This window comes from Saccharopolyspora griseoalba, assembly GCF_042665275.1.
GTDB lineage: Bacteria > Actinomycetota > Actinomycetes > Mycobacteriales > Pseudonocardiaceae > Saccharopolyspora > Saccharopolyspora griseoalba.
This window is the reverse complement of record NZ_JBHTCJ010000001.1, coordinates 56,049-170,624: the sequence shown is the minus strand read 5'-3', so window position 1 is coordinate 170,624 and position 114,576 is coordinate 56,049. Positions and strand designations below refer to the sequence as shown.

The window sequence follows — 114,576 nt, the reverse complement described above, 5'->3', positions numbered from 1 at the left end:
GCGCCGATGGTCATGGCGTTGTTCGCCGCCACCAGCGCCGTCGGGGGCTGCGATCGCGTCAGCAGCTCCGTCGCGGCTCGGCGCGCGGCGTCGAACTCGGAACCACCTGACCGGCAGAGCTCGTCCATCGAATCGATTCCGTTGCGCCGCAATCCTTCCCGGTACCCGGAACATCTCTCCGCCGTCGTGCTCATCCCCTCGATGCCCGCGATGAAGCCGATGCGGCGGTGCCCCAGCTCGGCGACGTGATCGACGAGCAGCGCGGTCGGCTCGGCGTTCTCGGCGGAGACCTGATCGTGCTCCCCACCGAGAACGCGGTCGGCCAGCACCGCGGGGATCTTGTGGTCGTCGAGGTACCGGATCGTCCGGGAGGGCTCGCCGGACGGCGCGAGCACGATCCCGTCGACCTGGCGCTGGACCAGGTTGGACACCACCCGGAACTCGTGGTCCGGGTCGTCGCGGGGGTCGGCGACCAGCAGCGTGTAGCCGTGCTGGACGGCCATGCCCTCGGCGCCGCGGAGGATCTCGGTGGAGAACGACGTGCTGGCGCTGGAGATGACCACGCCGATCGTCCGGGTGCGCGTGGTGACCAGCGCCCTGGCCAGCGTGTTGTGCACGTAGCCGCACTGCTCGATCGCGTCCAGGACCGCCTGGCCCGTATCCGGGTGCACTGCGCGGGTGCCGTTGAGGACGTGCGAGACCGTCGCGATGGAGACCCCCGCGGTCCGTGCCACATCGGCCATGGTCGCCAAGTGCCGCCCCGTTCGTCCCAGCCGTCTTCCTGCACGCGGATCCTACCCCGCAAACGCTTACGTAAGCGCTTACGGCGCCGTGATGAAGCTCGGCGCAGCGCTCGAGGTGCGCAGTACCCGGTGCAGCTCGTCACGTCGAACCTGCGCGGATGTCCTCCACGCGCGCGGACCCGCGCGGAGCTGCGGCCCGTTCCGCAGCGCCTGCGCCGACGTCGAACTGGCCTGCTCGGAAGTCGGTTTCGGGCGCCCTAGCGGCCAGCCCAGTTCGGGGCGCGCTTCTCGGCGAAGGCCCGCGGTCCTTCCTCGGCGTCTTCGGAGGCCAGCATCGCTCGGTAGCGCGGGAGGTTCTCGCTGCGCAGCAGGCGGTAGGCGGACTCGACGTCGAGCGCTGCGGTACGACGGGTGATCTCCTTCACCGCTGCGATCGCCATCGGCGCGGCCGCGACGATCTGCTGCGCCAGGTCGGCCGCGCTGTCGAGGAGCCCGGTCGCCGGGACGACTCGGTTCACCAGGCCCCAGCGGTGCGCCTCGGCGGCGCCCATGCGACGCCCGGTCATGAGCAGCTCGCTCGCCACCGCCGGCGGCAGGCGGTTCGGCAACCGCAGCACGCCTCCGGAGTCGGCGACCATGCCGAGGGTGACCTCGGGCAGCGCGAACTCGGCGTGCTCGGCGGCGACCACCAGGTCCGCGGCGAGGACCAGCTCGAAGCCACCGCCCAGCGCGAGGCCGTTGACCGCCGCGATCACCGGCTTGTCCAGGTCGAAGAACTCGGTCAGGCCGGCGAAACCGCCTCGGCCGTGATCGGCGTCGATCGCCTCTCCGCCGGCCGCCGCTTTGAGGTCCCACCCCGCGGAGAAGAACCGCTCGCCCGCGCCGGTGAGCACCGCGGCACGAAGCGAGTCGTCGCGGCGGAGCCGGTCGAACGCCGCGTACAGCGCGTTGCTCGTGGCCACGTCGATGGCGTTGGCCTTCGGGCGGTCCAGGGTGATCGTGAGCACCCCGCCGTCGACGTCGAGCCGCACCTGATCAGTCATCGAGCATCCTTCCCCTCCCGCACCAGGACGTCCACGGCGACCGCGCCGCGCCGTCGAGCCAGCAGCGGGTTCACGTCCAGTTCCACCAGTCGTTCGTCGGCGGCGGCGTACCGGCCGATCGCCGCGATCGCGTCGACCACGGCGTCCACGTCCGCAGCCGGACCGCGGAATCCCGCCAGCAGCGGCCAGCTCCGCAATCCGCGCAGCGCGCCCGAGATCGCCGCGCGCGTCGTCGGCAGCAGCAGCGTGGCCGAATCCCGCACCAGCTCGACGAGCACGCCGCCGGCGCCGAAGGTCAGCGACGGGCCGAACTGCGGGTCACGCCGCACCCCCACGATGAGCTCGGCCACGACGTCGTCGACCAAGCGCTCGACGAGGAACCGATCGCTGAGCGCCGACATGTCCGCCACCGCGTCGGCCACCTCCTTCGGCGACGCGAGGCCGACGCGGACCCCACCGACGTCGCTCTTGTGCGCCAGCTCCGCCGAAAGCGCCTTGACCACTACCGGAAACCCGAGCTCGGCAGCTGCGCCCGGAGCGCGCGGGGCGTCGACCACGAGCCCGTCCGGGATCGCGAGCCCGCGCTCGGCGAGCACGCGCTTGCCCTCCGCTTCGTCGAGCTGCCTGGTCGTGCGCGACGGCGCGGCTGGGACCTCCAACGGCTGCACCGAGTGCGCGTCCCGCTGCGCGGCACCGATCTCCGCCGCGGCGCTGATCGCGGCCAGGCAGTCGGCGATGCCCTGCATCGGTGCGATGCCCTCGCGCAACAACGACTCCGCGACCGGTTCCGGCAGCCCTTCCGGAAGCGAGCTCACCACGCACGCCGGCCCGCCGGTCGAGCGGTGCGCCGCGCGGAACGCGTCCACCGTGGTCGACCACGCCTCGCCGGCGCAGCGATCGTCGCGGGGGAGGTCGACGAGCAGCAGGTGGCAGTCGAAGCCCGCGTCGAGCATCGCCGCGAAGCACGCCGTCTGCGCGTCCAGGTCTCCCCAGATGTAGGTGTGGTAGTCGAGCGGATTCGCCACCGACACGCGCTCGCCGAGCAGCTCGCGCAGCTGCTGCTCGGTTCCGGCGGGGAACTCCGGGAGCTGCAGGCCGTTGTGCTCGGCCAGGTCGGCGATCAGCGACGCCTCGCCACCCGAGCAGCTGGCGGAGGCGATCGCGCCGCCGTCCAAGGATCCGCGCACGTGCAGGAACTTCAGCGTCTCGACGAACGTCTCGACGCGGTGCACCCGAGCCATGCCCAGCCGCCGGAACAGCACGTCGCACAGCACGTCCGACCCGGCCAGCGAACTGGTGTGGCCGAGGTTGACCTGCGCGCCGATCTCCGAGGTACCGGACTTCAGCACGACGACGGGCACGCTCCGGCGCAGCGCGCGCAGAGCCGCCCTCGACAGGGCCGCGGCGTCGTCGACGCCTTCCAGGTGCAGGCCGATGGCGGTGATCCGCGGGTCGTCGAGCATGGCGTCCACGAGGTCGGCGACCCCGGTCAGCGCGCCGTTGCCCACCGTGACCAGTTGGGCCAGCGGCAGCGAGCGGCGCTGCATGGTGAGGTTCTGCCCGATGTTGCCGCTCTGCGTGATCACCCCGACACCTCGGTCGACCCGGGTGCCGCCGTGCTGGTCCGGCCACAGCGCCGCGCCGTCGAGGTAGTTCAAGGTCCCGATGCAGTTGGGCCCGATCAGCGTCATGTCCCCGGCGGCGTCCACGAGGGACTCCTGGAGCTCGGCACCTGCCTGGTCGTGTTCGGCGAAACCGGAGGCGTGGCACACCGCTCCCCCGGCGCCGAGAGCCGCCAACTGCCGCACCACCTCGACGGTCGTCTCCCGTGGCACCGCGACGAGCGCCGCGTCCGGGGCCTCCGGGAGGTCGGCGACGCTGCGGTGGCACGCGAGGCCTTCGATCTCCGATCGGGACGGGTGCACCGGCCAGATCTGCCCGGCGAAGCCGACCCGGCGGCACTGCCGCACCGTCTCTGCCGCGGCGTCCCCGCCGATCACCGCGATGTTCCGCGGGGACAGCAGTCGACGCAGGTTCTCCTTGCGCAGCGCGAGATCAGCAGCACTGCGGACGCTCATCGCACCCCCTCGTTCGTCGGGCCGGCACCAGGTCACGAGCCCAGGGGGCGCAGGAGGGACCGGGAGATGATGTGGCGCTGGATCTCGCTGGTGCCGTCCCAGATCCGCTCGACCCGCGCGTCGCGCCAGAAACGCTCGATCGGCAGCTCGGCCATCAGGCCCATCCCCCCGAAGATCTGCACCGCGCGGTCGGTGATCCGTCCCAGCGCTTCGGAGGCGTACAGCTTCGCCATGGCCGCGTCCTGGTCGGTCATCAGCCCGCGGTCGAGCTTGGCCGCCGCCCGCAGGGTGAGCATCTCCGCCGCGTCCAGTTCCGTCGCCATGTCCGCCAGTTGGAAGCTCACGCCCTGGAACCGGCCGATGGACTGGCCGAACTGGGTGCGTTCCGCGGCCCACCGCGTGGTCATCTCCAGCACCCGTCGAGCTCGGCCGACGCTGGTGGCGGCGACGCTGAGCCGGCTGGCGCCCAGCCACTCGGTCATCAGCTCGAAGCCCCGGCCCTCGTCGCCGAGCCGCTGCCCGGTCGGGACGCGGCAGTCGGTGAAGACCAGTTCGCACTGGTGGTAGCCGCGGTGGGACACGCAAGCGGAGCCGCGCCGAACCTCCAGGCCGGGGGTGTCCAAGTCGACCAGGAACGCCGTGATCCGGTTCTTCGGCCCTCGGGAGGTCTGCTCGGTGCCGGTAGCGGCGAAGAGGATCACGAAGTCGGCGGCGTCGGCGTGACTGATGAAGTGCTTGGTGCCGTTGAGGACGTACTCGTCGCCGTCGCGGTCCGCCCGGGTGATCATGGAGCGCACGTCGGAGCCCGCGCCGGGCTCGGTCATGGCCAGGCAGTCGTGGCGTTCGCCGCGGATCGCGGGCATCAGGTAGCGGTCGCGCTGCTGCCCTTGGCAGACCTGCAGGATGTTGCTCGGTCGGGCCACCAGCATCTGCAGCGCGTAGCTCGCTCGTCCGAGTTCGCGTTCGACGAGGGTCATGCTCGTCGCGTCCAGCCCGCCGCCCCCGAGTTCCTCGGGCATGTTCGCCGCGTAGAGACCGGCGTCGAGCGCCTTGCGGCGGATCTCCGCGGCGAGTTCGGGCGGCACCTCGTCGCGGCGTTCCACCTCGTCCTCGCGCGGTTCCAGTTCTGCGGTGACGAACTTGCGCACGGTGTCGACGATCATCCGCTGTTCGTCGGTGAGCTCGAAGTCCACTTGTGCTCCTGGGTTGCTCAGCGCCGGATGCCCATGGGGCGGCCGACGGCGTCCGGTACCGGCAGGGCCGCGTGCGCCTGGTGGATGGCGCGCAGGCGGTGCTGGAGGTGGTCGGGCAGCTCGCACGACCGGCCCGCCGCGGTGTCGACGTGCACGAGCATCTGCTCGGCGGTGGCCAGCAGGAGATCGGTGTCGCCGTGCCGCATCTCGTGGAAGACGTGCACCCGCTTGGCGTCGGTGTCGAGCACCCGCAGGCTCAGCGCGAGCGGTTCGCCCTCGGCGACCTCGCGCCGGTTGTGGAGGTGGCTTTCCACCGTGTACAGCGAGCGCCCGTTCTGCCGGTACTGCTCGTCGATGCCGAGGTAGCGGAAGAAGGCGTCGGAGTTGTCGCCGAACACGAGCAAGTAGCAGGACTCGCTCATGTGCCCGTTGTAGTCGACCCACCGCGGGCTGACCGGTGCGCGGTGGAGTCGCAGCGGTGCGGGGATCTCGGCCGCGTCGTCCCACGGTCGGTGACCGCTGCCTTCGTACGGCGTGCAAACTCGTTCCATCATGTCTCACAATGCGCGTTTCCTGTTCGCATTGCGCGACGTTAGACGGCGGCGCGGGAGAGCGTCAAGACGAATCAGCCGCGCAGCAGCCGAACAACCCGGCTGGACTAGGGTGGGCGCCATGAGTGCGGAAGCGACGCGCGCAACGACCGAGGAGCAGGCGAGCGGACGCGTGCAATCCCTGGACCGCGCCGTCGCCCTGCTCAACGCGGTCTCCGCGAACGCGCCGGAGGGCCGCTCCGCCGCCGAGCTGGCCGTCGAGTGCGGGCTCAACCGCGCGACCGCTTGGCGCCTGCTGGCCACCCTCGAGCACCACGCGCTGGTGGAGCGCGACCCGGTCACCAACCGCTACTCCATCGGGTTCGCCATCAGCCGGATGGCCGCCACCGCCGGCGTGGACGGCCTGGTCCGCCGCGCGCACGACGTGCTGGAGCGGCTGAGCCGGGAATCCGGCGAGACCGCGAACCTCGCGGTGGTGCAGCGGCTCGGCCTGACCTACGTGGACGAAGTGGCACCGCCGGTGGTGCTCAGCGCGCGGTGGCTCGGCAAGCAGGTCCCCATCCACGCCACTTCCGCCGGCAAGGCGTTCCTCGCCTGGCTCCCCGACGACGAGGTCGAGGCGATCCTCGGCTCGCCGCTGGCGGAGTTCACCGAGACGACCCGCACCGACCGCGACGCGCTGCTGACCGAGCTGACCGACATCCGCGAGCGGGGCTACAGCGTCAGCGTCGGCGAGCTGGAGAACGAGGTCTACGGCATCGCGGCACCGGTGCTGGACGCCCGGCAGCGGCCGTTCGCCATCGTCAGCATCTGGGGACCTCGCGACCGCGTGCCGGAGTCCCGGTTCCCGGAACTCGGGACCCTCGCCCGTCGCGGCGCCGAGGCGATCGCCGCCGCGGCGACCTGACGCTCCGACGCGACCAGCGCCCGCCCCCGGCGTGGTCGACGCCGTTCCCGCAGCAGTGGGCGCTCGGGTCGAGCGGAGAGGGCAGCGCCCGCCGAGAGCCGCGTTGAGGTCGATTGCGACCAGCCGAAGCGCGCGCGGGAATTGCTGTTGGAAACCTGCCGAAGAACCCGGTCTCGAACCGAGCGGAAGATTCGGTCAAATCACCCGTCCAGCCACGGTGAACTGCAAGCGGAATCGAGTCGTTCGGACTCCGCTCCCGCCCGCCGAATCGATTCACGAACCGACGGGCAGACCTCGTTTCGCGAGCAGCTTCATCACGAGCTCGCTGGCTCCGTTCAGGTCGATATCCGTGGTGTCCACCCGAATATCCGGGCTGTCCGGTTCTTCGTACGTGTCGTTGTACCCGGTGAGGTTAGGAATGCGACCCGCGGCGGCTTTCGCGTAGAGCCCCTTGGGATCCCGCTGCATGCATTCCGAGACCGGGGTGGACACGTGCACCTCCACGTAGGGCGTCCCCCGCTGCTCGTGGTGGGCCCGCACATCGGCCCGCGAACGGCGGTAGGGCGCGATCACCGGGACGAGCACGACCACCCCGTGACCTGCGAGGAGTTGGGCGACGAAGCCCACGCGCCGGGTGTGCTCGTTGCGATCGCGCTCGGTGAACCCGAGATCGGCCGAGAGGTTGGCCCGCAGCTCGTCGCCGTCGAGCACCTGGGTCCGGAACCCGCTGCCGCCGAGCTCCCGCGCGAGCGCCTGCGCGAGGGTCGATTTTCCGGAACCGGGGAGTCCGGTGAGCCACAACGTCATGCCAGTCGAGGTGGTGGGGGTGCGCATGGAGCCTCGCTTCCCGAATGATCATTCGTGGGAGTTTCGCTCGGTGTTCCGTTCTCGGCCGACGCCGCCCGACATCGGTAACAAATACCTCAACGCACGCATCGCGCGGTAGGCGGTTTAAAGTCATGGGCAATGACGGACAGGACGAAGCGAGTGTATCTACACCTCGGCTCGCCGAAGACGGGTACCACGTACCTGCAGGACGTTCTGTGGCGCAACCGGGAGTCGCTGAAGCAGCAGGGCGTCCTGTATCCGGGACAACGCCCCGAGGATCATTTCTTCGGGACGATGGACCTCCAGCAGATGCAGTTCCAGGACGACTGGTTCGACGAGAAGGTCCCGGGCGCGTGGACGCGCCTGGTGGACGAGGCACGGGACTGGCCGGCAACGGTGGTGCTGTCGCACGAGCTGCTGTGCACGGCCAGCGAGGACGAGGTCGAGCGGGCCCTGGGCGACCTCGCCTTCGCCGAGGTGCACCTGGTGTGCACCGCGCGAGACCTCGCCCGGCAGCTGCCTGCGGTGTGGCAGGAAGACGTCAAGAACCGCCACACGCTCAGCTACACCGAGTTCAGCCGAGGGGTCTTCGGCGACGACGACCCGCCGCACTGGCTGTCCGAGCTGTTCTGGGAGCGCCAGGACCTGCCGCGGGTCCTGGCCAGGTGGGCCCGCCGGATCCCACCGGAGCGGGTGCACCTCGTGACCGTGCCACCTCCCGATCGGCCCTTCGACCTGCTGTGGGCGCGCTTCGCCGGCCTCATCGGCATCGACCCCTGCTCCTCGGAGACCCGCGGGGGCGCCAAGAACGCCTCGCTCGGCGTCGCCGAGGTGGAACTCGTCCGCAGGCTCAACACCGCCCTGGAGGGCAGGCTGCGCTGGCCGGACCACGACATCGTGGTCAAGGACCAGTTGGCGACCAGGATCCTCGGCGCCCGCAAGCCGCAGAGCCGCCTCGAGGTGCCGGCCGAGGACTGGCACCGGGTGCGCGAGCGCGCCCAGCGACTGGTCGCCGAACTCGCCGCGGCCGACTACGACGTGGTGGGTGACCTGGACGAACTCGTTCCCGCCGCCGACCCGCCCGGAGGCGGCCCCCACCCGGACCACGCCGACGAGGGCCAGCTCATCGACGTGGCCATCGAGTCGCTGGCCGGGCTGATCGAGCACATCGCCGCCGAGGAGGCGAAGGGCGATCACCGTCCCCCACCAGCACCTGAGGGCGTGCGGCGGACGCTGGTCCACCTCAGCGAGCAGCACCCGGTCTTCTCGCAAGCCCGGACGGCGTACCGCAGGTTGAAGAACAGCACCTCCTTCATCGGCGTCCGCCGCCGCTGACCACGAGATCCGCCCGCGTCACGGTGCGCGAGCGCCGGGGTGGCTCGCGCGTGGTGACGGCGGCGCTCGCCACCCGCGAACGAGGCGAGCCGGCCTCGTCCACCGCAGCGCACCCGTGGTGGACGAGGCCGGTTCGCGCTCGGACGGGAGGTCGCGGCCGGTCAGATCAGCCCGAGGCCGAGCATCGCATCGGCCACGCGGGTGAACCCCGCGATGTTCGCGCCCGCGACGTAGTTGCCGGGCATCCCGTACTCGGCGGCCGTGTCGTGGCAGCGCGCGTGCACGTCGCGCATGATCTCCTCGAGCCGGTGCTCGCTGAACTCGAAGCTCCAGCTGTCCCTCGAGGCGTTCTGCTGCATCTCCAGCGCCGAGGTCGCCACTCCCCCGGCGTTGGCGGCCTTGCCCGGTCCGAAGGCGATCCCGGCCTCCTGGAAGGCGCGCACCGCCTCGGGCGTGCAGGGCATGTTCGCCCCCTCGCCCACCGCGATGCACCCGTTGCGCACCAGCGTGACCGCGTCCGCGCCGTTGATCTCGTTCTGGGTGGCCGAGGGCATCGCGACCTCGCAGGGCACCTCCCACACCCGCCGCCCGCGCAGGAACCTGCCGCGCAGCCGCTGCGCGTAGTCGCCGATGCGCCCGCGCTCGACCTCCTTGAGCTGCTTGACCAGCTCGACGTCGATGCCCTGCTCGTCGTGGACGTACCCGTCCGAGTCCGAGCAGGCCACCACGATCCCGCCCAGCTGGTGCACCTTCTCCATCGTGTAGATCGCGACGTTGCCCGACCCGGAGACCACGACCCGCTTGCCCTCGAAGGAATCGCCGCGCGCGGCGAGCATCTCCTGCACGAAGAACGCGCAGCCGTACCCGGTCGCCTCGGTGCGCACCCTCGCCCCGCCGTAGGCGAGCTCCTTGCCGGTGAGCACCCCGGACTCGTAGCGGTTGCTGATCCGCTTGTACTGGCCGAACAGGTAGCCGATCTCGCGCCCGCCCACGCCCGCGTCCCCTGCCGGCACGTCGGTGTACTCGCCGATGTGCCGGTGCAGCTCGGTCATGTAGCTCTGGCAGAACCGCATGATCTCGCGATCCGAACGACCCTTGGGGTCGAAGTCGGCGCCGCCCTTGCCGCCCCCGATGGGCAGACCGCTCAGCGCGTTCTTGAAGACCTGCTCGAACCCGAGGAACTTGACGATGCCCTGGTAGACCGACGGGTGGAACCGCAGGCCGCCCTTGTACGGCCCGAGCGCGCTGTTGAACTCGATCCGGAAGCCGCGGTTGATGTGCACTTCCCCGCGGTCGTCCTCCCACGGCACGCGGAACACGATCTGGCGCTCCGGTTCGCAGAGCCGCTCGATGACCTTGTGCTCGGCGTACTCGGGATGCTTGGCCAGCACCGGGCCGATGCTCTCCAACACCTCCCGAACCGCTTGGTGGAACTCGACCTCACCGTGGTTGCGCTCGACCACGACCTCGTAGATCGGCTCCAACCGCTCGTGCAACATCCGCAAACCTCCCGCTCCGCAGACCTCGACGCCGGGCGGATCGACACTACCTGTGCCGCCACCTGAGCACGGTGACCTTCACCACCCGCGGCCGATCAGAACGGAGAGGGCTCCGGGTGTCGGAGGAGGCGGTCATCTTCGGGAGGTCTCCCTCATCGCTGGCAGGCCCCGGATCGCCACCGGACGAACGGGGTCCCCGCGCGAGCCGCGATTCTCGCCGCGCTCAGCGCGGGATCCTGGGCACGGCGTCGAGCAGCTTGCGAGTGCACGGGGTGCGGGGTGCGGCGAACACCTCCTCCGTCGGTCCCAGTTCGGCGAGGTGGCCGTCGTCGAGAACGGCCACCTCACCGCAGAGGCGTCGCACGACCCCGAGGTCGTGCGAGACCAGCGCCAGCGTCAACCCGCGGTCCTGGACCAGCCGGGCGAGCAGCTCCACCACGCGCGCGCGGGTCGAGACGTCCAGCGCGCTCACCGGTTCATCGGCGACGAGGACGTCGGGGTCCGGGGCGAGCGCGCGGGCGAGCGCGACGCGCTGGCGTTGCCCTCCGGAGAGCTCCGCCGGGAGGCGTTCCGCCGTACCGGGTTCGAGCTCCACCTCCTGCAGCGCCTCGGCAACCCGTTGCCGGTGGTCGCCGCCGATTCCCAGGCACACCAGCGGTTCTGCGACGACGTCCCGCACGCGCCAGCGCGGATCGAGCGAACTCGTGGGGTCCTGGAACACCATCTGCACCTCGCGCCGGAACTGGTGCAGCGACCGGGGCCGGTCGGGCCTGAGCTCGTGCCCGCGGTAGTGGATCGACCCGGTTGCCGGGCGGTCCAGCGCCGTGAGCAGCCGCAGCAGCGTGGACTTGCCGGCACCTGATTCGCCGACGACGCCGAGGTTCACGCCGCGCCGGACGGTCAGATCGACCTCGCGGAGCGCGGCGACCTGCCGCACCCGCCGGAGGAACCCGCCGCGCGCGTCCGGGTAGGAACGTCCGACGCCGCGCAGGTCGAAGAGGACTTCGCCGGTCGAGCTCATGACACCTCCTGCGGCATCCCGATCGAGCGGGCGGCTTCGAGCAGCTCCCGCGTGTAGCTGTGCTCCGGCGCGGTGATGATCTGGGAGGCCGGTCCGCGTTCGACGACCCGACCGGCGCGCAGCACCACGACGTGCGTGCACAGCTGGGCCACCACCGCGAGGTCGTGGCTGATGAACAGCAGGGACGGCGGTTCACCAGCAGCCGACCGGGCGGTGGTGAGCTCGTGCAGCAGGGCCAGCACCTCGGCTTGCACGGTCGGGTCGAGCGCGGAGGTCGGTTCGTCCGCGATCAGCAGCCGGGGGCGGGCCGCGAGCGCCATGGCCAGGAGCACTCGCTGGCGCTGTCCGCCGGAGAGCTGGCCGGGATAACCGCGCCGCACCCGATCGGCGTCGAGACCGACCGAGGTGAGCAGTTCCCGCTGCTCGGCGGCGCGCTGCCGGCGAGCAGCACCTCGCCGCCGCTGCGGGATCGCGAGCTGCTGCTCGACGCGCACCAGCGGGTTCAGGGCGGTCGACGCGTCCTGGCCCATCAGCGCGATCCCGCTGCTGCGCGCGCCGTGGCGCAGGCCGCGGAGCTCCTGCCCCTCGTAGCGCACGCTCCCGGTGATCTCGGCTCCGAGCGGGGGCACCCCGGCGATGGCCGCAGCGGTCAACGACTTGCCCGACCCGGACTCGCCGATCAAGCCGACCCGGGAACCGGCGTCGATGCGCAGGTCGAGAGCGTCGACCACCTTCCGGTCGCCGAAAGCAACGCTCAGCTGGTCCACCTCGAGCAGACCCGTTCCTCCGCTCACGATTCCCGCCCCCGATCCGGTCGTGGTGCGCAGGTCGTGGACACCGAGATGGCGAACGCGCCGAGCACGGCCAACGCCACCGTCGGCGCGAGGACGGCCCACGGTGCCCGTTCCACGTAGGGCATCGATTCCGACAGGAGAAGCCCCCATTCCGGGACCGGCGGTTGCGCACCCAGTCCGAGGAAGCCCAGCGAGGACAGGTGGAGCGCCACGCCCGGCAACCGCAGCAGCGCGTGGCGCGCCACCGGCGGGAGCACCGCGGGCAACACGTGCCGGCGCATGATCCATCCCCCGCCCGCGCCGGAGGTCCGGCTCGCGCGCACGTAGGTCGTGGCGAGCTCTTCGCGCACCAAGGCGCTGGTGTGGGCGGCCAGCGGTGCCCACGCGACCGCGGCCACGGCCGCGGCCGCGCCGAACACCCCGGGCCCCAGGATCGCGGCGGTCAGCAGCCCGGCGACCACCGGCGGCACGGCGTTGATCACCTCGACCGGCCCGCTGATGCCCGGGAGCAACCCGAGGACCAGCCCGACCGCGAGCGACACCGCCGTGATCGCGGCCGCCACCAGCACGGTGCGCACCGCACCGCGGCCGAGCCTGGCGAGCACGTCACGACCGAGCGCGTCCGCCCCGAACGGATGCGCCCACGACGGCGCGGCCAACCGCAGCGAGGTGTCGACCGCGGTCGGGTCGCGCAGCAGTCCGGCCACGGTGATGATCAGCAGCGCACCGCCGAGCACCACCGGCAGCGCACGGCCCACGCGCCCCGGTCGCGCTCGCACCTCGGCGGCGGCCGGGATCGACGCGCCGCGCAACGCCGGCCCGAGCAGCAGCAGCTGGGCGAGCCCGAACACCGTTCCGGCGAGCACGCCCAGCACCAGCAACGCCAGCAGGGCGGCCTGCAGCGCCGGCAGGTCCTGGGCGATGGCCGCGCCCAGGGCGAGCCGTCCCACGCCCGGCACCGCGAACAGCTCCTCCACCGCAACCGCGCCGCCGAGCAGACCCACGACCACCAGCGCCAATTGCGGCAGCAGCGACGGGACACCGCGACGCAGCACGCCCGCCGCGACGGTCGCGCGCCGCGCCCCCAGCACGAGCCAGGTCCGCGTCCACGCTTCGGCGGCCGCGCTCTGCAGCGCGTCCTGCAGCAGACGTCCGAGCAGCCCCCCGGCGGGCAGGCCCATCGCGATCGCGGGCAGCACCAGGTTCTCCGGACCGGCCCAGCCGTAGGGCGGTGCCCAGCGCAACCAGACCGCGAAGACGACCATCAGGCCGGATCCCAGCACGAACTCCGGGACCGCGGTGAACATCGCCGCGCCCGCGCCGCTGCGGTGGTGGACCTCGCCGCGCGAGGCGTCCGCCAGCACCCGCGCCGCCAGCGCGGCGGCGACCACGAGGGCGACCGCGATCGCACCGCCCATCAGCGTCAGCGAGACCCCCAGGCTGCCGAGCAGGCCCGGCAGCACCGGCTTGCCCGACACCCAGGACGTGCCCAGGTCCCCGCTCCACAGCCCGGCCAGCCAGTGCCCGAGCAGCCCGAGCGGGCCGGCGTCGAGCCCGAGCCGTTCCCGGATCGCCGCCAGCGCTTCCGGAGTCGCCTCCCGCTCCGCCGACTGCGCCCGCAGCACGCTCCACGCCGGATCACGACCGGACAGCCAGGGCAGCAACCCGACGAGCGCGATCATCGCGACCAGCGCACCGGCCCGGGACAGCAGCGGGAACGTGCGGGTCAGCGCGAGCTTGGCCGAGATCACTCCGCGACCTTGTGGGTGTCGCGCTGCACCAGCAGCCGCTCGCGCGGGTCGAACGCGGCGCCGTGCACGCCGGGAGCGTTGCCCTGCACCACCCGCTCGTGCAGCATCGGGATCGCCGCGCCGGTGCGCAGGATTTCCCGCTCCGCCTGCAAGATCTTCGCGCGGCGGGCGCGCATGTCGCCCTCGCTCTCGGCCTCGCGCAGCGCGGCGTCGACGGCCGCGTCGCACAGCCCGGAGAGGTTGAACCCGCCGTCGCAGGCGAAGTCGCTGCGCAGGTAGGCGGCCGGGTCACCGGAGTCGAGCACGGTCGCGCGGGAGAGGACGAACGCGTCGAACCGGCCTTCCAGCGCGTCGGCTTCGATCTGCGAGTACTCCCGCACCACCAGCTCGACCTGGAAACCGGCGCGTTCCAGCTGCTGCTCCAGGATCGCCGCGACCTCGGGCAGTTCGGCGCGGTCGCTGAAGGTCGCCAGCGTGATCCGCTGGCCGTGCGGGGCGGTGGGCGGCGTCGCACCGGTTCGCGGCGGGCGCTGGCCCGACCACGAGATGGCCGGCCCGAGCAGGCCCTGCGCGACGTCGGCGCGCTTCTCGTAGGGACCGGCCACGATCGGCGCCACGTCGATCGCCTCGCGGACCGCGGCGCGCAGCCCCGCGTCGCCGAAAACCCCTCCGGGTCGGCTGTTCAGGTAGAGCGTGTTGGTCCGCGGCATCGGAACCTCGGTGAAGGTCCCGGGGTCCAGCAGCGCGGCCTGCGAGGCCGGGATCGCCTCGACGATATCGCCGGTGCCGGTGCGCAGCGCCGCAGCGCGGGCCGAACCGTCCGGCACGAACGAGACGTCGAGCCCCGGCGCCTTCGCCGGGCCGTTCCAGTGCTCGTCGAACCGGTCGAGGCTCGCCCCCTCGGACCCGCGCAGCTCGGTGAGCACGAACGGGCCGCTGCCCGCTCCTGCGGGGTCGACCGTCCCGTCCTGCCGGTAGGCCGCAGTGGCGAGCACGCTCAGCTGCGGGCTCGAAAGCCGCTGCGGCAGCATCGGATCCGGCTCGGCCGTGCGCACGACCAACCGATCCGGACCGGCCTCGGACACCGCCAGCTCGAAACCGTCCAGGATCCTCGGCTTCGGCTGCGCCCGCGTCGCGCGGCTCAGCGCGTTGACCGCGACGGCCGCGTCGAGGCTCGTCCCGTCGTGGAAGCGCACGCCCGGCCGGAGGCTGAACTCCCAGCCGGTCGGACCGACCGGGCGCCACGACACCGCCAGGCCCGGCAGCGGGTTCCCCTCCGCGTCGAGGTTCACCAGCGTCTCGGCGATGCCCAACCGGGACAGCTTGAACGCATCGTCGCTGAACGGGCTGAGCGCCGACCGGGGCGGCTGCATCATCACCACCTTCAACCGACCAGCGTCCACACCCCGCTGCGGAGCGGGGAAGCACCCGGTAGCCAACAGCAGTGCGGCCAGCACCACGCCGAATAACGCACTCCACCGCCGAGATCCACGCATGCGGACAGCAACCCTCCAAAACCCCGCGATCAGTTATTGGAAACGATAACCGATAGCAATTAGTGGCCGCATCGAACACGGGGAGCGATCGATCGGCGACGTTCCACGCGCGAAGCGCGATGGAACGGCCGAGGACGGCGCCGTGACCGCTTCAGCTCGCGCGCAGCCAGACCGCGCGCGACTGCCGCACCGCGTCGGGACCGGACCGCTACCATCGCCCCACGACTGGTCACGACGAGCATCCGGCTTCGGTCGAGCTCGACCGCGAGGGCGAGTACGAGCAGGTCGACGAACCCCGACGACCAGGAAGCGCCGGCTAGGTCCGCTGCGGCGATCACGTCGGGAAGCCCCGAACTCGAGGCCCCGGACGCGGCTGATCGGAACGATCAGCGAACGGCCGCGCCGCGCCGCGCCGCACCTCTGGCGCGTGGCGATCGTCCTGATGAGCCGTCGCGGTGAAGGTGCGGCGATAGCTGCCGGGTGAGACTCCGACGTGGTCGGCGAAGTGTCGGCGGAGGTTCGCCGCGCTGCCGAGCCCGGCCAGGGCGGCCACGCGCTCGACGGGCGTGATCGTGGTTTCGAGGAGGTGCTGGGCGTGCCGGATGCGTTCGTGCTGCAGCCAGCGCAGCGGCGACATGCCCACCGAATCCTCGAAGCGCCGGGCCAGGGTGCGGCGGCTGAGGTGGCTGCGCTGGGCGAGGTCGTCCAGGGTCAGCGGCTGGTCGAGATGCGCGCGGGCCCACTCGAGCAGGGGCGCGAGGCTGGTGTCGTCCGGAGTCGCTGCGGGCAGGCGCATGTACTGGGCTTGGCCGCCGTCGCGGTGGGGCGGCACGACCAGGCGCCGAGCCAGGTCGTTGACGACGGCCGTGCCGTGGTCGCGGCGCACCAGCTCCATGCACAGGTCGATGCCGGCGGCGGTGCCGGCCGAGGTGAAAACCCCGGTGTCTTCGAGGTAGAGCACGCTCGGGTCGACCCGCACCGCCGGGTGGCGGCGGGCCAGTTCGTCGGCATGCATCCAGTGGGTCGTGGCACGTCGCCCGTCCAGCACGCCGGCGGCGGCCAGGACGAAGGCGCCGGAGCAGATGCCGACGACGCGCGCCCCGTTGTCGTAGGCGGTGCGCACGGCCTGCACCAGCGGTTCGGGCGGGCCGGCGTGCACGCTGGCGCAGGCGGGCACGACGACCGTGTCGGCTCGGGCCAGCTCGGCCATCCCGGCTGTGCTCTGAGCGACGAATCCGGCCGCGACGGGGGTGTCGGGCTCCGGGCTGCACACCTGCATGCGGTACCACGGGTCGGCCAGTTCGGGACGGTCGATCCCGAAGATCTCGCAGGGCACCGCCAGTTCGAACAGGGGCGCGTGAGCGGTCACGGCGACCGCGACCGAGTGGGCGGCAACATCCTTGCGCATGGTGGCAACTATGCCACTCGTGATGGGTGCCCGGTGGCGGCGATGCTGATCGAGACAGCGACACCGCCGCGGCACGGGTCCGGGTCGCGGGACGGCTGAGCCGCGGCACCGAGCGAGGAGCCCGCGCGATGACCTCCGAGGAAGACGAACCGGCCACCGGAATCGGAACGGAGGCGCCACGACGTCGGTCGTTGCGGCCGTCGATCGGGTTGGGGCAGGCGGTGGCGCTGTACGTCGGCGCCGTGCTGGGGGCCGGTGTGCTCGTGCTGCCCGGTCAAGCCGCGTCGCTGGCCGGTCCGGCTTCGCTGCTGGCCTGGGCATTCGTGGGGCTGCTCGGGCTACCGCTGGCGCTGACCTTCGCGGCGCTGGCGACCCGGTTCCCCGACGCCGGCGGGATCGCGACCTTCGCCAGCCGCGCTTTCGGTTCGACCGCCGGGGGTGTGGCCGGCTGGTGGTACTTCGTGGCCGTCGCGCTCGGCCACATCATCGTGCCGTTGACCGGCGGCTACTACGTGGCCGCGGCTCTGCAGGTCGACCAGCGCTCCGCGTTCGCCTTCGCCGGCGGGATCCTGCTGCTGGCGGCGGCCTCGAACCTCGCCGGGCTGCGTCTGAGCGGCCGGGTGCAGCTCGTGCTGGCCGCAGGGGTCGCCGCCCTGCTGCTGATCGTGACGCTCGCCGCCGCACCCCACGTCGAGCGCGCTGATTTCGCTCCGTTCGCGCCGCACGGGATCAGCGGGATCGGGCAAGCCGCCGTCGTGCTGTTCTTCGCCTTCGCCGGGTGGGAAGCCGTCACCCACCTGGCCGGCGAGTTCCGCGATGTCCGCCGCGACCTCACCCGCGCCAGCGCGATCACCGTGGCGATCGTTCTCGTCCTGTATCTCGGCGTGGCGTTCGCGGTCGTGGTCACCGGCACCTACGGCACGCCCGGCCTCGACCGGATCGCGATCGGCCGCGTGTTCGGCGACAGCCTCGGCGTCAGCGCCGCCACGGCAGCTGGCGCGCTCGCGGTCGTCATCAGCCTCGGCACCACCAACGCCTTCATGGCAGCTCTCTCGCGTCTTGGCTGTGCCCTCGCGCGCGATGGGTGGCTCCCGGCGCCAATGGCGCGGCTGAGCAACCGCGGTGTTCCCGCCGTGGGGGTGTGGACCGTGGTCGGCATCGGCGGCAGCGGGCTGGTGCTGGCCTTCCTCAATCACTGGGGCACCGAAGACCTCGTGGCGATCCCGTCCACGTTGGTGCTGATCACCTATCTCATCGGCACCGCGGCCGGCATCCGCCTGCTGTCCGGACGGGCTCGACTGACCGCCGTGGTCGCCTTCGCTCTGACCGCTCTCGTCACCCCGTTCGCCGCTGCCTACATCGCCGTCCCCGCAGCCGTCGCGGCCGGCGCGCTGATGTACCACCGCATCGCTCGACGCACCTGATGCACTGGCCGTCGATGCGGTTCCGCTGGCGTCCCTCCGCCGATGCGGACGCCACGCTCGCATCGGCAGTCCTGCTCCACCTCGCGGCGCACCGATCCCAGCGGCGCGGAACTGAGACCGTCGCGAGGCAGGACCACAAGGGGCCGATCGCGGCGATTTTCACACGGAACGGGACTTACGACCCTCCCCCGTCGAGTCATCGGTGGGCATGCTGGAATTCGAAACTGCGGAGGGCCACATGGACGCACAGGATGCCTTGTTCTTGCACATCCACCGCATGACGGCTCTGTCCAACTCTGATCTCGGCGCGCGCACCGACGAGGCCCGCGCACCCGTGAGATCGGGACTGCGACTCGCAATCCAGGACGCCGAGCAGTTGCTGCAGCGGATCGAGGAAGAGCAGTTGTTGCACGAACCGCCGGCTCGCACGTCGACCCGGCGGCTGGCGCGCGAGGCCGCGAGTCGCACCGGCGAGTGAGCAGAAGCGCGATCGCCCGAGCCTGACCCAGATCATCGGCACGTCGAAGATGATCCGCTCGGCGCGCGACCTCGCACCAGAACCGCGGGAGCGCTGTCGTGCGAATCGCGTCTCGCACGACAGCTCAAGCCCGCGAACCCCGAATGAGCCGATCGGGCCGAACTAGGCCCTGTCCGGCCACAGAACTGGCTTGAGCCGCGATGACGTCCACCCCGTTGAACGTGACGCTGGGTGGCCCGTGCAGCTCGTAGCCCAGCGCCAGGACTTCGCTCACTCTGCGGCAGAAGCTCTCGTCGTCGGGCCCGGTCAGCAGGCGGTAGCGCGGCAGGCCGTCTGGCGGTTCGCTCATGCCGCCATTATCAAGCGCACCGTGGCCGAGCTGGTCAGGCCATCTCCGTCTCGACAACTCGCCGTGGACGAGCGCCCCGAGCCTGCGAGGCGGCTCCGGTCGGGTCGGAGCCCCCGCGTGGGACGACCGCTTGGTCTCAGGCGAGGCCGGCGCGAACTCCCCGCCATCGGCACGGCCCACAGCAGCGGACCGCTCTCCGGGCGCCGGTCAGCCCTCGCGGCCCCATCGCTGTCATCGCACTCGACGCCCCTCGCAGCCATCGGGTTTCCCCTCAAGACGATAATGGTTATCGTTACCATCAATGCGCTGCTTGTCGCGCGCAATCACCGTGATCCGGAACCCGCGGAGGTTCGAGATGGGCAACGACCGCCGCAGCGCCGAGCGGCAGAACCGGACTGGATACACCGCAGTCCTGTGCGAGGCGTGCGAGCCGAGCGACGACCTCGGGGTTCTCGACGCGCTGAGCGACAGCGTGAGCCGGAGCCCGCACGGGGTGCTCGTCCGCTCGCCGTGCCAGCTCGGGAAGCTGTGGTGCCGCACCAGGAAGAACTCGCGGCGCACCGCGGGGCAGGTGATCCTGGTCCAACCCTGCGACGTCCGACGTCGGCCGCTCGGCCCGGTCATCCTCGTGGGCCCGATCCGGACCTCGGCGGACCTCGCCGATGTGACGCTGTGGCTGGAGTCCACCCCGACGTCAGCCGAGGGACTCCCCGAACGCCTGCGCAGCCCCCTGAGCGATCCGAGCCCGGCCTCCTCGAACTGAGCACGCACCACGCTCGGAAACCGACCCACCGGGCACGTTCGAGCCACCCGCACGGCGGTTCCGGGCGCTTCCGGGCCGCCGGCCTCGTCAGCGCGACATGACATCGCACCGACGAGACCGGCGACCCCGGACGCGTCAGCGATTCCGCTCCAGGCTCGCGTCGAGGGCGGTGATCTGGTCGTTCATCCACTGGAGGTAGGTGCGCCCGCGCGGAAGGGTGTCGCGCATCTCCACGACCGGCGTCCGGTTGCGCTCGGCCCTCGTCTTGACCTGCCGCGTCATCGGCGTCTCGGTCTGCGGGTTGAAGATCACCGCGCTGGCGCGTCGGGAATCCACCGCGGTCTGGACCTCGGCGACCGCTGCCGCCGGCGGATCGTTCTCGGATTCGACGGCCTGGACGAACGACTGCGGGGTGATGTCGATCAGCCTCGCCGCTTCGATGAGGTAGTGCGCGACCGGCTCGGTGACGATGACCTGCTTGCCGTGGTTGGCCCCAGCGATCCGGTCGACGCGCGCCCGCATGCGGTCCAATTGCTCGTTGAACTTCGCGGCGGACCGGTGGAAGCGCTCGGCGTCGTGCGGCTGAAGCCTGCCCAGCTCGTCGGCGATCGCGCCCGCCATCCGCTGGGTGGCCGTCAGGTCGTACCACACGTGCTCGTTGATCGAGTGGTCGTGCTCGTGCTCGCCCTGGCCGTGCCCCGGATCGGGCTCGTGAACGGGCTCCGCGTGGCCGGGCTGCTGCAGCCCCGGCTCCCCGCCGTGCTCCACGTGCCCCGACTGCTGATGACCGGTTTCACCCGCCGGCGCCGAACGCGCACCCACGACATCCACCGCCTTGATCGCTGGTTCGCCCTCACCACGACCGTCGACGATCTGCTCCATGAACTCGTCGTAACCGCCGCCGTTGACGATCACGAGATCGGCATCGCCGGCCTCGGCCGCATCCCGCGGCGTGCTCTCGTACGAGTGCGGATCGATCGCCGGGTCGGTGATGATCGCCTCGGCGCGCACGGCATCACCACCGATTTCCCGCACCACGCTGGCCCACACGCTCGTGGACGCGACCACCGTCAGCTCCTCGCCGCCCGACTCATCGCCCCCACCAGGGGCAGCACCACAAGCCACCAGCGGCCCAGCAACGAGCCCGACCAAGGCCGCAGCCCCACCGCGTCGCACCTGCCGCGTCCGCCCCCGGACCGTCGCACGCATGCACTCCCCCTCGCCATCAGATGGTAATGGTTATCACTTTCATACTACGGAGGCGGGCGACGTACAACACCCGCGGGGGCCGAGCCCAGCGGGCGAACCGAGCAGCCGATTCCGAGCAGCCGGAAGAACACGTCACCGACGGGCATCGCACTGCGCGCATACCGGGCCGCGACGAGCAGATCCCCGAACAGCCCGAAGAGGAACAGAGGCGGCGAACCGGAACCCGAGCAGTCCAAGGCCGGGCGAATGACCGCGACGACCCGAGCTACTCCGCGCCGCCCACCCAAACTGCTCGAGGACCGCAACGGTTCACCGCGGAAGACCGGCGCGACCCGGTTCCCCCGCCCGCATCCCCCGGACGCGGCTCGGTTCGGGCGCATGTCGTTCGCGAGCGGTCAGGTGCCGCGCGCGGGACGGGCCAGCGGAAACGGCAGCGTGTCCCGAATCGGCCGACCGGTGAGCAGCATCAGCAGGCGGTCCACTCCCAGCCCGAGCCCACCGGTGGGCGGCATGGCGAATTCCAACGAGCGCAGGAAGTCCTCGTCCAGCTCCATCGCCTCCGGATCACCACCGGCCGCCTGCAACGACTGCTCGGTCAACCGGCGGCGCTGCTCGATCGGATCGATGAGTTCGGAGTAGGCGGTACCGATCTCCACGCCGAAAGCCACCAGGTCCCAACGTTCCGCCAGTCTCGGGTCGTGGCGGTGCGGACGGGTCAGCGGAGACACGTCGACGGGAAAATCGGTGTAGAACGTCGGGCGCGTCGTGTGGCGCTCGACCAACCGCTCGTAGAGCTCGACCACGAAGGCGCCGCGCGGCCAGTCCGGATCGCAGGAGACGTGCGTCCGCTCGCACAGCGACCGCAAGCGCTCCGGCGGAGTGTCCGGGGTGATCTCCTCCCCCAACGCCGACGACAACGCCTCGTGCACGGTGATCACCGGCCAGCTGCCGGAGAGGTCGACCTCCTCGGCTCGACCGCCGGGACCCTGCCGCCGAGCTACCGGCGCCCCGTGCACGGCAGTGGCCGCGGCCTGCACCAGCTCTTCGCACAGCTGCCGCATCACCGCGTAATCGGCGTGGGCCTGATACGCCTCCAGCATGGTGAATTCCGGGTTGTGCCGGGACGAAACCCCCTCGTTGCGGAACGTGCGCCCGAGCTCGAAGACCCGTTCCACCCCGCCCACGCACAGCCGCTTCAGGTAGAGCTCCGGGGCGATGCGCAAGTACAGCGGCATGTCGTAGGCGTTGATGTGCGTCCGGAACGGCTGCGCCGAGGCGCCACCGTGCACGGGCTGGAGAATCGGCGTCTCGACTTCCAGGAACTGGTGGGCGGTCAGCGTCGAGCGCAGCGCCTGCAAGCCGGCCGAGCGGGCCCGCAGCATCTCCCGGCCCTCGGTACCGACGATGAGGTCCACCGCGCGATCTCGGGATCGGGTCTCCGGATCGGTGAGACCGGCGTGCTTGTCCGGCAGGGGCCGCAGGCACTTTGCGGCCATGGTCCAATCCTCGGCCAACACCGTGGTCTCGCCGTGACGGGTGGTGATGACCTCCCCCTGCACCGAGACCTGGTCGCCGATGTCGACTTCGCTCTTCCACGCCCGCCACCGGGCCGTACCCGTGTCGGAGGTGGTGAGCATGACCTGCAGCTTCCCGGACCAGTCGCGCACCGTGGCGAAGCACAACCGACCGTGGTCGCGCATCAGCACGACGCGGCCCGTGACGGCGGTGCGGTCCCCGGTGCGGGCATCAGGTGCGGTTCCGACATGCCGGTCGACGACCTCCGCGCAGGAATCGGTGCGCGGGACCTGCGCCGGGTACGGGTCGCCCCCGTCCTTCCGGATCTTGGCGAGCGTGTCCAGGCGAACCCGCATCTGCTCGGGGACCGATCGCCGGTGGGTCTCTCGCCCGTCCGGCTCGACCACCGGTAGGCGGTCCTCGCCTGGTGCGTCCGGGGCGGGCGTGGCGGCGCCGCTCGAACCGAGCAGGGGTACGAAGCCCTCGGCCGCCGCGGAGGCGAACCCGACTCGGGCCAGGTCGCGTCGGTCGCCGAAACCGATGAACCGCGGCACCCAGTCGGGCTGGTACTTGGCGTTCGAGCGGTACAACGACTCCAACTGCCACCAACGCGAGAAGAACAGCAGGATCGAGCGCCAGGACCGCAGCACCGGGCCCGCGCCCAACCGGGCCCCTTCCTCGAACACCTCCCGGAACACCGCGAAGTTCAGCGAGACCCGCTGGATGCCCGGAGGCATCGCGCCCCGCACGTGCCCTCCCGAACGCGTCAGGGAGCTGATCATCAGCTCCACCAGCCCGTTGTCGCTCTCGGGCGATCGGCGCATGGCTTCCAAGGACAGGCCGGTGCGTCCCCAGGGCACGAACGACAGCATCGCGCACACCTCGCCGTCGGCGTTCACGGCTTCGACCAGCACGCATCCGCCGTCGGCCGGGTCGCCCCACCGGCCCAGCGCCATCGAGAAGCCGCGTTCGGTGTCGCTGCCCCGCCACCGAGCAGCGCGGCGGGCGACCTCGGCCATCTCCTCCGCCGAGATCTCCTCCTGCCTGCGGATCCGCACCCGGTACCCGGCGCGATGCAACCGGTTCACCGCCTGGCGCACCGGCCGCATCTCCCGGCCGTCCAGGTCGAAGGTGGACAGGTCCAGGATCGCCTCGTCACCCAAGCGGAGGACCTTCAGCCCGGCCCGCGCGTAGGCGCGGGCGCCGCGCTCGCCGGCGCCGATCACCGCCGGACGCCAGGTGTAATCCCGGCACATCGCCAGCCACCGCTCGATCGCCGGTCCCCACGCTTCGGGATCACCCAGCGGGTCACCGCTGGCCAAGCAGACGCCTGCGACCACGCGATAGCTGATGGCGGCCTTGCCGCTGGTCGAGAAGAGCACCGCCTTGTCCCGCCGCGTGGCGAAGTAGCCCAACGAGTCGACCTCGCCGTGCTCCGCCAGCAACTCCCTCACCCGGCGCTCGTCGGCAGCGGGCAGCACCGAGGCGGTGCGCTGGGATCGGAACAGCACCGCCAGCGTGGCGAACAGCGTGGCCATCCCGAACGCGCCGAGCACGAGGTTCACCCAGCCCGGAGCCTCCCCGGTGCGGGTGATGTCCAGGGTCGCCGCACCTCCCAGCACCCGTTCGACCGTCCAGCTGAACCGGTCGGCGGAGTCGTGCAACGAGCCCGGGAACACGCCGACCAACCCGTAGCCCAGCACGATGAACACCGCGACGAGTCCGGCGAAGGTCCCCAGCGCCTTGGGCACGCTGGCGCGCTGCACCCGGCCGTGGAACTGCCGCGACGCCAACCCCAGAACGACCATCGCGGCTGCGGTGAACACCACGTTCGCTCCCAGCGACCACCGCAACCAGCTCGGCAGCACCTGCTCGACGAAACCCGGCTCCCACGGGAGCGCCAGGACGATCAGCAGCACCAGCCCCGACAGCAGGAGTTGCAGAGCCAGCACCAGCAGCAGGATCCAGTATGCGATGCGCTTGCGGCGCCCCAACGCCCCTGCCAGCACCAGCAGGAAGGCCGCGTAGCCGAGGTTGGCCGGAGCGGGGAAGAGCACCAGGTCGGTGAACTCGCGCACCGGCTGCATCCCGCTCCGGAACGCCGCTCCGACTGCTGCCAAGGCGCACAGGGCCGCGATGCACACCAACGTCCCGACCACGATCCGCGGGACCCGAGCCGTCCAGACCGGCTCGGTCGCAGGCACCCACCCGCTCCGCGACCGGCCCGCCGATGCTGCCCGACCCATCCATACCTCCTCGGCTTACGCTGGCACGCAGTGGACCATCGATGTTGACCTCACCGACCCTAGGACGGTTCATGCGCGCCGACTCCGACGGCCGGGTTGCGGCCCGTGCACCAGCGGTGTGCTGCGCGTCCGCCGCCGTGCTCTACAGCCTGTGGGTGCTGGGACCGTGGATCAATCCGGGCCTGGACGCGCTGAACGGCTACGTCAGCGAACTCGCCGCCCGCGACCAGCCGGGCAGCTGGCTCTTCCGCGTCGGTGATGGACTCGCCGGGTTGCTGGCCGCCGCAGCTGCCGCGGCCGGGATCCGGGGCAGCGGCGGTGGGCTCGTCGGGTGGAGCGGTCTGCTGGTCTTCGGCGTCGCCACCGGGCTCGACGGAGCGCTGACCCCGATGACGTGCGCGAGCTTCGTCGACTCGGGATGCGCGGTGCGCGAGCTCGTGGGCGCGCTCCCCGCCACCCACGCGTTGCACGAGATGACCAGTTCCGTTGCGGCGCTGGGCGTGCTCGTGGCCATGGGCGGACTGGCCGGGGCCGGCATCGGGCTCCCCGCGCGCTGGGGCTGGGCGTGGTGCTCGGCGACCGGGCTGGCGACCGCGGTGACGCTGGGAGCGCTGTGGGCGGGCGCCGGGGCCGGGGTGGTGCAGCGAGTGCAGCTGAGCCTCATCGCGACGTGGCTGATCGCATTGGCCGTCACCGGGGCCCGTCGAACGCGTTCCGCGGGTGGTTTCGATGCCTGACTCGCCCACCGTGCTGCTGACCTCGGGGATGGCCGGTGCCGCCCACGACTGGGAGCTGGTCCTGCCTGCGTTGTCGGCGCTGCACCGCGTGCATCGGCTGGAGCGCCCCGGCCTCGACGGGGGCGCTCCTCGATCGGGGTTGCCCAGCCTGCACGAGGAGGCCGACCGACTCGGTGCCGCCGCGGAGCGACACGGCGGCGCGGTCGTGGTCGCGCATTCGGTCTCGGCGCTGCACGCCGAGGCGATGGGTCGACGGCATCCGCGCTCGCTGCGCGGGCTCGTGCTGCTGGACCCGAGCTGCGGCAGCGCTCCGCCGCGCCCGGGGCGGCCGCTGCGCGCGGCAGGAGCGGTGGGCCGCCACGCGGCCAGCTGCGTCGCACCGCTCGGACCCGCCATCTGGGCGGCCGTCGCGCGCTCACAAACGTCCCGACCGCTGCCACCGGCGGTGCGAGCGGCCGGACGTGCCCGATTCCGCTCGCCGAACGCGATCACCGCGGCGTGGCAGGAATATCTCGCCTTCGGACCGATGCTGCGAGATCTGGCGGCGCTCCGGCAGCGCGCGACGTTCCCCCCGGTACCCGTGCGGGTCCTCACCGCCGTCGGGGGGATGCGCGCGAGCACGGCCGTGCGGTGGACGAGGTGCCACATCCGCCTGGCACGGCTCCTGGGAGGCTGCCACCGCCTGCTGCCCGACAGTCGGCACCAGGTGGCGTGGGACTGCCCGGACGTGGTGGTGGAGACCATCGAGGCCGCGATGGGAAGTCGGGGATGAGGGCCGGACCCGCGCTGGCGCTGGTAGCGGTCGCCCTGGTGGTCACCGGCTGCGCGGACCCCGCCAAGGCGATCTCGGCCGCCGGCTACCGCAACGCCGTATCCCTGGGCACTCGGACGGAGCTGGCGCAGCACGGCGTTCTGCTGCGAGATCGCCCCGCTTGCCGCAGCACCGGCGCCGAGCAAGCCCGCGTCGGCTCCGGCTTCACCGTCGAGTGCACGGCGTCGACGGCGGACGACGCCGCGGTGACGGTGCGCGGCGTGGTCACCGCAGCGGGCACCCCGGCTCAACGCGAGGACTACGTCATCCGGGTCGACGGCAGGATGTTCCTGCGCGTCGACTGCCTGGGCGTCGGTTGCCGCTGACGTCCGCCCGCTCGGTCCGGTTGGATCCGCGCCAGGACGCCGTCAGCGCCCAGGCCGAGCCGCTGCCCTCGAACGCTCCGCGTCCGCGGAACCGCGAGGCCAACACCTGGCCAGCTATCACGGCAGCTGATCTAGGGTGGTGCGCGCCTGCGACCCGGTGCGCCGCCGGCTGCGGTAGTGGATCGCGAGGTGATCGCGGAGCCGCACGTGGCGGAGCTGGTAGACCGAACCGGTTCTGCGCAGCACGCCGCGCTCGTAGGCGTCTTCGAGGAAACGCTTCGGGCGCCAGGGCAGACGGCCGGTCAGCGGAAGCCACAGCCGTGCGAACAGCAGCCAGCTCCCCCATGCCGAGAGCACCAACCGGACGATGCCGAACACGGGGCCGAAGACGAGCCCGATGAGGAGCACATCCCCGGACTCGGCCAGGAAGCCGTAAGCGATCCCGACCGCGAGCGCAGTCGTTGCGACCGTGCGGACGAGCGTGACCGTTCGGTCACGGGTCAGCAGCGTCCACGGGTCGGTCGCGCGGGAGTCGTAGGTATCTCCGAGAGCTGACACGACGACGCTGGGCAGCCCGAACGCGATCCCGACCGCGAGCCCGTAGGCGAGCACGTACGCGAACCCGCCCGCGAACCCGAGAGCGAGTCCGAACGCGAACCCGAAGGCGAAGCCGGTGATGAACTCGAAGGTGGATTCCTTGAGGTGAGTCATCATCCGGGCGCGTGGTTCACGGCCTCGCCGTCGCAGGCTCAGGCTCAGGCGCAGCCGCTCCGGTTCCCTTCCCGTCCGCGCGCGAGAAAATCGCGCTTCGTTGACCAGCGCGGCCGCGAACCCGGCCGGGAACACGACGGCGAACACGACGGCGAATCCCACCGCGAATCCGCCCACGAACCCGTCCGCGAGCCCGTTCGCGGCCCCGACCACGAACCCGTGCGCGGTCCCGACCGCGATCCCGCCGATGGCCGCGGTGACGAGGATGCGGGTCCAGCGGTGAAGGGCGGCGGGGAGTTCCCACCAGGTGAGGTCGTGGGTGTCGCGGTCTTGGAGGTGGGTGGCGAGGTAGCCGAGCCACCGGCGGGCTCGTCCGGGACTCCAGTTCGGCGTTCGTGATTTCCGCGGGCCTGTGCGGCGGGCGTAGACGGTCTCGACGTAGGCGTCGAGGAGGTGGTCTTCGAGGTCCTCGGCTTCGGGGAAGTGTGCGGCGTTGAGGAGTTCGCCGGGTTGGTGGCCCGGGTTGTCGTTGTAGACGGTGCGCGCGAGCATGACCATCAACGGGCTGGTCAGCACGGCGGTGAGGTTCCGGCTCGCGGGGTCGCCGGGTGCGGTGCGCAGCTGCTCGAACACCGCGTCCCAGGCGTGGCCGCGGGGTTTGCCGGTGCTCTGGCGCAGGTATTCCCGGGTCTTGTCGAGGGGGAGATCTTCGAGCGCGATGGCTGCGGCACCGCCGACGGCCTTGATCTCGTGCGCGGCGCGGGCGTATTCCGCCGGGCGGCTGGTGACGATCAGTGGTAGGTCGAGGGTGCTGATCTGGCGGATCGCGGCGGCGTGGTGCTGCTCGGGGAGCTCGTCGAAGCCGTCCAGGACGGGCACGACGAGGCCGCGTTCGATGAAGACCTCGGCCAGCTTCATCTTGGTGGTGGGGTCCCGGGTGTCCAGGAACAGGAAGTCGCGTGCGAGGTGCTCGGCCAACCAGCAGCGCAGTTCGGTCGCGGGGTTCCAGTCGCCGAGACCGAACAGCACCGGAACCGGGCCGAGGGGGCTGTTCTTGAGCAGGTCGAGGATGAGTCGGTGGGCGAGCACCGTCTTGCCCGCACCGGCCCGCCCCAGTACGACCAACCTTCGCGACTCGACGGCCTCGTAGGTCTTCCGGATCGCGGTGAACTGTCCGGCGAGCGATACCGGAGTGCCGTCGGCCCCGATCTTCTCCCAGTAGTCGAAAAGGTTCTCCTCGGCGGTGCGCCAGCGCACCGGCAGCGCGTCCCGATCGCGCAAACCCCACTTCTCCAGTTCGCGCTCGCTGGCCGAGCGGACTGCGCCTGCGAGGCCCCGAAGGCGTTCCGCCTGCGTCCCGTTGAGACCCGACGGGTTCGAAGGGCTGGTGACGGAGATCGGGCCGTTGTTGACGCCGATCTGGAAGCTGGTCGCGGCCAGACCGCTGAACTCGTTGTGGATCTCGTTCTTCTCGGCCACCCCGAACAGTGTGCCGGATACGCCCGAACGCCCGTGCGGAAATACACCCAACTGTCCGAACCGCAGCGCCGACGCGGCGCGCGAGGCCGCCCTCGTGCCCCGCCGGCCGAGCTGACGGAAGTCGGCCGCGCCGCGACGAACGATCACGACCCCAGACCAGCAATCCCGGACCCCCGCCTGCTGCCTGGCGCTGGCTCGGGCCCGCCGACACGACCCGGGCCGGTGCACCGGTTCGCTGGAACGGGTGCTGGACCCCGCCTGCTACTGGAAGGCCACCGGGCACACGCTCAGCGCCATCGCGACGAGCGCTGCGCCTGGCCCGAACAGGAGACCGGCCGCGGTACCGCTCAACGCGGCACGACTGGTGGCGCGATGCGCCTGGGACGGCGGTTCGGCGAGCCGGAGCGCCCTGGCGAGAACCGAGTGCCCGGTGGCAGCCAGAGCTCCGCTGGGTGTGGCCCCCTCCGTCATGGTGGCCAGCGCGCCCACCAGCGGAACAGGCCCGTGGCGCTCGACCGCGATGTCGTCGGCGCGCATCTCCAGCAGGCGTCCGGATTCCTCCTCAGCCGTGCGGAAGAGCGTCACGCCCGGGAAGGCCCGGCGCACCGCGCCCAACAAGGTCAGCAGCAGGTGGTGGCGGCCGACCAGGTGCGCGTGCTCGTGCGCGAGCACCGCTTCCAGCTCGGCCGGGTCGAGCCTGTCGAGCGCTCCGCGGGTCACCACCACCGTGCGGGACCGGCTCGCCACGCAGTACGCGGTGACCTGCTCGGACTCGACCACCACGGTGCCCGCCCCGAGCTGCGGGGCAGCTCGACCGGCCAAGCGCACAGCACGCGCATGAAGCAGACCTCGACGGTGCGCCCGGTACCAGTGGCTCCCGATCCGCCACCCCAACCACATCAGCCACGCGAGGGACACCGCGGCCAGAGCGAGGAACGCGGCCGCGACCCACGGTTGAAACATGCCGAGAGGCCGCAGCGCGGCCAAGCAGCTGTGCAGCAGAGCGGCCGCACTGCCCGACCACTCGACCACGGACAAGGACGCGACGGCTGCCGCACCCACCCAGGAGGCCAGCACGCTGCCGACCGCCGAGGTCCACACCGCAACACCGAGTCGGGGATTCGCACCCGCCGCCGTCAGCTGGGGCAGCAGACGTGGCGCCACGATCGCGACGACGAAGCCGTAGAAGGCCAGGCAGGCTGCGAGCGTCACCGCTTCGGCTCCTTCCCCGCCAGCTTCTGCAGCACCTCCCGGACGGACGCGGCCTCCTCCGGCGTCCCGCCTTCGAGGAAGTGCATCAGGACCGCCTCGGTGTTCTGACCTTCGCTGAGCGCCTCGCGCATCAGCTGCGCCGCGTGCTCCTCGCGCGTCACCGTCGGCACGTACCGGTAGGCGCGCCCTTCGCGCTCTCGGGACAGCCAGCCCTTGCGGTGCAGGATGTCCATCACGGTCATGACCGTCGTGTAGGCGGGATTCCGCTCGTCCCGGAGCTCCTCCACCATCTGGCGGACCGTGGCCGGGGTACCGCGGGACCACATTCGGCCCATGATCGCGCCTTCCAGCTCCCCGAAACCGCGCACCTCGACCTCCTCCGCCACGTGCACACCGAGCCGGGCGGCAGCACGACCCGTGCGACCACCGGGGACACCCTACATCTTCATACTAAGTTCGTTAGCAACTGTCAGTACCGCTCCCCCGAGGACCGTCGGACGATCCCGGGAGGGACCAACGCGAGCGCGAGCGCAGCGCACTCCCCCGCACCGGGCGACCCCGAAATCCTGAACTACGTAGTTGGATAGTATGCGCGTGGTCGGCCGGTCCTGGACCACCGACCACGCCGCGGCAGGCAGGCGCGGCGCTCGCGGGTTCGATCCCGGGCCCGCCGTCACGACCACGAAGCACGCGGGTGGATGCAATGGCACAGCCGGTGAGCAGGCGGAACCTGCTGCTGGGCACGGCCGGGCTGGCGGTCGGCACCGCCGCGACCGGCGGCATGGCATGGTCAGCGCTGCGCTCCAACGCCCCCTCCGGACCCGACCGGGTGATGGCCTCGGCGGCGGAGGTCGCCGAGACCGAGCGGGCACGGCGCGCCCGCGGCACCGGCCGCACCGTGCGAGCGGCGCTGACCGCCGAGCCCACCGAGGTGGACCTGGGCGGGCGAATCGTTCGGACCTGGGCCTACAACGGCCAGGTCCCCGGGCCGCTGGTGCGCTGCACCGCCGGGGACCGGCTGGAGGTCGATCTGCACAACCGACTGGCGGAACCGACCACGGTGCACTGGCACGGCGTGCGGATCCGCAACGACATGGACGGCGTTCCCCACCTCACCCAGGACCCGGTGCGGCCGGGCTCGCGCACGCGCTACTCCTTCACCGCCCCTGATCCCGGAACGTACTGGTTGCACCCCCACGTCGGCCTGCAGCGCGAGCACGGCCTGCACGCGCCGCTGATCATCGACGACCCGGGGGAACGCGGCGACTACGACGTCGAGTTCGTGGTGGTGCTCGACGACTGGCTCGACGGCGCCGCCGACAGCCCCGAGCGCGTGCTGGAGCTCCTGCGTCCCGGCGACATGCACGCGCGCTACCGCACCCCGGTGCAGGCCGGGCGCGTCGAGGACCTCTCGGCCTCCTGGCAGTACGACGTGCCCGCCGAGCTGGCCGACCCGCCACCCGGCATCACCCCGGTCCCGGCGAACTCGCGGATGGCCAGCAGCGTCGAGTACCCCTTCTACCTGCTCAACGGCAGGCTTCCGACCGATCCGCAGACCTTCCGCGGCAAGCCGGGCCAGCGCGCCCGCATCAGGCTGATCAACGCGGCCGGGGCGACCGCCTTCCGCGTCGCCCTGGGCGGGCACCGCATGACCGTGACCCACACCGACGGCTTCCCCGTCGAACCGATCGCGGTGGACGCGCTGCAGGTCGCCTCCGGCGAGCGCTACGACGTCACCGTCGAGCTCGGCGACGGCGTGTTCCCCCTGGTCGGTGTCGCCGAGGGCAAGGGCGCGCAGGCTTTCGGCCTGATCCGCACGGCCAGCGGTGCCGCACCGCGACCTTCGGTCCAACCCGCCGAACTGGGTGGCGAGCTGCTCCGGCTGGCCGATCTGCGCGCCGCGCCGACCGCGAGGGCGGGCACCGGCACGCCGCGAACCAGCCACTCCCTCTACCTCACCGGCGACATGTACAGCTTCTCCTGGCGCATCAACGCCCAGAACTACGACCACCACCGGCCCTTCGCCGGCATCACCCCGCTGGACGTCCGGGCGGGCGAGGTGGTCCGTCTCGAGATGATCAACCAGACGCACATGTACCACCCGATGCACCTGCACGGGCACACGTTCACCGTGCGCGCCATCGCGGACACCGGCGGCCGCTCCTCCGCACGGCTGCCGGAAGGCACGCGCAAGGACACGGTCATGGTCGGCCCCGGGCAACGCCTGACCGCCGATTTCACGGCCGACAACCCCGGCCAGTGGCTGGTGCACTGCCACAACGCCTACCACATGGCCACCGGCATGGCCGCCATGCTGTCGTACCTGCGCTGACTCCCGCAGCGACGGCGAACCCGACCGGCCTGCGGACCGAGGTCTTCGCAGCGCTCCGGGCAGGCGCACCCCGCACCTAGGCCGACGCTCGGAAGCGCACCTCGCATCGGCCGCACGGCGCATCTACATCACCGAACTCGCCAGCATGTAGCCCATGCTCGCGGCCATCACCGCGAGGCTGGCGCGGGTCACCGGGGTGAAGTGGGCGAGCATGCCCACGCCCGGCGCCGGGCCGAAGTCGAGCGGCTCCGACCCGTCTCCCCGGGTCGTCGAACCGCGTTCCGCGAACTGCGGCCTGCCGGGGCGCGGTTCTCGAGCGGACCCCGCGCGGGCACCGCGCAAGACCGGAACCCGGTCCCACAGCGCGAGTGCCCACGCGACGGCCTGAGCGACGAGATACGCGGTGAGGGCACCGGTCAGAACCGCGGGCCGGACCACGGGGGACGACATCATGTACGTCATGGCCATCTTGTCCGCGGTGGAGATCAACCACAGCGGGTTGAACATGCCCTCGCGCAAGCGGAGCAGCACCGCGGTTCCGGCTTCCGCGACCGCGGCCAGCGCGAACAGCAGGAACCCACCGCGATAGAGCTCGTGGTGCTGCACGTGCGGCAGCGAGTACATCGCGATCATGGCGACCGCTGTGGCCGCGTGCCCGACGTGCCACCAACGCGGTTGTCCGGGCATGACCCAGGCGTGCCACAGGTGGGTGGCGAGCACCCCGACCAAGGCGACGACCCAGAGCAGACGCACCCACTCCGGCCCTGGCGCCCCGTGCATCATCTCCATCGCACTGCCGCTCCTCTCCATCGACCCGTGTTGTGCGGCCCTGGAAGCAGGTCGAACCCCGAGGCGCGAGAGTTCCCGGGGCGGTCAGCGCTGGAAGGTCTCGCCTTCGGTTCGGGAGGTGGGTTCGCGCCCGGCGAGGACGTCGTCGAGGGTGCGAGCGAGCAGCTCGTAGTTGGACGCCCCGCTGATCTTGGCCACGACGGTGCCGTTGCGGTCGATGAAGAAGGTCTCCGGGATGCCGAACACGCCGAACGCCACGGACAGCTCGGACCCGGGGTCGGTGACGTAGCGGTAGCCGTCCCCGCGTCCGAGCTCGTCGAGGAAGCGGATCGCGGCGGCGCGCTGGTCCTGGTGGTCGACGCCGACGAAGGTGACGCCGCGGTCGCGGTAATTGGTGGCAGCGGCGGTGAGCGCGGGGTGCTCGTCGCGGCAGGCCACGCACCAGGACGCCCAGAAGTTGACCACCACGATCTGGCCGCGCAGCTCCGACAGGGACAACGAACCGGGCCTTTCGAGTTCGGGCACCCGGACCTCCGGCGCCGGCTTCCCGATCAGCGGGCTGTCGACCACGTTCGGGTCCTCGCCGATCCGGGAGCCGAACGCGGCGCCGATTCCGATGGTGATCACGACGGCCAGGGCGGTGCACCATCTGATCAGGCGCCATCGCCGGGATCGAGCCGCGTGATCGAGCAGGGGCGGAGCGGTCACCGCAGCCCACCTCCGCGGACCAGGTCGTCGGCTCGTCGGCGCACGTCCGGGTCCAGGTCCTCGCGCTCGGTGAGCTCCTGCGCGATCGACCGCGCCGCCCGGGGATCGCGCGGTGCCAGGATCTCGGCCTGCAGCATCAGGGCGTCCGCCGAGGAGGGGGCGGTGCTGAGGGCGCGCGCGGAGAACCGCGCCGCTTCCTCCGGCTTGTCCTGGGCGAGCAGCACCCGGCCGGCTCCGGCCAGCACTCGGGGGTTGTCCGGCTGCTGCTTGAGCCCGACCCCGTAGTGCTCGGCAGCCCGGTCCAAGGCTCCCTGTTCGAGATAGCGCTCGGCCAGAGCGAGGCGCATGCCGAGCACTCCGGGGTTCCGGGCGATGACCGCCTCCATCTCCTCGTTGCTCACGGTGGACGGATCGCGCCGCGGAACGTCTTGCGGCCGGGCGGGTTGGGCCACCTGGTTCCCGGTGATGAAGCCGTTCTCGGGCCGTTCTGCGGTGAAGCGGGGTAGCACCACCGCAACCGCGAGCACCGCCACCACTCCGGCGGTGAGGTAGATCGCGCGGCGCGCGAGCGGCGCGCCCGGTCGGCGCCTGCCGTGCCGATCCGGGCTGTCGTCGAGGGAATCCAGCGCGTCGAGCGCTCGGGCTGCGGTGGCTTCGTACTCGGCGCGCAACCGCTGAGCGGCGGTCTCCGGAATCTCGCCGGTGGCGACCTGCCGGTCGAGCTCCACGATGTCGCGCAGCGCGTGCTCGCGAAGAGCGTCGAGTCGTTGGCGTTCGGTGCTCACGGATCGTCCTCCTGCGCGGTGCTCGCGCGCACGCGCGCGACCTCGGCGGCCACCTTCTGCCGCGTTTCCGGGGCGAGCTCGGCCGGTGGTGCTCGGCGACGGGTGCGCACCAGGACGAGCGCGCATCCGGCCACGCCGACGAGCGCGGGGGCCAGCCACACCCACAGCGTGCTGCCGCGCACCGGCGGGTCGAGGAGAACCCACTGCCCGTAGCGGCTTCGGAAGTAGTCGACGATCTGCTGGTCGGACCGTCCTGCGGCGATCTGCTCGGCGACGGTTCGCCGCATGGCCTCAGCCGTGTCGGAGGGGGACTCCGCGACGGACACGCTCTTGCAAACGGGGCAGCGCAGTTGCCTCTCCAGTTCCAGAGCGCGATCGGCGGGCGCGCTCTCGCCGGACAGGAGGCCGATGGCGACCACCGCGAGGGCGGCGAGGATCGCGCCGACGACACCGGCCTGGCTCCACCGGTTACGCACCGACGTTCACCGCCTCGACCTCGTCCGCGACCGCGATCCCGGTACCAGCTGGGCGGGAACGCCGGGTGACCAGACCCAGGGCCCACAGACCACCGAGCGCCATCACGCCGCCGGCCACCCACATCCACACCATCAGCGGGTAGCGGTAGAGGTTGAGGTTGACGCGGTTGGGCTGCAGGTCCGCCAGCGCCACGTAGACGTCCTGCCCCGGGGAGGTCCACACCGACGGTGTGCCGACGGCCTGCTGCTGGTTGCGGAACGCGCTCACCCGCGGTGCGGCCACGTGCACGACGGTGCCGTCGCGCCGAAAGGCGATTCGCGCCTCGGTCACCGAACGGTTCGGCGCCTGGAACTGCTCGGTTCCGTCGAAGGTGACCTCGTAGCCGGCGAACTCGGCGGACGCACCGCGCTCCAGCGCGACGGTGGCGCGCTCGCCCAGCGCTCCGGTGACCGCGATGACCACGGCCACCAGCGCAACACCGAGGTGGGCGAGCTGGCCGCCCCAGTACGCGCGCTGGCCGCGCACCAGGCGCAACACGCCGGGGAGCGTCCACCGGGGAGCCACGAGCGCCAGTCGGCGCACGGTCGCCGCCGACATCAGCACGCCGGTGAACACCGCGCCCACGACCCCGACCGACCGGACTCCCCCGACCACGAGGGCAGCGGCCGACAGGCTGGCGACCAGCAGCGGAACCCGCAAGCGCATCCACACCACCTCGGCGGATGCGTGCCGGTGCGGCAGGAACGGACCGACTCCCATCGCCAGCAGCAGGGCGAATCCCAGCGGGACCGTCATGCTGTCGAAGAAGGGCCTGCCCACCGACACGGCGCTTCCGGTGATGGCCTCGACCAGGATCGGATAGATCGTTCCGGTGAGCACCACGAACGCCAGCAAGCTCAGCAGCAGGTTGTTGACCAGGAAGGCACCTTCCCGGCTGGCCAGCGATTCCGGACGGGCCAACGACGCGATCCGCTCGCCGCGCGCGGCGAACAGCCCGAAGCCCCCGAGGAGCACCGCACCGAGGAAGACCAGGAACGCGGGCCCCACCCCGGACTCGGTGAACGAGTGCACCGAGGACACGACCCCGGAGCGGGTCAGGAACGTGCCCAGGACGGTCAGCGCGAACGTCGCCAGGACCAGCACGAAGTTCCACGCCTGCAGCATCCCGCGCTTGATCTGCACGGCAGCGGAGTGGATGAAGGCCGTCGCGGTCAGCCACGGCAGGAGAGCGGCGTTCTCCACCGGGTCCCACGCCCAGTAACCGCCCCAGCCCAGCACTTCGTACGCCCACCAGGCACCGAGGAAGATCGAACCGGTGAGGAAGATCCACGCCACCAGGTTGGCGCGGCGGGTTCGGCGCAGCCAGTCGACACCGCCCTGCCGGATCAGCAACGCCGAGATCGCGAAGGCGAACGGTACCGTGAAGCCCACGTAGCCGAGGTAGAGCATCGGCGGGTGGAAGGCCACCAGCGGGTTCTCCTGCAGCAGCGGGTTGGGGCCCGGGCCGTCCGCAGGTGGTTCGGACAGGATCCGGAACGGATTGGCCGCCGTGGTCACCAGGCCGAAGAAGAAGGCGGCGACCAGGCCCATGACGGCCAGCGCACCGGTTCCCAGCCGATCTCCGGTGCTGCGGACCTGTCGCAGCACGCCGGCGGTGAAACCGGCCAGCACCAGGCACCAGAGCACGATGCTGCCGCCCAGCGCCGACCACGCGGTGGTGATGCTGAACAGCAGCGGCGTCTCCCGCGAGTGGGTTTCGGCCACGTAGGACACCGCGAAGTTGTCCGTCAGAAGCGCGATCTCCAGTGCGGCCATGGACAGCGCGGCTCCGCCGAGCATGCACCACACCGGAACCGCCAGCTGCGCGCGGCGGAGCGATCCCGGTTTCCGCTGTGCGCGGAACCCGGACACGACCAGCGCCAGCGCAGCGGCGGCACCCAGGAAGGAGCCCGCCCATCCGGCTGCGGGCACGACGGCGGTCACCGGCGCTCACCCCCGTCCTGCGGAGGGGCGTAGTTCTCGTCGTGCTTGACCAGCATGGTGTCCGACGCGAAGCGCGCGCCCTGCCAGGACCCCTCCAGCACCACGCCGATGCCCGCGCGGAACAACTGCGCCGGGGCTCCGCGGTGCTCGACCGGGATCGACGGGCTGCCCGGAGCGCTGTGGGAGGCCACCGAGAACCGCAAACCCCCGGGAGAACGGGTGACGCTGCCGGGAACCACGAAACCGCCGAGCTGGAACCTGCGCTCCTGACCGAACTCGACCTTCCTGGCCAGCGCCTCCTGCGGAGTCAGGTAGTACACGAGGTTGCTGTTGAGGTTGCCGAACACCAGGAACCCGCTCAGCACGACGACGAGCCCGCCGAGAGCGAGCACCAGCAGTCGGTAGCGCCTCACCGCTCGGCCCCGTTCCGCCGCAGCGCGGCCCATCGACGGCCCAGCACCGCGACGTAGGTCGCGATCGCGCCGTAGGCGATGCCGTACCCCAGTGCCACCCACGCCCAGTCAGTCATGGTGCGCTCCTCCCAGCCGCGGCGCGGCCACGGCCGCGCCGGCCAATTCCGCTTCGTCGTCGCGCTGTTCGGCCCGCTGCTGCGCGGCCGCGATCCGCATCCGCAACCGCACGAGGACGACGAACAGCGAGGTGAAAGCCAGCACGTTGATCAGCAGCGCGGCCAGCATGGCCGGGTCGATCGCGGGAGCCCCGGGCCGCAGCACCGTCGGCGGCTGGTGCAGCGTGCGCCACCACAGCACGGACATGTGCACCACGGGCACCTGCACGAAGGCGACGACGCCGAACACCGCGGAGCGGTGCGCCCGCGCCGCGGGATCCGCGGAGGCCCGGCGCAGCGCGAGGTAGCCGAGGTAGACGAAGAACATGATCGCGGTGGTGACCAGGCGCGGATCCCACGTCCACCACACGCCCCACACCGGCTTTCCCCACACCGAACCCTGAACCAGCGTCAGGCCGGTGAAGAACACCCCGACCTCCGCGCTCGCAGCGCCCAGCCGGTCGTAGCGCGGATCTCGCCGCCACAACCACATCGCGCCGCCCAGCAAGGTGATCCCGAAGGCCAGGAACGCCGTCCACGCCGCCGGCACGTGCACGTACATCAACCGCTGCAGGTCGCCCTGCAACTGGTCGGGCGGTGCCGTGAACGCCGCGGTCGAACCGGCGGCCACGGCGATTCCCGCCGTGATCTCAAGGCGGTGTCCGCGCAAGGTCATGCGATGTCCTCGAGGTGACGGGCCACGAGCACGGCGAGCAGTGCCGTGGCGAGATCGACGGTGAGCATGAGCAGGAGCCAGGGCCACGCCGGTCGACCGAGCTGGATGGCCTGCGTCGACTGAGTCGCCCCGAGCAGCAGGGGAACGGCGATCGGAACGACGAGCAGCGGCCCCAACGTGACCCGGCCGGCGAGGCCGCGGGCCAGCGCGCTGGCGAGCGCGCCGAGCACCGCCAATCCCGCCGCCACCAGCGGCAGGACCGGGACCAACCGCACCGCACCGGCCAGGTCGGGCGAATACAGGACCACCGAGACCGGGAGGAGCAGCGCTTCGAAAAGCAGCAGCAACAACGCGTTCGCCAACGCCCGGCCGGCGATCCGCACGACCGGGTCCACGCCGCACAACCGCAGCGCGGCGTGCTGAGCCGGCGTTTCCGCGGCGCTGTGCCGCAGCGCGACCAGCACTCCGAACAGCAGCACCACCAGCCAGTACAGCCCGGGGCCGAGCTGGCTCAGCAGCGGCCTGTTCGTCCCGAGCGCCATCGGCGCCAGCAACAACGCGACCGCGCCGAACGGCGCGATCACCAGCGGGGTCTCACCGCTGCGCAGTTCCAGCCGGAGATCGCGCCTGGCCAGTTCGGCGCACTTCCGACCCGCGGACACCACCGGGGGCCTCATCGCTGCTCACCCACCGGCTCGACCACGCGACCGCCGACGACCTCCGCCACCCGATCGACCAGGGCCTCCAGGCGGTCGCGTTCGTGCGAGACGACCACGGCGGCACCGCGGCGCTCCCGCACCCGCCCGACCAACTCGTCCACCAGCCCCGCCGAATGGCGATCGAGCCCGGTGTGCGCCTCGTCGAGGAGCAACAACGACGGCTCGACCAGCAACGCGCGCGCCAGATCGGCGCGGCGGCGCATGCCCTGGGAGCACTGCTCCGCGCGCCGATCCACCGCTCCGGCCAAACCCACCGCCTCCAGCGCGGCGTCGGCGTCCTCCTCCCGCCGGCCGAGCAGGCGGGACAGGAAGCGCAGGTTCTCCGCCAGCGTCAGCTGCGCGTACAGCGCCGGCACGTGACCGAGGAGAGCGATCCGCGGTCGTACCTCAGCGCACTTCGGCGTGCCCAGCTCGGCTCCGAGCACCGACGCTGCGCCGCCGCGCGGCTTGCGCAGCGTCGCCAGCACCGACAGCAGCGTGCTCTTGCCGGACCCGTTGGACCCAGCCAGGCCGACCACCTCGCCCGGGGAGACCTCGAAATCCACAGCTCGCAGGACCGGGGTGCGCTCGACGTCCACCGACACCCCGCGCAGCACGACCAGCGGGGGCGCGGAGGGCGAACGCGCAGCAGAGGTGGGCAAGGTGGTTCTCCGCTCCCCTCCACCACAGAAACTAATCAACTACGGACTTTAGTAACGTAGCGGAGGTACGCAACGGGGGAGCAAGCGGGGTGACCGATGGACGACCCAAGCCTGGGCCGAGAGAGTCGAGAGGAAGCGCGGAGTGGAGCTGTTCGGTTTGGCCTCGCTGGCGACCGTTGCCGGGCTGGTGTCGTTCAGCTCGCCCTGCGTCCTGCCGCTGCTGCCCGGCTACATCTCCTACGTCTCGGGCCTCTCGCAACCCGATGCCACCCCTGATCGCCGACGTGCCGCGCTGGGAGCCGGCCTCTTCGTGCTCGGCTTCTCCGCGGTCTTCACGGCCCTCGGCGTCACGTCCTCGCTGCTCGGCCTGCTGCTGGCCCGGCACCAGCTCGTCATCGACAAGGCCAGCGGTGCGCTGATCCTGCTCATGGCGGCATCGATGCTCGGGCTGCAGCGCATCCCCGGACTGAACCGGCAGGCCCGCTTCGACCTCGGCCGCATCAGCCGCGGGCCGGCGGGCGCACCACTGCTCGGGGCGGCGTTCGGCTTCGGCTGGACGCCCTGCGTCGGGCCGGTGCTCGCCTCGATCCTCAGCACAGCGGCGAACACGACGACCGCCACCAGGGGCGCGTTGCTCCTGCTCGCCTACTCAGCAGGACTCGGCGTCCCCTTCGTCCTGCTGGCCACCGGCCTGAGCAGGGGGAAGGACCGCTTCGGCTGGCTGCGGCGGCACGCTCGGCGCATCGAGATCGCGGGAGGACTCCTCTTGGCCGTCATGGGACTGGCGGTCATGACCGGGGACTGGACCGCCTTGATGAGCCGGATGCTCGCCTTCTACGCGCGCATCGGCTGGCCTCCCCTCTGACCTGGCTTCAGCGCAACACCCCAGATAGTCTACTAATCATTATAGTTTTAAACGGGGCGCGGCGGAGTCACCGAATGCCGCTGACACGGAGGACACCTTGGAAGACGCCTTCTACCTGATCGCCGTCCTGGCCTGCCCGGCCGGCATGGGCATCATGATGTGGTTCATGATGCGCGGCCAGCACGACGGCAAGGACGAATCGACCTTGGCCGAGCAGAATCGAGAACTGGCCGAACTCCGGTCCGAGGTGGAGTCCCTGCGACGCCAGCGGGATCACGACGGCGCCCGAACCGTCAGATGACCTCCCCGCCGACGAGGTGGACCGCTGATCTTCGCTGCTGCGCCAACCCGAAGTACCTGGTGGGCGCAGCAGCGGTCGTGGGCGCGCTGGCCTTCGCCGAGCCCGGACTCGCCCTCCCAGCAGCGGTCGCGCTCATCGCTTCGTCCTGCCCCGTCTCGATGTTGCTCGCGATGCGGGGCGCCCGCAGCAGATGCTCGCCGCCGCGCGACGACGAGGCGCTGGAACGAGGAGAGCCCCGGCACGACGAGCAGATTCGCGCCCTCCGAGTCGAAATCGCGCAGCTCCGGGAGCAGCGGAACGACGCCTGAGACCACGCTCGTGCTCGTCCGGAGGCCGAGCACGAGCGTGGTCAGCTCGCGAGACGACCCCTGCGTTCGCGACCCGCCCGCAGTCCTGCCGTTCGTGACCGCGAGGCTCCCGCTTTCGTGGCCGAGGGAACCGGGAGAAGCACTCGAACGAGGGCTCACCGGCCGGGCAGGTACCGATCGACGGCCTCGGCGACCTCCTCCGCGGACCGGAAGGTCAGCGGATCGGTGATGCGCTGCGCCGAGCCGTCCGGCCGGACGAGGTAGGTCAGCGGCAGCACCGGCGGAACGCCCAGAACTTCTTGAACGCTCCCCCGCACGTCGACCACCGAGGGGTAGCGCACCCCGACCTCGGCCATCAGGCCCAAGGCGTCCGACGCGCGGTCCTGCACGTTGACGCCCACCACCGGAATCGCACCGGGGCTGGACGCGTACTCCGCCAGCGCAGGCATTTCCTCGCGACACGGCCCGCACCACGACGCCCACAGGTTCAGCAGTACGGGCCCTTCCGCCACCACCGCAGCCAGCTCCACCGGCCGCGAGTCGGCCAAGCACGGAACCACCACGCCGGTCAGCCCACCCGCAGCCGGAGCTCCCGCACCCTGCGGACACGGCTGCGGGGCCGCCCGCCGCCGCAGCGGCTCCAGGACCGCATCGCCTTCCAGCACCGACCCCCGCGGGTTGGCATCCCACGGTTGCGGTGAGGACGCGTCGGCCCCGCCAGGCCCGAGCGAGCCGTCCCGCGGCCACAGCGCGATCACCGCTGCGGTGGCGAGCACGACGACCACCACCGTCGCCTTGATCTCGCGACCCCACTCGCGCATGCCACGCCCCGGCTAGTTGGGGCTGGGCAGCGGAGCGGATCCGCGTTGGGCGAGCATGTTCTTCATCAACTCGACCTCCGCGGTCTGCGAATCCAGCATGCGCGCCGAGAGGTTGCGCACCTCGCCGACCGCAGCCCGCTCGGCAGCCGCTCGCATCATCGGGGCGCCACCTTGATGATGGCGGATCATCAGCTGCAGGAAGTAGGCGTCGAACTCGTGCCGGGACAGCGAGCGGAGGTGCTCGAGCTCGCGGGTGGTGGCCATACCGGGCATCGCGGGGACGTCGGCTCGGTGTCCGGTCGCACGGCCGTGCTCGTGCCCGGGGCCGGCCATCCAGCCCATGTGCTCGCCAACGGGCGAGATCGGCTGCGACCACAGACCGAGCCAAGCGCGCATGCGCCCCATCTGCTCGGTCTGCACGTGTTCGATGTCGAACGCGAGCTGGCGAATGCCCGGTGCTCGACTGCGCTCGCGGGCCAGCGTCGCCATCGCGACCCCCTGCTGGTGGTGCGCAGTCATGTCCTGCGCGAAACCCACGTCGACGGCGTTCGGCCGCTGGTCGTCGCCCTCCCCCACGAGAAGCAGGGTGCTCGCCGCGCCGAGCAGCGCGGCGGCGACCACCGCGGACGACACGAGCGTGATCGTCAACCACCGCGGACGCGGGACGGAGCGGGCGGAAGTCGGGCTTTGCTCGTCGCTCATCGGTGCGCTCACCCGTTCACCGGGGCGGCGTTCGGCCCGGGCGGATTGGAACGGAAGGGTGGCGGGTTGTTCGGGTCGAAGGCTCCCGGACCGATGCTCTGGCACGTCGCACCGACTTCGGGATGCGTGAAGCGGTTGGTGCGCAGAGCCCGGACGAACTGGTCGATTCGCGGATCATCGGCGCGCTCGAGCTTGAGCTGGTGACCCCAGGACTGCAGCGAGATCGGCTCGTCCAGCGTCGGCACCGGCGACATCAGCATGTGCGACTCGCCCTCCACGCGGGCCCGCAACGCCTCCAGCCCGGCCGGATCCACCGCACTCGGGCGGTACGCGATCCAGACCGAACCGTGCTCCAAGGAGTGGACGACGTTCTCGCTGCGGATCGGCTGGTCGTAGACGACCCCGTCACAGGTGGCCCAGTACTGGTCGTGCGCCCCGCCGAACGGCGGGTTCTTGTCGTAGGCGACGCGCTGCGGGGCCTTCACGTGCTGCGCTCCGCGGTACTCCTGGACCACCACCCCCGGAATCGCCTTCGAGGGATCGCGGTTCTGCTCGGACGGGGCGAACGGCGCCAGGGCGGCCCGCTCCTCCCTGGTCTCGACGTACCGGGAGTACGCGTAGCCGAACACGCCCCCAGCGAAGATCAAGACCACCACGACTGCGGCCAGCGGCGCCGCCCACGACCGAGGCTGCCGGGCCGCTGCGACCGCGTTCATCCGGGTTCGACTTCCCTTGCCCACTGCTCCACCTCCGAGTCATAGACTAAAGTACTTAGTACTCTCGTATGTTGGGGAGTTTGCTCGAGGCGCCGATCTGGAAACCACCGGGGTGACAACCGGGCCGAACCCGGTGCGCAGCGGTGCCGGGTCGGCGCAGTGGCGCTGGCGCACAACCTGCGGTCGACCGGAGCCGACCCGAACTCGAAGACCGCGACCGGAGGTGATCAGCGGTGACGACCTCTCCCCGGGAGGAGCGGGCCGGCGTTGGCCGCCTGGAGTTCTCCGTCGAGGGCATGACGTGCGCCTCGTGCGCCACCCGGGTGCAGAAGACGCTGAACGAGCAGCCCGACGTCACCGGGGCTCAGGTCAACTTCGCCACCGGCAACGCGTGGGTCTCCCACGAGTCCGGCCAGGCCGCGGTCGACGAGTGGCAGGCGGCGGTCGACCGGCTCGGCTACCACCTCGAACCGCTGACCGAGGACCAGCCCGGATCGGAGGGCAACGAGACCGAGCAGGCCACCCGGAGGTGGGTGTGGCGGATCGCGCTGGCCTGGCCGTTGGCGTTGGCGATCTTCGCGTTGACCATGCTCCTGGGCGAGCACGCATGGGCGCGGTGGACCGCGTTCGCCGCGGCGGTGCCCGTGCAGTTCCTGGCGGGCTGGCCGTTCCTCAACGGGGCGGCGGAGCGAGCGCGGGCGCTGAGCGCGAACATGGACACGCTCATCGCCCTGGGCACGCTCACGGCGTTCGCCTACTCCACCGTCGAGCTGTTCACCGGCGGGCACCTCTACTTCGACACCGCGGCGATGATCATCGCTTTCCTGGTGCTGGGCCGCTACTTCGAAGCCCGCTCGACGAGTCGCGCGTCCGCGGCGATCAACACCTTGCTGGAGATGGGCGCCAAGAACGCCCGGCTCGTGGTCGACGGTGCCGAGCAGGAGGTCCCGGTGGAGCAGGTCCGCGTCGACGACGCGGTCCGGGTGCGACCGGGCGAGAAGATCCCGGTCGACGGAGAGGTCGTCGACGGGCGCGCGGCCGTCGACGAGTCGATGCTCACCGGCGAATCCGTCCCGGTGGACAAGACCGCCGGGTCTCGGGTCGCGGGCGCGACGATCAACACCGACGGCCTGCTGACCGTGCGCGCCACCGCGGTCGGCTCGGGCACCGCCCTGGCCCAGATCGTGCGCCTGGTCAAGGAGGCGCAGGGCGGCCAGGCGCCGGTGCAACGGCTGGCCGACCGGGTCTCAGCGGTGTTCGTGCCCATCGTGATCGGCATCGCGGTGCTGACCTTCGCCGCCTGGAGCCTGCTCGGCGGTGATCCCTCCGCGGGCACGGTCGCCGCGGTCGCGGTGCTGATCATCGCCTGCCCCTGCGCGCTCGGCCTGGCCACCCCAACCGCGATCATGGTCGGCACCGGACGGGCCGCCCACCTGGGCATCCTGGTCAAGGGCGCCGAGGTGCTGGAAGGTTCCAAGAAGATCACCACCGTCGTGTTCGACAAGACCGGAACGCTCACCCGCGGGCAGATGCGCTTGACCGGGATCGCGGTGGACGCGACCTCGGAATCGGAGGTCCTGCAGCGGGCCGCGGCCGTCGAATCGGCTTCCGAGCACCCGGTCGCCGCGGCGATCACCGCCGCCGCCCGGGACCGCGGCCTGGAGCTGCCCGAGGTGACCGGGTTCGGCAACGTCGCCGGTCACGGCGTGCGCGCGGAGGTGAACGGCACCGCGGTGCACGTCGGGCGACGCGAGCTGTTCGACCGGGAACGGCTGCACCTCCCCGACCAGCTCGCCAGGCACGCCTCCGATGGGGAAGCGCAGGGCCGCACCTCCGTCTACGCCGGCTGGGACGGGCAGGTGCGCGGCGTGCTGAGCGTGGCCGACACGCTCAAGGACGAGGCCGTCGAAGTCGTGCGACGTCTGCACGGCATGGGGCTGGAAGCGGCCATGATCACCGGCGACAACCGGCAGACCGCTGAGACCGTCGCCTCCGAGGCGGGCATCGACCGGGTGCTGGCCGAGGTGCTGCCCGCCGACAAGGCCACCGAGGTGCGCCGGCTGCAAGCCGAGGGCCGCGCGGTGGCGATGGTCGGCGACGGCGTCAACGACGCCCCCGCCCTGGTGCAAGCCGACCTGGGCATCGCGATCGGCACCGGCACCGACGTCGCGATCGAGTCCAGCGACATCACCCTGATGTCCGGGCAACTCGACGGCGTCGTCCACGCCATCCAGCTGTCCCGCAGAACGCTGCGCACCATCTACCAGAACCTCGGCTGGGCCTTCGGCTACAACACCGCCGCGATCCCGCTCGCCGCGCTCGGCCTGCTCAACCCGATCATCGCCGCTGCCGCGATGGCCTTCTCCTCGGTCAGCGTGGTCACCAACTCGCTGCGGTTGCGCCGCTTCGCACACGAGAACTAACCCGGGGAGGACGAACATGATGATGGACGGCATGAACGGGATGGCCGGCATGATGGCCTGGATGCTGCTGTGGGGCCTCATCGGGCTGGCACTGCTCGTACTGATCATCGTGGCGATCATCTGGTTGATCCGGCACATGCTCACCGGGCGAACGGGCTCCGACCCCGCCGAGGAGGAGCTGCGCCGCCGCTACGCCGAGGGGCAGATCGACCACGACGAATACCAACGCCGCAGAGCCGAACTCCGAAAGCGGTAACCCGCGCACGCGCGCACCTCGACGTCCCGCAGGGCGCTCACCCGGCACTGCGGTTCTCACGATTGCCCGCGGCCATCCGGAAGCGGTGGTCGGACGGCTGGCATCGGCACCCCTGCTGGCCGGGGGCCACAACTAAGCTGGTTAGGATGTCGGCACCTGTACGAGCAGTCGCTGCGCACGACGAGTGGGTCTCGTCGCGCGAGCGCGCTGCCGTGAGTCGAATGTCGAGGTTGCGCACATGCCGAAAACTGCCGGACCGTCGGCCTTCCAAAGCCGCGTGTCGATCAACGCCCTGCTGACGTTGATCGTTCTGGTGATCGCTGCTGTCGTGATCGGTGGCGTGCTGCTGTTCCAGGGCGGCGAGAGGACCGCGAGCTCCACGGCGCAGACCGTCCCAGCGGAAGTGCTGCGCAAACCGGACAGCCACACGCTCACCCAGGGGCCCGGGGACGAGGTCACGGTGGTCGAGTTCCTGGATTACCAGTGCCCGTCGTGCGCGTCCTTCTACCGGAACCTGACCAAGCAGATCGAGCGGGAGTACGCCGGCCGGATCACCTTCGTCCCGCGCTCCTTCCCGCTGGACATGCACGAGCTGGGGATGCCTGCCGCGCGGGCTGCCGAGGCGGCCGCGCTGCAGGGCAAGTACCAGGAGATGTACCACGCGCTGTTCGACAACTACGAGTCCTGGGCCGTGGCCGCGGACGGCCAGAACCTCAGCGAGGACCGGGAGCACGCCAGCGCGCAGTTCGACCGCTTCGCCCGCCAGATCGGCCTGGACCTGGAGCAGTTCCACCGCGACATGGCCTCGCCGCAGGTCACCGAGCGGATCGAGCGGGACAAGGCCGATGGGAAGAAGGCCGGTGTCAGCGGCACGCCGACGATCTTCATCAACGGTCGGCAGTTCGAGCCCAGCGGTGAGACCTTCCAGGACGTGGGCAACCAGTTCCGCGCCGCGCTGGACGAGGAGCTCGCGCGGTGACCTCCGCTTCGGGGCACCACGCGCGCCGCGGTCCGCTCGTGATCCGGTAGCGCCCCGGACCGGGGGCCGCATCCCGACCTCGGCGTCGCGCGGCTGGACGATGAAAAGATCGCCAGCCGCGCGACCCGGACTGCATCCCGATCTGCAGCCTGAATCGGGTGGCATGCGGGCCGGTCGTGGACAGCCCGCAGGCGGAGGCGTTCGGTTCCCCGACGACCCCGAGATCGGCGCTGCACGCCGCAGGCCAGCGCCACCGGCCGGGCCTGCTCACCGGCGGCACATCAAAACCGCTGGAACACGGGCGTTCTCAATCGACACCTCGTGCCAGGTCGATGGCCCTCCCCAGGGTTTCCAGCCGCTCGTCGAGGGTTTCCCCGGCGGGGTAGAACCGGACGGTGTCCACGCCCGCGTCGTGCCACACCCGCAGCCGGTCGCGGACCATGTCCTCGGTGCCGAGCAGGGTGGTGCCCAGCACCATCTCGTCGGTGACGAGCTCGGCGGCGCCGTCGCGGTCGCCGGCCTGCCACCGCTGATGGACCTCGGCGGCCACGTCCGCCCAGCCCTGACGGCTGTAGGCGCTGTTGTAGAAGTTGGTGCTCGCCGAGCCCATCCCGCCCAAGCTGAACGCCAACTTCTTCTTGCGCTCCCCCAACATCCCGCGCAACTCGTCCTCGTCGCGCGCGAACGCGACCTCGGCTCCCTGGCAGACGTCCAGATCCGCACGCGATCGCCCGGACGCGGCCAGCCCGGCATCCAGATGCGCGAAGTACGCCTCCCCGGCGCCTTCGGGCACGAAGCTGGTGCCCAGCCACCCGTCCGCGATCTCGCCGGTCAGCTTCAGCATGGCCGGCGACAGCGTGGCCAGGTAGATCGGGATGTCGTGCTCGGCGCGCACCGACAGGCGCATCGGCTTGCCTTGCCCGCCCGGCAGCGGGATCGCGAAGTGCCGCCCCTCGAAGGAGACCTTCTCGCCGGTAGCCGCCTGGCGGACGACCTCGACGGTTTCGCGCATGCGCAGCAGCGGGCGCGCGAACGGCACGCCGTGCAGCCCTTCGATCACCTGCGGGCCCGACGGGCCCAGCCCGAGCAGGAACCGACCCTGCGAGAGCTGCGACAAGGTGATCGCCGCCTGCGCGATCCCCACCGGAGTCCTGGTTCCCAGCTGCATGATCCCCGACCCCAGCAGCATCCGCTCGGTGCGCGCCGCGAGGAATCCCAGCGGTGACGGGGCATCCGAACCCCACGCCTCGGCCACCCAGCAGATGTCCAACCCGAGCTTCTCGGCCTCCACCGCGTACTGGACCACCTCCGGCCAAGCAGCACCCGAGCCTTCGATCGTCGTCGCCGTCCGCATCAGGAACCCGCCTCCCCCGATCCCTCGGCGAGCTCCTTGATCGCCGCCACCGTGCCGGTCATGTTGGTCTCGTGCTCCCGCAACCGCACGAACACGATCTTCTGCTCCTTTTCCGGCATCTGCTCGATCGCCAGCGACAACCCCGAACGCGCAGGGCCCATCTGCATCCACTGCCGCAGCAGCGTCCCGCCCGCTTCGAGCACCAGGGTGAACCGCCAGGTCGCCGTCGGGTCGTCCGGATCCTGCACCGCCCAGCCGAAGGACCTCGGCGGATCGAAATCCACGATGTGCGAGGTCGTGTGCCACTGCCCCAGCGCATCGTGCTCGTTGCGCCCGACGAACCGCGCCCCGAGGGCGGGTCCGGTCGCCCCGTCCTGCCACTCCACCGACTGGAGCTCCGGACTCAACTCGGGCATCAGCTCGATCTCCGACACCAGCTCCCACACCCGCTCCGGCGAGGCGTTGATCCAGGTCTCCACCTGCACCGTCGGTTTGTCCGCGTATCGCGCGCCCGTCCACTCCATCGCCCGCCGAGCTCCTCTCCACCACCGAAGATCTGCCAGACAACACTCTGACCAGAACAGTTGCTCATTTGGACCCACGTGTCAAGGGAGCGTCGCGCCGCTGAACGCGCCGCGGCGCCGTTCGCAGCGCAAATCCGAGAACCAGCCGCCTTGCGAGCGCGGCGCCGTGAACCGGCGGCCCCGCGCTTCGCTCTCGGCGCGCGGCCGCCCACCGGCGCGATGCGCCTCGCCAGATCAGTCCGTTCAAACGACTACCGGCGGGCTCGATCCGCTCTTCGCGCGCCCGCCCAGCCGAACGAAGCTCGTCCCGCTGACCAGGCCGGTGCGGAGATCAGCGCCGACACGGCCGAGACGGACTTCACGAGGCGTTCTTCGGCGAAGCGGCGACCGAGCGCGGACCGGTGGTCGCTCGCGCGCCTCCGGGACCGCTGTCCGGATGCCGACCCCGGCCTCCGGCGGCGCGAGCGGAGTTCCGGACTCGATCGCGCGCCCGGCGCCGATCAGAACCTGCGTGATCGCAGGGTCACGTGGAGAAGCGCCGCTGCACGTCCGGTCGGGCAGCAAGACGAGAGGGGTAACCGGGACCCATCCTGTTGCTGACCTCCTCCGACCTCAGCGGCTCCTTGCACGTGGCGCAGACGACCTCGGGGTGGGTGTCGTGCCCGCACCGGTCGTGGTGGAAGACCACGGGCACGCCCGCCTCGCCCGCCAGCCACCGGTCTCCCCAGCGGTTCATCGCGGCGAGCACGCCGTAGAAGTCCCGTCCCTTCTCGGTCAGCACGTAGTCGTACCGCACCGGGACGCTCTGGTACGCCTGCTTCTCCATCAGGCCCTCGTCGACCAGCCGGCGCAACCGGTCGGCCAGGGTGTTCCGCGCGATGCCCAGCGACTCCTGGAACTCGTCGAAGCGCCGGATCCCGTAGAACGCCTCCCGCAGCACCAGGGGTGTCCACCAATCCCCCAGCAGGTCCATCGTCCGAGCGATGGAACACGGCCAGTTCGCGAAAGACGTCCGTCTCATACCAGCGACGATACACGGTCTTAAAGAGAGACTCACGAAGCTCGCAGGCCATCCGCACCGTAGGACTCGACGACGAACGCCTTCGTCTCAGCCCGCCTCCTGCGCGCTCGCCCGGCGCGGCGACGCGATCGCCTCGCATTGAATTACGACCGTACTCCAATTAGGGTTGGACCCGCCACCGGCGGCGGCCAGAACGCGGAGGAGACGTGGGGCGGTACGGCAAGGAGCACAAGGAGGCCACGCGGCGGAGGATCATCGAGACCTCCGGCCGCAGGCTCAAGCAGGACGGCATCGACGGCTCCGGGGTCGCCGCGCTCATGAAGGACGCCGGGCTGACCAACGGCGCGTTCTACGGCCACTTCGCGTCCAAGGACGACCTCGTGGCCACCGTCGTCGCCGAGCAGCTGACCGGGCAACGAGCCGACCTCGACGAGCGCGCACCGGACAGGGCCGGGATCGAGCAGTTCATCCGCGACTACCTCGCACCCCGGCATCGCGACGCCCCCGAGCGCGGGTGCCCGTCCGCGGCCCTGCTCGACGAGATCGGGCGCTGCGGCGACACCGTCAAGCAGGCCTACACCGACGGCCTGATGCGCATCGTCGACGACATCGCCGCGCGCATCGCACCGGACGACCCGGGATCCGCGCGCGTGAAGACGCTCACCATCTTCGCCGCGCTCGTCGGCACGCTGCAGCTCGCCCGCGCCGTGGCCGACCAGCAGCTCTCCGACGCGCTCCTCGAGCAGGGCATCCGGGACGCCCTCGCCCTCCTGGACTCCGCGGCGCCGAACTGACCGCACAGCACCGACCGCCCGCCTACGAACGGATTCGACCATGATCAACCGAGCGCGGAACAGCTTCGCCGACGTCAGCGCCATCGAGGAGACCGCACCGGGCGAGTTCACCGCCGAAGCCGACCCGGAGTGGACCATCGGCGGCAGGCCCAACGGCGGCTACCTGCTCGCGATGCTCGGACGCGCGGCCGCGCGATCGGCCACCCACCAGCACGTCCTCGCCGCCAGCGCGCACTACCTGCACTCCCCCAAACCCGCCCCCGTCCACCTCACCGCCGAAGTGCTGCGCACCGGCCGCTCAGCGAGCCAAGTGCGCACCCGCATGACCCAGGACGACACGCCCTGCGTCGAGGCGATGTTCACCCTCGGAACCCTCTCACCCGACGGGGATCCGCAGTGGAACGGCGGCATGCCCGCGCCGGTGGCGTGCGGGCAGGCCGAGTGCGAACCGATCACCGGCAGCGGCGGCCCGGCCATCATGGACCAGGTCGACCTGCGCATCCACCCCGACGACTTCGGTTTCGCCCGAGGCGCCCCGAACGGCTCCGGCGTGCTGCGCGGCTGGCTCGGCCTCCCCGACGACGAGGACTTCGACCCGATCGCCCTGCTCTACGCCGTCGACTCCTTCCCACCGGCCACCATGAACATCGCGCTCACCGGCTGGGTGCCCACGCTGGAGCTCACCGCCTACATCCGCGCGCTACCCGCACCTGGTCCCGTGCGAATCCTGCACAGAGCACACCTCATCGACGACAACCGCGTCGACGAGGCCTGCTACGTCTGGGACAGCCGCGACCGGCTCGTGGCCCAAGCCACCCAACTCGCAGGAATCCGCCTCGACCCGCCCGGCTGACCGACGACTCTCGTCGCACCGGTTCGGGTTCTCAGCGCCGGCGCGCTCGACCGCCTCGCCGGTGCGACACCGGGCCGATCGTTCGCGTCTCCCGCCCCTCGACGGCACTGGCGCCGAGGGGTGGGAGCTCCGACGGGACGGCGCGCACGGCCTCCGACCTGGTCGCCGCTCGCTGCTCGCCGGGTCGCAGCACCGATGTTCGCGGAGCCCGGTTCGTCACTCCGCCCCGCCGGAACCGGCGCGCTGCTTCGTGCAGGTCGTGATGGCTCGATCGAGGATGCTGATCGCCGTGTCGATCTCCTCGTGCGTGATCGACAGCGGAGGAGCCATGCGCAGGCAGTTCCTCTGAGGCCCGTCGCCCTTGACGATGTTCATCGACAGCCCGAGCCGCAGGCACTCCGCGGTCACCGCCGCACCGAGCTCGCTCGCGGGTTCCTTGGTGTCGCGGTCGACGACCAGTTCCACGCCGACCAGGAGGCCTCGACCGCGGACGCAGCCGATCTCCTCGTGCAGATCCTGCAGCTCGTGGAGCTGGGCCGTGAGGTACTCGCCCATCTGCGCCGAGCGCTCGACGAGGTTCTCCTCTTCGATGACCTCCAGCACGGCCACCCCGGCCGCGGCGGGCATCGGGTCGGACACGTGGGTGGTCAGGTGCATGAACCCGTTGTCGGCGCAGCGGTCCTCGATCTCGGCGCTGGTGATGGTCGCGCCCAGCGGGACCCCGCCGCCGAGCGTTTTGGAAACCGTCAGGATGTCCGGCGTGACGCCGTCCTGCTCGAAGGCGAACATCGTGCCGGTGCGGCCGAACCCCGTCTGAGCTTCGTCGACGATCAGGAGCATGTCCCGCTCCTCGCACTTCTGCTTCGCCGCTGCGAGGTAGCCGTCCGGCAGCGGGATGATGCCGCCGGTGGACAGCACCGGCTCGACGACCATCCCAGCGAGGGACCCGACGGAGGCCTGGTCCACGGTCTCGAACCCGACGTCCAAGCAGAGCTTGTCGCACGCGTTCTGGCAGTGCCGGATCGGGCACCGGTACTCGTACGGAGCCGGGATGGCGAAGCTGCCCGGCACGAGCGGCCCGTAGCCCTTGTGCCCCATCGAGAAGGTCACCGAGTTCGCACCGGCGAGCAGGCCGTGGTAGCTGCGGGTGAGCCCCACCATCTCGAACTCGCCGGTGTAGGCCTTGGCCAGGCGGAAAGCGACCTCGTTGGTCTCCGAACCGACGTTGAGCAGCATCGACCGCACCAGCGGGTCCGGCAGCAGCGCCGCCAGGCGGCTGGCCAGCTCCAGCACGTCGTCGTTGACCATCCACGAGTTCAGGTGGATCACCTCGCGCAAGGAGCGCTGGATCGCCTCCACGATCTTCGGGTGGTTGTGCCCCAGGGTCGAACTGATCTGGCCGGAGGTGAAGTCGAGGATCCGCTCCCCCTCCTTGGTCGTGATCCACGCGCCCTCTGCGGTGTCCACCACGAACGGGGCGAAGTCCCCGGCGTAGCGGATCAAGAACCGCTCGCGCTCGTCCTGCATCTTGCGCACCCCATCTCGGGCGTCGGTGTTCGCCCATGACGACCACCGCATCCACTATGCTGGATGCAGCATGCTGGATAGGCGACATACCGTCAACCATGCTGGCTGTTTCACATAGGAAAGTGGACGTCATCTGCCGGGGCTTCGCTGGACACTTCGTCCACTAAACTGGATCTGACGTACACGAGAAGGGACGGAGACGTGACCGCGAGCGCCACCGGATCCGGGCAGAACGCCTCGTCCACCGAAGAAGAGCTGGGACGGCACATTCGCGAAGCACGCCTCGACCGCAACCTGACGCTCGAGCAGCTCGCCGAGCGAACGGGACTGTCGCGCAGCTACCTCAGCAACGTCGAGCGCAACGTCAACAGCCCGACGATCGGCTCACTGCGCACCATCCTGGACGCCGTCGGGGTCTCGCTGACCCAGCTCTTCCGCACCGTCGAGGCCGAGCGCCACGCCGTCGTGCGCCCGGCCGACCGCGTCGAGATCGCCCGCACCGGCAACGCCGCCATCCGCTACGAGCTGCTCAACCCGAACCCGCAGGGCCGCCTAGAAATGCTGATCATGAAAGTGGCGCCGGGCGCCTCCTCCGGACCGCTGGCGCACGCCCACGCCGGCGAGGAGGTCGGCTTCATGGTCAGCGGCCAGCTCCGCTACTGGGTCGATGAAACCTCCTACGACCTGCGAGAAGGCGACGCGATCAACTTCGAATCGACAAGGCCGCACCGGTACGAGAACCCCGGCGACGAAGAGGCCGTCAGCGTCTGGGCCCTGACTCCGCCCAGCTTCTGAGCGCCTGCGGCAGTTCCGAGGGGCGTCTCCCGAGGAGAGCCGTCCCCGACGGCGCCCAGAGGGCTCGCCAAGGGGCGTTTCTCGCCGACCGGGGCGAGGCCTCGCCGGGAGCTTCGGTCCGGCAGGGGGTGGGCGGGCGCCAGCGGAGCGGTGTCGGGCACAGCTTCCCGGTTGTCGATCCGCTGCGCCTCGCCGAGGGCTCACCGACGCGAGATGGCGCGCGGGGGCTCCCCAGCGACGGCTTCGACGTCCCGGCCCCGTGCGCGCTCCCCCTCGCTACGGTCCGTCGCGGCCGAATCCCCGGAGTCGGTCGCGGCCCGGGAGGCCAGGAGTCCGCCGACGCCCGGCACGAGCGCGAGCAGCCAGACCCGGTGGCGTCCCCGCATGAGCAGGACGGCGGCGATGACGGTCGCGGTGTAGGCCAGGCCGTGCAGCGGACCGAGGGCGCCGGAGATCACCGGGTGGTGGATCGTGACCAGGTTGAGCAGCATCAGCGCCAGGGTTCCCAGCTCCACGCCGCCCAGGACGCGCAGCGGGTTCACAGGCCTGCCCCCGTCGTCGAGCCCGGCCGGTAGATCATCAGCACGACCACCACCGCCCAGAGCAGGTTGAACACCCCGGTGTGCATGGCCAGGCGCCTGCTGATCGACTGCACCGACGCTTCGCCGAGCTCGGCGAGCGCGGCCCGCTGACCGGGCAGGACGAGCCCGACGAGGATGCCCGCCGCAGCCGCGGTGAGCACCACCGAGACGATCAGCCAGGCGTCCCCCAGGACGCCGAGCGAGGCCCCGGTGGCCAACCCGAAGACGGGGACGAGGATGCCGATCACGGCGTAGACGCGGGTGATGCGGTGCAGGACCCGCACCGCACCGGAGGTTCCCGGCGAACCGGCCGCGCGCGCGGCGGGCGGGAACGTGCTCGCCGCGATGGAGACCGGACCGATCGCCAGGATCGCGGCGAGGACGTGCACCGACAGCAAGAACCCGGTCATGCGCCGACCCCCGCGGGCCGGGGCGCGGGGCCGGTGTTCTTCCAGGTGGTGCCGCGCCGGTCGTACTCGAACATCTGCTCCACCGCGTGCGCGATGCGCGGTCCGAAGTCGCGTTCCAGCAGGTAGAGGCCCACGTCGATCCCCGAGGTGACGCCTCCGGCCGAGATCAGGTCGCCGTCGTCGACGACCCGCGCCCGCACCGCCGTGGCGCCGGTGGAGGCGAGCACGTCGTGCCCGAGCACGTGGGTGGTGGCGGTCCGACCGGCCAGCAGACCGGCCATCGCCAGCGCCAACGAGCCTCCGCAGACCCCGACGACGGTGACCTCGGGGTTGTCGATCGCGCGCCGCAGCAGGGGCGCCGTCCCGCCGCCTGCGAACTTCGCCAGCAGGTCCGGGATCGTCTCGACCGTCCCGGCAGCGCCGGGAACGACCACGTACCCGGGGACGCTCGGGTCCAGCGCGCTGGTGGCGGTCAGCGACAACCCGGGCGTGCCGGGGAGGGCCGCGCGCGGGCCTTCGGCGGTGACCAGTTCGAGGTCGAGGCCGCCTCCGAGGAAGTCCCGTCCGGCCGTGAGGACTTCGAAGGGACCCACGACGTCGAGCGGGTCGAAGCCGTCGTAGAGCACGAACTGGGCTCGGGGATGAGGCATGAGGTTCCTTCCTTCGGGCTTGCCGACCCCATGCTCCGGAGTTCCCCGGCCGTTCCCCAGTGGCTATCCGGTCAATTTCCTCCTGAATCTGGCCAGGCCCGAAACCGGGGGTCGCCGCCGCTAGCATCGGGGGATGCAGACCGCCATGGTGCTGGCGCTCGAGGACACGATCGCCTTCGATCTGGCCACGGCGATCGAGACGTTCTCCCGGGTCCGGCTGCCCGACGACCGCCCCGGCTACCGAGTCGTGGTCGCGGGCCCGCAACCCGAGGTGAGCGCGGGCCCGCTGCGCCTGGTGGTCGGCGACGGCCTCGACGCCCTCGAGCGCGCCGACCTCGTCGTCGTCCCCGGCCGCAACGACCCGTCGAAACCGACCCCCGAGCCGGTGCTGGAGGCGCTGCGCTCCGCCGCTCAGCGCGGCTCGCGAATCGCCTCGATCTGCGTCGGCGCGTTCACCCTCGCCGAGGCGGGCCTGCTCGACGGCAAGGACGCCACCACCCACTGGCTCGCCGCGGACCGCCTGGCCCGCAGCTTCCCGAGCGTGCGCGTGGACCCGGACGTGCTGTTCACCGACAACGGCCAGGTCCTCACCTCCGCCGGCGCGGCCTCCGGCCTGGACCTGTGCCTGCACATCATCCGCGAGGACCACGGCGTGGCCGTCGCCGCCGACGCCGCCCGCCTCGCCGTCGCCCCGCTGCAGCGCAGCGGAGGTCAGGCCCAGTACATCCTGCGCAACCGCCCGACGTACCAGACGGCCACGCTCGAACACGTCCTCGCGTGGATCGAGGAGAACGCGCACCGCGACCTCGCGCTCGCCGACATCTCCGCGGCCGCCGGCATGAGCGTCCGCACCCTCACCCGCCGCTTCACCACCGAAGTAGGCCAAAGCCCCATCCAGTGGCTGGCAGGAGTCCGCGTCCGCCACGCCCAAGAGCTCCTCGAAACCACCGACCACACCATCGACCGCATCGCCACCCGAACCGGCTTCCCCACCACCAGCAACTTCCGAAACCAGTTCACCCGCACGGTCGGAGTCACCCCGGGCGCCTACCGCAAAACCTTCCGAGCCTGACGCCGAGCGCCGGCACCGCGGCCGGCACGCGTCAACTCCGCTTGTCGTGCCGAATGCGCATCGACGCGCGTCCTGAGCCCGCTGAAGATCGAACGAAGGGATCCACATCCCCAACCGGCACGCAGCTGGGCCTGCGCCCCTCCGAGCACCGCGGCCGAGGCCACTGGGCGGCGCTGGCCGCGATCGCATCCGGAAGTCGCTCCTCGACCACCCGCACCCGCCGCTCACCGCAGGGACGTCGTCCTCTGCTCCACCTGCTCAGGCGACGAGCGGCGACCGAGCCGACCGGCACACAACGGCAGTTCAACCGGCCTTATCGAGCGTGAGCTGTCGCTGGTGGAAATCGAAGTGTTGCGTCGGGAAGTGGTAGACATCGGCTAGCGTCATGAAATCGACGAAGAAGGGGTCCCACCGGGTCGGGCAATGCATGCCGCGGCGCAGGTCCGCTTCGCTCTCGGCGTCCAATCGACGATGCAGTCCGTCGATCACGCGATCCATCTTCGCCGCCATGCTCCGAGGGCCGAAGACCTTCGGTCCACCGCGGGACCCCCAGTAGTTGATCGCGTCGAACGGCTTCGTCGAGGCGTTGAGCAGTGCTGCGAAACCTCGCGACACCCGCGCGGGAAGCGCCCCGAACACACGAACCAAGACCACGAGCCGCCGGACGATCATGTATCCGAACAGCATGTGAAACAGCAGCTGCTCGTTGGTCCACCGCGTGCCGTTGCTCATTCGGAGCAGCTCGGCCCCCGACGCGCCCGAGAGCAGCTCGTGGAAGCTCGCGCGCGCTCGTTCCATCTCCTCGTGGATAGCCCGTCGGTTCACGCGGGGCATCTCGCACATCACGTCCCCCACCCCTCGGCGCACTCCCCTGAGTACCCTCGGGTCGGTCGATCGATGCGCCCCTGCACACGCTCGCACCTCCGCACGGAACGGCGGGCCACACGCACGTCGCGGTAAAGCGATGCGTGTCGCAGGCATCGCCACCCGCGCCTGGCAACGGCACCGCCTCGCGCTCCGTCCGCACCGGAATTCGACGCTCGCGACGCGCCAGTTCCGCGGTGCAGCGACATCGCCTCCGAATCCGTCGTGTGAGAGATGACATACCGCTTCGCGTCCCCTCGACGGCGTCTCTAGGGTGGTGCCCGTGCAGGAGTCCGCGGCACGACGACACGGCATGCGGAAGTGGCTGACACTTCCTCTGCTCGTGCTGGGCTTCCTCCTCGTTCCGCTCGTTCTCCTTCCTGCGCACGCACTTCCCGGTCATGCGGCTCTGATGTCGATGTCGAGTTCGGCGAGTGCGCATCACGGGCAGTCGGGCGGCCACGGCCACGGCCACATCCCGGCGCTCTCGGCTACCGCCGCTGATCACGACGAGGGCGGCCGCGGCCACCAGGCCCCGCACTGCGATGCCGGTCCGGACTACAGCGCCGTCGCACCGACCCGGCACGTGAGCACGCCCTCGGAACTGGGGTTCCTCCTTCTCGCGCTGGCGTTCGCCGCGACCGCGGTGGCGGCGCTGCACGCCGAACGCGCGTGGGCCCCGCGGCTTCGGCATTGGTCCTCTCGACCACCGTGGAGACCGTCCGGAACTGCTCTCCTCCACTTCGCGTGCATCGCGCGAACCTGATTCCAGACCGGGTCCTCGTCCGGTCGCATCGCAGGTGAAACCTCGCTGAACGCGCTCTTCCGCTGCGCGTTCGCCTTCACCTGGGTGCGTCGCGTTCCCGGACGGGATTCCGCTCGGCGCAACGGCGACGCATCCCCGTTACTGCCGCCTCTCCGGCACGTGCGTCGCCGCGTGCGCATCGGTTCGTGCTTTCCGCTCTCTTCATCGCGGTGGCGCCCCGACGTGCGCCCCGAAGACTTGGAGGTTCGCAGTGATCCACGATTCGGTGATCGGTTGTGTCGGATCGACTCCGATGGTGCGGCTCAGCCGGTGCTTCCCCGAACCCGACGTGGAAGTGCTCGCCAAGCTGGAGATGCTCAACCCGGGTGGCAGCATGAAGGACCGCCCCGCGCGGTTCATCATCGAACGCGGCTTGGCCGACGGGACCCTGCGTCCCGGCATGCGGCTGGTGGAGAGCACCTCCGGCAACCTCGGCATCGCCCTGGCCATGGCAGCCGGATTGCACGGGTTGTCGTTCACCGCCGTGGTCGATCCCAAGACCTCGCCGACCAACCTGCGCCTGCTGGACCTGTTCGGTGCCGACGTGGAGATGGTGACCGAGGCCGACGAGGCCGGTGGCTACCTGCACTCGCGCGTGCGAAGGGCGCGGGAGCTGGTGCGGTCGATCCCGAACGCGATGCAGATCAACCAGTACGCCAACGAGCTGAACTGGCGCGCCTACCACGAAACCGCAGGCGAGGAGATCCTCGACGCCGTCGAGGGCTCCCTCGACTACTTGGTCGCCGCGGTCTCCACGACCGGTTCCATCCAGGGCATCGCGCGCCGCCTGCGCGAGGCCCACCCGAACCTCAAGGTCGTCGCCGTCGACGCCGTCGGCTCGGTGATCTTCGGCGCCCCGGCCCGGCCGCGGCAGATCCCCGGGTTCGGGGCCAGCCGCGTCCCGGAGATCTGCGACCCCGCCGAGATCGACGACGTCCTGCACGTCGCCGACGCCGAGTCGGCCGCCGGGTGCAGGCGGCTGCTGGCCACCGAGAAGGTCTTCGCCGGTGGCTCCTCGGGTGCGGTGATCGCCGGCGTCGAGCACCTCATCTCCAGGCTGGACGAGCCGGCGCGGATCGTGACCGTGCTGCCCGACCGCGGCGAGCGCTACCTCGACCTGGTCTACGACGACGAGTGGGTCGCCGACCTGCCCGACCCGTGGCAGGAGCCCGAGGTGGTGACACCGTGACCCGCGCGCTTCAGAACCAGCCCCGAAGCGCATCACTGCCTCGTGCGGAGGCCACCAGCGGCCACGGGCGCAACTTGTCCCTGCTGTGGGCCGGGCAGTTCGTCAACACCGCCGGGCTGATGATGCTGGTGCCGATCATGCCCTTCTACCTGGAGCAGATCGGCACCCGCGGCGTGGCCGAAACCCAGACCTGGTCCGGGGTGGCCATCGCTGCCCCGGCCTTGGCCCTGACCGTCGCCACCCCGTTGTGGGGGCGGCTCGGGGATCGCATCGGCCGCAAGTGGATGGTGGTGCGCGCGCTGCTGGGGCTGGCGGTGGCCATGGTCGTCATGGCCACCGCCGGCACCCCGGTCCTGCTCGTGATCGGGCGGCTGCTGCAGGGCACGCTCGGCGGTGTCGTGGAGGCCGCCGCCGCGTTCGCCGGCTCGACCGGATCGGACGCCAAGCGCGGCTCGTCGCTGGGCAAGTCCTTCAGCGCCACGGCTGCCGGGGCGCTGGCCGGTCCCGTCGCCGGGGGTCTGCTGGTGGGCGCCGGTGGTCTCCCCCAGCTGATGCTGGGCATCGCCGGGCTCGCGGCTGCGCTCGCGGTCGCGTGCGCGTGGGGGCTGCGCGAGCCCGGCGGCACCCGCGCGTCCGCTGGTCCCAGCGCCAGCGCGAAGCCGGACGAGCCGAAGCGCCCCTCGGCGCGGCGGGTACCGGGCGCGGCGGCGCTCGCGCTGGCCGCGATCGGGGCCTACTTCGGCGTCTACGGCCTCATCCCGGTCTACGCCGAGCACGTCGAAGGCGTCCTCGGTGGCCGCGGCAACGCGAGCCTGTGGGTCGGCGTGCTGCACTCGGTGATGTGGGGCGCGACCCTGCTCGGCTCGTTCTGGTGGGGCAAGCACAACGACCTCACCGGACGACCGGTGCGGACCTTCGCCATCGCCGCCGCGGGATGCGCGGCTTCCATCGCGGTCATGTCGCTGCCGCTGGATCCCTACGCGATGATCCCGTTGCGCCTCGTCCAGGGCTTCTGCTTCGCAGCCCTCGCCCAGTCGCTGTTCCTGCACTTCAGCAAGCACGCGCCTGGGGAGCACAGGAGCGCGTTCGTCAGCACCGCCAACAGCTACCTGCTCATCGGGCAATCCTCGGGTCCGCTGCTGGTCGGCCCGCTGATCGGGCTGCTCGCAGCGCCCGGCGCGGTGCTCGTCATGGCCGGTGCCTGCGGGCTCGGGTGCCTGCTGGCCATCAGGCCGTGCCTGGACGAGCAGCACCGCGACGAGGACGAGGTCGCTGGCCGCAAAGACCTCGCCGGGACGGACGAGACCCGCCCGATCCCGGCGGTGACGTCGCAGCGCGGCGGGGTGTTCGCCGTTCCGTTTCGCGGCTGGCTCATCAACCCGCACCACCTCGACGCGCTCGCCACCCGGTACGCGACGCCGTGGAACGACGCGGCGGCACCATCCGGAGAACCCGGCGCCTCGGACGCGTGGCGCAGCGGCCTGATCGCGCAGGACGGGCAGCCCGCCTTCTACGCCTACGAACAAGCCGGACCGCACGGCGCCCTCCGGGGCGTGCTGGCCTCGGTGCACCTGGACAGCGCGCTGCAGGCGCACGAAGAGATCAGCCCCGAGCGCGTCGATCAGCTCACCCGGCTCATGGACCGCGGCCGCACGAACCTCGACCCGGCGTTGCTCGGCTTCTGCGGGGACGGCCGCACCACCCGGCTGCTCGCGACCACCGCGCGTCGGAAACCGAGCACCGAAGTCCGGACCCGCGACGGGCAGACCCACCGCCTCTGGCGCATCACCGACCGCTCGGCCCAGGACGCGATCACAGCCGAGCTGGGCGCCCGCACGGCCTTCATCGCCGACGGCCACCACCGCCGCGCGGCCGCCCAGCGCTACCGCCGCTCGGCCTCCGCCAGCGGCCGCGGGCCGGGCCCGTGGGACCACTTCCCCGCCCTGCTCGTGGACGTCACCGCGAACCGGTTGCGGCTCGCACCGGTCCACCGGGTCCTGCCCCACCTCGACCCGAACCACGCGCTCCGCACGACCTCAGCCCACTTCCGGGTGCACCCGCTGCGCGGGCCGCTCGCGCACTGGCTCGCCGCGCTGAAACGCCACGCGGGCCAACGGCCCGCCTTCGTCCTCGCCACCCCGCGAGGTGGCTTCCTGCTGGCGGACCCGCAGCCCGGGTTCCTCCAGGCCGCGCTCGACGCCACACCACCACCGCTGCGCTCCGCGCACGTCGCGGTCCTCGACTCCGCGCTGATCCACCAGCTCTGGCAGTTCCCCGGCGGTGACCGCCGCATCGAGTTCCAACCGAACGCCGCAGCGGCGGTTCGAACGGCCCGACGCACCGGCGGCGTCGCAGTCCTGACGAACCCGCCGGGTCAGCACGACCTCGAATCCGCCGCCGCCTCGGGAATTCGCCTACCCCGCAAATCGACCTCGTTCGGCCCCGAACCACACCCGGGCCTGGTGTTCCGGGTCCTCGACGAGCAGTAGGGATGCCGTCCCGCACCACGCCGAGGACCGGGAAGGAGACGAGGCGCGGCAGAGGTGCGGGGCCCAGCGCGCACGCGGTGCCGCGCACGTGCTGGACTCCGCGGTCGGCGCGGTGATCGCTCGACCCACCGGGTGCGCCCGGCCCGGTGGGCCAGGTGCGTCACGCGCCGAACAGCGGGGTGAACCGAGCGAGGGCCACCGCGGTGTAGAGCACGAGAGCGGTTGCGAGCAGCCCGATGTCGGCCGCCCCGATGCGCGTGAGCGTGGCCGTCGGACGGCGCTGCTGGAAGGAGAAGCCGCGCAGCTGGAGCGTGGACATCATGGTGCCGGCCCGGCGCGCCATGATGATGATCGCCGGGATGAACAGCTTCGCCGCGTTGCCGAAAGCGCGCATCGGGCGGCGGATGCTGAGCTCGATGCCCTTGATCTTCATCGCGTCCACCGTGCGGAAGATGTCGGCCAGGCTCGCGTACATCAGCAGGAACGCGTATCCGACCAGGAAGCACAGCGGCTCGGGCACCCGGAGCCCTCGCATCCCGTCGGTCAGCTGGTCCGGGGACATCGTCGACAGCAGGGCCAGGCTCAGGAACAGCGCGGCCGACCACGCGAAACCGAGCCGCATGCCGAAGTCCAGATCACCGCCGACCGCGCCGAAGTCGCCCGCGGCGACCCCCCGCCACAGCGGGACGATGACCAGCCCGACGAAGTTCGGCAGCTGCAACAACCACAGGATCAGCAGGGCCAGCGGTGGGACGCGGGCGACGATGCTCAGCGCGAGACCCACGACCGTGGCGCCGAGCATCCACTGCCAGGACGGGGCGGTGTAGAGGAACACGATCACGACGGCGAAGAGCACCAGCTTGATCCGCGGATCGCGGCGGTGCAGGAAGGTGTCCTTCTCGGTGAACAGCAGGGGGACGCGCATGCTCATGCCTCCTGGTGGATCGAATCGAGCTGAGCGGCGAGCTCGGCGACCGAGAACGCCTCGACACCCAGGTGGGAGGCGACTTGCGCGGCTCGCGGCGGCAGCAGGGACGTGCGGGCGAGCGCCTCAGCCCCGTCGGCGCCGAAGACCTCTCGCGGGCTTCCGCCGGCGACGACCCGGCCGCGCTCGAGCAAGGTGACGCTGTCCGCGGTCTCGGCGACGAGGTCGAGATCGTGCTCGACCATCACGACGGCGGTGCCTCGGTCGCGGAGCTGGTGGAGCAGGTTCCGCAGCGTGGCGCGACCCGGCGCGTCCAGCGAGACGCGAGGTTCGTCGAGCACGAGGACCGCCGGTTCGAGCGCGAGCGCCCCCGCGATGGCCACGAGCTTGCGGCAGCCGCGGGACAGGTGCGTCGGGTCGGCGTCCAGCTGCTCGTCCGGGATGCCGGCCAGCAGCCGGGCCCGCTCGACGGCCTCGTCGATCTGCTCGTCGCTGAGCACCACCTCGCGCCGGAACCAGCCGCGGCGGCGCAGGCGGCGCTGCCGCAGGGGGTAGGCGACCTCCTCGCGAACCGTGCGCTCGGTGATCTGCTCATCGGGGTTCTGCAACGCCGTGCCCACCGCGGTGGCCAACTCGGCGGGCGAGTGCTCGCTCGTGCTGCGACCGCCGACGAGCACCTCGCCGGTGCTGGGCCGCAGCAGACCGCACAGCAACCGCATGAGCGTGGACTTGCCCGCCCCGTTCCCGCCGACGACCGCGTGGACGCGGCCCGGTTCCACCTGCAGGGACACGTCCTGCACCGCCGCCGTGCCGTCGCGGTAGCGGTAGTCGACATCGCGCACCTCGACCGCCCAGTCGCGCGGCGGTGCAGCGAGGTCCGGCACCGGCTGCGATCGCCCGGCCGCGGGGGCGGGCGGCTCCGGGATCGGCCGGGTGGCGGCGGCGAGCTCGTCGGTGGTCAGCGGTTCGCTGCGGAGGTCGGCCGCCCTGGCGATCTGCACCACCGTGGGCGGTTCCACCTGGGCGTCGGCGAGCAGGTCGACGTCGCGCAGCAAGGTCGCAGCCGATCCGTGGGCCTTCGCGATGCCGTCCTGCAGGACCAGGACCTGGTCGGCCACCCCGACGAGGAGGTCGACGTCGTCTTCGACCACCACGAGGGTCATCCGCGCGGAGAGCTCGCCGACCAGCTGGCGGATCTCCTCCTTGCCGGTCGGGTCGAGCAGCCCGGTGACGTTGTCGAGCATGAGCAGCTGGGGGTCGCCGGCCAGCGCCGCGGCGATCGCCACGCGCTGCTGCTGACCGCCGGAGAGCTCCCAGGTGCGCTTGCGCTCCAGGTCCAGGTGCCCGAGGCCCAGGTCCTCGAGCAGTCGCCGGGCGCGCTGCCGGGCGTCGGAAACGGGAGTTCCGCGGTTGATCAGCGGTGCCATCACCTCGGAGAGCACGGTGATCTGGGTGAGTTGGGATGCGTAATCCTCGAAGACGAGGCTGACCCGCTGGGCGACATCGCTCATCGGCGCCGAACGCGGATCGATCCCGCCGACGTCGAGGTCACCACCGGAGGTGCCGCCGGTGCTGCGAGGGGCGAGCCCGGCCAGCGTCATGCACAGCGAGGTCTTTCCCGCTCCCATCGACCCGACGACCCCGAGAACCTCGCCGGTCCGGAGTTCGAGGTCGATTCCCTCGAGGGCTGCGCGAGGTTGATCTGCGTAGGTGAGCTCGAGGTTGCGGGTTCGAATCATGGGTTCCTCTGTTCGTGAAATTGCGGTAGCCCGGGCGGCGTTCCACCACCCGGGCTACGTCTTTCGGGACTCAGCTCAGCCGATCACTTGGGCAGCGGCGTGAATCCGAGGAGCCGCTCGATTCGCCCGTGCAGGGCGAAGACCAGCGGCACCGTGACGACCGCGCCCATCAGGACGCCGTGGGTGACGGTGTTGCCCGCGGCGCTGTAGAGCGTGACGCCCACGCCCTCCTCGCCGAAGGCCAGGAACGCGGACGCCTCGATCACGGCCTGCACCAGCGAACCGGCGATGCAGGCGAGGCTGACTCGAACCCAGTTGAGGGGCTTGCCGCCCATCAGGTACCCGGCCAAGGCGAAACCGATGAAGTAGCCGGCGAAACCGAAGGGGTCGTCGACCTCGTACCCCTCGATGATGTCACCGATGGCCTCGCCCACCGCGGCACCGAGCGGGATCGCGAAGGTGGGCAACCCGCGCGGCAGCAGAGCCAGGAACAGGAACGCGATGAAGAAGGGCTTGAAGTCGATGTCGACCGGGATCTCCGGGATGCGCTCGAAGATCAGCAACCCGAAGAAGAACAGCACCGCCACCAGCGCAGCGACCACCATGACCTTAGGCGTGTTCGGCTGCGCTCCCGGACGTGCTCCGGTCATCTTTTCCTGCGTGCTCATACCTTTTGCTTCTCCCAGCCAATGGGGTGACACCGCATCGCTCACGGCATCGACGTCGTGGGCCAGTGCTTCCCTCAGCCGACGGATCACACTGCTCCCGCCTGGCGCGTCCTCGAACGCGCGACGACGGGCCCCGCACTTGCGAGACCCGCGCATCAAAGATGTTCGAGCTGAATATCGGGTGAATCGAAGGAGTCCAGCACGACGAAGAGCGAAAAAGATCGACTCAACGCACCCGCGGTAATTCGCGGAACACGGCACGTGCTCAGTTCGGTTCCCCCGCGCGGCGAAATGAGATCGTTGAATTCTCATTCCGGCGTACGCCTCGGTTTCACCCTGCATTCATGTCGGGTGCCTTCAATCTGCGGCGTCTTCCGAACGCGGGCCCGCCCGACCTACGCCGCGGCGGTCGGCCGGGCGAGGTTCGCGGGAGCGCACGCCGGCATCGGGTGCCTCGGGCGAACTGCCGCCCGCTCGACTCCGGTCGAGCCGATTCCCGGTCCGCGGCATCGGTGGACGGGCCCTGCTCCGCGCGAACCGCACGACGACCCACGAGATCGAAGGTTTGATGAACGAGCAAGTCACGGAACGCACCGCCCGGGCCAGGACGGAGGACCGCATCGGCGAGGGCTTCCGCTGATGACCCCAGCCGCCGCCTCGACGCGACCGACGTCCGCCGGGCGAAGCTCGTGCCCCACCCACTGCACCTCCGTCCGGCGCCGGGCGTTGGTGCTCGCCGTCGAGTCGAACGCGCGAACCGTCCGCGAGCTCCGGACCGGGCTGTCGACCTCGCGCACCGAGGTGGTCGACTGCGCGGATCCTGCGGAGGCGTTGCTGCTCCTGGGCCGCTTGTGCCCGGACGCGGTCGTGCTGGGCGAAGTGCTGGGGAACCTGACGCCGCTGACGTTCCTCCGGATCGCGCGCGGGCAAGACCCGGATCTGCCCATCGTGGCCGCCGCGGACTCGCCGACCAACCAGTTCGCGGTGCAAGCCGCCGAGAACGGCGCTACCGACGTGGTGGCCCGCCCGGCCGACCCTCACGAGCTGCACGACGCGCTGAGGCTGGACGAACACCGGCCACAACCACTCGATCTGGGGCGGTTGCGGATCGACGGGTCGCTTCCCCGGATGTGGGTCGACGGCGAGGAGGTGAAGCTGCCTCCGCGGGAGCTCGCGGTGCTGCGGCTCCTGGCCCACCGCGTCGACACCACGGTGTCCCGGGCCGAGCTCGTCGAAGCAGCGTGGGGTCCGCACGGGAGCGACGTCGACAACTCGCTCAGCGTGCACGTCATGCGGCTGCGGCGCCGACTTCGCGAGACCAGCGGCAGCGGTCAGTGGATCACCGCGGTCCGGGGCGTCGGGTACCGCTTGCGCGTCCCGCCGCGCGCATTCCGCTCCGATCTAGCGACCCCCGACGACGACGAGCGCTCGAGCTGAGCTGGACCAGGTGGTTAAGGGACGAACCCTCGCCCCGCAGCGGATCGCGCTCCCACACCGCCACGCACGCAGCAGCCGGTGGGCACGAGGCGGCAGCACATGCCCCGGCACCGACGCCGCGTACGTCGAAGCGTCCCGAGCTGAGCACGCTTCGTGTTTACATCACCCCCCGGATTCCTAACCTGTTCGGGTTATTGCTTGAACCGGCAGTCACCCTTGGTTACGTTGGCGGGATGAGTCACGGTTTGGTCACGGCCCGGTTCGGGTCGCCGTCCGGGGCCGTCGTGGCCCGATCTTCGCCGACCTGGAAGGTGCCGGAGCAGCTGCCCGGCTGGGCCGATGGACTGGGGAACGTGCTGGTGAGCGCCGTCCGCGGTGAGGGCGTGCGCTCGTGACGATCTGCGCGCCGACACAGAACCCCGTCCGGGCGCGGATTCAGCTGGCGTTGCGCCAGCTGCGCGCGTCGGTGCCCGGCCTCACCGCGCGACCGTCGCCGCCGGCCGGAGCGGCAGCGCGGGAACTGCGGACCCCCGCCGCCGACGGCGTGACGGCGACCACCGCTGACGGAGTGCCGCTGCACGTCGAGATCGACGGCGATCCGCAGGCGCCGGTGACGGTGGTGCTCTGCCACGGCTACCTGGCCGACCACGACATGTGGCTGTTCCAGCGCCCCTCGCTGGCCCGCAGCGCCCGCGTGGTCGCCTACGACCACCGCGGCCACGGCCGGTCCGAACTGGGCGGGAAGGGTCGGCTCACCCTCGACCAGCTCGGTGCGGACCTGGCCGCGGTGATCGACCAGGCCGCCCCGAGGGGGCCGGTCGTGCTGGTGGGGCATTCGATGGGCGGAATGGCCATCATGTCGCTCGCCGAACAACGCCCCGAGCTGTTCGGCGACCGCGTGGTCGGCGTCGGCTTGGTGACGACCGCCGCAGCGCCGGTCAACGGCCGGGCGGTGCTGCCGCCCGAGACCGCCAACCTCGTGCTGGCCGCCATCGACCGGCTGCGCCTGACGCGGATCTCGTGCCACGTCCTGCGGCACGCGGCCCTGGTCGCCGCGCGCAGCTTCGCCTTCGCCTCGCGGGTCCCGCCCGCGCTGGTCGACTTCGTGCTGCAGCTGACCCGCTCCAACCCGGTGCACGCTCTGGTGGCGCTCATCCCGGAATTCCTGACCCTCGACAAGCGAGCTGCCCTGCCGACCCTGGGCGACGCCGCGACGCTGGTGATCGGTGCCGAGCACGATCAGACGATCCCCGCCGGGAACAGCGCCGCCATCGCCGAAGCCATCCCGGGCTCCCGGCTGACGATGATCCCGAACGCGGGCCACATGGTGCCGCTGGAACACCCGCGACTCGTCGACGAACTCCTCCGCGACCTGCTCACCCGCGCCACGGCCGGCCCGGTGCGCTGCCGCGATTAGCGCGCCGACCACCGGGCACCGGGCCGACCGACGGCGGCGCGATCCGCGGGATCAGGGCTGTTCGGGGGATCGGTGGCGGGACGAGCTCGGGTACGTCTTCGGACCGCCTGGCTGGGCACCGTCCGACCGCACTCCCGCCGCTACGCAGGTGCGCACCGAAAAGACCGCATGAGCACCGAAAGCCGCGCCGGGCGGACGGTCACGACGCCCGAGCGGTCGACGGCCCGCACGCGCGGTCCCGAGCGCGTCGGCGCTGACCGAGCGCGTGCCGGTCGGGGCGAGCCGCTGACCGATGGCGGCTTCGCTGCGCGGTCGCGGTGGGGTGAGGTGCTGGCCGATACGATCGACCGACGAACCGCTGGAGATGGGAATGCCGCGATGCTGGTGCTGACCGGCCCTTCGGGCAACGTGGGCGCTGCGCTGGTCGACGAGCTCGCCGAACGCGCGACGAGCCCGTGGCGGGTGGCCTGCAGGCACCCCGAGGCGCAGGGCGAGCGCGTCGGGCGAGCCGGAGGCGAGACCGCCGGGCTGGACTTCTTCGACCGCTCGACCTGGCCGAGCGCGCTGGCCGGGATCGACGAGCTCTTCCTGCTGTTCCCGCTGCCGGGCAACCGGGCCGCCCGCGAGGCGATCCTGCCGTTCCTGCGGTTCGCCGAGCAGGCCGGTTGCCGGCACGTGGTCTACGTGTCGGTCTTCGGCGCCGACAAGGCCGCGTTCATCCCGCACCACAAGATCGAGCAGCACCTCTTCGCCTCGACGATGTCCGCGACCGTGCTGCGGTGCAGCTTCTTCATGCAGAACCTGCACCGCACCATCTCCACCCACGGCATCGACATCGTCGAGCGCGGCGAGCTGTTCGTCCCCGCGGGAAGCGGGCGGACGACCTTCGTCGACGCCCGCGACGTCGCCGTCGTGGCCGCCGACGCGCTGCTGGGACCCGCGCCGCCGAGCGGCGACCGCGTGCACCACCTCACCGGACCGGCCGCGCTGACCATGCACGAGGTCGCCGCGGCCTTGACCCGGCACCTGGGATATCCGGTGCGCTACCCGCGCCCCGGCGCGCTGCGCTTCGCCGCGCGGCTGCGCGCACGCGGAGTGGGCTGGGACAGCATCGGTTTCATGAGCGCCGTCTACGCCCTGACCCGGTTCGGGCTCAACGAGCCGCGCACCGACGAGCTCGCCCAGCTCCTCGGCCGACCGCCGCGCGGCCTGGAGGACTTCCTCGCCGACACCGCGTGGCGCTGGCACCAGCGCGCCTGGACCTGAGCGCCGCGGGTCCCCGGCTCCCGAGCGTTCGTCCTCGTCGGTCAGCTCACCACGAACTCGCGCGTGACGCCGGTGAACGACGCGATCGCGCCGCCGGTCTTGCGGTCGCCGTGGTGCACCAGCCGGTACCGGCCGCCGGCCGCGTCCGGCGGGATCTGCCAGGTCAGCGTCGCGGCCGACGAGGCCGCGCCGGTTCGCCGCCAGCGGTAGGTCGTCGACCAGTCCCGGTCGTCGGCCACCGCGGTCCACCGGCCTTCCAGGAGCCGCTGGACCTCGGTGAACGTCCTCCCGCGGCGCAGGTCGTTCTTCGGGTGGCCGGTGACGAACTCCGCGGTCACCCGCTCGCCGGTCCGGTAGCGGGTGCGCGGCTGGGCCAGCACGTCGCCGAAGTCGTGTCCCGGCGGGGGCGCGTCGAACAGCACGCCGGGCTGGAAGCTGGGCACGGTGCCGGTCATGTCCGGCGGCAGCTGCCCGATGGCGACCTGACGACCGTCTCGCATCGCCGCGGCGATGCGGCTGAACTCCTGCTGGTACGCGGGCAGGGTGTAGCGGCCGAACAGCGTCGAGGCTCCCTCGTACTGCTGGCTGTCGTACTCCTCGGGTGTGGTGACGTACTGGCTGTAGGCGTTGGCGTATCCCTGGACCAGCACATCGCTCAGCGGTACGCCGAGCTCGGCGGCCACCGCGCGGCGGATCCGCAGGCCCGCGACGACGGTGAACTCCGCGGGCCCCGCGGCCAGGTGCAGGTCGCCGATGCGCATCAGCTGCACCGGCAGCACCTGCGGGCACCACGGGTGGGGCTGCATCGCCCCGAAGGGCACCGCGACGATCTTGGGGGACTGCTCGTCGGCGAGCTCGGGCGGGACCGGCGCGTTCGCACCGCCGAGCCACTCCAGCAGCGGGTTGCGCATGCCCTCCGGGACGGGCAGTCCCGGGCCGTCCTCGCGGCTGCCGGCCAGCATGGACACCCCGATCGCGGCCGTGCAGGTCCGGTGCTGCCGTCCGTCCGGGGTGAACCGACCGTCCACGGCGACCGCGGACATGTCCACGTAGCAGAGCCGGTGGTCCACCGCGGCGCTCATCGGCCGGGTGGCGGCGTCGAATGCGGCCCTGGCAGCGCGGAGCTGGCGTTCGCCGATGATGCGGGTGTTGTCGAACTCGTTGTCGGTGGGACCGGTTCCGGGTTCCAGGGCGAGGTTGGGCGACATGTCCCCGGCGTTGGTCTGGGCGAAGCAGGCCACGAATCCGGGGTCGGTGGACTCCCACGCGTAAGCCGCGTAGCCCTTGTTGTCCGAGCTGATCAGCCGATTGGTGTTGGTCATCGAGGTGCCGTGAGTGGCGAACCAGCAGATCGCGCCGACGTCGCGCTCGCCCTGGCGGAAGCGCAGCACGGTCACCCCCGGATCGATGGCGTCCGGGAAGTGCGCGCGGTCGGCTTCGGGGTTGCGGTCGAAGGCCTCCCGCGAGCGGTTGGCGCTGGCGTCGGTCAGCTCGGCGCGCCCCATCGCGACGGTTCCGGGCTCGAGGTCCTCGTGCGCCCGGACGATGGCCTCCACGATGCCGGAGACCACCGCTTCGAAGACCTGCTCCTGGAACCCGAAGGTCGCCAGGTCGTAGGCGGCGTAGTGCGAGTCCCCGCCGCAGGCCGCGTGCGTGTGCGTGGCGTTGAGCAGCACGTTCTGCTCGGTGTAGCGCTCGCCGTAGGTGCGCGCGAGCCGCCGCAGCACCTCCTGGTGCACCGACTGGAACAGCGCTCCCAGCTCGGCGGTCGCGAACACCGCGCACCGCGCGCCGTCGTCGACGACGAACGCCCGGACGAGCGTGCGCAGGTGGATGCCCGCGGTCTGCTGCTGGGGCATCGAGTAGCCCATCATGCCGTTCTCGGCCGCCGGGCCGGTCACGTCGGCCACCCCGCGCCCGACCAGGAACCGAGCAGCGCGGCTCTCGCCCGAGGCGGGCAGCCCGATCGATGCGAACACCGGCGCGACCGCGGCGGCGGTCAGCACCTGCCTCCTGCCAACCGGCATGCGACGGCACTCCCCTCCGTGAATGTGAAGCACGTTCACGTTCATCGAATGCCGGGAGGCTACGCCACCTCTCACGCCGCGCCAAGGGTTTTGCGCCCCGAGCCGGAAGGTCGAGCGCGCGGCCGGCGCCCCCGGAGGCGCGAATCGGTCAGCTGCGCACCGGACGCTTGCCGAGCACGGAGAGGAGCGCCGCGGCGTCGCGTCGGACGTTCGCCGGTGAATCGCCCTGCACGAACTCCAACAGCGCGCGGCCCCGATCTAGCCTCCCAGAAAAGCAGCCATCCGGAGGTCTTCAACGATGAAGAGATCCACTTTTGCGACGCTGATGGCGGCGTTCTGCCTCGTCCCCGCCGCGCCTGCCCACGCCGCGACCATCTGGGACGGCGATGCCTCGAAGGGGACCGGGGTCTTCGGTGCGGTCCTGTGCTCGGATCCCGCGAGCCTGACCCACCAGGACGACGACGGCCGCGGCGAGGTCTGGAAGGTCAACAAGCCGCTGGGCCTCGAACGCTGCGAGGCCCACGACATCCGGGTCGGCGGGACCGAGTACGCCTGGCGCGAGGGAGCCGCCTACTACCTCGGCTGGGACACGATGACCAACACCGACGACGCCGGAACGATCTTCCATTGGAAGTCCAACGGCACCAATGATCAGCACCAGCAGAACTACCCCGTGCTGATCGAGGTGGAGGGCGGAGTGCTCAAGGTCTTCCACATCAAGGTCGGCGAGCGGTGGACCCTCGCCTGGAGCACGCCTGTCGAGCGCGACACCTGGAAGCGGGTGGCGCTCGGGATCCACACCTCCAGCGACCCGAGCCGCGGTTGGGTGGAGGTCTACTACAACGGCAGGCAGGTCCACTCGTTCACCGGCCGCACCTGGGACGACCTGGGCAACAAGCCGCGCTGGGGCAGCTACGGCGCCGAAGTCGTGGACAACCGCGTGATCAACTGGATGGACGGAATGAAGGTCGGCACGTCCTACGCCGACGTCTCCTGAACCGCGAAGGGACCTCCCGATCGACGAGGCCAGATCACCGCGGCTGCCGGACCTCCTCGATCAGTCCTCCGCGGGCGGGTCGGGGTTGTTGCGGGCGGCCAGTTCCGCTCTGGAGCGGATGCCGAGCTTCGCGTAGACGCGGGTCAGGTGGTACTGCACGGTCTTGCTGGAGAGGAACAGCTCGGCCGCGACCTCCTTGTTGGACATGCCGCGCGCGACCAGTCGGGTCACCGCTTCCTCCTGCGGGGTCAAGGTCTTCGGCGCCGGTTCCGCTCGGGCCCGGTGCACGCCACCGGCTTTGAGCTCGCGGTCGCAGCGCTCCACGTAGGTGGTGGCGCCCATCGCGGCGAATCCGTCCCTGGCGGCGCTGAGCACGACGTCGGCCTGGGCGCGGCGGCGCAGGCGGCGCAGCGCCTGGCCGTAGCTGAAGTTGATCCGGGCCTGGTCGTAGCGCAGCGGCAGCGCGCTGATCAGCTCCAGCGCTTCGTCGAAGGAGGCCGATGCGGCGGCGACGTCGCCGCGGGCCCCGTGCAGGCGGCCGCGCGCGGAGGCCAGGCGGGCGCGCATCGAGGTGTGCCCGCGCTTGGCCGCCGCTCTCTCGTGCCGGGTCAGGAACTCGTCGGCCTCGTCGAGGCGGCCCAGCAGGACGAGTGCGTGGGCGTACATGTCCTGCCACGGCCAGTGCCCCGGCTCGTCGGTGCTGGAGCTCGGCGAGGTCCTGGTGAGCGGGTACAGCGCGCGCAGCACGCCGGCGGAGTCGGCGCGGGCCTCGGCGAAGTGCGCTCGGGCGAGCTGGCTCGGGATCCGCATGATCTGGTAGTCCCCCGCGCCGGTGGCGCTCTGCAGCAGCACTTCCTCGGCGGCGTCGAAGTTGCCGCGCAGGGCGTGCACCGCGGCGGCCGTCCAGAGCAGCAGCGGGCCGGTGAGCAGGATCCCGGTGCGCTCCTGCATCTCCATCGCGTCGCGCACGGTGGTCAGCGCCTCGTTCCACTCCCCGGAGAGGAACTGGACCCTGGCCAGCCAGGCGCGGGCCCACAGCGAGATGCGCGCCGAGCCGCCCAGGTAAGCGGTGGGTATCGCGCTCTCGAAGTCGACCCGCGCGTCGTCGATCCGGTCGGAGATCAGGTTGATCCAGCCGCGCGCCATCGTGGCGCGCTGCCACTGCGCGCCGTGGTGCAGGCGGGCGGTGAGGTCGTCGTAGTGGCGCTGGGCCTGCTTCGCGCTGCCGGTCGCGGCCAGCCCGATGCCGCGGATGGCCTCGGCTTCCACCGCGGTCGGCGTGTTGGCGCCGGCCAGCTCGATGGCCCGGTCCGCCCACAGCACGAGGTCGCGGCCGTCGTAGCGGCACAGCGCGTCCAGCACGTAGCGCTGGCAGATCAGCGCCGCGGTCTCGGGCTCGCGGTCGGCGTTGACGATGTCCCAGGCGCGGCGGAACCGGTTGCCCGCTTCCGCGGCGCGACCCCGGACCGTGGCGAGGTAACCGAGGACCGCGTCGCGCAGCGGGGTTTCCCGGATGCTCTCGACCTCCGGGATCAGCGCCGTGGCGCGGAAGACGTCACCGGCGCCGATGAGCGCGTCGACGGCGCGGGTGAGCCGGGCCTGCCGGTGCTCCGGGTCGTCGGTGAGGCGGCTCGCGTCGCTGAGCAGCGTCGCGGCGGTCCCCCAAGCTCCTTCCGCGGCGCGTTCGCGGGCGAGGTCGTCGAGGCGACGGGCGACGTCGGCGTCCGGCACGGGGCTGGCGGTGGCCAGCAGCCGCAGCGCCCGGACCGGGTCGTCGACCAGCTCGGCGGCCCTGCGCTGCAGTTCGGCGCGTCGCGCGGGCCCGATGCAGGTCAGCACTGCGGCTCGCACCATCGGGTCCGGTGGGCTGACGAACGTGAGCCCGCGCGGCACGAGCTCGACGAGACCCGCGGCCGTGGTCTCGTCGATCAGCTCCAGCGCATCGGAGTCGAGGTCGGCCAGCGCCAGCACGTTGCGGACCGCGGCGTTCGCGCCGAGCACCGCCGTGGCCTCGGCGAACCGGCGCGCGCCCGAGGCGCACGCCGCGAGGCCCTCGCGCACCCCCGCGTGGACGGCGGCGGGGGCGGGCAGCGCCGGCTCGAACTGCGACCAGGTGGTGCGGGGCAGCTCGGTGAGCAGCTGCACCGCCGGTCGCGGTCGGCCGAGGGTGTGCCGCCGCAGGCGCTCGGCCATCGACGAGTGCAGCGGGACGCCGCGCGCGGCGGCCAGCTCGCCGATCTGCGCGGCGTCCAGCGGCGGGACGTCGGGCACGTCGGTGGCGATGCGCGGCAGCAGGTCCAGGACCTCGGCGGCGGCCCGGCGATCTCCGGTGGTCGCGGTGGCCAGCACGTGCAGCGCGAGCTCGGGGTGGTGCCGCTGCGCCGACGCCAGGGTGCGCAGCGATTCCACGTCGGCGAACTGCGCGTCGTGGAGCACCAGCACCGCCGAGGGCGCGAGCCGCGCGGCGAGCTCCGCGGCCGTGCCGAGCGGATCGGACGTCGGCAGGTCGGCGAGCAGCTGGAGCAGCAGGGCGTACGGGCGGGCGGACTCCCACTCGGCGGCCGTCGCCCGCAGCACGGGGCCGTCCTGACGCCGGGCGAGGTGCTCGGCCAGCGCGGAGGTGCCGATCCCCGCCGGCCCGGTGAGGAGGACGAAGCGGCTCCGGCCGGTCTGGAGGGTCTGCTCCAGCCCGGCCACGAGCTCGTCCCGCCCGATCAGCGACTGCGCTCCTCTGGTCACGTCCACCTCGTTGGTCCGGGGCGCGTGGCGGCCGCGGGTCGATCGCGGCTCGTCGCTCCGGCGACGACGAATCACCGCGCCCGGGCCCTCCGCTCGGCGATCCGCGCCCGCCCGACGGCGCTGACGCGGCCGTGGACGGGCGCGGAACAGCCTAGACGGAGCGCGGACTCGCGGCCGCCGCAGCGGGCGCCGGGAGTTCCTCCTCCGCCTCATCGCGTGAACGGGGCACCAGCAGCGTCACCACCGCTGCTCCGGCCGCGATGGCCGCGAACAGGTGGAACGCCGTGGTGCCGCCGAGTCCGGCGCCGACGAGCAAGCCGCCGACCAGCGGGCCGACGATGCCGCCGATCCGGCCGAAGCCCGCGCACCACGCGACACCGGCTGCCCGGGCCCTGGTCGGGTAGTAGTTGGACACCAGCCCGTAGATGAGCACCTGCGTGCCGATCGTGCCGATCCCGGCCAGGGCCACCGCGAGCAGCAGCACGATCATCGGGAGCTGCAGCGGCAGCAGCGCCAGGGCGCACGCCGCGAGGACGAACGTGGTGGCCACCACCCGCTTGGCTCCGGCGCGGTCGGCCCACAGCGACGCGAGCAGCCCTCCCGCGATGGCGCCGAGGTTCAGCACCAGCAGGAACGCCATCGAGTAGTTCTCGCCGTAGCCGTTGTCGGCCATGATCTTCGGCAACCAGGTGTTGAGCCCGTAGGTCAGCAGCAACCCCGCGAAGCTCAGCGAGCCCAGCAGCACAGTCGGCCAGGCCAGCTGCCTCGACGCCAGCGCCGGGAATCCCGCGCGGGCGGTTCCTGCCGGGGCCGCCGGCGCGGTGGGCAGGGCGACCCCGGTGCGCTCGGCCAGCGCCGTCGCCTCCGCGATCCTGCCGCGGGAGGCGAGCCACTTCGGCGATTCCGGGAGCTTCACCAGCGCGAGCGGCAGCACCAGCACGATCGGCAGGGCACCGATCCAGAACAGACCCCGCCAGCCGACCAGGTCGTCGAGCACGAGGGCCAGCAAGCCCGCCAGCACGCCGCCGGCGGGCACACCGCTGTAGACGACGGCGTTGAGCCGGTTCCGCCGCCCGGGCTCGGCGAATTCCGCCACCAGCGGGCCGACCGTCGCCACCAGCGCGCCGACCCCGATACCGGTGAAGAACCGGCCGATCCCGAAGGCGGTGACGTCCTGGGTCAGCGCGGTCGCGCCCATCCCGACGGAGAACCAGGCGAGGTTGATCAGCATCATCCGGCGGCGCCCGATCAGGTCGCCGAAGGTGCCCGCGGTGAGGGCTCCCACGAGGACTCCGACGAGCGCGTAGCTGCCGAGCGCACCCGCTTGACCGGGCGTGATCGCCCCGAGCTGGGAGGGATCAGCCAGCAGGGTCGGCAGGACGGTGCCGTAGACGACGAGGTCGTACCCGTCGAACACGAGCACGATGGTCGACAGCGCGACCACCCAGGACACGGTTCGTTGACGCCGGCGCGTCGTTGAGCCGGTTTCGGGCATGAGGGGCTCCCGGTGCGGTGTTGGTGGGAAGAGGTCCGGCCCGATCGGGCCGGTGTGGCGGCGAGCAGCCGCACGACTGGGACGCGGGGCGGGGGCGCTGCTCCCCCGCCCCGGTCGGCGTCAACCGAGGTCGCCGCCTGCGACCGGCAACACGGTGCCGGTGATGTAGGACGCCTCGTCGGAGGCCAGGAAGGCGATCGCCGCGGCCTGCTCGTCCAACGTGCCGTAGCGCTTCAACAGCGACGTGCTCACGGTCTGGTCGATGTGGGCCTGGAACCAGGCCTGCTCCTGCTCGGTCTCCAGCGCCGAGCCACCGCGGGGGATCCGCCGCGGCGGAGCTTCGGTCCCGCCGGGGGCGGTGGCGACGACCCGGATCCCCGAGTCGGCGCACTCCAGCGCCAACGACGCGGTGACCGCGTTGATCCCGCCCTTGGCGGCCGAGTACGGGATGCGGTGGATGCCCCGCGTGGCCGCCGACGAGACGTTGACGATCACACCGCTGCCGCGCTCGGTCATCGAGGGCAGGGCGGCCCGGCAGGCGAACAGCGTCGTCAGCAGCGAGCGGCGCAGCTCGGTCTCGATCTGCTCGGGGGTGAACTCGGCGAACGGCTTGAACCAGATCGCTCCCCCGACGTTGTTGATCAGCACGTCGATCCGGCCGTACCGGTCGAGCGCCGCGTCCACCGCGGCCTGCGCGCCCTCCCACGTCTCCAGGTCGGCGACCGCGGACGCACCCGCCAGCTCGTCGGCCAGCCCTTCGACCAGCTCCGACCGGTCGGCCAGCACCACGTCGCCGCCCTCGGCCGCGACCCGGCGGGCCGTCCGCTCCCCGATGCCCTGGGCGGCGCCGGTGACGACCACGACCTTGCCGGTGAAGCGCCCCGGGGTGATGAACCGCGGTCGCTTCGCCGCTTCGGCGTCGGCCATGGCCCGCCGGGTGGTGACCTTGGAGCGCTCGGCGTGCTCGGCGATGAGCCGCCGGGCGGTGGTCCGGTCGCCCGCCTCGAAGGCGCTCACGATGTCGAGGTGGTCCTGGGTGCAGCGGGGGTGGCACCAGGTGGCGTTGCGCAGCGTGGTCTCCATGTGGCCCTGCACGCCGAGGGCGCGGTAGGCCTGCAGGAGGTGCTCGTTGCCGGTGAGGGTGAACAGGTAGTCGTGGAAGGCCGCGTTGGTCTCGGTGTAGGCGGCGGCGTCGACGAACCGGTCGCCGTCGACGTGCGGGACCGCGGACTCGGCGAGCAGCCGGTACCCCGCGAGCTGCTGCGAGGTCAGCCTCCCGATGGTGAGTTCGACGGCGCCCAGCTCCAGGGCCTGGCGCGCTTCGAAGACCGCGTCGGACTCGTGCACCGACGGGTGCTCCTCGCCGATCTCGTAGCGATCGGGCGCGGGCTCGGGTGCGACGAGCGGTTCGAGGGAGGGCCGCGCCGGCAGGACTTCCTGCCCGGCGATCGAGCGGGCCTCGGCGTCGCCGATCAGCGGCTCGCCGCGATCGAGGGCGCCGGTGGCGCGACCCGTTCCGGTCCAGATCCGCTGCCCGGCGATGGCGCTGGCCGCGACCGCCTCCTCCTCGACCGGTCGAGCCGAGCCGGAGTGCAACGGAGGGACGTGCGCGGACGGGAAGATGTTCTGCCCGGCGACCTTCCGACCTGCGGCGGGATCTTCGGCCTGCACCGCCGCGGGTTCGGGCTCCGGTTCGGCCTCGACCTCGGGTTCGGGCGCGGGCTCGACCTCGGCGGCGGGCTCCGGAGCCGCCTCGACCTCGGCCGCCGGTTCGGGCGTCCCGGCGGCGAGGGCGAACTTCTCGTAGTAGAAGCCGGTGGGCTCGAACCCGTCGTCGGCGAAGTGCTCGCGCACCGCTTCCACCATCGGCGGCGGCCCGCACAGGTAGACCGCGACGTCGCCGCCGTGCAGGTGCTCGTCGCGGATCAGCGTGGTGACGTAGCCCTTGTTGGGGGCGGTGCTGCTCGGGTCGGCGACGCAGTAGTCCCAGGTGAAGCCGTCGAGCTCGGCGGCGAGCTGCTCCACCGCGCCGACCTCGACGAGGTCGTCGTCGGTGGTCACGCCGTAGATCAGGTGGACCGGGCGGGTGGACCCGCTCGCCCGCATCGTGCGCAGGATCGACAGGATCGGTGCCAGCCCGGTGCCACCGGCCAGCAGCAGCACCGGCCGGTCGGTCTCCCGCAGGAAGAAGCTGCCGTGCGGGCCGGTGAAGGTCAGCTCGTCACCGGGCTTCGCCCGCTCGGTGAGGTACTCCGACATCACCCCGCCCGGGGTGATCTTGACCAGGAAGGTCAGCAGCTCGTCGTCGGGCGCGCTGCTGAACGAGTACGAACGCGTCTGGTCGGTGCCCGGAACCGCGATGTTGACGTACTGCCCCGGCAGGAACGCGAGCTCGCTGCGCTCCGGGGTCTTCAGGGTGAGCGCGACCGTGGTGGGCGAGAGCCGCTCCACCGCGGCGACCGTGGCCGGATAGGTGGCGGCCTGCGTCTTGGCCACGGCCGAGGTGCTGGCGATCCGCAGCACCAGGTCGGACTTCGGCTTCATGCTGCACGGCAGCACGTAGCCGCGCTCGGCCTCGGCACCGGTGAGCGCGTCGTCGATGTAGGTGCCGCCGTCGTACTCGCCGGACTCGCAGAACGCCTTGCAGGTCCCGCACGCGCCGTCCCGGCAGTCCAGCGGGATGTTGATCCGCTGCCGGTAGGACGCGTCGGCCACGGTCTGGTCGGGGGCGCACGTGATGAACCGGGTTACGCCGTCCTCGAAGGACAGCGCGACTTGGTGGGTCATGGCGGCCTCGCTCAGATGTGGTAGACGTCGACGACGTGGTGGATGTAGTCGTTCTTGAGCACCACGGTCTTCCGGCGGATCAGCGGCGCCGGCCCGGAGAAGTCGATGGTGTAGAACGACGTCCCGTAGTAGAGGTCCACGTTCTTGTACCGGAAGTACATGGTGTGCCAGTTGAACCGGACGTCCACGACGTCCCCGCGGCGCTCGATCAGCTCGACGTTGCTGATGTTGTGGCTGGTGCGCGGTTCCGGGATGGACGTCGCGCTGGAGCGCTCGGTGCGGATCCGGAAGACCCGGTCCTCCAGGCCGCCCTTGTTCGGGTAGTAGATCAACGAGATGTCGGTCTGCGGGTCCTCGGTGAGCAGGTCGTCGTCGCCCCAGGACGGCATCCAGAAGACGACGTCGTCGGCGTAGCACTCCAGCCACTTCTCGAACTCGCGGTCGTCGAGGTAGCGGGCCTCGCGGTAGAGGAACTGCTCGATGTCCTGCTGGGTGATCAGCTTGGCGGGGGCCGCAGGGGTCTCGGCGGCGTCGGCGTTGACGGTCATGGGGATTCTCCTGGCGCGGTGGGGATCGAGGTGGGGCTCACTCGGAGTCGGCCGCGGCCGACCGGGCGCGTTCGGCGGCGATGGCGGCGCGCATGGTCTCCTGCCAGTAGCCGTGCTGGACCGGGTAGAGGCCTTCGTCCTCGTTCTTCTGGCCCGCCGAGATCACGCCCTTCATGTCGAGGGCTTCGGCCACCTCGTCGGGACCGTTGAGCCAGTGCTGAGCGCCGCGGCTCATGTCGTTCCAGGGCGCTGCGGTGGCGCGGAAGGTGAGCTGGCAGGAGCGGAACTCCTCCAGGTCGTCGGGGGTGGCCATGCCGGAGGCGTTGAAGAAGTCCTCGTACTGGCGGATCCGCCAGGCCCGCGCCTCGGCGCTCTCGCCCTTCGGGGCGATGCAGTAGATGGTGACCTCGGTCTTGTCCGGCGCGATCGGCCGGAAGTGCCTGATCTGGGTGGAGAACTGGTCCATCAGGTAGACGTTCGGGTACAGGCACAGGTTGCGCGAGCCGCGGACCATGAAGTCGCCCTTGGCCTCGCCGAACTCCTGCTTGAGCTCGTCCAGCCTGTTCCACAGCGGACGGTCCTGCGGGTTGCCCGCCCACGTCCACAGGCACAGGTGCCCGTTCGGGTAGGACCAGTAGCCGCCGCCGGACTTGCCCCAGCTGCCCGCGTCGAGGGTCTTGGTGCTGTTCTTGGACTCACCGGTGTCGCGCCGGGCCGTGGTCGCCGCGTAGTTCCAGTGCGTGGCCGTGACGTGGTAGCCGTCGGCGCCGTTCTCGGCCTGGACCTTCCAGTTGCCGTCGAACGTGTAGGTCGACGCGCCGCGCAGCACCTCCAGCCCCTCCGGGGACTGGTCGACGAGCATGTCGATGACCTTGGTGGTGTCGCCGAGGTGCTCGCTCAGCGGCACCACGTCCGGGTTGAGGCTGCCGAACAGGAAGCCGCGGTAGGAGTCGAACCGCGCGACCTTGGTCATGTCGTGCGAGCCGTCGTTGTCGAACGACTCCGGGTACCCGGCGTCGTCGGGGTCCTTGACCTTGAGCAGCTTGCCGTCGTTGCGGAACGTCCAGCCGTGGAACGGGCAGGTCAGCGTGGTCCGGTTGTCCGTCTTGCGGCGGCAGATCATCGCTCCGCGGTGCGCGCAGGCGTTGATCAGGCAGTGCAGCTCGCCGTCCTTGTCCCGGGTGATCACGACGGGCTGGCGGCCGATGTGGGTGGTGAAGTAGTCACCCGGGTTCGGCAGCTGGCTCTCGTGCGCGAGGTAGATCCAGTTGCCCTCGAAGATGTGCTTCATCTCGAGTTCGAAGATCTCCTCGTCGGTGAAGATCCGCCGGTTGGCCCGGTACACGCCGGCCTCGCGGTCCTCGACGACCGCGTCCGCGACGACTGCGGACACGTGGTTCAGCATCTCGGTCATGGATCCTCCAACGGCCCAGATCGACTCTGATCGGCCTCTCGGCGACCGCGTCGCCGTGGCATGACCCCGAACCATGACAGCCCGTGGTGCCGGTCACACCGGACAAAAACCTAGATCTGACCTAGGGTGCGATTCATCGATGCCCCTTATCAATCCCGCGAAACCAAGTCTTTGTCTTCGATGAGCGGCTTCCCTACCGTGAGGAAAATCGGCGACGAGGACGAGGGAGGAGGCCCGCCGTGGAGCTTCGCCACCTGCGCTACTTCGTCACCGTCGCCGAGACGTGCCACTTCGGGCGCGCGGCCGAGCAGCTGCACATCGCCCAGCCCGCGCTCTCGCACGCGATCCGCCAGCTGGAGGAGGAGCTCGGCGTCTCCCTGCTGGCCCGCACTACTCGGCAGGTCCGGGTGACCCCGGCCGGCGAGTTCTTCCTGGGCGAGGCCCAGCGGGTGCTCGACGCCGTCGACGCCGGGGTGCGCGGGGTCCAGCGGATCGGCGAGGGGCAGCTCGGGATGGTGCGCGTCGGGTTCACCGGCACGGCCGCCTTCTCGCACCTGCCCCACCTGGCCCGGGCGCTGGCCCAGCGAACCCCGCAGGTCGAGCTGGAGGTCCGCGCCGAGCTGCTCACCGCCGAGCAGTGCGCGCAGCTGCGCGACGGCACCCTGGGCATCGGCGTGCTCCGCCCGCCGGTGACCGGCGACGACATCGACTACCGCGTGATCGAGGTCGAGCCGCTGGTCCTCGCCGCGCCCGCCGACCACCGGCTGGCCGGTGAGCCCGTGGTGTCCACCAGCGACCTGCGGGCCGAAGCGCTGGTGACCTACGACGAGCGCGATTCCGTCGTGCACGCGGCGGTGCTGCGCAGCTGCCGGGACGCCGGGTTCACCCCGAACCAGCAGCACCGGGCCCCGGGCACCGCCGCGCTGCTCGCGCTGGTCGCAGGCGGCCTGGGCGTCGGGGTGGTGCCCGCATCGGCTCGCTCGCTGCCGCTGGCCGGGGTCGTCTTCCGCGACCTCGTCGGCGCGGCGACCGTCGAGCTGGCGCTGGCCTGGCACCGCGAGACCAGCTCACCGCTGGTCAACGCCGTCCTCGCCGAGCTCGAGGACGTCTTCCCGTCCGCACGACCACCGACAGAGGCCGGTTCATGAAGATCACCCAGGTGGAGGCGATCCCGTTCGCCATCCCGTACCGCAAACCGCTGCGCTTCGCCTCCGGTGAGGTCTGCGCCGCCGAGCACGTGCTGGTGCGGGTGCGCACCGACGACGGGATCGTCGGCGTGGCCGAGGCGCCACCGCGACCGTTCACCTACGGCGAGACCCAGGCCGGGATCGTCGCGGCCGTCGATTCCCTCTTCGCGCCCCAGCTCACCGGGCTGAGCCTGCTCGACCGCGAGACCGCGCACGCCCGGATGGAGCGCACGGTGGGCAACCCGACGGCGAAGTCGGCCGTCGACATGGCGATGTGGGACGCGCTCGGGCGCAGCCTGGACGTCTCGGTCACCGAGCTGCTCGGCGGCTACACCGACCGGATGCGCGTGTCGCACATGCTCGGCTTCGACGAACCGGCCGCGATGGTCGCCGAGGCCGAGAAGATGCGCGACACCTGGGGGATCACGACGTTCAAGGTCAAGGTCGGGCGCCGCCCGGTCTCGCTGGACACCGCCGTGGTGCGCGCGCTGCGCGAGGGGCTGGGCGATGCGGTGGCCCTCTACGTGGACGGCAACCGGGGCTGGACCGCCGCGGAGTCCGCCCGCGCCATGAAGGAGATGGCCGACCTCGACCTGCTTTTCGCCGAGGAGCTGTGCCCCGCCGACGACGTCCTCGGCAGGCGTTGGCTGGTGCGGCAGCTCGACGTTCCCTTCATCGCCGACGAATCGGCCGTCACGCCCGCCGACGTCACCCGCGAGGTCCTCGGCGGGTCCGCCACGGCGGTGAGCATCAAGACCGCGCGCACCGGCTTCACCCGCTCGCAGCGCACTCACCACCTCGCCGAGGGGCTCGGTCTGGAAGTCGTGATGGGCAACCAGATCGACGGCCAGCTCGGTTCCCTGTGCACCGTCGCCTTCGGCGCGGCCTACTCGCTGACCTCGCGCCGGGCCGGCGAGCTGTCCAACTTCCTGGACATGAGCGACGACCTGCTCGCCGAACCGCTGCGCATCACCGACGGCGAGCTGATCGTCCGCCCCGGCGCCGGTCTCGGCGCCGAGATCGATCCCGACAAGCTCCGGCACTACCGCCAGGACCGCTGACCGCCACCACCGCGAAACGAGGAGGATTCCATGACCACAGCCCGCGACACCGCGACCGCGGCCGCTTCGGGTGCCAACGCGACCGAGCGCTTCAAGAGCGACAAGCTCGTCGGCGTGGAGAGCACGCCGCCCGAGCGCGTCAGCCTGCTGGCCCGCTCCGTGCTCGACGCCGTGCACGCCGCGATCCGCGAGCACAAGGTGACCTACGACGAGTACAACGCGCTCAAGGCCTGGCTGATCGACGTCGGCGAGGACGGCGAGTGGCCGCTGTTCCTCGACGTGTGGGTCGAGCACGTCGTCGAGGAGGTCGCCACCGAGCACCGCGAGGGCAACAAGGGCACCATCGAGGGCCCCTACTACGTCCCGGACGCCCCCGAGCGGGGTTCGAGCGGCTCGGTGCCGATGCGGGAGGACGAGCCCGGCACCCCGCTCACCTGGACCGGCCGGGTCAGCTCCACCGACGGCACGGCGCTGGCCGGGGCGAAGGTGGAGCTGTGGCACGCCGACGCGGACGGCTTCTACTCGCAGTTCGCGCCGAGCATCCCGGAGTGGAACCTGCGCGCGTCGTTCACCACCGACGCCGAGGGCAACTTCGAGATCCGCACCGTCCGCCCGGCCCCGTACCAGATCCCCACCGACGGAGCCTGCGGCAAGCTCATCGCCGCGGCCGGTTGGCACGCGTGGCGCCCGGCGCACCTGCACGTCAAGGTCTCCGCCCCGGGCCACGAGCTGCTGACGGCGCAGCTGTACTTCCCCGGCGACGAGCACAACGACGACGACATCGCCTCGGCCGTCAAGCCCGAGCTGATGCTCGACCCGAAGCCCGCCGACGGTGGGGAGACCATCGAGTACGGCTTCGTCCTGGACCCCGCCTGAGCCGCATCCCGCAGGAGACGCACCAGTGCTTTACCACATCCGCATGGACGTGAACCTCCCGCCGGACCTCGATCCGGACGAGCGCGCGGACCTGCTCGCGCGCGAGAAGGAGTACAGCCAGAAGCTGCAGCGCGAGGGCAAGTGGCCGCACTTGTGGCGGATCGCGGGCGAGTACGCGAACTTCTCGGTGCTCGACGTCGCCGACCACGACGAGCTGCACGCGCTGCTGTCCGGCCTGCCGCTGTTCCCGCACATGGACATCGAGGTCACCCCGCTGGCGGCGCACCCGTCGAAGATCGAGGGCTGAGAGGGCCGCCCAGGTCGGGGCGCTGCGGACCGAGTCCCGCGGCCCGAGACGAACCAGCAGCAGTTCGATCCGCGGCTGCCGGGTGTCCGCGGGCGGCACCCGGCAGCCGGGGACCAGCGCGTCCTGACCGAGGAGGTCTCTTGACCGGCACGCTCGACGAGACCGACCGCGACGAAGCCGTTCGCCAGCACCGGTTCGAACGCCCCGCCGCGCCCACCACCGGACCGCGCCGGGTGCTCCGGGACCTGAGCGGGTCCTCGATCGCCGGCGGGGTGGTCGGTCTGGTCTTCTCGGCCACCGGACCGATCGCCGTGATCCTGTCCGCGGGCGCCGGCGGCGGGCTGAGCTCCGGTCAGCTCGCGTCCTGGGTGTTCGGGGTGTTCTTCCTCAACGGCGTGCTCACCGCGCTGGCGTCCTGGCTCTACCGGCAGCCGCTCGCGTTCTTCTGGACCATTCCCGGGACCGTCGTGGTCGGCGCGTCGCTGGACCACCTGCGCTGGCCGGAGGTGCTCGGCGCGTTCGTGGTGACCGCGCTGCTGATCCTCGCGATCGGCCTGACCGGTTGGGTTCGCCCGATCATGGCCGCGCTGCCGATGCCGATCGTGATGGCGATGGTCGCGGGCGTGTTCCTGAGCTTCGGGCTCGACCTGGTCACCGCGACCGGGGCGGACGCGGGCCTCGCCGTGCCCATGATCATCGCGTTCGTGCTGCTGAGCGCGTTCCCGCGGGCCGGCAAGCTGCTGCCGCCCATATTGGGCGCGCTGATCGCCGGTGCGCTCGCCGTCGCTGCCTCGGGACGCTTCGAGCCGACCGGCGCGGGCTGGCTGGCGCAACCGCTGCTGCAAGCGCCGGAGTTCTCCTGGCGCGCGATCACCGAACTCGTCGTCCCGCTCGCGATCACCGTTCTGGTGGTCCAGAACGGCCAGGGCGCCGCGGTGCTCAAGCAGGCCGGTCACCGACCGCCGATCAACGTGGCAGCGGTGCTGTGCGGGCTCTGGTCGCTGCCCGCGGCGGCGGTCGGCGCGGTCTCGACCTGCCTGACCGGCCCGACGAACGCGCTGCTGGTGGCCTCCACCGAGCGGTCCCGCCAGTACACCGCTGGCGTCGTGTGCGGCATCGGGGCCGTCGTCGTCGGGCTCTTCGCACCCGCCTTCGTGCGCTTCATGCTGGCGACGCCGCCGGCGTTCATCGCCGTGCTCGGCGGCCTGGCGATGCTGCCCGCCCTGCGGGGCGCGTTCATCACCGCCTTCCGCGCGGACTTCGCGCTGGGCGCGCTGGTCGCCTTCCTGGTGACGGTCTCGGACGTGAGCCCGCTGAACATCAACTCGGCGTTCTGGGGACTGCTCGCGGGCGCGCTGGTCTCGCTCGCCCTCGAACGCGCCGACTTCGCCCAGCGCAGGACGTCGACGCAATAGGCGGTTGCGGGCGGAGCCGGGACGGACCTCGTCGCCGATCGCGAAGCATTCCGAGACCGGTTCGAGCAGGTACTGTGCGACGAATGCGTTCCTTTGCCGAGGCGACGAGCGTGACGGCCGTTCGCGACGGGGTTCACTCCTCGACGTTGGACCGCGAGTGGTCGATCGGGAAGAACCCGCACGGCGGGTACATGATGGCGCTGCTCGCGAAGGCCGCCCTCCGCACCGCCCGCCGACCCCACCCGCTGGTGGTCAGCGCCCACTTCCTGCGCTCGCCGGAGATCGGCGAGGTCGAGCTGCGCACCGAGCTGGTCAAGCGCGGGCGCCTGTTCTCCAGCGTGCGCGCCCGCCTGGTGCAGGGCGACAGGACCTGCGTCGAGGCCGCGGTGACCGCGGGTGAGATCACCGACGCGGCGCACGAGTGGGAGGCCGCGCAGCCGTCCCCGATCGCGCCGATCGACGAGTGCCACGACCACCGCCCGCCCGCGGACGGCGGACTGCTCGATCACATCGACCTCCGGCTCGACCCGCGGTCGGCGGCGTTCCTCCGCGGCCGGAGCTCCGCCGATGCGGAGGTCCGGGGCTGGATGGAGCTCGCCGACGGCTCCGACTTCGACCCGCTGTCGCTGATCGTCGCCGTCGACCTGCTCCCACCGACGGTGCTGGGGCTGGGCCAGACCGGCTGGTGCCCGACCGTGGAGCTGACCTACCAGCTGCGCGCTCTCCCGGCACCGGGCCCGGTCGCGGGCCGCACCCGCTGCGACGCGCTGAGCGCCGACGGCTGGTTCAACGAGGACGCGGTCGTCCACGACTCCCGCGGACGCCTCGTCGCACAGAGCCGCCAGCTCGCCCTGTCCGGGAACGCGCTCCAGTCGCGCTGAACCCGGGAAGCATCGCGCGGCGCCCTGCGACGACGGACGCGGCAGGGCGCCGGGACGCCGGAAGCCGGCGCCGGTCGGGTCAGCGGCGTGCTCGCGCGCCGCGCGCTCGGCGCAGGTCGGGGATCACCAGCGCACCTCGCTGAGGTACTGGTGCCCGACCCGGGCGGTGCGCAGCGGATCCGGGCTGTTGTCGTGCTCGACGACGTACTCGCGGACCGCGCCGCGCGCGAAGATGGCGGGGAAGTCCATCGTTCCGGTTCCCGGATCGGCCATGGCGCCGTCCGCGGCGCGGTCCTTGACGTGGAACCGGTCGATGCGGTCCCGCTGGGCTTCGACGAGGGCGACCGGGTCCTGCCCGGCGTGCGCGACCCAGTACAGGTCGAGCTCCAGACCGACCAGCCGCGGATCGGTGCGCTCCAGCAGGACGTCGAAGGGCCGCACGCCGTCCACCTCGGCGAACTCCTGGTCGTGGTTGTGGTAGCCGAACACCAGACCCGCGTCGCGGCACCTGCGCCCCGCGTCGTTGAGCCGGTCGGCGAACGCCCGCCACTCGTCGGCGGTCGCGAAGTCCGCGTAGGGCACGACGACGGAACGGTGCCCCAGGACGTGGGCGTCGGCGATGATCCGCTCCACGTCCCGGTCCAGGCCGTGGTGCCCGGAGGTGGCGCGCAGACCGACCCGGTCCAGGATCGCGCGGAACTCCGCCGGGCTGCGCCCGTGCGTGCCCGCGGTCTCCACCGAGCGGTAGCCGATTTCGGCCACGTCGCGCAACGTCCCCGCCACATCGGCGGCGAGCTGGTCGCGCAGGGTGTAGAGCTGGATGCTGATGGCCTCGGGCGAGATTCGCCCGCTGCGGCGCGCCATCGCGGCCCCGGGAGCGGCGACGGAGCCCGCGGCGGCCAAGGCGGTGGCGGTGCGCAGCAGGGAACGGCGGGAGAGCGTCATGGCTTTCCTCTCATCGGATGCCTTGCAGGGACAGGACGAGGTCGTGCACGTCGGTCGCGGCCAGGCGCCCGGAGCGCTCGACCGCGGCCGGCGCCCACGGCTCGGAGCAGAGCAGCACCGGCGCGTCGGCCGGGTCGTCCGGCAAGCGGCCGTGCGATCCGCGGACCGCGCCAGGGTCGGTCGGAACCACGTTCATCGCGTACCGCAGCCCGGCCTTCTTCTTCGCCAGGTTCAGCGCCGCTCGGGCCTTGACCAGCGGGTCCGCCGGATCGAAGAACAGCTCCGCCGGGTCGTAGCCGGGCTTTCGGTGGATCTCCACCCCTCTGGCGAAGTCGGGGGCCCGCTGGTCGTCGAGCCAGTAGTAGTAGGCGAACCACGACGCGGGTTCGGCGACCGCGACCAGCTCCCCGGCGCGCGGGTGGTCCAGGCCGAACCGCGCCTGCGCCGCGCGATCGAGCACCTCGTCGACGCCGGGCTGCTCGGCGACCACCGAGCGCGCCCGCTCCACGTCGGCCGGGTCGCGCACGTAGACGTGCGCCACCTGATGATCGGCGACGGCGAACGCGCGGGAGGTCCACGGGTCCAGGTACTCCATGCCGGCCTGCTCGTAGACCTCCAGCAGACCGGCGCGCCGCAGCGCCCGGTTGAGCTCGACCGGGCGCTGGACCTCGGTGATGCCGTACTCGCTGACGGCCACCACCGCGGCCCCGGCAGCGCGGGCCTCGGCGAGCACCCCGCCGACGACCTCGTCGAGGTCCCCGGCGGCCCGGTGCGCCTGCGGGCTGTCCGGGCCGTGGCGCTGCAGGTCGTAGTCGAGGTGCGGCAAGTAGCACAGCACCAGATCGGGCCGGTGTCGGCGCAGGATGCGGCGGGTCGCCGCGGCGATCCACAGGCTCGAGGTCAGATCGGCGGTCGGCCCCCAGTAGTGGAACAGCGGGAAGGCGCCCAGATCAGCGGTCAGCTCGTCGTGCAGCTCGCGTGGTCTGGTGTAGCAGTCCGGCGACTTGCGACCGTCGGCGTGGTACACCGGCCGCGGGGTGATCGTCCAGTCGGTGCTGGCACCCATCGCGTACCACCAGCAGACGTTGGCCGCGGTGTAGCCCGGTCGCTCGCGCCGCGCCGATTCCCAGACCTTGTCGGCGAGCACGAGCCGGTTGTGCTGGCGCCACAGGTGGACTTCGCCGAGTTCGCGGAAGTACCAACCGTTTCCGACGATTCCGTGCTCGGCGGGCATGCGCCCGGTCAGCAGCGTCGACTGCGCGCTGCAGGTGACCGCTGGGAGCACGGTGCCGAGCTCGGCCCGCCACCCCTGCTCGGTCAGCGACCGCAGGTTCGGCATGTGCTCCAGCAGCTTCGGCGTGAGTCCGACGACGTCGAGCAGTACCACGGGTTTCATCGAGCGCTCCGCTGGTCGAGGAGTTCGCGGGTGAAGTCGAGTTCGGCGGCGATGCCCGCCGCGAGGTCGTCCGGCGGGTCGGCCAGGACGCTCCAGGTGTAGGTCTCGACCTCGACGGTGGGCAGCGGGTCGGGCAGCGCCTGCAGCGTCCGGCGCAGCACGTCGGTGGTGGGCCGCAGCGCGGTACCGGTCCAGTGCAGGGGCACGTGGAAGTGCACGCGCCAAGGCCCGGCCGCGGGCAGTCGCCGGAACGCCTCGTCGAGATCGTCGCAGCGCAGCACGCCGTCCGCGGCCAGTTCGCGGACCTGGTGCAGGTAGCGCGGTTCCGCGTAGCGAGCGAGCTCGGCGCGGGCAGCCGCGGGGTCGTCGGCGTGCAGCGCGGCCGAGGCCTGCACCTTGACCACGTCGACGCCCGCGGCCTCGATGTCGCGCACCGCGGCTGCCGGATCGGCGAAGGAGACCGCGAGGTGGCAGGTGTCCAGGCACAGGCCGAGGTAGGTGCCGTCGGTCCCCCGCAACCAGCGCAGCGCGTCGTCGACATCGTCGAGCAGGCAGCCGGGTTCGGGCTCCACCGCCGCCCGCACCCGGCGACCGGTGCGCAGCTCCAGCTCGGACAGCGCGGTCGCGAGGCGGTCCAGGTTGTGCCGGGCGGCCGCTTCGTCGTCGCGGGTCCACGGTTCCCGCCACCCCAGCGGCAGCGTCGAGATGCTCCCGTCCACGCCCTCGGGCAGCAGCGCGGCCAGGACCTCGGCGCACTGCGCGGTGTAGCGCAACCGCTCCGGATCGCACCAGCGCGGTTGGTACACCCGCCGCTTGACCACCGCGTCGTGGAATCCCCGGTACGGGAACGCGTTCAGGGTTTCCACCACGAGCCCGTTGTCGTCCAGCGTCAACCGGAGGCGGCCGAGGGCAGCGGGGTCGGCGCACAACTGCGCGACGAGGTCGGCGGCGAGCCAGAGCCCGACGCCGAGCTCGTCGGCGCCGAGGCGGGCCCGCACGCTCGCGGCGTGCTCGGTCAGCTGCGCGCACACGCCGTCCAGGTCCTCGGCCGGGTGGACGTTGGTGCAGTAGCAGAGCACGTGATCACTCCTCGGGGCGTGCGCCGCGCAGCACGGAGTTCCCGGCGAAGGTCGCCGGATCGGCGTTGAACCCCGGCAGCGGGTCGAGGTTCAGCCGGCCGCTCTGGCCGTAGAAGGCGACCGGGTTGCGCCACAGCACCTCGTCGACGTCGTCCTCGGTGAACCCGGCGGCGAACATCGCCTGGGCGGTGGCGCGGGTCTTGAGCGGGTCGGACCTGCCCCAGTCGGCGGCGGAGTTAACCACCATCCGGTCCGTGCCGTGCTGCTGCAGCAGCGCGACCACGCGGTGCTCGTCCATCTTGGTGTCGGGGTAGATGGAGAACCCCATCCAGCAGCCCGTTTCGGCGACGAGCTCGACGGTCGTCTCGTTGAGGTGGTCGACGAGCACGCGTTGCGGGGCGATGCCCGACTCCCGCACGACGTCGAGCGTGCGCAGGGTGCCCGCCCGCTTGTCGCGATGCGGGGTGTGCACCAGGACCGGGAGCTCGGCGCGCAGCGCCAGTTCCAGCTGGTGGGCGAACGCCTCGTCCTCGTCGGCGGTCATGGAGTCGTAGCCGACCTCGCCGAGGGCCACCACGCCGTCCTTGGCCAAGTAGCGCGGCAGCAGTTCCAGGACCTCGCGGCAGCGGCGGTCGTTGGCCTCCTTGGGGTTGAGCGCGATCGCCGCGTGGTGCCGGATTCCGAACTGGGCCGCGCGGAATCGCTCCCAGCCCAGCAGGGAGTCGAAGTAGTCGGTGAACGACGAGACGCCGGTCCGGGGCTGGCCGAGCCAGAACGCCGGCTCGGTGATCGCGCGAACGCCGGCCGCGCGCATCGCCTCGTAGTCGTCGGTGGTCCGGGAGGTCATGTGGACGTGCGGGTCGAACAGGCGCATCAGCACTCCAGGATCGCGTTGGCGTCGGTGGGGACCTCGCGTCCGGCGGCGCGGCGCTCGGCGGCGAAGTCCGCGACCATCCGGCGCAGCTCGGCGTCGCAGCGGCCCGGGAGGTCGGCGACGGCCGCCAGCGGCACCCCGGTGAACAGGCACTTGAGCACTCCGTGCCGCCACTCGTGGTCGTCCAGGTGACGCGCGAAGGGCCCGAGAGCAGCGGCCACGAGCCGGACGTCGTTGGCGCGCAACGCATCGCGCACCAGCTCGAGCCCGCTCGCGCGGATCTCCGGCCGGTCGAGCCTGCTCAGGGCGCGCAGCGCGCCGCGGCGCTCGGCGTCGTCCCCGTAGCGGTAGAGCGCGGTCACCTCGGTGGCGAGCTCCTCGGGGGACAGCACCTCGGCCAGGGCCAGCAGCAGGCCGGTGCGCGCGCGGTCGTCGACGGTCCCGCCCACCAGCCCGAGCGGGTCGTCGGGGCGGATCGGTTCGCGGCCGACGTGGCGACCCACCGCCGGGAACAGGCTCGCGATCCGGCCCGGATCGCGGCGCACGGAGTCCACCGCGTCGGCCAGCCACGGGTGGCGCGATCGCCGCACCGCCGCGATCGCGCGCCGGGCCACCTGCGGTGCCGCGTGCGAGTGCCTGGGCAGTTCGACCGCGGCCAAGCCGGCGAAACCGACCTCGCCGAGCGCGGCCATCGTCGCGGGCAGGTCGAGCAGCCCTTCGCCGAACTCCAGGTGCTCGTGCACGCCGGGGCGCATGTCGTCGAGCTGGACGTGCACCAGCAGCTCGCCCAGCTGCCGCACCAGGTCGGCCGCGGACTCGCGCTCGACGGCCACGCAGTGGCCCACGTCGAGGGTGATCCCGAGGTTGGCGGGAGCGCCCAGCCGGGCGCGCACCTCGAGCGCGTCGGCGACCGTCTCGACGAACATGCCGGGCTCGGGCTCCAGGCCGAGCACCACCCCCGCGCGCTCGGCCTCGGGCAGCACCTCCGCGAGCCCGTCCAGCACCCTTCGCGAGGCGACCTCCGGGTCGGTGTCGGCGGGGCGCACGCCGGACCAGAACGACACCGCGCCGCAGCGCAGCTCGGCGGCGATGCGCACGGCCCTGCGCAGGAAGTCCACCCTTCGCCCGGCGTCGTCGGAGACCAGGGTCGGGTGGTGCTTGCGCTTCGGGTCCAGCAGGTAGCGCGCCCCGGTCTCGACCACCACCGACAGGTCGAGACCGGTGAGCTCCGAGCGCACCGCGCGCACCCGCTCGGCCAGGTCGTCGGTGAACGGATCGAGGTGGTGGTGGTCGAGGGTGAGGGCTGCGCCGTCGTAGCCGAGATCGGCGATGACCCGGAGCGCATCGGTCAGGCGGTGGTTGGCGAACCCGTTCGTCCCGTACCCCAGGAGCACGCTCACGTCGGCGACACCTTCCTCCCCAGCAGTTCGATCGCGGGCAACACCGCCACCAGCGCCGCGGCGGCCGGGAGGTTCCGGCGCGCGCTCAGCGCCGCCTGCAGCAGCACGGTGCCGTGCACGCCCCTCCTGGTGGCCTCCCGCACCCGCGCTGCGCGCGGATCCGCACGCGCGCGCCACTGCGGCCCGCCCACCGCGCCCGCGTAGGCGGTGCCGAGCGACACCACCGCCGCCCGGTGCGCCGGGGAGGCGCAGCCCAGCGGGAGGGAAGCGGTGATCAGCCCGGTGACCGCGGCCGCCGTCGCCGCGGTGCGCGGCGACGCGCCGTGCACCTCGCCGCGCGAGAGGGAGGTGACCGCCCAGGTGTGCGCGGCCACCCGGGCGGCGGCCGGCCAGGAGTCGCGCCCGCCGCCCAGCAGGACGTCCAGCGCCCGGCACGCCGCCATCGAGACCGGCCCCGCCGGATTCGGCTTGAACACCACGTCGTAGCCGATCACCGAGACCAGCAGCGCGGTGGCCTGCCGGGAGCGCCCCGCCGCGGCGCCGATCAGCAGGCCGGCACCGCCCAGCCCGGCCGCGAGGCCCAGCGCGAGCACCGGCTCGATCCGGCCGGACGGGATGGGGCGCTCGGGGCGCTCCGCGGCGTCGACCTCGCGATCGGCCCAGTCGTTGAGCACCATGCCCGCCCAGTACGCGGCGGCCGAGGCCGCGGGCAGCACCGCTCTCCTGCCGCGCAAGCGGCGCCCGGCGCTGACCGCGCCGGTGACGCTGTCGCCGAGCACCGTCAGCGCTGCGGGTGCGCGGGTCAGCTCGACCAGCGCGCGAAACCTCCTCATCGTTCCTCCTCGATCGCGCGGACCCACGCGTGCAACCGCCGCACCTGGTGGTCGAAGCGGTGCTCGACCTCGCCGAAGGGGTCCTTGAAGAAGCACGCGAGGTCCACCAGGGGCCCGCGCCGCCCCGCGTGGTGAGCGAGCGCCATCAGCCGCACCAGGTCCAGCACCAGGGGCGCGGCGAGCGCGGAGTCGTACCCCGACCAGCTCAGCTGGAGGGTCACGGGAGCGCCGAGGAAGCCCTCGGCGCGCACGTGGTCCCACGCCACCTTCGTCTGGCCCAGGTCGGCGACGTGATCGATGTGCAGCGGTGCCTCGACTTCGCCGCCGAGCAGGGCGGCCAGTCCCCTGGACTTCGACTCCAGCTTGCTCGCCGCGGTTTCCGGGTCCGCCAGGGTCGCCCCATCACCACCGCCGAGCAGATTGGTGCCCGCCCACGAGCGCACGTTCAGCCCGCGCTCGATGAAGACCGGGGCGAGCGCCGTGCGCAGCAAGGTCTCCCCCGTCTTGCCGTCGCGCCCGGCGTAGGGCACGCCGGCCCGGTCGGCCAGCTCGCGCAGCGCCGGGTGGTCGATGCCCATCGACGGGGTGAACTCGACGTAGGGACATCCGGCGCGGATCGCGGCGCGCGCCGCCACCCCGCTGGGCGGAAGCACCGGGTCACCGGAGCTCAGCGCGGCGTCCAGAGCTCCCGGGTCGTGGTGTTCGGGGCGATCCGGCCACGGCCGTTCGGTCGAGGCGAGGTTGACCACGACCACCCGCCGCAACCGGTTGCGCTGCGCGAAGTCCTCGATGTCCCCGCTCAACCGCTCCACGGCGGCCGCCTGGGTGCCCGGGTCCCCGGTCGCGTAGCCGGTGCGCAGCTCGTCCTCGACCGCGCCGAGCCCGCCGCCGACCGCGCCGATCACGCGCGCGGGCAGCAGCCCCGCCGAGACCAGGTGCTCGGCGGCCTTGGGCAGGCCCGTCGCGGAGATGTCGTGCCCACCGACGACGATCTCGTCCCAGCCGGGCAGCGGAGCCGAGCGCAGGTCGGGCAGTTCGGTCACGCACCCCGTCGGTGCGATCACCCCCTCCCGCAGCGCGAGCAGACCGACGATCGCCGTGGTCGCCACCGAGCCGCGCGCACCGATCAACCACATGCCGGTGCGGCCGGGTCCTGTGCTCTCCACCGTGGACACCTCCTCAGAGCCTGCTGCTGGGAACTCGTTCCGCGTGGCGGTGCGCTCCTCGCGCGACGCCCGCGGCACGCGGAGCCCGCATCCGGGACGGGCGCGGTGGCGGCTCGCAGGCCGCCACCGCGCGCCGGTTCAGCGGGGGACGTCGCCTTCAGCTCGGGCGGCCGCGGCGGCTTCCGGCGGCGCGGGCTGCGAGACCCCCGCACCGGTGAAGTGCACCGCGTCCAGCTCGAACAGGCCGCTGCCCTCGCCGCGGAAGGTGAAGAACAGCGGTCCGGAACCACCGGGATCGGTCACCGGGGACGGCGGCACGTCCGCGTACTGGTCCCCGCCGCCGGTGGAGGGCGCCTGGACGGTCTGCACGACCGGGCCGTCGGGCGACCCCGCCCGGACCTCGATGGTGCCGCCCGGGCCCGCCCCGGAGACCCGGTAGCCGATGCCGTCCACACCGGTGAGGTTCACCGGGTCAACCGAGATCCAGTCCCCGGGGTCGATGGCGCCGACCTTGCGGCCACCGGCCGCACCCGGCTCGGAGACGACCTCGACGCCTTGCGAGTCGGTGAAGAACTCGGCCTGCTTGTTCTTCGGCTGCAGCACCACCCGGGCGCTGCCGGTCACCGGCGGCAAGCCCTCCGCGCCCCCGTCGGTGTAGCTCGCGGTGAGCACGCCGAAGATGTCGGCGTCCAAGCCGTGGCCCTCGTCGGCCGGCACGTCGATGGTGCTCTCGCAACCGGTTTCGGAGGTCAGCGGGTGGGCGTGCGTGTCGTGCCCGAGCGCGTAGCTCACCTCCACGGCGGAGCAGTCGGTCTGCCCGTCCTCGGCGTCGGTGGCCGAGATCCGGTACGGGACCTGCTCGCCGAAGGCGAACACCCCGCCGTTCGGCGGCATCTCGACCCGCACCTCCGGCGGCGTGTTGCCGACCACGATCTGCACGCTGGCGTAGCCGGTCTTGCCGGTGGAGTCGGTCACCGCGAGCTTCGCGGTGTGCGCGCCGCGCTCGGTGTAGGTGTGGCTGACCGGCCCCTGCTCGGTGGAGTCGACCGTGCCGTCGTTGGTGAAGTCCCAGGCGTAGCTGAGCTGATCGTCCCCGTCCGGGTCGGCGGTTCCGGCCGGGTCGAAGTTCACCGTCAGCGGCGCCTCGCCGGACGCGGTGACGTCGGCGCTGACCTGCGCCACCGGGGTCTTGCCGTTCGGGCTGTGCTCGATGCGGTAGAGCGCGGAGTCGTCCGCACCGCCGAAGTAGCTCGATCCGTAGTCCAGCACGTACATCGCGCCGTCCGGGCCGAACTCGACGTTCATCGGCCTGCGCAGCTGCATGGACTCGAAGAACGGCTCGATGCCGCGCAGCTCCCCGTTCGGGCCGAGGTCGAAGGACTTGATCCAGCCGCGGTCCCACTCGTAGTTGAACAACGCGCCGTCGTACTCGCGGGGGAACTTCGCCGGCGATTCGAGGCCCGGGTCGAACCGGTAGACGGGGCCGCCCATCGGCGATTCCGGCCCGGAGCCGAGCTCCGGAACCGACCCGTCGTCGTAGGGCAACCAGGCCGACTGCACCGGTGGCAGCTCGACCAGTCCCGTGTTGTTCGGGCTCTCGTTGCGGGGCGCGGCGCAGTCGAAGGGCTCCCCGGACTGCCCGGTGGCGAAGTCGTGGTCGACGTAGGGCTGGTCGTCCCCGATGCAGTAGGGCCACCCGTAGTTGCCCGGACCCTTGATCAGGTTGTACTCGACGAGCCCGCCGGGCCCGCGGTTCGGATCAGCGGCACCGGCGTCGGGCCCGTAGTCGCCGAGGTGGACCCAGCCGGTCTCGCGGTCCACGGCGAAGCGGAACGGGTTGCGGAAGCCCATCGCGTAGATCTCCGGGCGGGTCTTCGGCGTCCCCGGCTCGAAGAGGTTGCCGCGCGGGATCGTGTAGCTGCCGTCCGGCTCCACGTGGATGCGCAGCAGCTTGCCGCGCAGGTCGTTGGTGTTGCCCGCGCTCCGCTGCGCGTCGAAGGCCGGATTGCGCTCCGGGCGCTCGTCGATCGGGGTGTAGCCGTCGGAGGCGAAGGGGTTGGTGTCGTCCCCGGTCGAGAGGTAGAGGTTGCCCTGCGCGTCGAAGTCGATCTCGCCGCCCGCGTGGCAGCAGATCCCGCGCTGGGCGGGCACCCGCAGGATCTCCTGGAAGCTGGTCATGTCCAGGGTTCCCGCGTCGGTGAGCTTGTAGCGGGCCAGCACGTTGTGCCCGTCGAACGGCGCGAAGTCCGCGGGAGCGCCCTGCTCCGGCGCGTCGCCCTCCGGGGTCTGCAGCGGCGGTGCGTAGTACAGGTAGACCCAGCGGTTGCGCTCGAAGTCCGGGTCGATCGCGATGCCCTGAAGCCCGTCCTCGTCGTGGTTGTACACCGGGATCTCGGCGGCGTGCGTGGTGGTCGCGTCCGGTCTCGTGAGGTGGACGGTTCCGTCGCGGGAGGTGTGCAGCACCCTCCGGTCGGGCAGCACCGCCATGGCCATCGGCTCACCGACCTTGTCGGCGCCCTTGGCCAGGGTGATCTGGTCGAACGGCGTTTCCTGCTGCGGTGGGGCGGTCTGGGCCGCCGTGGCCGACAGGACTGTCGTGGCGGTCGCGGCGGCGACGGCCGCGGCGAGTAATCGCAGGGATCTCACGGGTCACTCCTCGTCGTCGGGGAGGAACTGGAGCTTCAGCAGCGGGCGTGGCCCAGCCCGGTGCGGATGCCACCCAGCAGGTGGCGCAGGAAATCGGGATCGGTGAACGACTCCGCGGTGTGCCCGCCGCCGGTGTAGAAGGCGCGGCCGGCGTCGACGGCGTGGCACCAGGCGATGGGGTGGTCGCCCATCGCCCCGTCGCCGGGGTCGTAGGTGTGCTCGTCCAGCGCGGCCAGCACGTGCACGTCCGGCCGCGGCGAGGTGCGGTAGTTGTACCACTCGTCGGTGCGCTCCCACCTGGGCGGAAGGTGCGCGGTCGAGTCGTGGTGGCGGTCCTCGACGCGGATCTCGGCCGGCTGGATCCGCGGGTGGCTGTCGAAGTGGGCGCCGACGAGCTCGCCGTAGAACGGCCAGTCGTACTCGGTGTCGGCCGCCGCGTGCACGCCGACGTAGCCGCCGCCGGCGCGGACGTAGCGCTCGAAGGCCGCCTCTTGCCCGGCGTCGAGCACGTCGCCGGTGGTCGACAGCCACACCACCGCGTCGAAGCGCGCGAGCTCGGCGTCGTCGAACCTGCTGGAGTCCTCCGTGGCCTCGACGCGGAAGTCGTGCTCCTCGCCGAGCTCCTCGATGGCCGCGATGCCGTCCTCGATGGACTCGTGCCGGAACCCCGCGGTTTCGGAGAACACCAGCACGGCCGGTTCTCCGGGTTCCGCGGCGGCCCACGCGGGTGCGGCTGCGGCGCTCGCGAGCAGCGCGGCCAGCGCCAACGGTGCGGTTCTCATGGGACTTCCTCTCGTCCGAGGTCAGGAGGCGAAGCCGATGTCCAGGTAGCGGTCGACGTTCTCCCCGGTCACCACTGCCGAGTAGGTGGTCACCGAGCGCGGCACCTCGTGCTCGGCGAGATCGGACATGCCGCGGCCCTGGCCGAGCAGCCGCGCCAGCGAGATCGCCGAGGAGCACATCGAGGGGCTGTAGAGCACGGTCGCGCGCACGACGCTGTCGCCGGCCTTGATGCGATCCATCACCTGGCGCGATCCGGCACCGCCGACGAGGAAGAACTCGTCGCGCCCCGCCGCTTCCACCGCCGCCAGCACGCCGATGCCCTGGTCGTCGTCGTGGTTCCACACCGCGTCCAACCGGGAGGCCGCCTGCAGCAGGTTGGTCATCTCCTGCTCGCCGGTCTCGGCGGTGAACTCGGCGGCGACCCGGCGCGAGACGCGCAGCCCGTGCTTGGCGAGCCCTTCGCGGAAGCCCGCGCTGCGCTCCTGGGTCAGCGGCAGCGAATCGGTGCCCGCGACCTCGGCGATGACCGGATCGTCGACGTTCCGCCCGCGCAGCTGTTCGGCGATGTAGTCCGCGGCGTTGACCCCCATGCCGTAGTTGTCGCCGCCGATCCAGAGCCGGTAGGCCTCCGGGGAGTCGAAGACCCGGTCCACGTTGACCACCGGGATGCCCGCTCGCATCGCCTCGCGGGCCACGCCGGTGAGCGCCTTGCCGTCGGCGGGCAGCACGACCAGCACGTCGACCTTCTCGTTGATCAGCGTTTCGACCTGGGCGATCTGCCGGTTGACGTCGGTGCTGCCCTCGGTGGGGCGGAACGTCACGTCCGGCAGCTTCTCCGCCTGCGCGCGAGCGTTCGTGGTCATCGCGGCCAGCCAGCCGTGGTCGGCCGCCGGTGCGGAGAACCCGATCCGCACGTGCTTGCCGGGTTCGGCGTTGTCCCCGCCGGCGGCCACCGGGGCCGCGCTGCGCTCCTGCGGCGGATCGTTGGCCACGCAGCCGGTCGCCAGCGCGGAGGCACCGAGCGCACCGGCTCCGAGGAGCAGTCTTCGACGGGAGGTTTCGGGCAGCATTGCCATGACGGTTCTCCGATGGGGTGAGGTGGCAGGGAGTTCAGCTCGTCGAGCCGCGGCGCCGCGTTCGCGCCTGCACCAGGACCGCCAGCACGATGATCGCGCCCTTGGCGATGTTCTGGACGTCGGTTTCCAGGTTGTTCAGCGTGAAGACGTTGCTGAGCGTGGTGAAGATGAGCACGCCGAGCAGAGTTCCGGTCATGCTCCCGCGGCCACCGGTCAGCAGCGTGCCGCCGATGACGACCGCCGCGATCGCGTCGAGCTCGTAGAACATGCCGTTGGTCGACGCGCCCGAGGTGGTCCGGGCGACGACCATGATCGCGGCGATCGCGCAGCAGAACCCGGCCAGCGCGTAGACCAGCGCGGTGTGCCTGCGCACGTCGATCCCGGCGAGGCGCGCGGCTTCGGCGTTGCCCCCGACGGCCAGCGTCCGCCTGCCGAACGTGGTGCGGTTGAGCAGCACCCAGCCCGCGGCGAACACGATCAGGAAGATCCAGATCAGCACGGGCACGCCCAGCAGGTCGGCGTTGAACACCGCGCTGTACCCGGGGGCGTCGACGACCTGCGTCTGGCGCCCGCTGATGCGCTCGGCCAGGCCGCGGGCAGAGGCCATCATCGCCAGCGTGGCGATGAACGGCACCACCCGCCCGTAGGCGACCAGCAGCCCGTTGACCAGCCCGCAACCGGTGCCGACCAGCACGGCGCACAGCACCATCACCGCCACCCCGTAGGACTGGGTGGCCCAGGTGGTCATCCACACGCTGGACAGCGCCACGATCGAACCGACCGACAGGTCGATCCCGCCTGCCGAGATCACGAAGGTCATGCCGACGCTGACCACGCCGATCGCCGCGGCCAGTCGCAGCACGGTGGAGATGTTGCCCTCGGTGAGGAAGGCGTCCGGTCGCGTCGCGTAGCCCACCGCGCACAGCACCAGCAGCACCAGCAGCAGCGCGACCAGCCGGATGTCGGTGCGCGACCACCAGCGCCCCAGCTTCGACGTCGTCGCGCTCGCGGTCGGTGTGAGGGTTCGCTCGTTCATCGCGCCGATGCCTCCATGGCCGTTTCGAGCACGTCGGACTCGGTGATCTCGTTGGCCGGCGCCGTGCGCACCACGGTGCCGTCGCGCACGACGAGGACCCGATCGGCCAACGCCAACACCTCCGGTATGTCGCTGGAGACCAGCACGATCGCCATCCCGTCCGCGGCCAGCCCGCGCAGCAGGGCGTAGATCTCGGCGCGCGCACCGACGTCGACTCCCCTGGTCGGCTCGTCGAGCAGCAGCACCCGGCAACCGCGCAGCACCCACCGGCCGATCACGGCCTTCTGCTGGTTGCCGCCGGAGAACGCCGAGATCGGGGTTCGCGGCTCGCTGGGGCGGATCTGCAGGCGCTCGGCCACATCGCTCGCGCTGCCCGCCTCGGCGCGGAGCTTGGTGAAGCCCAAGCGGCTGTGCCGGGCCAGCGAGGCGAGCGTGAGGTTGGCCGCCAGCGACAGCTGCGGCAGCAGCGCCTGGCTCTTGCGCTCCTCGGGGGTGAGCCCGATGCCCGCGGCCACGGCGGCGGACACGCTGCCGGGTCGCACCCGCCGACCGTCGACGCGCACCTGGCCGGACGCCGCCGCGCGCGCCCCGAAGACGGTTTCCAGGATCTCGCTGCGCCCGGCTCCGACCAGGCCGGCCAGGCCGACGATCTCCCCGGCGTGCGCGGTGAGGTCGACGTCGGCGAACTCGCCGCGCCTGCTCAGCCCGCTCACCTCCAGCACCGGCCGGTCGGTGGCGGTGCTCCGGCCAGCGTTCACCTCGGGCGGCTCGCCCCCGGTCATCAGCGCGACCAAGCGGGCGGTGGTGGTCTCCGGGACGGACAGCCCGTCGGCGACGGTCCGCCCGTCCTTGAGCACCGTCACGCGGTCGCCCACTCGCCTGATCTCGTCCATCCGGTGCGAGATGTAGACCACGGCAACGCCTTCGGCGGTGAGCTCGCCGATCACGCGGAAGAGGTTGTCGACCTCGCCGGCCGAGAGCGCGGCCGTCGGTTCGTCCATGATCAGCAGGCGCACGTCGTGGCCGAGCGCCCGCGCCATCGACACCAGCTGCCGGTGCGCGGCGGGCAGATCGCCGACCTCGGCGTCCGGGGAGATGTCCGGGTGGCCCAGCCGCTCCAGCAGCTCGGCCGCCGTTCGCCGGGCCGCGCTCCTGCGGTGGAAGCCCGCCTTGGCGAGCTCGTGGCCGAGGAAGACGTTCTCCGCGACCGTCAGCCCTTCCACCAGGTCGAGCTCCTGGTAGATCGTGGCGATGCCGCGCCGCAGCGCCGCGGCGGGCGTGCCGAGCGCCACCTGCCCGCCCTGCCAGCTGATCGCGCCGCCGTCGGGTGCGTGCGCCCCGGAGAGCACCTTGATCAGCGTGGACTTGCCCGCACCGTTCTGGCCGAGCAGGCAATGCACTTCCCCGGCGCGCACCCGCAGGTCCACCCCGTCGAGGGCGCGAACCCCGGGGAACTCCTTGACGATGCCGCGCATCTCCAGCAGGTCGGGGCTCATGACTCCCCCTCGGACACCGGCATCCACCTGCTGTGGTGCGCCGCGCTGCGCTGCACGGCGTCGAGCACCCGCTGGACGCGCAGACCGGCCGCGAAGTCCGGTGCCGGCGCGCCGCGCTCGGCGATGGCGGTGACGAAGTCCCGCAGCTCGTGGACGAAGGTGTGCTCGTAGCCGAGCACGTGCCCGGGCGGGTACCAGGCCTCCAGGTAGGGGTGCCCGGGTTCGGTGGCCAGTATTCGCCGGAATCCGGCGGTTTCGGCCGGTTCGCCGGCGTCGTGGAAGGAGAGCTCGTTCATCGACTCGAAGTCGAAGGCCAAGCTCCCCGCGCTCCCGTTGATCTCGATCCGCAGGCCGTTCTTCCGCCCGCTCGCGTACCGGGTGGCCTCGAAGGTGCCCAGCGCACCGCCGCGGAACCGGGCGGTGAACAGCGCGGCGTCGTCGACGGTGACGGGTCCGGCCCGGCCCGGTTCGTCGGGCAGCGGTCGCTCGGCGACGAAGGTCTCCAGCGCTCCGGACACCGACACGACGTCCTCGTCGAGCAGGTAGTGCGCCAGGTCGACCAGGTGCGCCCCGAGGTCGCCGAGCGCCCCGGAGCCCGCCCGCTCGGCGCGCAACCGCCAGTTGATCGGGGCGTGCGGATCGACCAACCAGTCCTGCAGGTAGCTCGCCCGCACGTGGCGCGCGGTCCCGATGCGGCCCGCCGCGATCAACGATCGGGCCAGCGCCAGCGCGGGCACGCGTCGGTAGTTGAAGCCGACCATGGTCAAGATCCCGTTGCGCCGCGCGCGGCTCGCCGCCTCCTCCATGGCCGCCGCCTCGGCGACCGAGTTGGCCAGCGGTTTCTCGCACAGCACGTGCTTTCCCGCGTCCAGCGCGCTGATGGCGATCTCGGCGTGGCTGTCACCGGGGGTGCAGATGTCGACGAGGTGCACGTCGTCGCGCACCAGGACGGACTTCCAGTCGTCGGTGGACTCGGTCCAGCCGAACCGCGCGGCGGCCTCCCGCGCGGCGTCCTTGCGACGACCGCACAGCACCGCGCGCTCCGGGCGCATCGGCAGGTCGAAGACCCGCCCCACGGTCCGCCACGCCTGCGAGTGGACCGCACCCATGAAGGCGTGGCCGACCAGGGCGACTCCGAGCGTGTTCATCCGTCCTCCCACTTGGGTCATGACGCTGGTTGGACACCGAGAACGTGATCGCTGACGATCCCCGCGGCTCCGACGATCCCGGCGTTCCCGCCCAGTTCCGAGAGCACGATCGGCAGGCTGCTGGTGGCCAGCGGTGTCGATCGCCGGTACAGCTCCCCGCGAACCTCCGCGAGCAGCACGTGGCCGAGCTCGGCGACCCCACCGCCGACGACGATCATCGCCGGGTTGCAGAAGTTGACCAGCGAGGCCAGCACGCGGCCGAGGCGGCGCCCGCCGTCGCGCACCAGGCCGAGCGCCTGCGGGTCGCCCGCGCGCATCGCCGCGCCGACGTCGCGCGCGGTGAGGGTCCCCCGGTCGGCGAGGAGTTCGCGCAGACCGGGCGATTCGCCGCTGCGGGCCAGCGCGGTGGCATCGCGGGAGAGCGCCGCTCCGCTGAACCAGGCTTCCAGGCAGCCGGTCCGACCGCAGCTGCACACCGGCCCGGTGTCGTGCACCGCGATGTGGCCGATGTCGCCTGCGCTTCCGTTGCTGCCGCGCAGGACCCGGTTGCCCATGATGATGCCGCAGCCGATCCCCGTGCCGATCTTGACGAACAGGAAGTCGCGCACCGATCTCGCCAGCCCGCAGTACATCTCGCCGATCGCCATCGCGTTCACGTCGTTGTCGACCAGAACCGGGCAGTCGAACTGGTGCATGAAGTGCTCGCGCACCGGGTAGCGGTCCCAACCGGGCATGATCGGCGGGGAGACGGTGAACCCGTCGCGGAAGCTCACCGGGCCCGGCACGCCGATGCCGATGCCGTCGAGCCGCGGCAGGTGCCCGTCGGCGCGGAGCTTGCCGACCAGCTCCACCGCGCGCCCGAGGATCACCTCGGGACCTTCGGTGATGTCGATGGCTTCGCTGACGTGGGCGCGGATGTCCATGCCACCGCCGGCGACGCCGACGTCCAAGGAGCTCGCGCCGATGTCGATGCCGACGAAGCGCAGGCTCCTGGCGACCTGCACCAGGCCCGAGCGCCGACCGCCGCGGGATTCCGCCTGACCGGCGCGGTCCACCAGTTCGAGCTGTTCGAGGCGAGCCAGCTCCTGCCCGATCTTCGAGCGCGACAACGACAGCTGCGCGGCCAGTTCCGAGGCCGTTTGCGGCCCGTTGACCCGGAGCGATGTCAGGACTCGCGTCTGGTGAGCGTTTTCCGGTTGCACCGGCGATCCCTCTTCTTGCAGTCCGCGAATGAAGTAGGTCACACCGTGACGGAAGCGTTTTCCCAGGGTCAAGCGGGAGACCGGGAACCACCGCAACGGCCGCCGCCCGAACAGCTCGGCCGCGTTGGGCCGTTCGCCACGACTCGCTGCGCCCGACGGCGCACGACGAAACGGATCTCCGCGGCATAGTGGACCGAACCACCGCCTCCGAAATGTTGAAAGCGCCTTCCACCAGCGGCCCGAGATCCCGCGGAGGCGCGACTCGCCGATGCGCCAACAGGTCGAACGACCCATCACCGCCCTGCCTCCGGTCGTCATCGTCGAGAGCCGGACGGCCCAACGAGACGTGCGCCGTTCACCGCACCCACCGGCCGCGTGCCGAGCCGATCGGGACGCGGCCGTTCGAGCGAGCCGCCGCGGGGAGCGGAATACCGCCTCGCGGAAGACGTTTCGCCGGTCCCGCAGCCGCGCCGTCGCGAGCCGCGGGCTCGCGCGCGGCGTTGAGGTGCTTCCCGGGAGCGTCGTTCACTGGGCCGCGACCGCACCGGCCGACGACAGGAGATGCCCGTGCGACGCAGGACCGCGGTGCGCTACGTGCGCTACAACCGCGGCCGCATCCCCGGCGACGTCGAGCGCATCGTCAGCTCGGGGCCAGCGCCAGCGGGGCGCTGTCGGCGCTGCTCGGCGCCACGGCCCGACGCGCCGTCGGCACCTCGACGAGCTCGGCGCTGCCGATGCGAGCGAGCGGTCTTCGCCAGCGGCGCCCGGTGCCCGATCACCCATCTCGAGCACGCCGACACGGCCTACGCGTGGGACTGGGGCGAGAACCCGCTGGAATCCGGTGGGCTCGTCGACCGGACCACCTCCCGCGAGCTCGGCGCGGCGTTCGCCGACGACCAGGCCTCGCTGCGGCTGCGCGACGCGCGGGGGCCGCTCACCGCGGCGAACCACGGCGAGCACCTGCTGCGCACCTACCTGCTACCGGCGGCGATCGCCCACCTCGACGGGCTGTCGGCCTCCGCGCGGGACGACTACCTCCCCGCGGATCCGCCACTCCGGCGGCCGGGCCCGCTTCGACCGGCAGGACTGCCTCGCGCACGTGAGCGCGCGGAGGAAGACCGCACCCGCCATCGACGCGTTCGACCTGTCCGCCCGGAGAGCGGCCTCCTCGGCGTCGGCAAGACCCGGGCACACCACTTCACGGAGCACGCCCTGCGCCGCGCGACCGGCGACGAGCACGCGCAGCGACCACGACCAGCCTGCCGGGCTGCGGTCGATGAACCCCGTGCATCGCCTCGGAGGCCAACCCGGATCGGGCTCAGCACTGGTGGATCCGGGGTCGGGACCGACACCTCGACGAGCGTGGTGGGCAACGTCGCGGCGCGCCTGCGCGGGATCGGCGACGACGTGAACGCGGTGATGTACTGGGACGCGGCGGCATGCCGCCTCCGAGGACGCGGGCGACTTCGTCCTGTGGATCGGCCGCGTCACCGGCCACCACGGCCGGCGCCCCTGAGGTCTGGCGGGCCCGGCAACCGCCCCCACCAGGCCGCGAGCCGTCGCCCCGAATCGGCATGCTCACCGACCCGGGGCGACATCGGCGGGTTTCAGTCCTCGTGCGAACGAGTGGGATCGACCGGGGACCGGCGGGTGTCCTCCGAGCCGGCCTGCACGCCGAGCACGCCCTGCAGCTTCTCCAGCGGGACGCCCTTGGTCTCGGGCATCACCAGCAGCACCCAGACGAGCTGGCCGATCATGCACGCGAAGAAGAAGGCGAAGGCCATCCCGCCACCGACGACCTCGGCCAGCAGCGGGAAGATCCAGGAGATCGCGGCCGCGAAACCCCAGTGGACCAGCGAGCCGAAGGCCTGCCCGCGAGCTCGGATCGAGATCGGGAAGATCTCCGAGATGAAGACCCAGATGACCGCGCCCTGCCCGAAGGCGTGCGCGGCGACGAACAGCATCACGACGACCACGACGAGCGTGCTGGCCGCGCCGGAGAACCCGTCCTGGTGGCCGAGGAAGATCCCCGCGAGGAGGCCCAGGGTGACCAGGTAGCCGAACGATCCGACGAGCATCAGCTTGCGCCGCCCGAACCGGTCGATCACCAGCAGCGCGAGCATCGTCGCGATCAGGTTGATCGCACCGACCCCGCCGCTGCTGAGGAACGAGGCGCTCTCCCCCAGTCCCGCGGAGGCGAAGATCGAAGGTGCGTAGTAGAGGACCGCGTTGATCCCGGAGAGCTGGTTGAACGCCGCGATCGCGAACGCGAGCAGGATGACCCTGCGGTGGGAGCGCGTGAAGAACTTCGCGCCGCTCTCGACGTCGTCGGTCCCGAGCGCCTCGGCGATCTCCTCGTGGACCTCGCGCGCCTCGTCCGGGCCGGCGGTGAGGGCCGAGATCACGCGGTCGGCTTCGGCGACCCGTCCCGCCTTCATCAGCCACCGCGGGCTCTCCGGCACCAGGACCAGCAGGAGCACGAACGCGAGGGCGGGCAGCGCCTCGACGCCGAACATCCACCGCCAGGCCGTCGCTTCGGGCGCCAGGTGGAGCACGACGTAGTTCGACAGGTAGGCCAGCAGGATGCCCAGCACGATGTTGAACTGGAACAACCCCACCATCCGTCCGCGGAGCTTGGGCGGGGAGACCTCGGCGTTGTAGATCGGCGCGACCGCGGCGGCCGCGCCGACCCCGAGGCCACCGACGAAGCGCAGCACCATGAACGACACCCATTCGGGTGCGAGCGCGGAGCCGAGGGCCGACACCAGGTAGAGGATCCCGATGGCGTAGAGGACCTTCTTGCGCCCGATCAGATCGGCCGGTTTCCAGATCCCGGTCGCCGCGGCGCCGACGATGGTGCCGATCAGGGCCGTCGCGACGGTGAATCCCAGACCGCCCGCGCTCAGCGAGAACACCCGCTGCAGCGCGTCGGTCGTGCCCGAGATCACCGCGGTGTCGAAGCCGAACAGCAGGCCGCCGAGCGCCGCGATGACGGCGCTGCGCAGAGCGAGATGTCCGCGGGCGGGACCACCCGCTCGGGTCGGTGCGTTCGTCATGCCGGAAATCCTTCCTCCGTGCGGGGTTGAGCCTCCGGTCCGTGCTGGGACGTCGCGCTCCGCCGCAGCAGGAGGAGGACGGGAGCGGGAACTCGGGCGCCGGCGCGGACCGGGCGGTTCGCCGCGGTCACGCGAGCACCACGTCGATCTCGGCCTCGTTGAGCTCGGCCACCGCCTGCTCGTCGAGACCGTCGTCGGTCACCAGCACGTCGATCTCCTCCAGGGCGGCGAACCGCGCGAACTGGTCGTCGCCGTACTTGCTGTGATCGCTGAGCAGCACGCGGCGCCGGCACGCGCGGATCATCGCCGATTTCACCGCGGATTCGGCGGTGTCCGGCGTGGTGCACCCGCGCGCCGCGGAGAACCCGTTCGTCCCGAAGAACCCGACGTCGACGGTCAAACCGGCGAGGACCTCCAGCGCCCATGACTCGACCGTCGCGAGCGTCGTGCCGCGGACCCGACCGCCCAGCACGTGCAGGTTGGCGTGGTTGCGCCCGGCGAGCTGCGACGCGGCGGGCAGCGAGTTGGTGACGATGGTCAGCTCGCTCCCCTGCGGCAGCAGGGCCGCCAAGCGGCCGGTCGTGGTACCGGCGTCGAGCAGCACGGTCCCGCGCTGGGGCACCAGGTCGAGCGCGGCGCGAGCGATCCGGTCCTTCTCGTCGGCGCGCGTCCGGTCGCGCTGGTTCACCCCGGGCTCGAAGTCCAACCGCTCCAGCAGCACCGCGCCGCCGTAGACCCGCCGGATCAGGCCTTGCCGCTCCAGGGCGGCCAGATCGCGCCGGATGGTCTCGGGTGCCACCCCGAACTCCTCGGAGGCGGCGGTGACGTCCAGCCGCCCGTTCGAACGCGCCTGCTGCGCGAGCAGCTGTTGCCGTTCCGCACCGTACATGCCCGTTTCCCTCCGGTGCATTTTGATGTTGCCTGATTTTGACTGCTGCTGCTCAGCTGTCAAGCCTCGCGGACGCCGCGGTTTCGCGACGGCGGAGATCGCGCGGTGGTTTCCGAGATCTTGACAATCCGTCAACAACTCGCACAATCAGTCAGCACCAGACACAGACCGGAGACAACCGGGCATCGACGAGGTGGGCCTCGCTCGCCGATCCCGGTCCGCGCCGCAGCGGGAGGTGGACTCGATCCCGGCCCACTCCGACGCGCTTCCCGGAGTCCCAGCCGGAGGTCCCGCATCCCCACCACCGCGACCCTGAGAGCACCGGCACCACGCGCCCCTCCGCGGGCGCGTCACGTCGCCCAACACCAGTACCGAGACCCGCAGCAGGGCAACACCCACCAACTCCCGCCTGCCCGAACGGGCGGCAGGAACACCGAGGAGGTACCGATGCAGCACTCCGGCACCGGGGACGCCACCGACCCGCGTCCTCCCCAGCGACGAGCCTTCGGGCGCCGCAACTTCCTCGCCGGGGCCGGCGCCCTGGTCGGCATCGGGGCGGCGGGCCTCCCGCCGTTATCCCCGAACACCCGCGCCTGGGCCGCGGAAAGCGCCGCCGAGACCCCGCAGTGGCGGCCGTCGGTGTGCTTCACCCCGGAGCGCAACTGGATGAACGACCCGAACGGCATGGTGTACTTCCGAGGCGAGTACCACTTGTTCTTCCAGCACAACCCGTACGGCGACCAGTGGGGCAACATGTCCTGGGGGCACGCGGTCAGCACCGACCTCGTGCACTGGGACGAGCTGCCGGTGGCGATGGAACCCGACGAGCTGGGAGCCATCTTCTCCGGCTGCGCGGTGGTCGACCACCACGACACCAGCGGGTTCTTCGGCGGGCGCCCCGGTCTGGTCGCGCTCTACACCAGCGCGGGCGACACCCAGCAGCAGAGCCTCGCCTACAGCGACGACCGCGGCCGCACCTGGACCAAGTACGCGGGCAACCCGGTCATCCCCAACTCCGGCGAGGCGGACTTCCGCGATCCGAAGGTCTTCTGGCACGCGGCGACCGGCAAGTGGGTCATGTCGCTGGCCGTGGGCGATCGCATCCGGTTCTACGGCTCACCGGACCTCGTGCACTGGCAGCAGCTCAGCGAGTTCGGCGCGAACCACGGCTCGCACGACGGGGTCTGGGAATGCCCCGACCTGTTCCAGCTTCCCGTGGACGGCGACCCCCGCAACGGCAAGTGGGTGCTCATCGTCAGCATCAACCCCGGCGGTCCGGCGGGCGGCTCGGGCATGCAGTACTTCCTGGGCGATTTCGACGGCACCACCTTCACCGCGGACGGCGCGCCCGGCGACGTGCGGTGGGTCGAGGGAGGAGCCGACTTCTACGCCGCGGTGTCCTGGTCCGACGTCCCCGACGGCCGCCGGTTGTGGGTGGGCTGGATGAGCAACTGGAGCTACGCCGCCGACGTCCCCACCTCGCCGTGGCGCGGTGGCATGTCCGTCCCGCGCCAGCTGGAGCTCATCTCCACCGAAGCAGGTCCCCAGCTCGCGCAGCAGCCGGTCGCCGAGCTGACCAGGGTGCGCCGCAATCCGCGCACCTGGAGCGGCGCGGTCACCGAGCAGGGCGGAACCCCCGAGTTCGCGGGCGCGGTGCTCGACGTCGTCGCCGAGTTCCAGCTCGCCGGGGCGACGGCGACCTCGTTCGGGTTCGACGTCTTCGCCGACGGCTCCCACCGCACCCGCATCGGCTACGACGTCACCGCCGGTGAGCTGTTCGTGGACCGAACCGCCTCCGGTGAGACGGCGGTCCACGACGAGTTCCCGGCGCGGCACACCGCGGCGATGACCCCGGCCGGGGACGCCCTCCGGATCCGGGCGGTGCTCGACCGGGCCAATGTGCAGGTGTTCGGCGACCGCGGCCAGGCGGTGCTCACCGACCTGGTCTTCCCGGACGCCGGGAGCGACCGGGTGCGCGCGTTCGCCGCGGGCGGTCGAGTCGAGGTGCGGTCGCTGGAGATCTACGACCTCGACGCGTGATCACCCGGCGGCGTCGCCCGATCGCGGGCGGCGCCGCCGGCGCGCGATCGGGCCGCGCGAGGCGGGCGGTCCTGCTCAGGCGGGGATCTCGTGGGTGTAGGCCAGCCGCCCGGTGGCCGTGGCCGGGTCGGCGGAGTCGACGAGGTAGGCCCGCAAGGTCAGCCCGGCGTCGGACACCCGCAGGGTCATGAAGCCGCGGTGCGAGAAGTCCTGCCAGAACGACTCGTTGGTCACCTTGCTCTGGCCGTCCTCGGTCTGCGCGGACGCTCCGCACACGATCTGCTGCGTGCCACCGCTCGGCGCGAGGATCTGCGAGCAGTGGTCGTGCCCGGACATGATGAGGTCGGCTCGGCCGACGACGATCTGCTCGTACAGCTCCTTCAGGTGCTTGCCGCTCGCGTAGTCGTCGACGGTGATCCCGTTGTACTCGCCGGCGTTTCCGTACGGCCCGTTGTTGAGGTACGGGTGGTGCGCGATCACGATCTTCCACCGCGCCCTGGAGGCGCCCAACCGGTCGTCCAGCCAGGCCCGCTGCTCCCGCATGTAGGGCCCGTCCCAGGCGTAGTGCGGGTCTCGCTGCGGCAGGAACGAGGCGACCGGGTTGGTGTCGAGCGCGAAGAACTCCACCACCGGGTTCGCCTCCGGGACGGCCACCGAGTAGTAGCGGGCCGGCATGTACCACCGCGCCGAGGCGTCGTGGTACGCGACCTCGTAGTCACCGCGCTCGGGACCGGCACCGCTGCCGGGAACCGCCCCGGAGGTGTCGTGGTTGCCGAGGATCATCAACCACGGGACGTCGATCCCCGCGTTCGGCTGCTCGAACTTGGTCTGGAACTCGTCGTCGTCCGCGCTCTCCGGACCGTCCAGGTAGAGGTTGTCACCGAGGCCCACGGCCAGCGAAACGCCGTGCTCCGCGGCCGTTCTCCGAGCCGCCGCGGCCACCGCGTACTGCTCCGGCTTGCCCGTCCCGGCGTCACCGGTGATCAGGGCGGTGAACTCCCGCCCTGCTGGGAAGGGGAACTTGGCCGCGCCGGAGGCGGCTCGCGCCGCGCCGGGCAGCACCGCCGAACCGACCGCGGTCGCGAGCGCTCCCGCCAGGAAATCGCGACGAGGAACCGGTCCGGTGAGCCCGCGGCGGGCTGGATCTTCCGCATGCACGGATCGGGACGCTAACCGCTGCCGTTGAACCCCGCCCGAACCGCCGGTGACTCCCCCGCCAACAGCTGCGTGCGGGAGATGCGGCCGCGCTGCACCGCCCCCGCGATCGCTCCCCTCCGGGAGCTCCGGATCGGACTGGTCTGGACGTCGTGGAGCAACCATCTCGGTCCTCTCGATCGAACGACGGAGCGGGTGGCGGCGTTGCGCGCGCGGGTGCGACGCCGGGGACGCCAACACCGCCGTTCGGGGCGCGCCGCGTTCGCTCGCGGTTACGCGCGCCCGTTCGACACCAGCGCGCCGACGGCTCGGCCCCGAGATCCATCCACGGGATGGTGCCAACGCCCGTCACAGCACCACAATCTTCCGACCGGGTGAGCGCCGACGAGCTGACGCGCCGCGGTGCGGGCGCTAAATCCCGCTGCCCGCACGGCGAACGAAGCCGCGATCAGCCGTCCTGCCCGGTTCCGGCCCACCGCCGGTTCACCGCGACCCGCAGGCGGTGGTGAGCGCCGCTCCGAGGTCGGCGATGAGATCGTCGGCCGACTCCAGACCGATCGCCAGCCGGATGAGGCCGTGCTCCTGGAAGGGCGCGGCGAACGCGGCGGCTCGCTCGGGCGGGTACTGCTCGTAGGCGATGAGGGTCTCGTCGTGGCCGAGCGACACGGCCGAGGTGATGATGCGCAGGTCGTTGACGAAGCGGACCCTGCGTTCGTGCGTGCCGGGGAGCGCGAAGGACACGACTCCTCCGTGCAGGTCGCCGAACTGGGCGGCGGCCAGCGCGTGGTGCGGGTCGTCCGCCAACCCCGGGTACGCGACGTGGGCGACGCGCGGGTCCTCGGCGAGGAACTCGGCCACCGCCTGCGCGGTCTCGCACTGGCGCCGCAGCCGCAGCGGCAGCGTGATGGATCCGCGCATGATCAGCCAGGCGTTGAACGGCGAGATCGCTCCGCCCACGTGGTGCATCGGCCCGGCCTTGATCTGGTGGACGAGGTCGTCCGCGCCGATGACGGCGCCGCCCATGGCGTCGCCGTGGCCGTTGAAGTACTTGGTCAGGGAGTGCAGCACCAGGTCCGCGCCGTGGTCGAGGGGACGCAGCAGCGGCGGCGGGGTGAAGGTGGAGTCGACGGTGAGCACCGCACCAGCGGCGTGCGCGATGTCCGCCAGCGCGCGGATGTCGGCGACCCGGAGGTCCGGGTTGCCGATGGCTTCGGTGTGCACCAGCCGGGTCGTGGGGCGCACGGCCGCCCGCACGGCCTCGACGTCGGTGATGTCTACGAAGTCGACGTCGACGCCGAGCTTGGTGGGCAGCAGCGAGGCGAAGAGCTCCCAGGTCCGCATGTAGACCACGTTGGAGACGATCACGTGATCGCCGGGGTTGAGCAGCGCGAAGAAGGCGGCGTGGATGGCCGCCATGCCGGTGGCGAAGACGGCAGCCGACTCGCCGCGCTCCGAGCGGGCGAGCTTGTCCTGGAGACCGAGCTGGTTGGCGCCGGACTCGCGGGTGTAGACCAGGGCGTCGACGTCGTGGTCGTCGAGCGCGGTGGGGTCTTCGGGGAGCCGGTAGGAGTTCGCCATCACGATGGGCGTGCGAATCGCCCCGGTCGTGTCGTCGGGGCGGTTGCCTCCGTGGACCGCCCAGGACTCGTCGGTGAGCGTCCGGTGGTCGTTCTTGTCGGGCCGGGACGGCTCGGCTGCGGGGGTTCGCGGTGGGGTCGAGGTCATGAGTGCTGCGCCTTCCTGGTGGCTGGTCGGGTTTCGGCCGCGGTCTCGGCGAGGACGTGGTCGACGCCCGCGCGACGTTCGGCTCGAACGCGGAGATGCCGCGAGCACCGCCGCCGCTCCCCCGGTCCGACGTCAGGCATCGCTCGCCGCGACACCCGGGCCGGTCCCGACGCCGGGCTCGAACACCGCCAGCGAGAAGCGCGCCGAGCCCGTCGACTGATTGCCGTAGGAGTGGTCGACGTCCCCGGGGAACGCCACGGCGTCACCGGCTTCCAGGCGGACCGATCGCCCCTCGACGTCGACGGTGATCGCGCCGTCGTGCACGTGGATCAGCTCCTTCGTCCCGCGCGCGTGGGCCTCGCTGTCGTGGCGGTCGCCCGGGGCCAGGGTCCAGTCCCACAACTCGACCACGTCGGGCGGTTCGGTCCCGGCGACGAGAACTCCGCTCCCGCCGCCGGGACCGGTCCACAGCACGGCGGCCGAGCCATTGCGCGTGACCTTCACCGGCTTGGCCGGGCCGACCTCGACCAGGGCCGGGAGGCCCAGCCCGAGGGCGTCGCCGACGCTCAGCAGCGTGGCGATGCTGGGGTTGGCCGCGCCCTGCTCGATGTTGATCAGCATGCGACGGCTGATCCCGGCCGCGCGGACGAGCTCGTCGAGCGTCCACCCGCGAGCTCGTCGCTCGGACTTCACGCGGTCGCCGATCGCCGCCGACACCGACTCCGCCCTCTCTCCCATGCGGTGCATCATAGTGCACCCATAAGTGCAACGAAAGGCCAGCGCGGAGCCGCGCGACCGGACGCCCCGCCAGCGCCGGGCCCCTCAGGTCGTGCGCTGCGCGGACGAAGCCAGGAAGGCCTCGACCTGCTCGACCACGAACGCGTGGTCCTCGGCCTGGGGAAGCCCGGACACCCCCACCGTGCCCACCGGGCCGACACCGCTCACGATCACCGGGAACACCCCTCCGTGGGCCGCGTACTCGGTGGGGTCGAGCCGGGAGGCCTCCTCGAACGTCTTGCCGCGCACCCGGAACGAGGTGCCCACGTAGTAGGAGCTGCGCCCGTAGCGGTCCACCACGCGGCTCTTGCGCTCGATCCACGCGTCGTTGTCCGCCGCGGTGCCGGGCAGCGCGGCGTGGAAGAGCCGCTGCTGCCCGCGCCGCACCGAGACCACCACCGGCAGCTCCCGCTCCCGCGCGGCGTCCATCAGGAACATGCCCAACGCCAGCGCCACGTCGTTGTCGAACCGGGTGAACTGCAGCCGTTCCTCCTCGGCGGCCAAGTCCGCCAGCAGTTCCGCGCTCATACCGCGACCACCTCCCCGGTGCGGGCCGACTCGAAGGCCGCCTCGATGATTCCCAGCGAGCGCATCGCCGATTCCGGGCTGACGGGCAGCGGGCCACCCTCGGTCAGGGCGGTCACCAGCTGCGCGTAGAAGTTCGAGTACGCGCCCGGTTCCCCGGGCACCACCTCGGTCTCGCCGAGCACGCCCAGCGTCCCCGGGGTGCGCAGGCCCTCCGGGCTGCGACCTGCGGCCAGGGCCTCCTCCTGACCGTCCAGCC

The 114,576-nt window shown here is 71.6% G+C and carries 101 protein-coding genes (2 of these 101 running past the window's edge); 33 read left to right on the top strand and 68 right to left on the bottom strand.

Features of this window, described 5'->3' with window-relative positions; all coding sequences use genetic code 11:
- From ACFQRI_RS00770 to ACFQRI_RS00750, 5 genes are all read right to left on the bottom strand, one after another.
- Window positions 1-743 carry the 5' portion of a LacI family DNA-binding transcriptional regulator gene (locus ACFQRI_RS00770; RefSeq protein ID WP_380662923.1) on the bottom strand. The gene continues 247 nt to the left of window position 1, outside the view, so the window shows 743 of its 990 coding nt (coding positions 1-743); its start codon is at window positions 741-743; its stop codon lies off the left edge, out of view.
- 257 nt (window positions 744-1,000) lie between these two features.
- Entirely contained in the window at window positions 1,001-1,786 is a 786-nt protein-coding gene (locus ACFQRI_RS00765) for an enoyl-CoA hydratase-related protein (protein WP_380662921.1), read from the bottom strand.
- Complete coding sequence (locus tag ACFQRI_RS00760) at window positions 1,783-3,864, bottom strand: acetate--CoA ligase family protein (protein ID WP_380662918.1); 2,082 nt, start codon at window positions 3,862-3,864, stop codon at window positions 1,783-1,785. The genes ACFQRI_RS00765 and ACFQRI_RS00760 overlap by 4 nt, the downstream gene beginning before the upstream one ends.
- Window positions 3,865-3,896: 32 nt before the next feature.
- Entirely contained in the window at window positions 3,897-5,057 is a 1,161-nt protein-coding gene (locus ACFQRI_RS00755) for an acyl-CoA dehydrogenase family protein (RefSeq protein ID WP_380662915.1), read from the bottom strand.
- A gap of 17 nt (window positions 5,058-5,074) precedes the next feature.
- Entirely contained in the window at window positions 5,075-5,611 is a 537-nt protein-coding gene (locus ACFQRI_RS00750) for a thioesterase family protein (RefSeq protein WP_380662912.1), read from the bottom strand.
- Between the two features lie 118 nt (window positions 5,612-5,729).
- On the opposite strand from ACFQRI_RS00750, the gene ACFQRI_RS00745 reads away from it, so the two are divergent.
- Window positions 5,730-6,515: an IclR family transcriptional regulator gene (locus ACFQRI_RS00745; RefSeq protein ID WP_380662909.1), complete on the top strand. Its 786-nt coding sequence runs from the start codon at window positions 5,730-5,732 to the stop codon at window positions 6,513-6,515.
- A 273-nt stretch (window positions 6,516-6,788) separates the two neighbouring features.
- Here ACFQRI_RS00745 and cysC read toward each other — a convergent pair whose 3' ends face one another.
- A complete protein-coding gene (gene cysC / locus ACFQRI_RS00740) occupies window positions 6,789-7,349 on the bottom strand; it encodes an adenylyl-sulfate kinase (protein WP_380662907.1) in 561 nt (186 codons plus the stop codon).
- 132 nt (window positions 7,350-7,481) lie between these two features.
- On the opposite strand from cysC, the gene ACFQRI_RS00735 reads away from it, so the two are divergent.
- Window positions 7,482-8,678 (top strand): hypothetical protein, encoded by a 1,197-nt coding sequence (locus ACFQRI_RS00735; protein ID WP_380662904.1) that lies wholly within the window; start codon window positions 7,482-7,484, stop codon window positions 8,676-8,678.
- A gap of 161 nt (window positions 8,679-8,839) precedes the next feature.
- Here the strand turns inward: ACFQRI_RS00735 and gdhA are convergent, their stop codons facing one another.
- From gdhA to ACFQRI_RS00705, 6 genes are all read right to left on the bottom strand, one after another.
- Complete coding sequence (gene gdhA, locus ACFQRI_RS00730; protein WP_380662901.1) at window positions 8,840-10,177, bottom strand: NADP-specific glutamate dehydrogenase; 1,338 nt, start codon at window positions 10,175-10,177, stop codon at window positions 8,840-8,842.
- Between the two features lie 223 nt (window positions 10,178-10,400).
- Window positions 10,401-11,198 (bottom strand): ABC transporter ATP-binding protein, encoded by a 798-nt coding sequence (locus ACFQRI_RS00725; RefSeq protein ID WP_380662899.1) that lies wholly within the window; start codon window positions 11,196-11,198, stop codon window positions 10,401-10,403.
- Window positions 11,195-11,992: an ATP-binding cassette domain-containing protein gene (locus ACFQRI_RS00720; protein WP_380662896.1), complete on the bottom strand. Its 798-nt coding sequence runs from the start codon at window positions 11,990-11,992 to the stop codon at window positions 11,195-11,197. The genes ACFQRI_RS00725 and ACFQRI_RS00720 overlap by 4 nt, the downstream gene beginning before the upstream one ends.
- Entirely contained in the window at window positions 11,989-13,743 is a 1,755-nt protein-coding gene (locus ACFQRI_RS00715) for an ABC transporter permease subunit (protein WP_380662893.1), read from the bottom strand. The genes ACFQRI_RS00720 and ACFQRI_RS00715 overlap by 4 nt, the downstream gene beginning before the upstream one ends.
- Window positions 13,740-15,116 (bottom strand): ABC transporter substrate-binding protein, encoded by a 1,377-nt coding sequence (locus ACFQRI_RS00710; protein ID WP_380662891.1) that lies wholly within the window; start codon window positions 15,114-15,116, stop codon window positions 13,740-13,742. The genes ACFQRI_RS00715 and ACFQRI_RS00710 overlap by 4 nt, the downstream gene beginning before the upstream one ends.
- Before the next feature lie 457 nt (window positions 15,117-15,573).
- Window positions 15,574-16,647, bottom strand: coding sequence for a helix-turn-helix domain-containing protein (locus ACFQRI_RS00705; RefSeq protein ID WP_380662889.1), 1,074 nt, complete (start codon window positions 16,645-16,647; stop codon window positions 15,574-15,576).
- 128 nt (window positions 16,648-16,775) lie between these two features.
- Here ACFQRI_RS00705 and ACFQRI_RS00700 point away from each other — a divergent pair, with 128 nt between their 5' ends.
- A complete protein-coding gene (locus ACFQRI_RS00700) occupies window positions 16,776-18,071 on the top strand; it encodes an APC family permease (protein ID WP_380662886.1) in 1,296 nt (431 codons plus the stop codon).
- Window positions 18,072-18,273: 202 nt separating this feature from the next.
- Complete coding sequence (locus tag ACFQRI_RS00695) at window positions 18,274-18,549, top strand: hypothetical protein (RefSeq protein WP_380662884.1); 276 nt, start codon at window positions 18,274-18,276, stop codon at window positions 18,547-18,549.
- Window positions 18,550-18,673: 124 nt separating this feature from the next.
- On the opposite strand, the gene ACFQRI_RS00690 is transcribed toward ACFQRI_RS00695, so the two are convergent.
- Window positions 18,674-18,898, bottom strand: a complete 225-nt coding sequence (locus tag ACFQRI_RS00690) for a DUF1737 domain-containing protein (RefSeq protein ID WP_380662881.1) — start codon at window positions 18,896-18,898, stop codon at window positions 18,674-18,676.
- 355 nt (window positions 18,899-19,253) lie between these two features.
- Between ACFQRI_RS00690 and ACFQRI_RS00685 the strand changes: the two genes are divergently transcribed.
- Window positions 19,254-19,661 (top strand): hypothetical protein, encoded by a 408-nt coding sequence (locus ACFQRI_RS00685; RefSeq protein ID WP_380662879.1) that lies wholly within the window; start codon window positions 19,254-19,256, stop codon window positions 19,659-19,661.
- 135 nt (window positions 19,662-19,796) lie between these two features.
- Here the strand turns inward: ACFQRI_RS00685 and ACFQRI_RS00680 are convergent, their stop codons facing one another.
- The gene (locus ACFQRI_RS00680; protein WP_380662876.1) at window positions 19,797-20,729 is read right to left on the bottom strand and encodes a metal ABC transporter solute-binding protein, Zn/Mn family; all 933 of its coding nucleotides are present in this window, start codon (window positions 20,727-20,729) and stop codon (window positions 19,797-19,799) included.
- 536 nt (window positions 20,730-21,265) lie between these two features.
- Window positions 21,266-24,589, bottom strand: coding sequence for a bifunctional lysylphosphatidylglycerol synthetase/lysine--tRNA ligase LysX (lysX, locus tag ACFQRI_RS00675; protein ID WP_380662873.1), 3,324 nt, complete (start codon window positions 24,587-24,589; stop codon window positions 21,266-21,268).
- A 113-nt stretch (window positions 24,590-24,702) separates the two neighbouring features.
- Here lysX and ACFQRI_RS00670 point away from each other — a divergent pair, with 113 nt between their 5' ends.
- The 3 genes from ACFQRI_RS00670 to ACFQRI_RS00660 are packed head-to-tail and all read left to right on the top strand — an operon-like array spanning window position 24,703 to window position 26,505.
- Window positions 24,703-25,368 carry a DUF998 domain-containing protein gene (locus tag ACFQRI_RS00670; RefSeq protein WP_380662871.1) on the top strand — a complete coding sequence of 222 codons (666 nt, stop codon included), beginning with the start codon at window positions 24,703-24,705 and terminating at the stop codon, window positions 25,366-25,368.
- A complete protein-coding gene (locus tag ACFQRI_RS00665; RefSeq protein ID WP_380662868.1) occupies window positions 25,361-26,140 on the top strand; it encodes an alpha/beta fold hydrolase in 780 nt (259 codons plus the stop codon). The genes ACFQRI_RS00670 and ACFQRI_RS00665 overlap by 8 nt, the downstream gene beginning before the upstream one ends.
- A complete protein-coding gene (locus ACFQRI_RS00660) occupies window positions 26,137-26,505 on the top strand; it encodes a hypothetical protein (RefSeq protein ID WP_380662866.1) in 369 nt (122 codons plus the stop codon). Before ACFQRI_RS00665 ends, ACFQRI_RS00660 begins: the two co-directional genes overlap by 4 nt.
- A 117-nt stretch (window positions 26,506-26,622) precedes the next feature.
- Here the strand turns inward: ACFQRI_RS00660 and ACFQRI_RS00655 are convergent, their stop codons facing one another.
- The 3 genes from ACFQRI_RS00655 to ACFQRI_RS00645 all read right to left on the bottom strand — a co-directional run bounded on the left by ACFQRI_RS00655 (window position 26,623) and on the right by ACFQRI_RS00645 (window position 30,293).
- The gene (locus tag ACFQRI_RS00655) at window positions 26,623-28,695 is read right to left on the bottom strand and encodes an NACHT domain-containing protein (RefSeq protein ID WP_380662863.1); all 2,073 of its coding nucleotides are present in this window, start codon (window positions 28,693-28,695) and stop codon (window positions 26,623-26,625) included.
- Window positions 28,696-28,956: 261 nt separating this feature from the next.
- The gene (locus ACFQRI_RS00650) at window positions 28,957-29,907 is read right to left on the bottom strand and encodes a M56 family metallopeptidase (RefSeq protein ID WP_380662860.1); all 951 of its coding nucleotides are present in this window, start codon (window positions 29,905-29,907) and stop codon (window positions 28,957-28,959) included.
- Entirely contained in the window at window positions 29,904-30,293 is a 390-nt protein-coding gene (locus ACFQRI_RS00645) for a BlaI/MecI/CopY family transcriptional regulator (RefSeq protein WP_380662858.1), read from the bottom strand. The genes ACFQRI_RS00650 and ACFQRI_RS00645 overlap by 4 nt, the downstream gene beginning before the upstream one ends.
- A 317-nt stretch (window positions 30,294-30,610) precedes the next feature.
- On the opposite strand from ACFQRI_RS00645, the gene ACFQRI_RS00640 reads away from it, so the two are divergent.
- Window positions 30,611-32,239, top strand: a complete 1,629-nt coding sequence (locus tag ACFQRI_RS00640) for a multicopper oxidase family protein (protein ID WP_380662855.1) — start codon at window positions 30,611-30,613, stop codon at window positions 32,237-32,239.
- A 123-nt stretch (window positions 32,240-32,362) separates the two neighbouring features.
- Here ACFQRI_RS00640 and ACFQRI_RS00635 read toward each other — a convergent pair whose 3' ends face one another.
- From ACFQRI_RS00635 to ACFQRI_RS00595, 9 genes are all read right to left on the bottom strand, one after another.
- Complete coding sequence (locus ACFQRI_RS00635; RefSeq protein ID WP_380662853.1) at window positions 32,363-33,028, bottom strand: hypothetical protein; 666 nt, start codon at window positions 33,026-33,028, stop codon at window positions 32,363-32,365.
- An 84-nt stretch (window positions 33,029-33,112) separates the two neighbouring features.
- On the bottom strand, window positions 33,113-33,655 hold the full coding sequence (locus ACFQRI_RS00630; RefSeq protein WP_380662851.1) for a TlpA family protein disulfide reductase: 543 nt from the start codon (window positions 33,653-33,655) through the stop codon (window positions 33,113-33,115).
- 77 nt (window positions 33,656-33,732) lie between these two features.
- A complete protein-coding gene (locus ACFQRI_RS00625; RefSeq protein ID WP_380662849.1) occupies window positions 33,733-34,521 on the bottom strand; it encodes a tetratricopeptide repeat protein in 789 nt (262 codons plus the stop codon).
- The gene (locus ACFQRI_RS00620) at window positions 34,518-34,997 is read right to left on the bottom strand and encodes a cytochrome c-type biogenesis protein (RefSeq protein ID WP_380662847.1); all 480 of its coding nucleotides are present in this window, start codon (window positions 34,995-34,997) and stop codon (window positions 34,518-34,520) included. The genes ACFQRI_RS00625 and ACFQRI_RS00620 overlap by 4 nt, the downstream gene beginning before the upstream one ends.
- The gene (locus ACFQRI_RS00615) at window positions 34,990-36,981 is read right to left on the bottom strand and encodes a heme lyase CcmF/NrfE family subunit (protein WP_380662845.1); all 1,992 of its coding nucleotides are present in this window, start codon (window positions 36,979-36,981) and stop codon (window positions 34,990-34,992) included. Before ACFQRI_RS00615 ends, ACFQRI_RS00620 begins: the two co-directional genes overlap by 8 nt.
- On the bottom strand, window positions 36,978-37,394 hold the full coding sequence (locus ACFQRI_RS00610) for a cytochrome c maturation protein CcmE (RefSeq protein ID WP_380662843.1): 417 nt from the start codon (window positions 37,392-37,394) through the stop codon (window positions 36,978-36,980). Before ACFQRI_RS00610 ends, ACFQRI_RS00615 begins: the two co-directional genes overlap by 4 nt.
- Before the next feature lie 108 nt (window positions 37,395-37,502).
- Window positions 37,503-38,225 carry a cytochrome c biogenesis protein CcsA gene (gene ccsA, locus ACFQRI_RS00605; RefSeq protein ID WP_380662841.1) on the bottom strand — a complete coding sequence of 241 codons (723 nt, stop codon included), beginning with the start codon at window positions 38,223-38,225 and terminating at the stop codon, window positions 37,503-37,505.
- Complete coding sequence (locus tag ACFQRI_RS00600) at window positions 38,222-38,902, bottom strand: heme exporter protein CcmB (RefSeq protein ID WP_380662839.1); 681 nt, start codon at window positions 38,900-38,902, stop codon at window positions 38,222-38,224. Before ACFQRI_RS00600 ends, ccsA begins: the two co-directional genes overlap by 4 nt.
- On the bottom strand, window positions 38,899-39,585 hold the full coding sequence (locus tag ACFQRI_RS00595; RefSeq protein WP_380662837.1) for an ABC transporter ATP-binding protein: 687 nt from the start codon (window positions 39,583-39,585) through the stop codon (window positions 38,899-38,901). Before ACFQRI_RS00595 ends, ACFQRI_RS00600 begins: the two co-directional genes overlap by 4 nt.
- A 142-nt stretch (window positions 39,586-39,727) precedes the next feature.
- Between ACFQRI_RS00595 and ACFQRI_RS00590 the strand changes: the two genes are divergently transcribed.
- From ACFQRI_RS00590 to ACFQRI_RS00580, 3 genes are all read left to right on the top strand, one after another.
- Complete coding sequence (locus ACFQRI_RS00590) at window positions 39,728-40,450, top strand: cytochrome c biogenesis CcdA family protein (protein WP_380662835.1); 723 nt, start codon at window positions 39,728-39,730, stop codon at window positions 40,448-40,450.
- A 97-nt stretch (window positions 40,451-40,547) separates the two neighbouring features.
- Window positions 40,548-40,751, top strand: coding sequence for a hypothetical protein (locus tag ACFQRI_RS00585; protein ID WP_380662833.1), 204 nt, complete (start codon window positions 40,548-40,550; stop codon window positions 40,749-40,751).
- Window positions 40,748-41,059: a hypothetical protein gene (locus ACFQRI_RS00580; protein ID WP_380662831.1), complete on the top strand. Its 312-nt coding sequence runs from the start codon at window positions 40,748-40,750 to the stop codon at window positions 41,057-41,059. Before ACFQRI_RS00585 ends, ACFQRI_RS00580 begins: the two co-directional genes overlap by 4 nt.
- Before the next feature lie 155 nt (window positions 41,060-41,214).
- On the opposite strand, the gene ACFQRI_RS00575 is transcribed toward ACFQRI_RS00580, so the two are convergent.
- From ACFQRI_RS00575 to ACFQRI_RS00565, 3 genes are all read right to left on the bottom strand, one after another.
- Window positions 41,215-41,880 carry a TlpA family protein disulfide reductase gene (locus tag ACFQRI_RS00575; protein WP_380662829.1) on the bottom strand — a complete coding sequence of 222 codons (666 nt, stop codon included), beginning with the start codon at window positions 41,878-41,880 and terminating at the stop codon, window positions 41,215-41,217.
- Between the two features lie 12 nt (window positions 41,881-41,892).
- Window positions 41,893-42,513, bottom strand: a complete 621-nt coding sequence (locus ACFQRI_RS00570) for a DUF305 domain-containing protein (protein WP_380662827.1) — start codon at window positions 42,511-42,513, stop codon at window positions 41,893-41,895.
- A 77-nt stretch (window positions 42,514-42,590) separates the two neighbouring features.
- The gene (locus ACFQRI_RS00565) at window positions 42,591-43,298 is read right to left on the bottom strand and encodes a DUF3105 domain-containing protein (RefSeq protein WP_380662825.1); all 708 of its coding nucleotides are present in this window, start codon (window positions 43,296-43,298) and stop codon (window positions 42,591-42,593) included.
- 233 nt (window positions 43,299-43,531) lie between these two features.
- Between ACFQRI_RS00565 and ACFQRI_RS00560 the strand changes: the two genes are divergently transcribed.
- The 3 genes from ACFQRI_RS00560 to ACFQRI_RS00550 all read left to right on the top strand — a co-directional run bounded on the left by ACFQRI_RS00560 (window position 43,532) and on the right by ACFQRI_RS00550 (window position 46,956).
- Window positions 43,532-45,721, top strand: coding sequence for a heavy metal translocating P-type ATPase (locus ACFQRI_RS00560; RefSeq protein ID WP_380662823.1), 2,190 nt, complete (start codon window positions 43,532-43,534; stop codon window positions 45,719-45,721).
- Between the two features lie 16 nt (window positions 45,722-45,737).
- Window positions 45,738-45,977 (top strand): SHOCT domain-containing protein, encoded by a 240-nt coding sequence (locus ACFQRI_RS00555; RefSeq protein ID WP_380662821.1) that lies wholly within the window; start codon window positions 45,738-45,740, stop codon window positions 45,975-45,977.
- A gap of 277 nt (window positions 45,978-46,254) precedes the next feature.
- Entirely contained in the window at window positions 46,255-46,956 is a 702-nt protein-coding gene (locus tag ACFQRI_RS00550; RefSeq protein ID WP_380662819.1) for a DsbA family protein, read from the top strand.
- 307 nt (window positions 46,957-47,263) lie between these two features.
- On the opposite strand, the gene ACFQRI_RS00545 is transcribed toward ACFQRI_RS00550, so the two are convergent.
- From ACFQRI_RS00545 to ACFQRI_RS00535, 3 genes are all read right to left on the bottom strand, one after another.
- Window positions 47,264-48,310: an LLM class flavin-dependent oxidoreductase gene (locus ACFQRI_RS00545; RefSeq protein WP_380662817.1), complete on the bottom strand. Its 1,047-nt coding sequence runs from the start codon at window positions 48,308-48,310 to the stop codon at window positions 47,264-47,266.
- Window positions 48,310-48,834 (bottom strand): SRPBCC family protein, encoded by a 525-nt coding sequence (locus ACFQRI_RS00540; RefSeq protein WP_380662815.1) that lies wholly within the window; start codon window positions 48,832-48,834, stop codon window positions 48,310-48,312. The genes ACFQRI_RS00545 and ACFQRI_RS00540 overlap by 1 nt, the downstream gene beginning before the upstream one ends.
- A 523-nt stretch (window positions 48,835-49,357) precedes the next feature.
- Entirely contained in the window at window positions 49,358-49,855 is a 498-nt protein-coding gene (locus ACFQRI_RS00535; RefSeq protein ID WP_380662813.1) for a winged helix-turn-helix transcriptional regulator, read from the bottom strand.
- Window positions 49,856-50,061: 206 nt separating this feature from the next.
- Here ACFQRI_RS00535 and ACFQRI_RS00530 point away from each other — a divergent pair, with 206 nt between their 5' ends.
- Together ACFQRI_RS00530 and ACFQRI_RS00525 are read left to right on the top strand one after the other, a co-directional pair.
- The gene (locus ACFQRI_RS00530; RefSeq protein WP_380662811.1) at window positions 50,062-50,649 is read left to right on the top strand and encodes a TetR/AcrR family transcriptional regulator; all 588 of its coding nucleotides are present in this window, start codon (window positions 50,062-50,064) and stop codon (window positions 50,647-50,649) included.
- Between the two features lie 40 nt (window positions 50,650-50,689).
- Window positions 50,690-51,502, top strand: coding sequence for a thioesterase family protein (locus ACFQRI_RS00525; RefSeq protein ID WP_380662809.1), 813 nt, complete (start codon window positions 50,690-50,692; stop codon window positions 51,500-51,502).
- Between the two features lie 216 nt (window positions 51,503-51,718).
- On the opposite strand, the gene ACFQRI_RS00520 is transcribed toward ACFQRI_RS00525, so the two are convergent.
- Entirely contained in the window at window positions 51,719-53,029 is a 1,311-nt protein-coding gene (locus ACFQRI_RS00520) for an aspartate aminotransferase family protein (protein WP_380662807.1), read from the bottom strand.
- Between the two features lie 201 nt (window positions 53,030-53,230).
- Here ACFQRI_RS00520 and ACFQRI_RS00515 point away from each other — a divergent pair, with 201 nt between their 5' ends.
- Window positions 53,231-53,824 carry a helix-turn-helix domain-containing protein gene (locus ACFQRI_RS00515; RefSeq protein WP_380662805.1) on the top strand — a complete coding sequence of 198 codons (594 nt, stop codon included), beginning with the start codon at window positions 53,231-53,233 and terminating at the stop codon, window positions 53,822-53,824.
- A 200-nt stretch (window positions 53,825-54,024) separates the two neighbouring features.
- On the opposite strand, the gene ACFQRI_RS00510 is transcribed toward ACFQRI_RS00515, so the two are convergent.
- Genes ACFQRI_RS00510 through ACFQRI_RS00500 form a run of 3 tightly spaced genes read right to left on the bottom strand, consistent with a single transcriptional unit; the run spans window position 54,025 to window position 55,465 of the window.
- A complete protein-coding gene (locus ACFQRI_RS00510) occupies window positions 54,025-54,366 on the bottom strand; it encodes a hypothetical protein (protein WP_380662803.1) in 342 nt (113 codons plus the stop codon).
- The gene (locus ACFQRI_RS00505; RefSeq protein ID WP_380662801.1) at window positions 54,363-54,815 is read right to left on the bottom strand and encodes a hypothetical protein; all 453 of its coding nucleotides are present in this window, start codon (window positions 54,813-54,815) and stop codon (window positions 54,363-54,365) included. The genes ACFQRI_RS00510 and ACFQRI_RS00505 overlap by 4 nt, the downstream gene beginning before the upstream one ends.
- Window positions 54,812-55,465, bottom strand: a complete 654-nt coding sequence (locus tag ACFQRI_RS00500; protein ID WP_380662799.1) for a DJ-1/PfpI family protein — start codon at window positions 55,463-55,465, stop codon at window positions 54,812-54,814. Before ACFQRI_RS00500 ends, ACFQRI_RS00505 begins: the two co-directional genes overlap by 4 nt.
- A gap of 133 nt (window positions 55,466-55,598) precedes the next feature.
- Here ACFQRI_RS00500 and ACFQRI_RS00495 point away from each other — a divergent pair, with 133 nt between their 5' ends.
- On the top strand, window positions 55,599-56,537 hold the full coding sequence (locus ACFQRI_RS00495) for a GlxA family transcriptional regulator (RefSeq protein ID WP_380662797.1): 939 nt from the start codon (window positions 55,599-55,601) through the stop codon (window positions 56,535-56,537).
- A gap of 303 nt (window positions 56,538-56,840) precedes the next feature.
- On the opposite strand, the gene ACFQRI_RS00490 is transcribed toward ACFQRI_RS00495, so the two are convergent.
- On the bottom strand, window positions 56,841-57,335 hold the full coding sequence (locus tag ACFQRI_RS00490; protein WP_380662795.1) for a DinB family protein: 495 nt from the start codon (window positions 57,333-57,335) through the stop codon (window positions 56,841-56,843).
- A gap of 1,082 nt (window positions 57,336-58,417) precedes the next feature.
- On the opposite strand from ACFQRI_RS00490, the gene sbnA reads away from it, so the two are divergent.
- A complete protein-coding gene (sbnA, locus tag ACFQRI_RS00485; protein WP_380662793.1) occupies window positions 58,418-59,395 on the top strand; it encodes a 2,3-diaminopropionate biosynthesis protein SbnA in 978 nt (325 codons plus the stop codon).
- Window positions 59,392-61,884: an MFS transporter gene (locus tag ACFQRI_RS00480; RefSeq protein WP_380662791.1), complete on the top strand. Its 2,493-nt coding sequence runs from the start codon at window positions 59,392-59,394 to the stop codon at window positions 61,882-61,884. The genes sbnA and ACFQRI_RS00480 overlap by 4 nt, the downstream gene beginning before the upstream one ends.
- Window positions 61,885-62,044: 160 nt before the next feature.
- Here ACFQRI_RS00480 and ACFQRI_RS00475 read toward each other — a convergent pair whose 3' ends face one another.
- The 3 genes from ACFQRI_RS00475 to ACFQRI_RS00465 all read right to left on the bottom strand — a co-directional run bounded on the left by ACFQRI_RS00475 (window position 62,045) and on the right by ACFQRI_RS00465 (window position 65,216).
- Window positions 62,045-62,815, bottom strand: a complete 771-nt coding sequence (locus ACFQRI_RS00475; protein WP_380662789.1) for an energy-coupling factor transporter transmembrane component T family protein — start codon at window positions 62,813-62,815, stop codon at window positions 62,045-62,047.
- The gene (locus ACFQRI_RS00470) at window positions 62,812-64,548 is read right to left on the bottom strand and encodes an ABC transporter ATP-binding protein (RefSeq protein WP_380662787.1); all 1,737 of its coding nucleotides are present in this window, start codon (window positions 64,546-64,548) and stop codon (window positions 62,812-62,814) included. Before ACFQRI_RS00470 ends, ACFQRI_RS00475 begins: the two co-directional genes overlap by 4 nt.
- An 83-nt stretch (window positions 64,549-64,631) precedes the next feature.
- Window positions 64,632-65,216, bottom strand: coding sequence for a hypothetical protein (locus ACFQRI_RS00465; RefSeq protein ID WP_380662785.1), 585 nt, complete (start codon window positions 65,214-65,216; stop codon window positions 64,632-64,634).
- 729 nt (window positions 65,217-65,945) lie between these two features.
- On the opposite strand from ACFQRI_RS00465, the gene ACFQRI_RS00460 reads away from it, so the two are divergent.
- The 4 genes from ACFQRI_RS00460 (at window position 65,946) to ACFQRI_RS00445 (ending at window position 69,336) form a co-directional block, all read left to right on the top strand.
- Complete coding sequence (locus ACFQRI_RS00460) at window positions 65,946-66,653, top strand: response regulator transcription factor (RefSeq protein ID WP_380664546.1); 708 nt, start codon at window positions 65,946-65,948, stop codon at window positions 66,651-66,653.
- Between the two features lie 233 nt (window positions 66,654-66,886).
- The gene (locus ACFQRI_RS00455; protein ID WP_380662783.1) at window positions 66,887-67,048 is read left to right on the top strand and encodes a hypothetical protein; all 162 of its coding nucleotides are present in this window, start codon (window positions 66,887-66,889) and stop codon (window positions 67,046-67,048) included.
- Window positions 67,049-67,098: 50 nt separating this feature from the next.
- Window positions 67,099-68,070 (top strand): alpha/beta fold hydrolase, encoded by a 972-nt coding sequence (locus tag ACFQRI_RS00450; protein WP_380662781.1) that lies wholly within the window; start codon window positions 67,099-67,101, stop codon window positions 68,068-68,070.
- Between the two features lie 378 nt (window positions 68,071-68,448).
- The gene (locus ACFQRI_RS00445; RefSeq protein WP_380662779.1) at window positions 68,449-69,336 is read left to right on the top strand and encodes an NmrA family NAD(P)-binding protein; all 888 of its coding nucleotides are present in this window, start codon (window positions 68,449-68,451) and stop codon (window positions 69,334-69,336) included.
- Between the two features lie 41 nt (window positions 69,337-69,377).
- On the opposite strand, the gene ACFQRI_RS00440 is transcribed toward ACFQRI_RS00445, so the two are convergent.
- Window positions 69,378-71,363 (bottom strand): neutral/alkaline ceramidase, encoded by a 1,986-nt coding sequence (locus ACFQRI_RS00440; protein ID WP_380662777.1) that lies wholly within the window; start codon window positions 71,361-71,363, stop codon window positions 69,378-69,380.
- Between the two features lie 298 nt (window positions 71,364-71,661).
- On the opposite strand from ACFQRI_RS00440, the gene ACFQRI_RS00435 reads away from it, so the two are divergent.
- Entirely contained in the window at window positions 71,662-72,360 is a 699-nt protein-coding gene (locus tag ACFQRI_RS00435; RefSeq protein WP_380662775.1) for a heparin lyase I family protein, read from the top strand.
- 60 nt (window positions 72,361-72,420) lie between these two features.
- On the opposite strand, the gene ACFQRI_RS00430 is transcribed toward ACFQRI_RS00435, so the two are convergent.
- The 5 genes from ACFQRI_RS00430 to benA form a co-directional block, all read right to left on the bottom strand.
- Complete coding sequence (locus tag ACFQRI_RS00430) at window positions 72,421-75,099, bottom strand: LuxR C-terminal-related transcriptional regulator (RefSeq protein ID WP_380662773.1); 2,679 nt, start codon at window positions 75,097-75,099, stop codon at window positions 72,421-72,423.
- Between the two features lie 151 nt (window positions 75,100-75,250).
- Complete coding sequence (locus tag ACFQRI_RS00425; RefSeq protein ID WP_380662771.1) at window positions 75,251-76,552, bottom strand: MFS transporter; 1,302 nt, start codon at window positions 76,550-76,552, stop codon at window positions 75,251-75,253.
- 162 nt (window positions 76,553-76,714) lie between these two features.
- Window positions 76,715-79,381 carry a benzoate 1,2-dioxygenase electron transfer component BenC gene (gene benC / locus ACFQRI_RS00420; RefSeq protein WP_380662769.1) on the bottom strand — a complete coding sequence of 889 codons (2,667 nt, stop codon included), beginning with the start codon at window positions 79,379-79,381 and terminating at the stop codon, window positions 76,715-76,717.
- An 11-nt stretch (window positions 79,382-79,392) separates the two neighbouring features.
- Window positions 79,393-79,929: a benzoate 1,2-dioxygenase small subunit gene (benB, locus tag ACFQRI_RS00415; protein WP_380662767.1), complete on the bottom strand. Its 537-nt coding sequence runs from the start codon at window positions 79,927-79,929 to the stop codon at window positions 79,393-79,395.
- 37 nt (window positions 79,930-79,966) lie between these two features.
- Window positions 79,967-81,343 (bottom strand): benzoate 1,2-dioxygenase large subunit, encoded by a 1,377-nt coding sequence (gene benA, locus ACFQRI_RS00410; RefSeq protein WP_380662765.1) that lies wholly within the window; start codon window positions 81,341-81,343, stop codon window positions 79,967-79,969.
- A gap of 239 nt (window positions 81,344-81,582) precedes the next feature.
- On the opposite strand from benA, the gene ACFQRI_RS00405 reads away from it, so the two are divergent.
- The 6 genes from ACFQRI_RS00405 to ACFQRI_RS00380 all read left to right on the top strand — a co-directional run bounded on the left by ACFQRI_RS00405 (window position 81,583) and on the right by ACFQRI_RS00380 (window position 87,070).
- The gene (locus ACFQRI_RS00405) at window positions 81,583-82,491 is read left to right on the top strand and encodes a LysR substrate-binding domain-containing protein (protein WP_380662762.1); all 909 of its coding nucleotides are present in this window, start codon (window positions 81,583-81,585) and stop codon (window positions 82,489-82,491) included.
- Window positions 82,488-83,591, top strand: coding sequence for a mandelate racemase/muconate lactonizing enzyme family protein (locus tag ACFQRI_RS00400; RefSeq protein ID WP_380662760.1), 1,104 nt, complete (start codon window positions 82,488-82,490; stop codon window positions 83,589-83,591). Before ACFQRI_RS00405 ends, ACFQRI_RS00400 begins: the two co-directional genes overlap by 4 nt.
- Before the next feature lie 30 nt (window positions 83,592-83,621).
- The gene (gene catA / locus ACFQRI_RS00395) at window positions 83,622-84,467 is read left to right on the top strand and encodes a catechol 1,2-dioxygenase (RefSeq protein ID WP_380662758.1); all 846 of its coding nucleotides are present in this window, start codon (window positions 83,622-83,624) and stop codon (window positions 84,465-84,467) included.
- 25 nt (window positions 84,468-84,492) lie between these two features.
- The gene (catC, locus tag ACFQRI_RS00390; protein ID WP_380662756.1) at window positions 84,493-84,774 is read left to right on the top strand and encodes a muconolactone Delta-isomerase; all 282 of its coding nucleotides are present in this window, start codon (window positions 84,493-84,495) and stop codon (window positions 84,772-84,774) included.
- Between the two features lie 140 nt (window positions 84,775-84,914).
- The gene (locus ACFQRI_RS00385; RefSeq protein ID WP_380662754.1) at window positions 84,915-86,189 is read left to right on the top strand and encodes a benzoate/H(+) symporter BenE family transporter; all 1,275 of its coding nucleotides are present in this window, start codon (window positions 84,915-84,917) and stop codon (window positions 86,187-86,189) included.
- Between the two features lie 110 nt (window positions 86,190-86,299).
- Window positions 86,300-87,070 carry a thioesterase family protein gene (locus ACFQRI_RS00380; protein ID WP_380662752.1) on the top strand — a complete coding sequence of 257 codons (771 nt, stop codon included), beginning with the start codon at window positions 86,300-86,302 and terminating at the stop codon, window positions 87,068-87,070.
- A 123-nt stretch (window positions 87,071-87,193) separates the two neighbouring features.
- Here the strand turns inward: ACFQRI_RS00380 and ACFQRI_RS00375 are convergent, their stop codons facing one another.
- From ACFQRI_RS00375 to ACFQRI_RS00300, 16 genes are all read right to left on the bottom strand, one after another.
- On the bottom strand, window positions 87,194-88,015 hold the full coding sequence (locus ACFQRI_RS00375) for a sugar phosphate isomerase/epimerase family protein (protein ID WP_380662750.1): 822 nt from the start codon (window positions 88,013-88,015) through the stop codon (window positions 87,194-87,196).
- Between the two features lie 10 nt (window positions 88,016-88,025).
- Entirely contained in the window at window positions 88,026-89,411 is a 1,386-nt protein-coding gene (locus ACFQRI_RS00370) for an alkaline phosphatase family protein (protein WP_380662748.1), read from the bottom strand.
- Window positions 89,408-90,490, bottom strand: a complete 1,083-nt coding sequence (gene eboE, locus ACFQRI_RS00365; protein ID WP_380662746.1) for a metabolite traffic protein EboE — start codon at window positions 90,488-90,490, stop codon at window positions 89,408-89,410. Before eboE ends, ACFQRI_RS00370 begins: the two co-directional genes overlap by 4 nt.
- Before the next feature lie 4 nt (window positions 90,491-90,494).
- Window positions 90,495-91,364 carry a TatD family hydrolase gene (locus ACFQRI_RS00360; protein ID WP_380662744.1) on the bottom strand — a complete coding sequence of 290 codons (870 nt, stop codon included), beginning with the start codon at window positions 91,362-91,364 and terminating at the stop codon, window positions 90,495-90,497.
- Window positions 91,364-92,764: an EboA domain-containing protein gene (locus tag ACFQRI_RS00355; protein WP_380662742.1), complete on the bottom strand. Its 1,401-nt coding sequence runs from the start codon at window positions 92,762-92,764 to the stop codon at window positions 91,364-91,366. Before ACFQRI_RS00355 ends, ACFQRI_RS00360 begins: the two co-directional genes overlap by 1 nt.
- A complete protein-coding gene (locus tag ACFQRI_RS00350) occupies window positions 92,761-93,597 on the bottom strand; it encodes an SCO3242 family prenyltransferase (protein ID WP_380662740.1) in 837 nt (278 codons plus the stop codon). The genes ACFQRI_RS00355 and ACFQRI_RS00350 overlap by 4 nt, the downstream gene beginning before the upstream one ends.
- A complete protein-coding gene (locus ACFQRI_RS00345; protein WP_380664544.1) occupies window positions 93,594-94,733 on the bottom strand; it encodes an inositol-3-phosphate synthase in 1,140 nt (379 codons plus the stop codon). Before ACFQRI_RS00345 ends, ACFQRI_RS00350 begins: the two co-directional genes overlap by 4 nt.
- A 168-nt stretch (window positions 94,734-94,901) precedes the next feature.
- On the bottom strand, window positions 94,902-97,409 hold the full coding sequence (locus ACFQRI_RS00340; RefSeq protein ID WP_380662738.1) for a PQQ-dependent sugar dehydrogenase: 2,508 nt from the start codon (window positions 97,407-97,409) through the stop codon (window positions 94,902-94,904).
- Window positions 97,410-97,444: 35 nt separating this feature from the next.
- Entirely contained in the window at window positions 97,445-98,191 is a 747-nt protein-coding gene (locus ACFQRI_RS00335; RefSeq protein ID WP_380662736.1) for a ThuA domain-containing protein, read from the bottom strand.
- Window positions 98,192-98,212: 21 nt separating this feature from the next.
- Window positions 98,213-99,268: a substrate-binding domain-containing protein gene (locus ACFQRI_RS00330; RefSeq protein WP_380662734.1), complete on the bottom strand. Its 1,056-nt coding sequence runs from the start codon at window positions 99,266-99,268 to the stop codon at window positions 98,213-98,215.
- A gap of 34 nt (window positions 99,269-99,302) precedes the next feature.
- Window positions 99,303-100,304 (bottom strand): ABC transporter permease, encoded by a 1,002-nt coding sequence (locus ACFQRI_RS00325; RefSeq protein WP_380662732.1) that lies wholly within the window; start codon window positions 100,302-100,304, stop codon window positions 99,303-99,305.
- Window positions 100,301-101,800 (bottom strand): sugar ABC transporter ATP-binding protein, encoded by a 1,500-nt coding sequence (locus tag ACFQRI_RS00320; RefSeq protein ID WP_380662730.1) that lies wholly within the window; start codon window positions 101,798-101,800, stop codon window positions 100,301-100,303. The genes ACFQRI_RS00325 and ACFQRI_RS00320 overlap by 4 nt, the downstream gene beginning before the upstream one ends.
- Window positions 101,797-102,948, bottom strand: coding sequence for a Gfo/Idh/MocA family protein (locus tag ACFQRI_RS00315; RefSeq protein WP_380662728.1), 1,152 nt, complete (start codon window positions 102,946-102,948; stop codon window positions 101,797-101,799). Before ACFQRI_RS00315 ends, ACFQRI_RS00320 begins: the two co-directional genes overlap by 4 nt.
- A gap of 17 nt (window positions 102,949-102,965) precedes the next feature.
- The gene (locus ACFQRI_RS00310) at window positions 102,966-104,150 is read right to left on the bottom strand and encodes an ROK family transcriptional regulator (protein ID WP_380662726.1); all 1,185 of its coding nucleotides are present in this window, start codon (window positions 104,148-104,150) and stop codon (window positions 102,966-102,968) included.
- 1,607 nt (window positions 104,151-105,757) lie between these two features.
- Window positions 105,758-107,206, bottom strand: a complete 1,449-nt coding sequence (locus ACFQRI_RS00305; protein WP_380662724.1) for a sugar porter family MFS transporter — start codon at window positions 107,204-107,206, stop codon at window positions 105,758-105,760.
- A 127-nt stretch (window positions 107,207-107,333) separates the two neighbouring features.
- Window positions 107,334-108,095 (bottom strand): DeoR/GlpR family DNA-binding transcription regulator, encoded by a 762-nt coding sequence (locus ACFQRI_RS00300; RefSeq protein ID WP_380662722.1) that lies wholly within the window; start codon window positions 108,093-108,095, stop codon window positions 107,334-107,336.
- A 447-nt stretch (window positions 108,096-108,542) separates the two neighbouring features.
- On the opposite strand from ACFQRI_RS00300, the gene ACFQRI_RS00295 reads away from it, so the two are divergent.
- Window positions 108,543-110,135: a glycoside hydrolase family 32 protein gene (locus tag ACFQRI_RS00295; protein ID WP_380662720.1), complete on the top strand. Its 1,593-nt coding sequence runs from the start codon at window positions 108,543-108,545 to the stop codon at window positions 110,133-110,135.
- Between the two features lie 75 nt (window positions 110,136-110,210).
- On the opposite strand, the gene ACFQRI_RS00290 is transcribed toward ACFQRI_RS00295, so the two are convergent.
- The 5 genes from ACFQRI_RS00290 to ACFQRI_RS00270 all read right to left on the bottom strand — a co-directional run.
- A complete protein-coding gene (locus tag ACFQRI_RS00290) occupies window positions 110,211-111,293 on the bottom strand; it encodes a metallophosphoesterase (RefSeq protein WP_380662718.1) in 1,083 nt (360 codons plus the stop codon).
- A 480-nt stretch (window positions 111,294-111,773) separates the two neighbouring features.
- Window positions 111,774-113,015 (bottom strand): trans-sulfuration enzyme family protein, encoded by a 1,242-nt coding sequence (locus tag ACFQRI_RS00285; protein ID WP_380662716.1) that lies wholly within the window; start codon window positions 113,013-113,015, stop codon window positions 111,774-111,776.
- Between the two features lie 132 nt (window positions 113,016-113,147).
- Window positions 113,148-113,753, bottom strand: coding sequence for a helix-turn-helix domain-containing protein (locus ACFQRI_RS00280; protein ID WP_380662714.1), 606 nt, complete (start codon window positions 113,751-113,753; stop codon window positions 113,148-113,150).
- Window positions 113,754-113,837: 84 nt separating this feature from the next.
- A complete protein-coding gene (locus ACFQRI_RS00275; RefSeq protein ID WP_380662712.1) occupies window positions 113,838-114,320 on the bottom strand; it encodes a heme-degrading domain-containing protein in 483 nt (160 codons plus the stop codon).
- Window positions 114,317-114,576, bottom strand: the 3' portion of a protein-coding gene (locus ACFQRI_RS00270; protein WP_380662710.1) for a Gfo/Idh/MocA family protein. Its footprint extends 760 nt past the window's final position; the window shows 260 of its 1,020 coding nt (coding positions 761-1,020); its start codon lies off the right edge, out of view — the gene reads right to left on this strand; its stop codon occupies window positions 114,317-114,319. Before ACFQRI_RS00270 ends, ACFQRI_RS00275 begins: the two co-directional genes overlap by 4 nt.

Bases quoted from the DNA above. Each gene is read 5' to 3' on its own strand.
- ACFQRI_RS00765 (WP_380662921.1), bottom strand. From the start codon at position 1,786: ATGACTGATCAGGTGCGGCTCGACGTCGACGGCGGGGTGCTCACGATC.
- ACFQRI_RS00760 (WP_380662918.1), bottom strand. From the start codon at position 3,864: ATGAGCGTCCGCAGTGCTGCTGATCTCGCGCTGCGCAAGGAGAACCTG.
- ACFQRI_RS00750 (WP_380662912.1), bottom strand. From the start codon at position 5,611: ATGATGGAACGAGTTTGCACGCCGTACGAAGGCAGCGGTCACCGACCG.
- ACFQRI_RS00745 (WP_380662909.1), top strand. From the start codon at position 5,730: ATGAGTGCGGAAGCGACGCGCGCAACGACCGAGGAGCAGGCGAGCGGA.
- cysC (WP_380662907.1), bottom strand. From the start codon at position 7,349: ATGCGCACCCCCACCACCTCGACTGGCATGACGTTGTGGCTCACCGGA.
- ACFQRI_RS00735 (WP_380662904.1), top strand. From the start codon at position 7,482: ATGACGGACAGGACGAAGCGAGTGTATCTACACCTCGGCTCGCCGAAG.
- gdhA (WP_380662901.1), bottom strand. From the start codon at position 10,177: ATGTTGCACGAGCGGTTGGAGCCGATCTACGAGGTCGTGGTCGAGCGC.
- ACFQRI_RS00725 (WP_380662899.1), bottom strand. From the start codon at position 11,198: ATGAGCTCGACCGGCGAAGTCCTCTTCGACCTGCGCGGCGTCGGACGT.
- ACFQRI_RS00710 (WP_380662891.1), bottom strand. From the start codon at position 15,116: ATGCAGCCGCCCCGGTCGGCGCTCAGCCCGTTCAGCGACGATGCGTTC.
- ACFQRI_RS00705 (WP_380662889.1), bottom strand. From the start codon at position 16,647: ATGCGCAAGGATGTTGCCGCCCACTCGGTCGCGGTCGCCGTGACCGCT.
- ACFQRI_RS00700 (WP_380662886.1), top strand. From the start codon at position 16,776: ATGACCTCCGAGGAAGACGAACCGGCCACCGGAATCGGAACGGAGGCG.
- ACFQRI_RS00690 (WP_380662881.1), bottom strand. From the start codon at position 18,898: ATGAGCGAACCGCCAGACGGCCTGCCGCGCTACCGCCTGCTGACCGGG.
- ACFQRI_RS00685 (WP_380662879.1), top strand. From the start codon at position 19,254: ATGGGCAACGACCGCCGCAGCGCCGAGCGGCAGAACCGGACTGGATAC.
- ACFQRI_RS00670 (WP_380662871.1), top strand. From the start codon at position 24,703: ATGCGCGCCGACTCCGACGGCCGGGTTGCGGCCCGTGCACCAGCGGTG.
- ACFQRI_RS00665 (WP_380662868.1), top strand. From the start codon at position 25,361: ATGCCTGACTCGCCCACCGTGCTGCTGACCTCGGGGATGGCCGGTGCC.
- ACFQRI_RS00660 (WP_380662866.1), top strand. From the start codon at position 26,137: ATGAGGGCCGGACCCGCGCTGGCGCTGGTAGCGGTCGCCCTGGTGGTC.
- ACFQRI_RS00640 (WP_380662855.1), top strand. From the start codon at position 30,611: ATGGCACAGCCGGTGAGCAGGCGGAACCTGCTGCTGGGCACGGCCGGG.
- ACFQRI_RS00635 (WP_380662853.1), bottom strand. From the start codon at position 33,028: ATGGAGATGATGCACGGGGCGCCAGGGCCGGAGTGGGTGCGTCTGCTC.
- ccsA (WP_380662841.1), bottom strand. From the start codon at position 38,225: ATGACCTTGCGCGGACACCGCCTTGAGATCACGGCGGGAATCGCCGTG.
- ACFQRI_RS00600 (WP_380662839.1), bottom strand. From the start codon at position 38,902: ATGAGGCCCCCGGTGGTGTCCGCGGGTCGGAAGTGCGCCGAACTGGCC.
- ACFQRI_RS00580 (WP_380662831.1), top strand. From the start codon at position 40,748: ATGACCTCCCCGCCGACGAGGTGGACCGCTGATCTTCGCTGCTGCGCC.
- ACFQRI_RS00575 (WP_380662829.1), bottom strand. From the start codon at position 41,880: ATGCGCGAGTGGGGTCGCGAGATCAAGGCGACGGTGGTGGTCGTCGTG.
- ACFQRI_RS00565 (WP_380662825.1), bottom strand. From the start codon at position 43,298: ATGAACGCGGTCGCAGCGGCCCGGCAGCCTCGGTCGTGGGCGGCGCCG.
- ACFQRI_RS00555 (WP_380662821.1), top strand. From the start codon at position 45,738: ATGATGATGGACGGCATGAACGGGATGGCCGGCATGATGGCCTGGATG.
- ACFQRI_RS00545 (WP_380662817.1), bottom strand. From the start codon at position 48,310: ATGCGGACGGCGACGACGATCGAAGGCTCGGGTGCTGCTTGGCCGGAG.
- ACFQRI_RS00540 (WP_380662815.1), bottom strand. From the start codon at position 48,834: ATGGAGTGGACGGGCGCGCGATACGCGGACAAACCGACGGTGCAGGTG.
- ACFQRI_RS00535 (WP_380662813.1), bottom strand. From the start codon at position 49,855: ATGAGACGGACGTCTTTCGCGAACTGGCCGTGTTCCATCGCTCGGACG.
- ACFQRI_RS00525 (WP_380662809.1), top strand. From the start codon at position 50,690: ATGATCAACCGAGCGCGGAACAGCTTCGCCGACGTCAGCGCCATCGAG.
- ACFQRI_RS00520 (WP_380662807.1), bottom strand. From the start codon at position 53,029: ATGCAGGACGAGCGCGAGCGGTTCTTGATCCGCTACGCCGGGGACTTC.
- ACFQRI_RS00505 (WP_380662801.1), bottom strand. From the start codon at position 54,815: ATGACCGGGTTCTTGCTGTCGGTGCACGTCCTCGCCGCGATCCTGGCG.
- ACFQRI_RS00500 (WP_380662799.1), bottom strand. From the start codon at position 55,465: ATGCCTCATCCCCGAGCCCAGTTCGTGCTCTACGACGGCTTCGACCCG.
- ACFQRI_RS00495 (WP_380662797.1), top strand. From the start codon at position 55,599: ATGCAGACCGCCATGGTGCTGGCGCTCGAGGACACGATCGCCTTCGAT.
- ACFQRI_RS00490 (WP_380662795.1), bottom strand. From the start codon at position 57,335: ATGGAACGAGCGCGCGCGAGCTTCCACGAGCTGCTCTCGGGCGCGTCG.
- ACFQRI_RS00475 (WP_380662789.1), bottom strand. From the start codon at position 62,815: ATGAGCATGCGCGTCCCCCTGCTGTTCACCGAGAAGGACACCTTCCTG.
- ACFQRI_RS00470 (WP_380662787.1), bottom strand. From the start codon at position 64,548: ATGATTCGAACCCGCAACCTCGAGCTCACCTACGCAGATCAACCTCGC.
- ACFQRI_RS00465 (WP_380662785.1), bottom strand. From the start codon at position 65,216: ATGAGCACGCAGGAAAAGATGACCGGAGCACGTCCGGGAGCGCAGCCG.
- ACFQRI_RS00455 (WP_380662783.1), top strand. From the start codon at position 66,887: ATGAGTCACGGTTTGGTCACGGCCCGGTTCGGGTCGCCGTCCGGGGCC.
- ACFQRI_RS00445 (WP_380662779.1), top strand. From the start codon at position 68,449: ATGCTGGTGCTGACCGGCCCTTCGGGCAACGTGGGCGCTGCGCTGGTC.
- ACFQRI_RS00440 (WP_380662777.1), bottom strand. From the start codon at position 71,363: ATGCCGGTTGGCAGGAGGCAGGTGCTGACCGCCGCCGCGGTCGCGCCG.
- ACFQRI_RS00435 (WP_380662775.1), top strand. From the start codon at position 71,662: ATGAAGAGATCCACTTTTGCGACGCTGATGGCGGCGTTCTGCCTCGTC.
- benC (WP_380662769.1), bottom strand. From the start codon at position 79,381: ATGACCCACCAAGTCGCGCTGTCCTTCGAGGACGGCGTAACCCGGTTC.
- benB (WP_380662767.1), bottom strand. From the start codon at position 79,929: ATGACCGTCAACGCCGACGCCGCCGAGACCCCTGCGGCCCCCGCCAAG.
- benA (WP_380662765.1), bottom strand. From the start codon at position 81,343: ATGACCGAGATGCTGAACCACGTGTCCGCAGTCGTCGCGGACGCGGTC.
- ACFQRI_RS00400 (WP_380662760.1), top strand. From the start codon at position 82,488: ATGAAGATCACCCAGGTGGAGGCGATCCCGTTCGCCATCCCGTACCGC.
- catA (WP_380662758.1), top strand. From the start codon at position 83,622: ATGACCACAGCCCGCGACACCGCGACCGCGGCCGCTTCGGGTGCCAAC.
- ACFQRI_RS00375 (WP_380662750.1), bottom strand. From the start codon at position 88,015: ATGACGCTCTCCCGCCGTTCCCTGCTGCGCACCGCCACCGCCTTGGCC.
- ACFQRI_RS00370 (WP_380662748.1), bottom strand. From the start codon at position 89,411: ATGAAACCCGTGGTACTGCTCGACGTCGTCGGACTCACGCCGAAGCTG.
- ACFQRI_RS00360 (WP_380662744.1), bottom strand. From the start codon at position 91,364: ATGCGCCTGTTCGACCCGCACGTCCACATGACCTCCCGGACCACCGAC.
- ACFQRI_RS00350 (WP_380662740.1), bottom strand. From the start codon at position 93,597: ATGAGGAGGTTTCGCGCGCTGGTCGAGCTGACCCGCGCACCCGCAGCG.
- ACFQRI_RS00345 (WP_380664544.1), bottom strand. From the start codon at position 94,733: ATGTGGTTGATCGGTGCGCGCGGCTCGGTGGCGACCACGGCGATCGTC.
- ACFQRI_RS00335 (WP_380662736.1), bottom strand. From the start codon at position 98,191: ATGAGAACCGCACCGTTGGCGCTGGCCGCGCTGCTCGCGAGCGCCGCA.
- ACFQRI_RS00330 (WP_380662734.1), bottom strand. From the start codon at position 99,268: ATGGCAATGCTGCCCGAAACCTCCCGTCGAAGACTGCTCCTCGGAGCC.
- ACFQRI_RS00325 (WP_380662732.1), bottom strand. From the start codon at position 100,304: ATGAACGAGCGAACCCTCACACCGACCGCGAGCGCGACGACGTCGAAG.
- ACFQRI_RS00320 (WP_380662730.1), bottom strand. From the start codon at position 101,800: ATGAGCCCCGACCTGCTGGAGATGCGCGGCATCGTCAAGGAGTTCCCC.
- ACFQRI_RS00315 (WP_380662728.1), bottom strand. From the start codon at position 102,948: ATGAACACGCTCGGAGTCGCCCTGGTCGGCCACGCCTTCATGGGTGCG.
- ACFQRI_RS00305 (WP_380662724.1), bottom strand. From the start codon at position 107,206: ATGACGAACGCACCGACCCGAGCGGGTGGTCCCGCCCGCGGACATCTC.
- ACFQRI_RS00300 (WP_380662722.1), bottom strand. From the start codon at position 108,095: ATGTACGGTGCGGAACGGCAACAGCTGCTCGCGCAGCAGGCGCGTTCG.
- ACFQRI_RS00295 (WP_380662720.1), top strand. From the start codon at position 108,543: ATGCAGCACTCCGGCACCGGGGACGCCACCGACCCGCGTCCTCCCCAG.
- ACFQRI_RS00285 (WP_380662716.1), bottom strand. From the start codon at position 113,015: ATGACCTCGACCCCACCGCGAACCCCCGCAGCCGAGCCGTCCCGGCCC.
- ACFQRI_RS00280 (WP_380662714.1), bottom strand. From the start codon at position 113,753: ATGGGAGAGAGGGCGGAGTCGGTGTCGGCGGCGATCGGCGACCGCGTG.
- ACFQRI_RS00275 (WP_380662712.1), bottom strand. From the start codon at position 114,320: ATGAGCGCGGAACTGCTGGCGGACTTGGCCGCCGAGGAGGAACGGCTG.